The sequence below is a fragment of the Providencia sp. PROV156 genome (assembly GCF_028480905.1).
In the GTDB taxonomy this organism is placed as follows: domain Bacteria; phylum Pseudomonadota; class Gammaproteobacteria; order Enterobacterales; family Enterobacteriaceae; genus Providencia; species Providencia hangzhouensis.
Genome location: NZ_JAMPPE010000014.1, coordinates 1 through 115,343, shown reverse-complemented (window position 1 = coordinate 115,343; position 115,343 = coordinate 1). Strand labels below are relative to the sequence as shown.

100 protein-coding genes and 8 tRNA genes (1 of these 108 running past the window's edge) are annotated in these 115,343 nt (G+C 41.6%); 34 read left to right on the top strand and 74 right to left on the bottom strand.

The features are described 5' to 3' along the window. On the top strand, nt 1-26 hold the end of the coding sequence (locus tag PSF31_RS12080) for a DUF6122 family protein (protein ID WP_096864334.1). 391 nt of this gene lie to the left of the window's left edge; the window shows 26 of its 417 coding nt (coding positions 392-417); its start codon lies beyond the left edge, outside the window; it ends in the stop codon at nt 24-26. A 43-nt stretch (nt 27-69) separates the two neighbouring features. Here the strand turns inward: PSF31_RS12080 and mpl are convergent, their stop codons facing one another. Continuing rightward, nucleotides 70-1,452, bottom strand: coding sequence for a UDP-N-acetylmuramate:L-alanyl-gamma-D-glutamyl-meso-diaminopimelate ligase (gene mpl / locus PSF31_RS12075; protein WP_096864335.1), 1,383 nt, complete (start codon nt 1,450-1,452; stop codon nt 70-72). Nucleotides 1,453-1,615: 163 nt separating this feature from the next. Here mpl and fbp point away from each other — a divergent pair, with 163 nt between their 5' ends. Both fbp and ppa read left to right on the top strand, forming a co-directional pair. Then, nucleotides 1,616-2,623 carry a class 1 fructose-bisphosphatase gene (gene fbp / locus PSF31_RS12070; protein ID WP_004905947.1) on the top strand — a complete coding sequence of 336 codons (1,008 nt, stop codon included), beginning with the start codon at nt 1,616-1,618 and terminating at the stop codon, nt 2,621-2,623. A 205-nt stretch (nt 2,624-2,828) separates the two neighbouring features. After that, the gene (ppa, locus tag PSF31_RS12065; protein ID WP_004905951.1) at nt 2,829-3,359 is read left to right on the top strand and encodes an inorganic diphosphatase; all 531 of its coding nucleotides are present in this window, start codon (nt 2,829-2,831) and stop codon (nt 3,357-3,359) included. Nucleotides 3,360-3,503: 144 nt separating this feature from the next. Here ppa and PSF31_RS12060 read toward each other — a convergent pair whose 3' ends face one another. Genes PSF31_RS12060 through tamA form a run of 3 tightly spaced genes read right to left on the bottom strand, consistent with a single transcriptional unit; the run spans nt 3,504 to nt 9,370 of the window. Next, nucleotides 3,504-3,851 (bottom strand): gamma-glutamylcyclotransferase family protein, encoded by a 348-nt coding sequence (locus tag PSF31_RS12060; RefSeq protein ID WP_004905952.1) that lies wholly within the window; start codon nt 3,849-3,851, stop codon nt 3,504-3,506. A gap of 3 nt (nt 3,852-3,854) precedes the next feature. Further along, on the bottom strand, nt 3,855-7,631 hold the full coding sequence (gene tamB, locus PSF31_RS12055; protein WP_096864337.1) for an autotransporter assembly complex protein TamB: 3,777 nt from the start codon (nt 7,629-7,631) through the stop codon (nt 3,855-3,857). Beyond that, nucleotides 7,628-9,370 carry an autotransporter assembly complex protein TamA gene (gene tamA, locus PSF31_RS12050; protein ID WP_094961660.1) on the bottom strand — a complete coding sequence of 581 codons (1,743 nt, stop codon included), beginning with the start codon at nt 9,368-9,370 and terminating at the stop codon, nt 7,628-7,630. Before tamA ends, tamB begins: the two co-directional genes overlap by 4 nt. Before the next feature lie 133 nt (nt 9,371-9,503). Between tamA and msrA the strand changes: the two genes are divergently transcribed. Both msrA and PSF31_RS12040 read left to right on the top strand, forming a co-directional pair. After that, the gene (gene msrA / locus PSF31_RS12045) at nt 9,504-10,145 is read left to right on the top strand and encodes a peptide-methionine (S)-S-oxide reductase MsrA (protein WP_004905960.1); all 642 of its coding nucleotides are present in this window, start codon (nt 9,504-9,506) and stop codon (nt 10,143-10,145) included. Between the two features lie 253 nt (nt 10,146-10,398). Beyond that, nucleotides 10,399-11,766 (top strand): hemolysin family protein, encoded by a 1,368-nt coding sequence (locus PSF31_RS12040; RefSeq protein ID WP_096864338.1) that lies wholly within the window; start codon nt 10,399-10,401, stop codon nt 11,764-11,766. Between the two features lie 74 nt (nt 11,767-11,840). Here the strand turns inward: PSF31_RS12040 and PSF31_RS12035 are convergent, their stop codons facing one another. After that, on the bottom strand, nt 11,841-12,047 hold the full coding sequence (locus tag PSF31_RS12035) for a DUF1107 domain-containing protein (protein ID WP_004905964.1): 207 nt from the start codon (nt 12,045-12,047) through the stop codon (nt 11,841-11,843). Between the two features lie 290 nt (nt 12,048-12,337). On the opposite strand from PSF31_RS12035, the gene PSF31_RS12030 reads away from it, so the two are divergent. Next, nucleotides 12,338-12,898, top strand: a complete 561-nt coding sequence (locus tag PSF31_RS12030) for a YtfJ family protein (protein ID WP_096864339.1) — start codon at nt 12,338-12,340, stop codon at nt 12,896-12,898. Between the two features lie 195 nt (nt 12,899-13,093). Here the strand turns inward: PSF31_RS12030 and qseC are convergent, their stop codons facing one another. Continuing rightward, nucleotides 13,094-14,455 (bottom strand): quorum sensing histidine kinase QseC, encoded by a 1,362-nt coding sequence (gene qseC, locus PSF31_RS12025; protein WP_094961676.1) that lies wholly within the window; start codon nt 14,453-14,455, stop codon nt 13,094-13,096. Further along, nucleotides 14,455-15,117: a quorum sensing response regulator transcription factor QseB gene (gene qseB / locus PSF31_RS12020; RefSeq protein WP_004905970.1), complete on the bottom strand. Its 663-nt coding sequence runs from the start codon at nt 15,115-15,117 to the stop codon at nt 14,455-14,457. The genes qseC and qseB overlap by 1 nt, the downstream gene beginning before the upstream one ends. Before the next feature lie 179 nt (nt 15,118-15,296). Here qseB and PSF31_RS12015 point away from each other — a divergent pair, with 179 nt between their 5' ends. The 4 genes from PSF31_RS12015 (at nt 15,297) to mqo (ending at nt 18,611) form a co-directional block, all read left to right on the top strand. Then, the gene (locus tag PSF31_RS12015) at nt 15,297-15,701 is read left to right on the top strand and encodes a YgiW/YdeI family stress tolerance OB fold protein (RefSeq protein WP_036958838.1); all 405 of its coding nucleotides are present in this window, start codon (nt 15,297-15,299) and stop codon (nt 15,699-15,701) included. Nucleotides 15,702-15,815: 114 nt separating this feature from the next. After that, nucleotides 15,816-16,406 carry a GDP-mannose pyrophosphatase NudK gene (gene nudK / locus PSF31_RS12010; protein ID WP_004905973.1) on the top strand — a complete coding sequence of 197 codons (591 nt, stop codon included), beginning with the start codon at nt 15,816-15,818 and terminating at the stop codon, nt 16,404-16,406. A 313-nt stretch (nt 16,407-16,719) separates the two neighbouring features. Continuing rightward, the gene (locus PSF31_RS12005; protein WP_036958789.1) at nt 16,720-17,109 is read left to right on the top strand and encodes a cupin domain-containing protein; all 390 of its coding nucleotides are present in this window, start codon (nt 16,720-16,722) and stop codon (nt 17,107-17,109) included. An 8-nt stretch (nt 17,110-17,117) separates the two neighbouring features. Next, nucleotides 17,118-18,611, top strand: coding sequence for a malate dehydrogenase (quinone) (mqo, locus tag PSF31_RS12000; RefSeq protein WP_096864340.1), 1,494 nt, complete (start codon nt 17,118-17,120; stop codon nt 18,609-18,611). 44 nt (nt 18,612-18,655) lie between these two features. Here the strand turns inward: mqo and cysQ are convergent, their stop codons facing one another. Further along, a complete protein-coding gene (gene cysQ, locus PSF31_RS11995; RefSeq protein ID WP_096864341.1) occupies nt 18,656-19,396 on the bottom strand; it encodes a 3'(2'),5'-bisphosphate nucleotidase CysQ in 741 nt (246 codons plus the stop codon). Between the two features lie 124 nt (nt 19,397-19,520). After that, the gene (locus PSF31_RS11990) at nt 19,521-20,141 is read right to left on the bottom strand and encodes a peptidylprolyl isomerase (protein ID WP_004907421.1); all 621 of its coding nucleotides are present in this window, start codon (nt 20,139-20,141) and stop codon (nt 19,521-19,523) included. A 218-nt stretch (nt 20,142-20,359) separates the two neighbouring features. Between PSF31_RS11990 and PSF31_RS11985 the strand changes: the two genes are divergently transcribed. Next, nucleotides 20,360-20,959, top strand: coding sequence for a LysM-like peptidoglycan-binding domain-containing protein (locus tag PSF31_RS11985; protein WP_094961665.1), 600 nt, complete (start codon nt 20,360-20,362; stop codon nt 20,957-20,959). Between the two features lie 150 nt (nt 20,960-21,109). Beyond that, entirely contained in the window at nt 21,110-21,859 is a 750-nt protein-coding gene (locus PSF31_RS11980) for a CDP-diacylglycerol diphosphatase (protein ID WP_096864342.1), read from the top strand. 97 nt (nt 21,860-21,956) lie between these two features. Here PSF31_RS11980 and rplI read toward each other — a convergent pair whose 3' ends face one another. From rplI to tsaE, 16 genes are all read right to left on the bottom strand, one after another. After that, on the bottom strand, nt 21,957-22,406 hold the full coding sequence (rplI, locus tag PSF31_RS11975; protein WP_004905983.1) for a 50S ribosomal protein L9: 450 nt from the start codon (nt 22,404-22,406) through the stop codon (nt 21,957-21,959). Nucleotides 22,407-22,444: 38 nt separating this feature from the next. After that, the gene (gene rpsR / locus PSF31_RS11970) at nt 22,445-22,672 is read right to left on the bottom strand and encodes a 30S ribosomal protein S18 (RefSeq protein ID WP_000135199.1); all 228 of its coding nucleotides are present in this window, start codon (nt 22,670-22,672) and stop codon (nt 22,445-22,447) included. 4 nt (nt 22,673-22,676) lie between these two features. Then, nucleotides 22,677-22,994, bottom strand: coding sequence for a primosomal replication protein N (priB, locus tag PSF31_RS11965; RefSeq protein ID WP_036958791.1), 318 nt, complete (start codon nt 22,992-22,994; stop codon nt 22,677-22,679). Between the two features lie 8 nt (nt 22,995-23,002). After that, nucleotides 23,003-23,398, bottom strand: a complete 396-nt coding sequence (gene rpsF, locus PSF31_RS11960) for a 30S ribosomal protein S6 (protein WP_004905988.1) — start codon at nt 23,396-23,398, stop codon at nt 23,003-23,005. A gap of 155 nt (nt 23,399-23,553) precedes the next feature. After that, on the bottom strand, nt 23,554-24,303 hold the full coding sequence (gene rlmB, locus PSF31_RS11955) for a 23S rRNA (guanosine(2251)-2'-O)-methyltransferase RlmB (protein WP_004905989.1): 750 nt from the start codon (nt 24,301-24,303) through the stop codon (nt 23,554-23,556). Between the two features lie 88 nt (nt 24,304-24,391). Next, on the bottom strand, nt 24,392-26,860 hold the full coding sequence (gene rnr / locus PSF31_RS11950) for a ribonuclease R (RefSeq protein WP_036958793.1): 2,469 nt from the start codon (nt 26,858-26,860) through the stop codon (nt 24,392-24,394). A 42-nt stretch (nt 26,861-26,902) separates the two neighbouring features. After that, nucleotides 26,903-27,325: a nitric oxide-sensing transcriptional repressor NsrR gene (gene nsrR / locus PSF31_RS11945; protein WP_004907407.1), complete on the bottom strand. Its 423-nt coding sequence runs from the start codon at nt 27,323-27,325 to the stop codon at nt 26,903-26,905. Between the two features lie 331 nt (nt 27,326-27,656). Continuing rightward, the gene (locus tag PSF31_RS11940) at nt 27,657-28,958 is read right to left on the bottom strand and encodes an adenylosuccinate synthase (protein WP_004905994.1); all 1,302 of its coding nucleotides are present in this window, start codon (nt 28,956-28,958) and stop codon (nt 27,657-27,659) included. 280 nt (nt 28,959-29,238) lie between these two features. Beyond that, nucleotides 29,239-30,240: a protease modulator HflC gene (gene hflC, locus PSF31_RS11935; RefSeq protein WP_004905999.1), complete on the bottom strand. Its 1,002-nt coding sequence runs from the start codon at nt 30,238-30,240 to the stop codon at nt 29,239-29,241. Nucleotides 30,241-30,242: 2 nt separating this feature from the next. Continuing rightward, entirely contained in the window at nt 30,243-31,448 is a 1,206-nt protein-coding gene (gene hflK / locus PSF31_RS11930) for an FtsH protease activity modulator HflK (protein WP_096864344.1), read from the bottom strand. Between the two features lie 133 nt (nt 31,449-31,581). Continuing rightward, on the bottom strand, nt 31,582-32,862 hold the full coding sequence (gene hflX, locus PSF31_RS11925; RefSeq protein WP_272683196.1) for a ribosome rescue GTPase HflX: 1,281 nt from the start codon (nt 32,860-32,862) through the stop codon (nt 31,582-31,584). A 92-nt stretch (nt 32,863-32,954) separates the two neighbouring features. Further along, complete coding sequence (gene hfq, locus PSF31_RS11920) at nt 32,955-33,248, bottom strand: RNA chaperone Hfq (protein WP_004906005.1); 294 nt, start codon at nt 33,246-33,248, stop codon at nt 32,955-32,957. A 107-nt stretch (nt 33,249-33,355) separates the two neighbouring features. Further along, nucleotides 33,356-34,297, bottom strand: coding sequence for a tRNA (adenosine(37)-N6)-dimethylallyltransferase MiaA (miaA, locus tag PSF31_RS11915; RefSeq protein ID WP_096864345.1), 942 nt, complete (start codon nt 34,295-34,297; stop codon nt 33,356-33,358). After that, nucleotides 34,290-36,260 carry a DNA mismatch repair endonuclease MutL gene (gene mutL / locus PSF31_RS11910; protein ID WP_096864346.1) on the bottom strand — a complete coding sequence of 657 codons (1,971 nt, stop codon included), beginning with the start codon at nt 36,258-36,260 and terminating at the stop codon, nt 34,290-34,292. The genes miaA and mutL overlap by 8 nt, the downstream gene beginning before the upstream one ends. 9 nt (nt 36,261-36,269) lie before the next feature. Next, a complete protein-coding gene (gene amiB, locus PSF31_RS11905; protein ID WP_096864347.1) occupies nt 36,270-37,556 on the bottom strand; it encodes an N-acetylmuramoyl-L-alanine amidase AmiB in 1,287 nt (428 codons plus the stop codon). A 14-nt stretch (nt 37,557-37,570) separates the two neighbouring features. Next, nucleotides 37,571-38,035 carry a tRNA (adenosine(37)-N6)-threonylcarbamoyltransferase complex ATPase subunit type 1 TsaE gene (gene tsaE, locus PSF31_RS11900; RefSeq protein WP_096864348.1) on the bottom strand — a complete coding sequence of 155 codons (465 nt, stop codon included), beginning with the start codon at nt 38,033-38,035 and terminating at the stop codon, nt 37,571-37,573. A 288-nt stretch (nt 38,036-38,323) separates the two neighbouring features. On the opposite strand from tsaE, the gene queG reads away from it, so the two are divergent. Continuing rightward, complete coding sequence (queG, locus tag PSF31_RS11895; protein ID WP_096864349.1) at nt 38,324-39,505, top strand: tRNA epoxyqueuosine(34) reductase QueG; 1,182 nt, start codon at nt 38,324-38,326, stop codon at nt 39,503-39,505. A 686-nt stretch (nt 39,506-40,191) separates the two neighbouring features. On the opposite strand, the gene PSF31_RS11890 is transcribed toward queG, so the two are convergent. The 4 genes from PSF31_RS11890 to orn all read right to left on the bottom strand — a co-directional run bounded on the left by PSF31_RS11890 (nt 40,192) and on the right by orn (nt 41,340). Continuing rightward, nucleotides 40,192-40,267: transfer RNA gene (locus tag PSF31_RS11890), tRNA-Gly, on the bottom strand. Nucleotides 40,268-40,332: 65 nt separating this feature from the next. Next, a tRNA-Gly gene (locus PSF31_RS11885) sits at nt 40,333-40,408 on the bottom strand. A gap of 39 nt (nt 40,409-40,447) precedes the next feature. Then, nucleotides 40,448-40,523: transfer RNA gene (locus PSF31_RS11880), tRNA-Gly, on the bottom strand. A gap of 271 nt (nt 40,524-40,794) precedes the next feature. Then, on the bottom strand, nt 40,795-41,340 hold the full coding sequence (gene orn, locus PSF31_RS11875; RefSeq protein WP_096864350.1) for an oligoribonuclease: 546 nt from the start codon (nt 41,338-41,340) through the stop codon (nt 40,795-40,797). A 111-nt stretch (nt 41,341-41,451) separates the two neighbouring features. On the opposite strand from orn, the gene rsgA reads away from it, so the two are divergent. From rsgA to PSF31_RS11855, 4 genes are all read left to right on the top strand, one after another. Continuing rightward, complete coding sequence (rsgA, locus tag PSF31_RS11870) at nt 41,452-42,504, top strand: small ribosomal subunit biogenesis GTPase RsgA (protein ID WP_004906021.1); 1,053 nt, start codon at nt 41,452-41,454, stop codon at nt 42,502-42,504. Nucleotides 42,505-42,660: 156 nt separating this feature from the next. Continuing rightward, on the top strand, nt 42,661-43,557 hold the full coding sequence (gene asd / locus PSF31_RS11865) for an archaetidylserine decarboxylase (RefSeq protein WP_096864351.1): 897 nt from the start codon (nt 42,661-42,663) through the stop codon (nt 43,555-43,557). 33 nt (nt 43,558-43,590) lie between these two features. Continuing rightward, nucleotides 43,591-46,932, top strand: a complete 3,342-nt coding sequence (gene mscM / locus PSF31_RS11860; RefSeq protein ID WP_096864352.1) for a miniconductance mechanosensitive channel MscM — start codon at nt 43,591-43,593, stop codon at nt 46,930-46,932. An 8-nt stretch (nt 46,933-46,940) separates the two neighbouring features. Continuing rightward, complete coding sequence (locus PSF31_RS11855) at nt 46,941-47,279, top strand: hypothetical protein (RefSeq protein ID WP_094962477.1); 339 nt, start codon at nt 46,941-46,943, stop codon at nt 47,277-47,279. Nucleotides 47,280-47,282: 3 nt separating this feature from the next. Here PSF31_RS11855 and PSF31_RS11850 read toward each other — a convergent pair whose 3' ends face one another. The 5 genes from PSF31_RS11850 to pldA form a co-directional block, all read right to left on the bottom strand. Beyond that, complete coding sequence (locus tag PSF31_RS11850; protein ID WP_004906030.1) at nt 47,283-48,086, bottom strand: tetratricopeptide repeat protein; 804 nt, start codon at nt 48,084-48,086, stop codon at nt 47,283-47,285. Nucleotides 48,087-48,342: 256 nt separating this feature from the next. Next, entirely contained in the window at nt 48,343-49,155 is an 813-nt protein-coding gene (gene yigL, locus PSF31_RS11845) for a sugar/pyridoxal phosphate phosphatase YigL (RefSeq protein WP_094962476.1), read from the bottom strand. A 13-nt stretch (nt 49,156-49,168) separates the two neighbouring features. Beyond that, nucleotides 49,169-50,164: a lysophospholipase L2 gene (gene pldB / locus PSF31_RS11840; protein WP_004906034.1), complete on the bottom strand. Its 996-nt coding sequence runs from the start codon at nt 50,162-50,164 to the stop codon at nt 49,169-49,171. 20 nt (nt 50,165-50,184) lie between these two features. Further along, nucleotides 50,185-52,011 (bottom strand): ATP-dependent DNA helicase RecQ, encoded by a 1,827-nt coding sequence (gene recQ, locus PSF31_RS11835; protein WP_096864354.1) that lies wholly within the window; start codon nt 52,009-52,011, stop codon nt 50,185-50,187. A 110-nt stretch (nt 52,012-52,121) separates the two neighbouring features. Beyond that, nucleotides 52,122-53,015, bottom strand: a complete 894-nt coding sequence (pldA, locus tag PSF31_RS11830; protein ID WP_094962474.1) for a phospholipase A — start codon at nt 53,013-53,015, stop codon at nt 52,122-52,124. Between the two features lie 155 nt (nt 53,016-53,170). Here pldA and PSF31_RS11825 point away from each other — a divergent pair, with 155 nt between their 5' ends. The 4 genes from PSF31_RS11825 to PSF31_RS11810 all read left to right on the top strand — a co-directional run bounded on the left by PSF31_RS11825 (nt 53,171) and on the right by PSF31_RS11810 (nt 58,671). Then, nucleotides 53,171-53,641 carry a thioesterase family protein gene (locus PSF31_RS11825; RefSeq protein WP_096864355.1) on the top strand — a complete coding sequence of 157 codons (471 nt, stop codon included), beginning with the start codon at nt 53,171-53,173 and terminating at the stop codon, nt 53,639-53,641. Between the two features lie 158 nt (nt 53,642-53,799). Next, complete coding sequence (gene rarD / locus PSF31_RS11820) at nt 53,800-54,693, top strand: EamA family transporter RarD (protein WP_004906041.1); 894 nt, start codon at nt 53,800-53,802, stop codon at nt 54,691-54,693. 805 nt (nt 54,694-55,498) lie between these two features. After that, a complete protein-coding gene (locus tag PSF31_RS11815) occupies nt 55,499-56,851 on the top strand; it encodes an APC family permease (RefSeq protein ID WP_096864356.1) in 1,353 nt (450 codons plus the stop codon). 101 nt (nt 56,852-56,952) lie between these two features. Next, entirely contained in the window at nt 56,953-58,671 is a 1,719-nt protein-coding gene (locus PSF31_RS11810) for an amidohydrolase (RefSeq protein ID WP_096864357.1), read from the top strand. Between the two features lie 147 nt (nt 58,672-58,818). Here the strand turns inward: PSF31_RS11810 and PSF31_RS11805 are convergent, their stop codons facing one another. Continuing rightward, nucleotides 58,819-58,962 (bottom strand): Hok/Gef family protein, encoded by a 144-nt coding sequence (locus PSF31_RS11805; protein WP_112308132.1) that lies wholly within the window; start codon nt 58,960-58,962, stop codon nt 58,819-58,821. A gap of 527 nt (nt 58,963-59,489) precedes the next feature. Between PSF31_RS11805 and PSF31_RS11800 the strand changes: the two genes are divergently transcribed. Then, a complete protein-coding gene (locus PSF31_RS11800) occupies nt 59,490-60,623 on the top strand; it encodes an RNA ligase RtcB family protein (RefSeq protein ID WP_272683195.1) in 1,134 nt (377 codons plus the stop codon). Beyond that, the gene (gene prfH / locus PSF31_RS11795; protein WP_096864359.1) at nt 60,623-61,234 is read left to right on the top strand and encodes a peptide chain release factor H; all 612 of its coding nucleotides are present in this window, start codon (nt 60,623-60,625) and stop codon (nt 61,232-61,234) included. The genes PSF31_RS11800 and prfH overlap by 1 nt, the downstream gene beginning before the upstream one ends. Before the next feature lie 82 nt (nt 61,235-61,316). Here prfH and PSF31_RS11790 read toward each other — a convergent pair whose 3' ends face one another. The 9 genes from PSF31_RS11790 to lptM all read right to left on the bottom strand — a co-directional run bounded on the left by PSF31_RS11790 (nt 61,317) and on the right by lptM (nt 69,885). Then, nucleotides 61,317-61,592 (bottom strand): hypothetical protein, encoded by a 276-nt coding sequence (locus PSF31_RS11790; protein WP_096864360.1) that lies wholly within the window; start codon nt 61,590-61,592, stop codon nt 61,317-61,319. Between the two features lie 192 nt (nt 61,593-61,784). Then, a complete protein-coding gene (locus PSF31_RS11785; RefSeq protein ID WP_164560867.1) occupies nt 61,785-62,369 on the bottom strand; it encodes a 2OG-Fe(II) oxygenase in 585 nt (194 codons plus the stop codon). Between the two features lie 252 nt (nt 62,370-62,621). Further along, entirely contained in the window at nt 62,622-64,046 is a 1,425-nt protein-coding gene (locus PSF31_RS11780) for a hypothetical protein (protein ID WP_096864361.1), read from the bottom strand. A 201-nt stretch (nt 64,047-64,247) separates the two neighbouring features. Further along, nucleotides 64,248-66,410, bottom strand: coding sequence for a DNA helicase II (uvrD, locus tag PSF31_RS11775; RefSeq protein WP_036958803.1), 2,163 nt, complete (start codon nt 66,408-66,410; stop codon nt 64,248-64,250). Nucleotides 66,411-66,497: 87 nt separating this feature from the next. Further along, complete coding sequence (yigB, locus tag PSF31_RS11770) at nt 66,498-67,214, bottom strand: 5-amino-6-(5-phospho-D-ribitylamino)uracil phosphatase YigB (protein WP_096864362.1); 717 nt, start codon at nt 67,212-67,214, stop codon at nt 66,498-66,500. Then, the gene (xerC, locus tag PSF31_RS11765; RefSeq protein ID WP_096864363.1) at nt 67,214-68,143 is read right to left on the bottom strand and encodes a tyrosine recombinase XerC; all 930 of its coding nucleotides are present in this window, start codon (nt 68,141-68,143) and stop codon (nt 67,214-67,216) included. Before xerC ends, yigB begins: the two co-directional genes overlap by 1 nt. Beyond that, a complete protein-coding gene (locus tag PSF31_RS11760) occupies nt 68,125-68,829 on the bottom strand; it encodes a DUF484 family protein (protein WP_004906061.1) in 705 nt (234 codons plus the stop codon). Before PSF31_RS11760 ends, xerC begins: the two co-directional genes overlap by 19 nt. Nucleotides 68,830-68,853: 24 nt before the next feature. Next, nucleotides 68,854-69,678 carry a diaminopimelate epimerase gene (gene dapF / locus PSF31_RS11755; RefSeq protein WP_094962463.1) on the bottom strand — a complete coding sequence of 275 codons (825 nt, stop codon included), beginning with the start codon at nt 69,676-69,678 and terminating at the stop codon, nt 68,854-68,856. Between the two features lie 21 nt (nt 69,679-69,699). Then, entirely contained in the window at nt 69,700-69,885 is a 186-nt protein-coding gene (gene lptM / locus PSF31_RS11750) for an LPS translocon maturation chaperone LptM (RefSeq protein ID WP_004906065.1), read from the bottom strand. A gap of 235 nt (nt 69,886-70,120) precedes the next feature. Here lptM and cyaY point away from each other — a divergent pair, with 235 nt between their 5' ends. Continuing rightward, entirely contained in the window at nt 70,121-70,438 is a 318-nt protein-coding gene (gene cyaY / locus PSF31_RS11745) for an iron donor protein CyaY (RefSeq protein WP_004906066.1), read from the top strand. A gap of 43 nt (nt 70,439-70,481) precedes the next feature. Here the strand turns inward: cyaY and PSF31_RS11740 are convergent, their stop codons facing one another. Beyond that, the gene (locus PSF31_RS11740) at nt 70,482-73,055 is read right to left on the bottom strand and encodes a class I adenylate cyclase (RefSeq protein WP_164560865.1); all 2,574 of its coding nucleotides are present in this window, start codon (nt 73,053-73,055) and stop codon (nt 70,482-70,484) included. A 592-nt stretch (nt 73,056-73,647) separates the two neighbouring features. On the opposite strand from PSF31_RS11740, the gene hemC reads away from it, so the two are divergent. From hemC to PSF31_RS11715, 5 genes are all read left to right on the top strand, one after another. Continuing rightward, nucleotides 73,648-74,592, top strand: a complete 945-nt coding sequence (hemC, locus tag PSF31_RS11735) for a hydroxymethylbilane synthase (RefSeq protein WP_096864364.1) — start codon at nt 73,648-73,650, stop codon at nt 74,590-74,592. Then, on the top strand, nt 74,589-75,344 hold the full coding sequence (locus PSF31_RS11730) for a uroporphyrinogen-III synthase (protein WP_004906075.1): 756 nt from the start codon (nt 74,589-74,591) through the stop codon (nt 75,342-75,344). Before hemC ends, PSF31_RS11730 begins: the two co-directional genes overlap by 4 nt. Nucleotides 75,345-75,347: 3 nt before the next feature. Further along, on the top strand, nt 75,348-76,616 hold the full coding sequence (gene hemX, locus PSF31_RS11725; RefSeq protein WP_004906078.1) for a uroporphyrinogen-III C-methyltransferase: 1,269 nt from the start codon (nt 75,348-75,350) through the stop codon (nt 76,614-76,616). Nucleotides 76,617-76,618: 2 nt separating this feature from the next. Further along, nucleotides 76,619-77,812, top strand: a complete 1,194-nt coding sequence (gene hemY / locus PSF31_RS11720; RefSeq protein WP_004906081.1) for a protoheme IX biogenesis protein HemY — start codon at nt 76,619-76,621, stop codon at nt 77,810-77,812. 319 nt (nt 77,813-78,131) lie between these two features. Beyond that, nucleotides 78,132-78,359, top strand: a complete 228-nt coding sequence (locus PSF31_RS11715; protein ID WP_004906084.1) for a hypothetical protein — start codon at nt 78,132-78,134, stop codon at nt 78,357-78,359. Nucleotides 78,360-79,166: 807 nt separating this feature from the next. Here the strand turns inward: PSF31_RS11715 and PSF31_RS11710 are convergent. The 19 genes from PSF31_RS11710 to trxA form a co-directional block, all read right to left on the bottom strand. After that, nucleotides 79,167-79,243: transfer RNA gene (locus tag PSF31_RS11710), tRNA-Pro, on the bottom strand. A 40-nt stretch (nt 79,244-79,283) separates the two neighbouring features. Beyond that, nucleotides 79,284-79,369 (bottom strand) — tRNA-Leu (locus PSF31_RS11705). Nucleotides 79,370-79,384: 15 nt separating this feature from the next. Next, nucleotides 79,385-79,460 (bottom strand) — tRNA-His (locus tag PSF31_RS11700). Between the two features lie 79 nt (nt 79,461-79,539). Further along, nucleotides 79,540-79,616 (bottom strand) — tRNA-Arg (locus PSF31_RS11695). A 167-nt stretch (nt 79,617-79,783) separates the two neighbouring features. After that, nucleotides 79,784-81,160 (bottom strand): bifunctional threonine/serine APC transporter ThrP, encoded by a 1,377-nt coding sequence (thrP, locus tag PSF31_RS11690; RefSeq protein ID WP_096865167.1) that lies wholly within the window; start codon nt 81,158-81,160, stop codon nt 79,784-79,786. Nucleotides 81,161-81,449: 289 nt separating this feature from the next. Further along, nucleotides 81,450-82,217 (bottom strand): lipopolysaccharide N-acetylmannosaminouronosyltransferase, encoded by a 768-nt coding sequence (gene wecG / locus PSF31_RS11685; protein WP_096865166.1) that lies wholly within the window; start codon nt 82,215-82,217, stop codon nt 81,450-81,452. Between the two features lie 9 nt (nt 82,218-82,226). After that, the gene (gene wzyE, locus PSF31_RS11680) at nt 82,227-83,582 is read right to left on the bottom strand and encodes an ECA oligosaccharide polymerase (RefSeq protein ID WP_096865165.1); all 1,356 of its coding nucleotides are present in this window, start codon (nt 83,580-83,582) and stop codon (nt 82,227-82,229) included. Continuing rightward, a complete protein-coding gene (locus tag PSF31_RS11675; protein ID WP_094962455.1) occupies nt 83,579-84,661 on the bottom strand; it encodes a TDP-N-acetylfucosamine:lipid II N-acetylfucosaminyltransferase in 1,083 nt (360 codons plus the stop codon). The genes wzyE and PSF31_RS11675 overlap by 4 nt, the downstream gene beginning before the upstream one ends. After that, nucleotides 84,658-85,908 (bottom strand): lipid III flippase WzxE, encoded by a 1,251-nt coding sequence (gene wzxE / locus PSF31_RS11670; RefSeq protein ID WP_096865164.1) that lies wholly within the window; start codon nt 85,906-85,908, stop codon nt 84,658-84,660. The genes PSF31_RS11675 and wzxE overlap by 4 nt, the downstream gene beginning before the upstream one ends. Beyond that, on the bottom strand, nt 85,908-87,038 hold the full coding sequence (rffA, locus tag PSF31_RS11665; protein ID WP_004906094.1) for a dTDP-4-amino-4,6-dideoxygalactose transaminase: 1,131 nt from the start codon (nt 87,036-87,038) through the stop codon (nt 85,908-85,910). The genes wzxE and rffA overlap by 1 nt, the downstream gene beginning before the upstream one ends. Further along, entirely contained in the window at nt 87,025-87,765 is a 741-nt protein-coding gene (gene rffC, locus PSF31_RS11660) for a dTDP-4-amino-4,6-dideoxy-D-galactose acyltransferase (RefSeq protein ID WP_094962452.1), read from the bottom strand. The genes rffA and rffC overlap by 14 nt, the downstream gene beginning before the upstream one ends. After that, complete coding sequence (rfbA, locus tag PSF31_RS11655) at nt 87,743-88,624, bottom strand: glucose-1-phosphate thymidylyltransferase RfbA (protein ID WP_096865163.1); 882 nt, start codon at nt 88,622-88,624, stop codon at nt 87,743-87,745. Before rfbA ends, rffC begins: the two co-directional genes overlap by 23 nt. 8 nt (nt 88,625-88,632) lie before the next feature. Beyond that, entirely contained in the window at nt 88,633-89,706 is a 1,074-nt protein-coding gene (gene rffG / locus PSF31_RS11650; protein ID WP_197739769.1) for a dTDP-glucose 4,6-dehydratase, read from the bottom strand. Beyond that, nucleotides 89,697-90,959 (bottom strand): UDP-N-acetyl-D-mannosamine dehydrogenase, encoded by a 1,263-nt coding sequence (gene wecC, locus PSF31_RS11645; protein WP_094962451.1) that lies wholly within the window; start codon nt 90,957-90,959, stop codon nt 89,697-89,699. The genes rffG and wecC overlap by 10 nt, the downstream gene beginning before the upstream one ends. Further along, nucleotides 90,956-92,086 carry a non-hydrolyzing UDP-N-acetylglucosamine 2-epimerase gene (gene wecB, locus PSF31_RS11640; protein ID WP_004906103.1) on the bottom strand — a complete coding sequence of 377 codons (1,131 nt, stop codon included), beginning with the start codon at nt 92,084-92,086 and terminating at the stop codon, nt 90,956-90,958. The genes wecC and wecB overlap by 4 nt, the downstream gene beginning before the upstream one ends. Nucleotides 92,087-92,184: 98 nt before the next feature. Beyond that, entirely contained in the window at nt 92,185-93,243 is a 1,059-nt protein-coding gene (wzzE, locus tag PSF31_RS11635) for an ECA polysaccharide chain length modulation protein (RefSeq protein ID WP_004906105.1), read from the bottom strand. 29 nt (nt 93,244-93,272) lie between these two features. Next, on the bottom strand, nt 93,273-94,358 hold the full coding sequence (gene wecA, locus PSF31_RS11630; protein WP_096865162.1) for a UDP-N-acetylglucosamine--undecaprenyl-phosphate N-acetylglucosaminephosphotransferase: 1,086 nt from the start codon (nt 94,356-94,358) through the stop codon (nt 93,273-93,275). Nucleotides 94,359-94,586: 228 nt separating this feature from the next. Continuing rightward, nucleotides 94,587-95,846, bottom strand: coding sequence for a transcription termination factor Rho (gene rho, locus PSF31_RS11625; protein WP_004906109.1), 1,260 nt, complete (start codon nt 95,844-95,846; stop codon nt 94,587-94,589). A gap of 706 nt (nt 95,847-96,552) precedes the next feature. After that, a complete protein-coding gene (gene trxA / locus PSF31_RS11620; RefSeq protein ID WP_004906112.1) occupies nt 96,553-96,879 on the bottom strand; it encodes a thioredoxin TrxA in 327 nt (108 codons plus the stop codon). A gap of 117 nt (nt 96,880-96,996) precedes the next feature. Between trxA and rhlB the strand changes: the two genes are divergently transcribed. Both rhlB and gppA read left to right on the top strand, forming a co-directional pair. Continuing rightward, nucleotides 96,997-98,283: an ATP-dependent RNA helicase RhlB gene (rhlB, locus tag PSF31_RS11615; protein WP_096865161.1), complete on the top strand. Its 1,287-nt coding sequence runs from the start codon at nt 96,997-96,999 to the stop codon at nt 98,281-98,283. 11 nt (nt 98,284-98,294) lie between these two features. Next, on the top strand, nt 98,295-99,797 hold the full coding sequence (gene gppA, locus PSF31_RS11610) for a guanosine-5'-triphosphate,3'-diphosphate diphosphatase (RefSeq protein ID WP_096865160.1): 1,503 nt from the start codon (nt 98,295-98,297) through the stop codon (nt 99,795-99,797). 52 nt (nt 99,798-99,849) lie between these two features. Here the strand turns inward: gppA and rep are convergent, their stop codons facing one another. Both rep and ilvC read right to left on the bottom strand, forming a co-directional pair. Next, nucleotides 99,850-101,874 (bottom strand): DNA helicase Rep, encoded by a 2,025-nt coding sequence (gene rep / locus PSF31_RS11605; protein WP_094962448.1) that lies wholly within the window; start codon nt 101,872-101,874, stop codon nt 99,850-99,852. A gap of 329 nt (nt 101,875-102,203) precedes the next feature. Then, nucleotides 102,204-103,676, bottom strand: coding sequence for a ketol-acid reductoisomerase (gene ilvC, locus PSF31_RS11600; RefSeq protein WP_096865159.1), 1,473 nt, complete (start codon nt 103,674-103,676; stop codon nt 102,204-102,206). Nucleotides 103,677-103,850: 174 nt separating this feature from the next. Here ilvC and ilvY point away from each other — a divergent pair, with 174 nt between their 5' ends. Further along, entirely contained in the window at nt 103,851-104,747 is an 897-nt protein-coding gene (ilvY, locus tag PSF31_RS11595) for an HTH-type transcriptional activator IlvY (RefSeq protein WP_004906122.1), read from the top strand. Here ilvY and ilvA read toward each other — a convergent pair. The 6 genes from ilvA to ilvL form a co-directional block, all read right to left on the bottom strand. Beyond that, nucleotides 104,739-106,313 (bottom strand): threonine ammonia-lyase, biosynthetic, encoded by a 1,575-nt coding sequence (gene ilvA / locus PSF31_RS11590; protein WP_094962447.1) that lies wholly within the window; start codon nt 106,311-106,313, stop codon nt 104,739-104,741. The genes ilvY and ilvA overlap by 9 nt on opposite strands. A 2-nt stretch (nt 106,314-106,315) precedes the next feature. Beyond that, on the bottom strand, nt 106,316-108,166 hold the full coding sequence (ilvD, locus tag PSF31_RS11585; RefSeq protein ID WP_094962446.1) for a dihydroxy-acid dehydratase: 1,851 nt from the start codon (nt 108,164-108,166) through the stop codon (nt 106,316-106,318). A gap of 67 nt (nt 108,167-108,233) precedes the next feature. Continuing rightward, entirely contained in the window at nt 108,234-109,160 is a 927-nt protein-coding gene (locus tag PSF31_RS11580; protein WP_096865158.1) for a branched-chain amino acid transaminase, read from the bottom strand. A gap of 11 nt (nt 109,161-109,171) precedes the next feature. Continuing rightward, nucleotides 109,172-109,441, bottom strand: coding sequence for an acetolactate synthase 2 small subunit (ilvM, locus tag PSF31_RS11575; protein ID WP_004906129.1), 270 nt, complete (start codon nt 109,439-109,441; stop codon nt 109,172-109,174). Continuing rightward, complete coding sequence (ilvG, locus tag PSF31_RS11570) at nt 109,438-111,084, bottom strand: acetolactate synthase 2 catalytic subunit (protein ID WP_004906130.1); 1,647 nt, start codon at nt 111,082-111,084, stop codon at nt 109,438-109,440. The genes ilvM and ilvG overlap by 4 nt, the downstream gene beginning before the upstream one ends. A 132-nt stretch (nt 111,085-111,216) precedes the next feature. Next, nucleotides 111,217-111,318: an ilv operon leader peptide gene (gene ilvL, locus PSF31_RS11565; RefSeq protein WP_071524553.1), complete on the bottom strand. Its 102-nt coding sequence runs from the start codon at nt 111,316-111,318 to the stop codon at nt 111,217-111,219. Nucleotides 111,319-111,797: 479 nt separating this feature from the next. On the opposite strand from ilvL, the gene PSF31_RS11560 reads away from it, so the two are divergent. Continuing rightward, entirely contained in the window at nt 111,798-113,324 is a 1,527-nt protein-coding gene (locus tag PSF31_RS11560; RefSeq protein ID WP_096865157.1) for a YifB family Mg chelatase-like AAA ATPase, read from the top strand. 77 nt (nt 113,325-113,401) lie between these two features. On the opposite strand, the gene PSF31_RS11555 is transcribed toward PSF31_RS11560, so the two are convergent. Beyond that, nucleotides 113,402-113,740, bottom strand: a complete 339-nt coding sequence (locus PSF31_RS11555) for a DUF413 domain-containing protein (RefSeq protein ID WP_036958821.1) — start codon at nt 113,738-113,740, stop codon at nt 113,402-113,404. A gap of 112 nt (nt 113,741-113,852) precedes the next feature. On the opposite strand from PSF31_RS11555, the gene hdfR reads away from it, so the two are divergent. After that, nucleotides 113,853-114,692 (top strand): HTH-type transcriptional regulator HdfR, encoded by an 840-nt coding sequence (gene hdfR / locus PSF31_RS11550; RefSeq protein WP_004906133.1) that lies wholly within the window; start codon nt 113,853-113,855, stop codon nt 114,690-114,692. A gap of 572 nt (nt 114,693-115,264) precedes the next feature. Here the strand turns inward: hdfR and PSF31_RS11545 are convergent. Further along, nucleotides 115,265-115,340 (bottom strand) — tRNA-Trp (locus tag PSF31_RS11545). Nucleotides 115,341-115,343 lie beyond the last annotated feature (3 nt).

Genomic DNA, 115,343 nt, shown 5'->3' with positions numbered 1-115,343 from the left:
TGCCAAACATAAAAAAACCCCAGTAATCATAAGAATCACTGGGGTTATCAAATAGCTAGCTAAGAGAATTTAATCATCTCGCTCTGTTTCTGCTTTCGCTTTCAAACCTGCGAGCAATTTGCCATGAATGCCACTAAAGCCACCGTTGCTCATCACCAAAATATGATCGCCCGGTTGTGCGGTTTCAATAATCATATTGGTGAATGCCTCAATATCTGCACTCCAACGCGCGGGTTGGACGCATTTTTCAGCGATGTCTGTCACCATCCAAGGGATATTGGCGGGTTGGAAAAGAAACACTTCATCTGCACGGCCAAGCGCAGGCGCAATATCATTTTTATTGATACCCATTTTCATCGTATTCGAGCGAGGTTCGAGCACCGCAAGAATACGTGAAGTTCCCCCAACTTTGCTGCGAAGTGCTTCTAACGTCGCCAAAATAGCGGTTGGATGATGTGCGAAGTCATCGTAAACGCTGACACCATTTTCAACGCCTCGTAGCTCAAGACGACGACGTGCATTGATAAAACTATCTAAGGCGAGACAAGCTTCTTTTACTGGAACGCCCACATGGTGAGCCGCTGCAATCGCCATCAATGCATTTTGGATATTGTGGTTACCCACTTGTGACCAAGTGACTTCTCCAACTTTTTCTTGTTGGTAATACACCGCAAAATGGCTGCCATCGTGGCTGAGCTTCTCAGCTTGCCATTCGCCATGCTCCCCACCCACCAGCTCTTGTTCACTCCAACAGCCCATTCCAATCACTTGTTTTAAATGATTGTCGTTGTCCGGTGTGAAAATTTTGCCACTGGCGGGCACAATACGTACAAGATGATGGAACTGTTTTTGAATCGCTTCGAGGTTTTCAAAGATATCCGCATGGTCGAATTCAAGGTTGTTCAATACCAAGGTTTTCGGGCTGTAATGAACAAATTTAGAACGTTTATCGAAGAATGCACAGTCATATTCATCAGCTTCGATGACAAAAAACGGGCTTTCACCAATCTTAGCGGAGACATCAAAGTTACCTGGGACACCACCAATTAGAAAACCTGGCTTGTAACCGCAGTCTTCTAAGATCCACGCAAGCATCCCCGCGGTGGTCGTTTTACCATGGGTCCCCGCCACAGCCAGTACCCAACGTTCCGGTAACACATAGTCATGGAGCCACTGTGGGCCAGAAGTATACGGCAAACCTCTTTCTAATACGGCTTCAACACAAGGGTTTCCACGCGTCATTGCATTACCAATCACCACCATATCCGGTATTGGGTCAAGCTGAGCCGGATCATACCCCTGAATAAGCTCAATCCCTTGATTTTCAAGCAATGTGCTCATCGGTGGATACACATTGGCATCCGAACCCGTCACTTTATGTCCTAAAGAACGAGCCAATATTGCTAAGCTTCCCATAAAGGTACCGCATATACCTAAAATATGTATGTGCATTCTTTTTCATCCAATTAGCATGAGGTTGGTCACTATTCTACCCATCAAAAACAGGTTTATAAATGCATTAACCTATTAATCTTTTTTTTATTTAGTTAAACTCTTCCCGCGCGAGGGTAAATGCCCCGCAAAACCTCTGTCAATTTTATTCAGGACCTTCGTCATGAAAACATTAGGCGAATTCATCGTCGAAAAGCAACAAGATTTTCCTCATGCAACAGGTGAGCTGACTTCTTTATTATCAGCTATCAAACTGGGCGCTAAAATTATCCATCGTGATATTAATAAAGCTGGACTTGTCGATATTCTTGGCACTAACGGTGTTTCGAATATTCAAGGTGAAGTTCAGATGAAGCTTGACCTGTATGCAAACGAAAAACTGAAAGCGGCTTTAAAAGCACGCGGAGAAGTCGCCGGTATCGCCTCTGAAGAAGAAGATGAAATTGTCATTTTCGAAGGAGACCGCGCAGAAAACGCAAAATATGTTGTTTTAATGGACCCACTTGATGGTTCTTCAAACATCGATGTAAACGTTTCCGTTGGAACAATTTTCTCAATTTACCATCGTATCACACCAATTGGCCAACCGGTTACAGAAGCGGATTTCCTGCAACCTGGTAACCGCCAAGTGGCTGCGGGCTACGTGGTTTACGGTTCATCAACGATGTTGGTTTACACCACTGGTGTTGGTGTACATGCGTTTACTTACGACCCATCATTGGGCGTGTTCTGCTTGTCTCATGAAAAAGTGATGTTCCCATCAGAAGGAAAAATGTACTCCATCAATGAAGGTAACTATATTAAGTTCCCGATGGGTGTTAAAAAGTACATTAAATACTGCCAAGAAGAAGATAAAGCAACAAATCGCCCGTATACCACACGTTATATCGGTTCTTTGGTTGCAGACTTCCATCGTAACTTGCTCAAAGGGGGAATTTATATTTACCCAAGTACGGCAAGCCATCCAAATGGGAAACTGCGCCTTCTGTACGAATGTAACCCAATTGCATTTTTAGCAGAACAAGCCGGTGGTAAAGCCAGTGACGGAGCAAACCGCATTTTAGATATCATACCTAGCGAATTACACCAACGTGCGCCGTTCTTTGTCGGAACTGAGTCGATGGTAGAAAAAGCAGAATCATTTATGCGTGAATTCCCTGACACGGAATAATCTAATTCATTAATTATAAGGCGGGGCTTCCCGCCTTTTTTGTCCCTTTTTTTCACCAACTAGTGAGTTTTGTCCCCTTTTACGGCTATAATGTCCCTCACGCTATCTACTCTATTATTTAATTTGCCTAAAGGCGGCAATAAATGCGATGCCAGTGACAAATTAAAATGAGTAAATTCATTATTCACACAAAGGATACATTTAAATGGGCCTGAACAATGTACCGGCAGGTAAAGATCTGCCAGAAGATATCTATGTTATCATCGAAATCCCAGCGAACGCAGATCCTATCAAATATGAAGTTGATAAAGAGTCTGGTGCGCTGTTTGTAGACCGTTTCATGTCAACAGCGATGTTCTATCCATGCAACTATGGTTACATCAACAATACCCTGTCTTTAGATGGTGACCCAGTTGATGTATTAGTTCCAACTCCATACCCATTACAACCAGGCTCAGTCATCCGTTGCCGTCCTGTTGGCGTACTGAAAATGACTGACGAGTCTGGTGAAGATGCAAAATTAGTGGCTGTTCCGCACACTAAATTAAGCAAAGAATACGATCACATTAAAGATGTGAACGACCTGCCAGAATTACTGCGTGCTCAAATTACTCACTTCTTTGAACATTACAAAGATTTAGAAAAAGGTAAGTGGGTTAAAGTTGATGGTTGGGAAGACGCGGCATCTGCAAAAGCAGAGATCATCGAATCTTTCGAACGCGCTGCAAAAAAATAATCCCCCTATAGGGAGATTATGAAAGCTCTGGTTAATACCAGGGCTTTTTTTATGGGTTGTAATCAGTTAATTAATCTATAAAAAACGCCAGCTATCATAGCTGGCGTCCTATATAACTATAGCATTCAATATAATATTGGATAGCTACTTTTCTTCATCACGTTTCAACCAGTCGCCACTTTTTATTTGGCGTAGACCATCAACGGAATGTTTATATAGATAAATCCAAGCATTGCCATACGGCGTTGGGATGAGCTCCCTCACATAGTCTTGAGAATTTTTCTTTAGCTCATCTAACTCTGTCAAAATGGACGGGTTGATTCGATAAACTTCGCACTCTATCGCCCCATCTCCTTTGACAACCGCTGGATAATATCCAAGATCATACAGTTCATAGCCTTCTAGCTTATGCTCACCAAGTAGCTGGGCATAAGTCATCCAGTGATGATTTCCTTGCTTTTGTCTTAAGCTGCCATAAACAATTACACGCATAATCTAAAACTCAAATTGGTAAAGGAGATCCAATGCCTGATTAACACCAGACACAGCTTCTAAATACAGTTTTGGCATCAATCGATAACGTAAAGTTAACGTCGCCAATGAGTCAAAGATACCAACTCCATACTTCACTTGTAAATCATTAGTGATCTTACCACTTACAACGACTTGAGAACCATCCCCCACACCTTGGGTATCGACGGCTAAATCAGAGACCCCAAATGTCTCACCAATTTTGCCCACGAGTTGCCCACTTTGTGCTACACCTAAGCCTATTAACATAGATGTCATTTGTGAACCATTTGCGTCCCCACTGTCTAAGCCCTCTCCTCTTAATAAGTAAGACAGCGCTTCTTGTTGTGTTTTCGCCGGTTCAGAGAATATTTCTACTTTCGGTTTATCTGCAAGCCCAGTGACCTTCACCCCTGCAATCACGCCATCTGCCGTGTTGTCTGGGTTACGTATAGCTTCTAAGTTTAAGAATGGTTGGTCCGCAGGGCCTGAGAACTGAATTTGCCCCTTACGTACAATCAAATCTTGCCCATAAGCACGGAAACGACCAGCTGGAATATCCACCTGACCATTGATGTGCAAGCCATGGATATTTTGAACCACTTTCAATAAACCCGTCAGGCGCGCTTTTAAGCCAAACGCATCCAATCGAACATCGTTACCAATTTTAATATCCAAATTGGTCTGAATAGGAATGGATGGCGCTTTTTGTTCAATTGGCTGTAAGTTGCTATCTAACATCACCACATCTGAAGATGCGCTTACCGCCGACTCAGGGAGCTCTTGAACAGTAATTCGAGCCCATGGAATATTGACCGTACCATTTAACGTGAGTACCGAAGGTGATGCATCAAATACAATATCCGGTTGAACATCAATTTGGATCATCGGAGGTAAAGAAACACGGAGGTTATTACCTCGCGCCATGATTTTTGCACGCCATGCATCAATATTGCGCCAATCTGCGTCACCATCAATGTTCAGATAGCCCTCTGGCGTGTTTATCTGACCATTCATGACTGAGCTCGTGCCGTTGAAATTAACACCTAAATGACCACTTTTGATATCAAACGGGATCATTGCAGATCTCACTTCTAAACTCGAAAGCGCTAAATTACCATTTAATAACGGGTTATTCGCTGACCCGCCTAAGCGTAGATTTCCACTTAAACGGCCATTCGCCACTTCCTTCTGGCCCAGTAACGGCTTGATTAAATCTAATGTCACCGAATTAATTTCAACATTACCCGACAACAAGCGACGTTTCTCAATATCAGACACTTGGATGTTACCGCGCATCTGTCCGTTATTAGCCAACCCAAATAACCAACTAAGGTCAGCCTTACCATTTTTCAACCCAGCACTTAACGTTAAGGTATCAAAAGCAATAGGCAAACGGGTTCCATCCACGAACTGAACCGCTTTGACATCATTTCCTCGCAAGTCCAGCTTCACTTGTGGCATGCTGCCATCCGCTTTCCAAATGGCATTGGCTTTACCCGTAAATACGCCACTGACTCGAGTATCTTGTGGCATAAATGGTTTAAGCATTGCGAGATCAAAACGTTCTAGCACGATATCCGCGCTACCACTTTTACCCGCTTTAATCGGTTTTGGTACACACAAACGGGCATTCGGGTTAACCCAACAATGTCTGCCAATGGTCACTTCTTGTGTTTGGTTGGCATAATCGAGTGACATTGCTTGGTTTAAGCGCCATTCACCCACCACCGTATCAAATAAGGTATTGGTTAAATTCCCTTTCCACACTTCAGTCTGCCGGTCAAAACTCCCCGCTAATGCTAATTGCCCAGAAACCGGCTCACCCTTCATATTTAATTTTAAAGTGTGCTGTTTTTCACTGCCTTTCGCATCTAAAGTCAGGTTATTGACGACAAGATCGCCTTGTTTTAGCTGACGCAGAACAACGGATAAATCCCCTTTAATTTGTTCGCCTGTTGCCACATTTCCTTTGATAACAACATTTTCGATAGCAAGGTCATCCTGCCACTTCACACCGCGTGCCGTAAGGTCAACAAGGGCTTCTGGTGTTTGTAAATTACCACGTAATTTCACATCACCCGCAATCACACCACCTAAGCCCGGTAGCAAACCATTGAGTGCAGGGGCATTAATTTTGGCATCAAGATTCCATTTATCGGCAAGAGAACCTTTTACATCAACATTGTTTTTACCTAATGCCAAATTAAAGTTCGGAATATCCCATTGGCCTGCTGCGTTACCTTTGGCTTTACCCCGTGCTTTTAAAAGATTATTTTTAACATTACCGTCTAAGATAATTTCAGGAATATCCAACTGCCAGCTGCCACCGTATAAACTTCCGCGTGTGGCAATTTTGCCATCCACTTTAGCAGGCCATTCAGGGTACTGTTTTGCCGTATTAATACCCGAAAGAGTCAATACTGCATTCCAACTAATCGCCTTGCTCCAGTCCGCAACGCCAGTAATATCCGCATTACCTTGCAAAGCGGCTAAACGTAAGCGAGTTAAATTAATTTGCTCTTCATTACCTTTCGCATCTAATAGCAAGGTAGAAGGAGGGAGATCCTGCCCAGTGATCGCTGAGCGTACAGACATATCATAAGCCGATGGCCGGCCATTTAGGCGCAGACGTGTCCCATCGAGTTGATATTGCGCATCCCCCACTAACGGCCACGTTAACTTATCACTTTCTAATGTAAGCAAAATAGGCAGGTCTGCTTGTGACAAATCCGTTTCTGCATCTAGTTTTGCATTAATTGGCCCATGTAAATTCAATGCCAATTTTAGCTCATCAATCAAACCGCCTTTTAAGGAGAGATCTACCTTTTGCCCATCTAAATCGTCTAAACGGCTTTCCCCCACGACTGACAATGAGACTGGCCATTTATCTTGCAAGGTCGCCGTGCCAGATAACGCAATATTCCCCTGCGGTGCATCGACTTTTAACTGTTTAACGAGAACTTGTTGCCCTTCATTTGAAAGACTCAGGTGCAATTGGTTAATTTTGAGATCAGTCGCACCCGTTAATTGAAAATTCGAAGCATTAATACCGTCGACATTCAAATCAACAGGTAAAATAACTTCGGGTAATTCAGCAAGTAACGGTTTAGAAAATAGCGCTTTTAATTCATCTGCCAATGATTTTTGTTCATTTATCGGCGTTGGCTCTGGCTGTTTTTCTTCAGCGACGGCATCTGATTTGGTTTCAGGTAAATTAATCGCCAAATCAATGATATCAGTTGGAATAATAGTGATCGCTTTCCCTTCCCACGTGACCCCTGTGGTAAATTTAGCTAAATCAATATCCATACCATCCACATTGACGTGCGTTGAAACCAAAGCCAATTGATTCAAACGAATAGTCAAAGGCGCCTTGAGTTCAGTCAAAGGTTCAGATGGTGGCGTTTCTTCAGCAGGGGGAAATTGGGTGGTATCGACAGTAACAGTAACATTTTCCGTGCCTAAGTTGTCGACACATAGCTCACGGCTTGTTAAACAACCTAGACGTACCGCTAAATTTAATTTCCCCGCATTAACATCAACTCCCGGCATTTGATATTTAACGCCACTTAGCGTTAAGTTACTAATATCACCGTCAATTTTATCAATGGTTAATTCAGGAACAAAACGTGTCGCTGTATTTAATGCAAAGTGAAGACCTGATTGCGTTCCAATCACCCAACTGAGTGCGGCAACAACCAGAACGAGAATTAATAAAATGGAAAGACTGGTCCATTTTAGCCACTTCAACCACCTCATAACTCAGTCCCCAAGCCGATATAAAACTGTATTTTGTTGTTATCTGGATCACCGATAGGTTTTGCTAAGTCTAATTTTATTGGACCAACCGGTGAGACCCAGCGGATACCGACTCCCGCACCCGTTTTAAAATCATTATCTTTAAAGTTATCAACGGCTTCACCACTATCAATAAAGGTCGCTCCCCACCAATTTCCTGTAAAGTTATATTGGTATTCCACAGAGCCTACCGCCAATTTTGATGCCCCTGTCAGCTTACCTTTACTATCTTCTGGCGAGATCTTTTGATAACCATATCCACGCACGCTGCCGTCACCACCCGCAAAGAAACGCAAGTCCGGTGGAACTTTGTCGAAGTCATTGGTTTCAATCCAACCGATATTTCCACGAACGACAAAGCGATGACCTTCCCATGGCGTTCTGATCCATACATTTTTGGCTTGTAGTACAGCGAAGTCGATATCTGAACCCCAAATTTTATTCGAATAATCAATAGAATAGCGTTGACTATCTCCCCATGTTGGCATCACACCGCCGCGTTGGCGAATGCGGCTTACATAGGCCCCGGGATACAGCAACATCGTCGTATTCGTCACGTTAGCTTGGGTAAAGTTACTCAGCATCCAACGCATGTTTACGCCATATTGCCAACCGGATGAATAATCCCAGTTACGAGACACATTCAAGGTTGTTGTATTCGCTTGTGTATCATTCAAATCTGTCCGTTTAAAGCCCCCTTGAACCGCATAATATTGCTCAAGCGGGTTCGCTTTTAATGGAATTTTATAACTCGCATCAATTAATTGTTCTGGTTGGGATAAACTAATATTTGACGTTAAACTCTGCCCACGAGAGTTAATCCAAGGCTTATTCCATGTGGCTTTAACGCGAGGGCCGACATCGGTGGCATAGCCTCCCCCAAGCTCAATAAAGTTTTTCGCTCTAGGGGTCATTACCGCTTCCATCGGTAACTCATAAGAATTTGCTTTGCGCGCACTCACAATACGCGGTGTCACAATTGCAGAAGAGAACCAACCTGTTTCAGCTAACCGACGGTTAAACTCAGCAAGTTGCTCTGATGTGTAGTATTCCCCTTTTTTAAAAGGGGCTAGGTTATTCAGGTAATCTTCTCGGATTTGTGAACCTGAATAAGAAATTGCACCAAACCGATAACGTTCACCACTGTTAAAATCAAAATCCCAATAAGCCGCATGGTGATCAAGAGAAATACCCAGTTGGCTTTTCTCCATCATCGCATCAAAATAACCTTTGCGAACAGCTAAACTACTAAAGCGTCCTTTAAATTCTTCGTATTCGCCATCATTTTGAACTGTATCAAGCTTTGGCGTATATTGTTTGAGCATCTTTTCATAGTCGGGATCCGTTTTTGCTCCACCTTGCAATTCAACAGTCACTCCCTTCAATAAAATAGGTTCTCCAGGAGTGACCTTGGCGGTTAAAACGGAACGAGCAGGCGGGGTTTTTTCTTCATAGCTAAATTCAACCGTGGGTTGGTAGTAACCTAAAGGCTTTAAACCTTCTTTAATTGCTTTCTCAACACGGGCTCGAAAACGACCATTTGGCACAACTTCATCTTGCGATATATTAGACAGTTGTACTCGAACGTTTTGATTAAGTTGTCCTTCAAGGCCTTCAATATTAAGACGAAGATTAGCTGCGTGTACCACTGGCACTGCCGCAGTTAGGCAGAGAAAACAAATTAGAGGGTATTTCGACACGCCTACTCCTAAGGTGATTGTTCGATTGACTAAATACTTCATATCAATTTATTTTGAGTAAAATTCGCCATATACACAAGTTTTTATCCCTATTTTTAGATTATTTGTGTGGTCAATACATATAGGAATCATTATGCCTTTTAATAAATTTCACTCTGCAAGTATTGCACAACCTCTGCCCGGCAGAGCAACTGCTATGACTTACTCACCATATCATGCGCTTAACCATCATTCGATTGAGATTATTCCTAAGAATATGGAAATTGCTTATTTTGCCATGGGTTGTTTTTGGGGAGTTGAACGATTATTTTGGCAGCAAGCTGGGGTTTATTCAACTTCTGCTGGGTATTGTGGTGGAGTGACCCCTAACCCGACCTACGAGGAAGTTTGCTCTGGACGAACTGGCCACGCAGAAGCGGTTCGTGTCGTTTTTGATCCGCAAGTTATCAGTTACTCTCAACTATTGACATTATTTTGGGAAAACCATGACCCTGCACAAGGCATGCGCCAAGGAAATGACATGGGAAGCCAATATCGTTCCGCAATTTATACTGTGTCAGATGAGCAAGACCAGCAAGCGATGGAAACACTGCAAGCTTACCAAAATGCAATGAAAGCGCAGCATGACTCTCGTGCAATCACGACCGAAATAGCGCCCTTAGACACTTTCTATTTTGCCGAAGATTACCACCAGCAGTACTTATACAAAAACCCGAATGGATATTGCGGATTAGGAGGGATTGGTATCTGTTTACCACCTTCGTTAAACAAATAAATCAATAACTTAATACAGTGAGTTCATCTTCTCAACCATTCAAGTTGCTTTTCAATATGACTTAAAGCAGCTTGAATGATGATGAATATCTAGGCAGATAAATCACCTCAGTGCTATACTAATGCAACATATCAACAATTTGCGCATATTGCGCAACATATATTTGCATACTCAATATATTTAAATACACGAGACTATGCCTTCAGAGATTTTTGAATTTTATGGATTCTTCCTTTGATTGGCTGGATAACTTATGCTCAACAGTTTATTAATTGTTCTATTATTATGTGCAATTAGCGCATTCTTTTCTTTGTCAGAAATTTCTCTGGCAGCTTCCCGCCGCATTAAACTTAAACTTATGGCCGACGAAGGCAACATTAATGCGGCTCGCGTGCTTAAATTACAAGAAATGCCGGGAATGTTTTTTACCGTCGTTCAAATTGGTTTAAATGCCGTTGCTATCCTTGCCGGTATTGTGGGGGAATCTGCTTTTTCTCCAGCTTTGTACGATATCTTTATTCAATTTTTATCCCCAAGCTGGGCTCAACAAGTTTCATCAATCCTGTCATTCACCATTGTGACAAGCTTGTTTATTTTAGTGGCTGATTTAACGCCTAAGCGCATTGGTATGGTAAAACCTGAAGCCATTGCAATTCGTATTGTGAATCCGATGCGCTTCTGTTTAGTGGTACTGAGCCCATTCGTCTGGTTTTTTAATGGCCTTGCGAACCTGTTTTTTAAATTATTCAAATTACCTACATCACGTAATGAAGATATCACTTCTGATGATATTTTTGCGGTCGTTGAAGCAGGTGCTGTAGCGGGTGTGTTACGTAAACAAGAACACGAATTAATTGAGAACGTGTTTGAGCTGGAATCACGTACTGTACCATCAGCGATGACTCCGCGTGAAAGTATCATTTATTTTGACAAAGACGAGTCAGAAGAAAGCATCAAACATAAAATTTCAACCCAGCCACATTCTAAGTTTCTAGTATGTGCAGGGGGTATTGACCAAGTTATTGGTTATGTTGATTCGAAAGAATTACTTAACCGTGTACTCAATGGGCAAAGCTTAAGCTTAAAAGATGGTGTTCACATTAGAAATACGCTCATGATCCCTGACACCCTCTCATTATCAGATACCTTAGAAGCATTCAAAACAAATGCCGTCGATTTTGCTGTTATTCTCAACGAATATGCATTAGTCATGGGTATCATTACCATCAATGATGTAATGATCACTTTAATGGGGGACTTAATTGGCCCAGGGCAAGAAGAGCAAATCGTAGTACGTGATGAGAATTCGTGGTTAGTTGAAGGCGGAACGCCAATTGAAGATGTGATGCGCATTTTAGATATTGATGATTTCCCTGACTTTAGCAACTATGAAACCATCGCAGGGTTTATGATGTACCGGCTAAGAAGAATGCCGAAACGGACAGATTATGTGAAATATGCGGGCTATAAATTTGAAGTCGTCGATATTGATAATTACAAAATTGACCAATTACTCGTAACTCGCCTGACTACAGCGCCATCACCTGTCGTTGTACAACCCGGAAAAAATACTATTGAAACGGCTGGCGCAAAACAACAAACAAAAGATACAGGACATTAATGCTTGATAGCGAAGCCGTTTCTTTCAATGCGCCACCTATGTGGCGCGTTGTTAACCAAAAACTGCTGATTAACCTACCCCAGTTCTGCCTGCAATAATGAAACCTGTTTATTGACCTCACTCATCACATTGTAATGGCGCTTATCACTGATTTTAGGTGGTAGAATTTTCCCATAGTTAAACTCAAATGCCCCAAAATCCTTAATATAGAGCCTGCCACGGAATAGCGTTTTGACGTAAAGAGCAATCTTAGATGGGTTATAACGGTTAAAAATTTTCATTAGAACTTTGCCTCCCCTTTGTTCTTACGATATTCAATAACTCATACCGTACAATAATCATAGACCAGAAATTTTCATTTTGGTTCTAAAATTGCAGTTTTATTCAATTTACTGACATAACATGACACTGTAAATTAACTGTTAAAACCCCATAAACTTTGCTTTTATTCTAAATTTTAAAAAAATGTTAAATTACCTCTTGTAACTCATCCGATGAGCTATGCTATAAATAGTAGTCATCAGACAAACCACTAGGCTCACATGGCAAAATAATCAATCAAGGGGCTTTTATGATAAAAAATTATTTACTTTTAATATGCTTGCTTGGGGTATCTGCAGTAGCTTCTGCAGAAAATATTCAATTAAATCAATCTGTTCCTGCTGTTTCTGTCAGTGACAAGGGTGAGCTTGTCATGAATAATGACGGGAAATTGGATTATCAACCGTGGAAAAGCCAACAGCTCGTTGGAAAGGTGCGTACTATCCAACACATTGCTGGCCGTTCTTCAGCAAAAGAACTCAATGCCCCCTTAGTTGAGGCTATCAAGCAAGCCAAGTTCCCTCATGATAGCTATCAAACAACAACAATCATTAATACCGATGATGCAATTTTCGGTACGGGTGTATTTGTGAAAAACAGCGTTGAAGATAGCAAAAAAGAGTTTCCATATTCACAATTTATTGTTGATAGCGAAGGTACGGTGAAGAACGCATGGGGCTTGAAACCAGAAAGCTCAGCAATTATCGTATTGGATAATCAAGGGAAAGTGTTGTTTTTCAAAGATGGTGAATTAAATACCCAAGAAGTTCAAAAAGTCATTAGTTTGTTAGTCTCATCACTAAACCAATAACGTCTACCTTTTGCTGTTACTAAGTTAGTATGTAGTGTGCGCAATTTCGCACACTACAATTTCTCACACACGACAGGTAGTTAGCCCTATCTCACTTGAGTTAAAAATAGTGAGTTATGCTAAAATGCCCTTACATTAAATATGCATAATTATGATTATTATTTTAATAAACAATCATAATTAATGTGCTCATTATCACGTTTTAGTTTCATTCCAATACACTTTGGCACAAAAGCCCCCATTAACGCCATGAGTAAAAATAACTTGTAAATGATGCAATTGCGCAATCCGTTTAACAATAGAGAGCCCTAAGCCACTCCCAGTTTTTTCTTGTCCCGGCGGGCGATAGAAGCGCTCACCTAACCGCCGTAAAACTTCAGGTGTCACGCCATTACCATCATCTTGAATTTCAAGGTGATCAGCATACAAAATAATCTCCACTCGCCCCTCTATTTTTCCATAACGGATTGCATTATTGAGCAAATTTCTCAGCAACGCATTGAGTAGTAATGGCTGACCTTGAAAATCAGGGGGGCTAGCAACTAAAGTATTTATTATCGTTGTTTGCTGCTCTTTAGCTTCCGGCTCTACATCTTTTATCGCCGCTTCAATTAACTCAGGCCAAGATACAACTGTAATATCATCAAGTTGCGTGGATGACTCTAACCGAGACAACATCAGTAGTTGGTCAACAAGCCTTGTCGCCCTATCAATACCTTCCGATAAATTAGCCACTGCATGGTTACGGATATCTGCATTATTCCCTGCAATTTGCACCACTTCTGCCTGCACCCTTAATGCTGCAAGTGGGCTACGTAGTTCATGAGCCGCATCCGAGGTAAATTGTCGTTCACGAGCAAACATTTCATTAATACGGCCAAACAATACATTCATAGAGTCAATAATAGGTCTTACTTCACTGGGAATTCGCGTCACTTGTACTGGGGTTAGTTCATCAGGTTTTCGGTGATACAACTGGTTTGCTACGTCCTTCAATGGGCGTAAAGCTCGTGTCAACAGCCATAAAAATAGTAATAACATGATTGGCAAAGCAATCAACCAAGGCATAAATTGTGCAACCATAATATCGGTTGCCATTTCTTGTCGGTATTCCCACTCTTGTCCTACTGCAATGATATATCGACCATCTTGAGATTTTAGCCACACAAAACGCCAAGGGTCGTCACTTCCTTGGATCATCCCATCGCTAAACCCTTCTCGCTTAAATTGATAGACGATGTCTCTACCGTTATCACCGTCGTTTAATACCATTTCGCCGCCTGGTGTAAAAATAGCAAATGCCAGTGCATCGTCATCTTGATGGCCACGGTTCTTTCGCAATAGTTTTTTGGTTTTAGTCAGTGAAGGCTGGCTCAATTCAAAGCCTGATGGTAAAACAGATAACCGTTTAGCAAACGCCATTTGCTGGGTATCAAACAGCTCATTAATCGTTTTATAGCTTTGGTACCACGCTAACGAACTGGCGATCCCCCATGTCAGTAAAGCTAACAAGAGCAGCATTAAAGTGAGTTTCAGCCTAAGACTAAATGTCTTCATCATTTATCATCACCTAATCGATAACCAACACCATGAATGGTTCGAATAAACTTATTGCCTAATTTACGCCTTAAATGATGGATATGTACCTCAACAGAGTTACTAGAGACCTCTTCATCCCAGTTATATAATTTCTCTTCAATTAAAGGGCGAGAAAAAACTTTATTTGGGTTATGCATAAATAAAGAAAGTAAAGCAAACTCTTTCCCTTTTAGTTGTACAGGTTCACCTTGCTGTGTCACCGTCATTGCAACTGGATCCATTTCGACATCACCATGCGTAAGTTTAGAAGATAATTGCCCACTTCGACGGCGGATCAACGCTTGCAAACGCGCCATGACTTCCATTAAAGCGAATGGTTTACAAAGATAATCATCAGCCCCTTGTTGAAGTCCTTGAACACGCTGATCCAAAGCATCCCGTGCCGTCAAAATCAAGACTGGCTCATCACGCCCCTCCTTACGCCAATGCTTCAAAATATCCATTCCATCAATATTTGGTAACGAAAGATCGAGTACAACAGCGTCATAAGGTGCATCAAATAAAGCGAGTTGCCCCTGTTTACCATCCATAAACCAATCAATAGTAAATCCTAATTGGGTTAAGCCCACTTTTAAGCCATCACCAATTAACCGGTCATCTTCAATTAGTAGAATTCGCATAATCTACCCCCATATTAGAATATTATTATATTTATCCTATCAGCTATAATATGACTAGCTATTATTGGCAAAATTAAAAATATAATTCGTTAGTTAAGTTTCTTAAGATCCTGTTAAGATTTACTTGGTTTAATACCCTCCATACAAACAAGTTTACATCCAATTTGGAGATACCGATGATGAAAAAATTACCTGTAATTGCTTTAGTTGCTGCACTCGCAAGTGCACCTGTTTTCGCTGCAAATGGCGGGTTTGACGGCCCTGGCGCTGCCACAAATACAACAGCCCAAACCTCTCCAACCGGTGGTTTCATCGGCCCAAATAGTGGGGAAATGACTGTCGCAAAAGCACTTGATATGTCAGATGACAGCTGGGTTATTTTACGTGGGAATATCGTTAAACAACTCGACCATAAACATTATGAATTCACCGATGGTACTGGCACTATTAATTTAGAAATCAGCGAAAAGCGTTGGAACGGCATAAATGTAACACCAAAAGATAAAGTTGAAATTCGCGGTAAAATTGATAAAGACTGGAATTCAAGAGAAGTCGAAGTTAAACAAATCCAAATAATTAAATAACCCGCAAGTTTACAATGGGATCTGCTCTAAAGCAGGTCCCATCTAAATCCTATTTCATACAGAAATTAACAGTGCTAAATTAACAAAATCATTTTTGGTTACTAAGGCTGCTTAATGACTGTAAAACTCCCTAACATACGGAATATTCGTGAGAAACTGCTTTCAGATAATTGGTATATTTTAAAAAAATATACTTATGAGTTACAACGTCGAGATGGTAGTTGGCAACAACAAGAGCGCGAAGTCTATGATAGAGGCAATGGTGCCGTTATTTTGTTATATAACAAAATAAAAAATAGCATTATTTTAATTCGTCAATTTCGTATGCCTGTTTATGTTAATGGCTATTCTGATTTTCTGATCGAAGCCGCCGCTGGTTTACTAGAAAACGCCTCACCAGAAGCTCGTATTATTGCTGAAGCAGAAGAAGAAACGGGTTTTAAAGTCGATAAAATTCAAAAAGTTTTTGAAGCCTTTATGAGCCCTGGTTCAGTCACCGAAAAACTCCACTTTTACATTGCTGAATATAGCGATAATAATCGTCGTAACGCAGGTGGTGGGCTTGAAGAAGAAGGTGAAGATATTGAAGTTTTAGAGTGGCCCTTCTCTAAAGCCGTTGATGCGATAAGAACGGGAGAAATAGTTGATGGTAAAACCATTATGCTAATCCAATATCTCGCCCTAAACTCTATTCTAAAAAGCTGATCCTATACTTATAGCTCATAATGATAAAATAAGTCATCGTGAGCTCTCCTATTTTTTATCAGTCATTAAACGAACGATAAAAATAAAACAAATCATAAAAAGACAATCAACTTTTATTATTTTGTTGTTTAATTAAAAAATAAAATCATAAAGCCAAGATAAAACATATTTAGCTTTGACCTACTCGCTAAAAAACTTTAAATTCAAATAATATTAATTTTATATATCATCATTTTAAGAGTCTTATTTTTGCATCTAATGAATATCAAATAATTGTTATACATTACAGTCGGTGATTAAGGAGCTAAATAAAATGATACGCTGCGTTCGTATGTGGACAGGAGAAGATGGAAATTCTCTATTTGAAGAGGGCACTCTTGAGCTCAATAATATAGCAGGAGGCGATAACCAAACCCCTACCATTGCAGTCAACGAGCTTACCTTTCGTGAAACAGTTTCTGGCGGCTCTTTTGATTGGCATCAAGACCCAGTTCCTCGCTATGTCATTACACTTTCAGGCACTTTAGAATTCGAAACCAAAGATGGTTCTAAATTTATCATCAATCCAGGTGATATTTTACTTGCGCAAGATAATACAGGAACAGGCCATAAATGGCGGCTTATTGGTGATGAGCCTTGGCGTCGTGCTTATGTTGTCTATCAAGAAGGCACCGATCTTTGCTTCACTCCAACAAAAAAATAGGGGGCATCATGAGCAAACCCATTGCTGAGAATGTCGATATTGCTCTCATAGGTGCAGGGATCATGAGTGCAACGCTTGGTACATTTCTCAAAGAACTTGAACCTTCACTGACGATCGCCGTTTTTGAAAGGCTAAACGACTGTGCCCAAGAAAGTTCCCACCCGTGGAACAATGCGGGAACAGGGCATGCCGCTAACTGTGAGATGAACTATACACCACCAAATCCAGATGGTACGGTGGACATCAGTAAAGCCCTTGAAGTCAATACTGAATTCGATCTCTCTCGTCAGCTTTGGTCTTATCTGGTCACCAAAGGCAAAATTAAAGACCCACGTGACTTTATTCACCCATGCCCACACATGAGCTTTGTTTGGGGTGAAGACAATGTAAAATTCTTGAAACAACGCTACCAACAGATGTCTGCTCACCACTGTTACCACAACATGGAATACAGTGATGATCCAAAGCAGATCAACGAGTGGGCACCTCTGATCATGGAAGGTCGAGACCCTAAAGAAGCGATTGCGGTTACCCGTGTTAATACCGGTGCTGATGTCGATTACGGTGCGCTAACGCATTTATTAATCGCACAATTAAGCGAACAGTCCGGCTTTTCAATTCACTATAAACATGAAGCCATCGATGTTAAAAAAACCGCCGATGGCAGATGGAATATTGAAGTTAAAAACCTACTCACGCACGAGAAAACAATGACTTCAGCGAAGTTTGTGTTTGTTGGTGCAGGCGGTAGAGCAATCGAATTACTACAGAAATCAGGGATCCCTGAAGGAAAAGGGTATGGTGGATTCCCTGTCAGTGGTATCTGGCTGCGTTGTGATAACGAAGAAATTGCCTCTCGCCACCATGCAAAAGTCTATGGTAAAGCAGACAAGGGCTCACCACCAATGTCTGTTCCACACTTGGACACTCGTATTATTGGTGGTAAACGTTCTCTATTATTCGGGCCTTATGCCGGTTTTTCGAGTAAATTCCTTAAGCACGGCTCTTATTTAGACCTGTTTGAATCGGTTAAATTGAATAACATTGAACCAATGCTTGCGGTTGCGAAAGATAACTGGTCACTCGCAGAATACTTAGTGGGCCAAGTCCTGCAAACTTCTGCTCACCAATTTGCTATGCTGCAACAATTCTACCCAGAAGCACAGCATGAGGATTGGAAAGAGGTGGTTGCAGGGCAACGAGTACAAATTATTAAGCCTGACCATGATAAAAAAGGGGTTTTAGAGTTTGGTACAGAACTGATTACTAGTGCGGATAAATCATTTACTGTATTGATGGGAGCATCTCCGGGGGCCTCCACAGCGGCATTTATTGCGCTAAACGTATTAAAAACGTGTTTTGATGAACAACTCAAAGCTGATGGATGGGAAACACGTTTAAAAGACATCATTCCAACCTATGGGATTGACTTAAAAACGGATGCAAAAGCCTGTTTAGATATTCGTACAGCCACTGCCAAAGTGCTGCAACTAGATAATTAGTTATTAATTAGGTTGGGAAATCACTTCCCAACCTTTATTGATGTTTAGAATAAAATCACCCGAAAACCTGGATTTAAGAAAGACTCTCGAGGTGTATAATCGAGCGTTTTTCCATGCCAATCAACGACTTTTGCCCCTGCACCAATGGCAACCGCATGTCCAGCTGCAGTGTCCCAAATATTTGTAGGCCCAAAACGTGGATAAAGCTGTGCTTTTCCTTCCGCAACCAAACAAAATTTGAGTGAAGAACCAATTTCTACTGTCGTGTGTTCACCCATTTGTTTTAAATAATCCATTAATTCATTGTCTTGGTGGGAACGGCTGATAACAATGACTGGCGGCTTAGCATCATTCACATGAATAAGTTGCTTATGACCACCTTCTTCCTTCCATGCCTGATTACCTTCAGCGTAATACAGCAGCCCTTTCGCTGGGGCGTATACCACCCCCATCGTTGGTACGCCGTTCTCGATAAGGGCAATGTTAACCGTAAAATCCCCATTACGATTAATAAATTCTTTCGTTCCATCCAATGGGTCAATCAACCAATAACGTTGCCAATTCTGCCTGACTGGCCATTTAGGAGGGTCTTCTTCCGACAGTTGGGGGATATCAGGAGCAATACGAGCAAGGCCCGCGGTAATCACATTGTGGGCGGCAATATCAGCCTCGGTAACAGGCGAATTATCACTTTTGTGTTCAACCTGTAAAGGTTCTTGCGCGTTATAAGTTTCCATAATCGCATAACCCGCTTCTTGAGCTAATTCGCAAATTTGCTGTAGCATATTATTCACCTCTCTGATGACCCTTTACTGCAAGAGTAGCAATTGTGTGAAATTAACGCCATAAAAAAAGCCCCAAAGTCCAAAGACGATGAGGCTTTTTAGCTGTGAACTGAACTAACAGAAATTATAAAATTTCAAGTAATTCAACTTCAAATACTAATGTACTGAATGGCGGGATTGATGCACCTGCACCACGCTCACCATAAGCTAATTGGTGAGGGATATATAATTCCCATTTAGAGCCGACTGGCATCAGGGTCAATGCTTCAATCCAACCTGGAATAACGCCGCTTACAGGAAACTCTGCTGGCTGCCCACGCTGTACTGAGCTATCAAACACAGAGCCATCAATTAAACGCCCTGTATAGTGAACACGTACGCGGTCTGAGCGAGATGGGATAGCACCATCACCTTGGTTAATCACTGAAAATTGTAAGCCAGACTCAGTCGTTGAAACACCATCACGTTTTTGGTTTTCATCTAGGAATTTTTGGCCTTCTTCCGCTAATGCTGCCTGGCGGGATACACGAACAGCGTCGGCACGCTCATGCACTTCACGCAATGCTTTGTGCAGAGTTTCAACAGGTACCGATGGCATATTGCCTTCTAAAGCGTCAACGAGGCCTGCTAGAATTGCATTTGGCACTAAACCTTCTAGCCCTGACTCTAATAATTGCTGCCCAACTTGTAAACCTATGCCATAACTCGCTTGAGCTTCTACCGAATCGAAATTTTGGTTTGCCATTAAAATACCCATATGATTTTGAGAAAATCCAAGAATAGCAGCCCCATCCCTATGGGTAAACCCAAACAATGAATCTAAAGAATAAAACTGATTGATTCCCGACAAATTTATTCAGTGTTCTCTGAAAAATTCAGCCCAACGCTAAAAAAGCCTAAAAAGGGTGCTAGTATGCGTATTAATACGGTCTAATTTACTCATTGCCTCATCAAGGAGGAGTGATGTTTAAACTTTCAAAATTTCATCGCTATGGTATTGCACTGCTCGCTTTAATTGTCGTGGTCGCTTTTTTTTGGCCTGCAAGCGAAAAATCCCCCAGCGATATTGTTCAAAACCAGCCTATTGTTATCCCACCACCTACTACCCCTGAGGTTGTGCCTGAACCGACTATTACACCGCCGATACCAGAGCCCGTGCCGGCACCTGAAGATAATTCACCTCTTTTACCTACTGAGCCCGAAATTATCCCAGAACCTAATGAGCCTGAACCTAATGAGCCTACGACGGTAACATCACCAGAAAAAACGCCTGAGCCCAAAACAACTCGCCCTTCTGCTAATGAATGGCAAAACTACCGAGTACAAAAAGGGAAGACGCTCGCACAACTCTTTCGTGATAATAACTTACAAGCCAATGACGCTTTTATTATGGCACGCGTTGAAGGGGCGGAGAAACCACTGAGTAATTTACGCCAAGGGCAAAAAATTCGTCTGAAAGCGAATACAAAAGGTGAAGTTCAATTATTAGAAACTACCGGCTCTGATGGGAAAACTTATAGTTTCGCGCGGTTAAGTGACGGAAGCTATTACCGTACACCTTAGTTTAAACACCGACTTTGGGGTAGCATCCCGCTACCCTAATACTTAGTCTGAATTTGCACTATTTACCCCACCTTGGCTTAACAATATATAAATTTAGCGATATATAATAAATAGTCTCTCTCACTAACATGTTAAGCGATAAAAACTATCATGCTAAAGCGCAAATGGATTAACGTATTTTTAGGTGTGGCTCTTTTATTACTTATCGTGATTGTTAGCTCTATTTCATGGTTCAAGATCAATTCAAATGCGCTGTGGAACATCGTTAATACTCAATGTATTCCATTACTTCCAACAACGCTGCCCTGCTTGAAAGTGGAACAGGAAAAACACTATGTATTATTCAAAGATAAAAAAGGGCCTTTACACAACTTAATTATCCCGACGGAAAAGATCACAGGGATAGAATCTAGCCAATTATTGGAACAAAACTCACCCGACTATTTTGCTATCGCTTGGCAAGAAAGGGGCAGTTTGTCACAACAAACAACCCATCCAATTCCTGAACATTTATTGGCCATTGCGGTAAACTCCCAATATGGTCGCTCCCAAGACCAACTCCATATTCATATTGCCTGCTTAAAACCTGAGATAAATGAAACGCTTAATCAACTTTCATCGACAATAACGACACATTGGGGTTCTTTATCTTCTGAACTAGCGGGTCATCATTACTTAGCCAAAAAATTTCCGGAAGGCTCACCCCATGTAGAAAATTCGTTTCATCAACTAAACGAATATGTCATCAAGCATCACGATAAAATGGGTAATTTTGGGCTAGCAATGGTACAGCTTAAAGATGGTTCTAAGGTATTACTTGCCAACCGATTGAATTTTTGGGATTTGAACTTAGGTTCTGCGGGTGAATTACTCGACTACCAATGCTTAGCTAATCAATAAATACAAAAATATTGTCTAGAAAATAAAAAACACCGGACTTAGCCGGTGTTTTTATTCGCATCATGGATAACCCAGTGATGCATATCATCATTATTGATTACTCAGCAACGATGATAACGTTCAGCTCTGCGAAAACATCGCTGTGTAACTGGAAGTGAACTTCGTGGTCACCAGTAGTACGCAGAACGCCGTTTGGCAGGCGAACTTCGCTTTTCGCGATTTGAACGCCAGCCGCAGTAATTGCGTCAGCGATATCACGAGTACCGATTGAACCGAACAGTTTACCTTCGTCACCAGCTTTAGAAGCTAAAGTTACAGAACCCAGAGCAGTAACAGCTGCTGCACGAGCCTGTGCTGCTGCCAGAACGTCAGCTAATTTAGCTTCCAGTTCAGCGCGGCGAGCTTCGAAGAATTCGATGTTTTTCTTAGTCGCAGGAACAGCTTTTCCCTGTGGAACTAAGAAGTTACGAGCATAGCCCGATTTAACGTTAACCTGATCACCCAGGCTACCTAGGTTAGCTACTTTATCAAGCAGAATAACTTGCATTACCTTATCCTCTATTAGTCGTTAATGGACTGTACCAATTACTGATGACGATCAGTGTATGGTAACAGAGACAGGTAGCGAGCGCGCTTGATAGCACGAGCGAGCTGGCGTTGATATTTTGCACGAGTACCGGTGATACGGCTTGGTACAATTTTACCACTTTCAGTGATATAGTTTTTCAGCGTTGCGATATCTTTATAGTCGATCTCTTGAACGCCTTCCGCTGTGAAACGGCAGAACTTGCGACGACGGAAATAACGTGCCATATGGCTAGTCTCCAGAATCTATCAAATCAATCTGCTCGGCATGGAGGACTATCTTGCTAATTCCATTGCGCCCTTGATGGGTACTAATGAAACCGCTTACTGTAATCCAACTGCCGACCGTTATACTGTGAGTATGGGCTTGTAAGGTTTGTCCGCTGGCGATAATGGGCATTCTGCACCATGCTTGCCTTGACAGTCCTGCTTCCAGCTGCTGTGAACGATGTTCTAAAACAAACTGGCAGTGAGGAATGCCTGACGGACTCACTTTTCGAATCAATGCTTTACAGACTGTGCCTGTTAACACCAAACGATTAGTGGTCACCTGCGCAATTACTCTTCAGAATCCCCAGTTTCTTCTACTTCTTCATCCTGATATTCATCAGACATGTCACGGCCACGACGTTCGTCTTTAGCTTTGACCATTGGAGAAGCTTCTGTTACTGCGTGTTTTAAGCGCATAACCATGCTGCGGATAACGGCATCGTTGAAGCGGAAGTTAGTTTCCAGCTCATCAATCGCTTCCTGCGGCGCTTCTACGTTCAGAAGAACATAGTGTGCTTTGTGCAGTTTATTGATTGGGTAAGCCAGTTGACGGCGGCCCCAGTCTTCCAGACGGTGAATCTGACCTTGTGCGTTAGTGATAACAGCACTGTAACGCTCGATCATGCCCGGAACCTGTTCGCTTTGGTCAGGATGGACCATAAAAACGATTTCGTAATGACGCATTAGTAGTTGCTCCTTACGGATTATTAGCCTCCTGTCTGGGTTAACCGCGGCCCGCGGAGGCAAGGAACTTATTGAGTGCGGCTAAAAAATTGACGCGTAACTATACCCATCCCTGAGATAAAACTCAAGAGATGGATACCGTTTTACATTAAATATTATTTTTCTACAGAAACAGGTAAGCGCTGACGCACCGCTTCAAATAAACAAACCCCTGTCGCCACTGACACATTTAATGATGACACAGAGCCCGCCATTGGAATACTAATTAACTCATCACAGTGCTCACGAGTTAAACGGCGCATGCCTTCGCCTTCAGCTCCCATAACCAAGGCTATCGAGCCGGTTAATTTGCTTTGGTATAAATTATGGTCAGCTTCACCCGCCGTTCCCACAATCCATACATTGTATTCTTGTAGCAAACGCAATGTCCTTGCCAGATTCGTCACACGAATAAGTGGAACATTTTCTGCCGCGCCACAGGCCACTTTTTTCGCGGTTGCATTAAGCTGAGCAGATTTATCTTTAGGAACAATCACAGCATGAACGCCAGCGGCATCAGCGCTACGTAAACACGCGCCTAAGTTATGTGGGTCTGTTACGCCATCCAATACTAATAAAAATGGCGATGATGTGTTCTCCAATAAATCAGGCAGGTCACCTTCTTGATACTGTTTACCCGGTAATACTTTCGCAATGATACCTTGGTGAACGGCGCCTTCGGTTTGGCTATCCATCCATTGACGGTTCGCTACTTGAACAACAACACCTAATGCTTCGATTTCATGCACCAGCGGCATTAATCGGCGGTCTTCACGACCTTTCAAAATATAGACTTCTTTAATGCGTTGCGGTGAACGCTCAAGTAAGGCTTTCACTGCGTGAATGCCATAAATCATTTCGCTCATAAATTTCTTATTTATATTAATAAATAGTAAAGTGGCGTGTTAGCGCCACTTTGGTTAATAACGATGGTTAATAACTACAGCAATACCATTATCCCTCTTGTTTTTGGGATTTTTTTGCAACGCGTTTAGCTTTTAATTTTGCTGTAATTTTTCTGGTTTTATCGGAAGGCTTTTTACCTTTTCCTTTCCCTTTCGCCTCTGGCTTAGCCTCAGCTTTTTTTCCTTTTTTATCGGAACGACGAAATGCAGAATCAGGCTCGAAGTTTTTATCTTTACTCGCATCCGCTTTTCGACGAGCTGGGCGCGTAGCATTTTTAACTTCTTGCTTCATTTTGTCCCGCGCCGTTTTGCCCGGGTTTTTCGCTTTCCGAGTGGTTGAAATTAATGCGAAATCGATGGTGCGTTCATCCATATGCACCGCTTCAACACGAATTTCCACTTCATCGCCAAGACGGTAAGTGGTACCTGATGATTCACCAATTAATCGCTGACCGACCGCATCATAACGATAGTAGTCATTATCCAACGTTGAAATATGCACTAAACCATCAATAAATAAATCATTAAGGCGAACAAAGAAGCCAAAACCGGTCACACTAGTAATTAAACCTGTAAAAGTTTGGCCAACTTGGTCCTGCATGAAATCACATTTCAGCCAGTCAGCCACATCACGTGTTGCTTCATCAGCACGGCGCTCAGTCATTGAGCAGTGCTCGCCAAGCTGTAACATGCTATCCATGTCTGAATGCCAGCCACCCGTTTCCGTCCAGCGTTTATCTGAATGACCATGTTCTTTAGCCAGCAGATATTTTATCCCGCGGTGTAACGTCAGATCTGGGTAACGACGAATTGGTGATGTAAAGTGAGCATACGATTTCAAACCTAGACCAAAGTGACCGCGATTTTCAGGATCATAAATCGCTTGTTTCATCGATCGTAAAATCATGGTTTGTAGTAATTCATGATCAGGGCGTTCAGCCACTTCATTCATTACCTGCGCATAATCTTTCGGCTCCGGCTTCATTCCGCCTGGCAAAGTCAACCCTAATTCACTGAAAACAGAGCGTAAATTCATCACGCTTTCTTCTTTAGGGCGATCATGCACACGGTACAATGCAGGCTCTTCATTTTTCTCAACGAACCGAGCCGCCGCAATGTTAGCCAAAATCATGCACTCTTCAATCAATTTATGTGCATCATTGCGCTCTACTGGCTCAATACTTTCAATACGTCGCTCCGCATTAAAAATAAATTTCGCTTCTTCAGATTCAAAAGAAATCGCACCACGCTCAATACGTGCAGCATCAAGTGCTTTATATAATTGATGCAAATGCTCAATATGTGGCACTAGCGCTTTATAGTGCTCGCGCAGTTCTTCGTCTCCTTCCAAGATTTTCCATACTTTTGTATAAGTTAACCTTGCATGAGAACTCATAACCGCTTCATAGAACTTGTATGAAGAAAGCTTACCAGATGCCGACACCGTCATTTCACACACCATACACAGGCGGTCAACACCAGGGTTAAGTGAGCACAGACCGTTCGATAAGACTTCCGGTAGCATAGGAACGACTTGAGATGGGAAATATACCGAATTACCGCGGCTACGCGCTTCTGTATCCAGAGCCGTTTGTGGGCGGACATAATAGCTTACATCCGCAATCGCCACCCATAAGCGCCAGCCACCGCCTTTCTTCGGTGCACAGTACACTGCATCATCAAAGTCACGAGCATCTTCACCATCAATCGTGACTAACGGTAAGTCGCGTAAATCCACGCGCCCTTTTTTCGCAGACTCAGGGACATGTTCACTTAGGTCAGCGACTTGTTTTTCAACTTGTGGTGGCCATGAATGTGGGATTTCATGAGTACGTAAAGCGATTTCCACCGCCATACCTGTGCCCATTGTTTCGCCTAATACTTCAATGATATTCCCCACCGCTTGCGAGCGACGTTGTGGACGAGTGACTAATTCAACCACCACCACATTACCCATTCGAGCGCCAAGAACACGATCTTTCGGTATCAAAATATCAAAGCTTAAACGGCTATCATCCGGTACGACAAACCCCATCCCCGATTCGATAAAATAGCGACCAACAATTTGGTTATTACGCGGCTCTAACACACGAACAACCCGAACTTCTGTACGCCCTTTACGATCTTGCCCATAAGGTTGCGCCAAGATAACGTCCCCATGCATGGCGCGTTTCATTTCATCTTGAGATAAATAGTAATCTTCTTTTTTACCATCAACACGTAGGAAGCCGTAACCATCACGGTGGCCAATGACTTTCCCTTTTAATAAGTCTAAACGCTCCGGTAATGCATAACACTGACGGCGAGTGAAGACCAGTTGACCATCACGTTCCATGGCTCTTAACCGACGACGTAATGCCTCTAATTCATCTTCTGTCGATAAATTCAATAATTGTGCGATTTCTTCGCGGTTAGCTGGTGCAGTACGCTTCGAGATAAGGTCAAGAATATATTCTCGACTTGGAATTGGGGACTCGTATTTTTCTGCTTCTCTTTCCTGAAAAGGATCTTGTGACATCGTTACCTCCGTTGTCATCAGAATTCATAACTACCGCAAATGCTAATCAAGCAGTAGTTGATAGAGCGGGCTGTTATCTTTCACCATGTCCGCCAGCGTGTATTGATCAAGTTCTTGTAAAAACTGCTGTATTGCTTGGTGTAGCACACCTTTTAAACGACACGCAGGTGTAATGTGGCAAAACTCGCCACTACAATTAACAAGAGTCAGGGGTTCTAATGCTCTAACAACGTCCCCTATACGAATTGATTCTGCTGGTTGTCCTAGTGTAATCCCGCCATTTTTGCCACGAGTGGCTTTAATATAACCTAAGTGACTGAGTTGATTAATAATTTTTACCATATGGTTACGAGATACACCGTAGACCTCGGTGACCTCAGTAATACTGGTCATTTTCCCTTCACCCAGAGAAGCCAGATAAATAAGAGCTCGTAACCCATAATCTGTAAAACTAGTCAGTTGCACAATCACCTCAAAATTTTAGCTATAACGCTGTTGGCCGCAAATCAGTGGCCTAAAAACATGTGACTTCTTTTAAAATTCACATTTACTATTTCTAACCCAACACATTCAGTTTTCTGAATAAAATATAGCATGCTAATAAATTATATGTTGCTAAATACAGTTTAACGTATAACACAGGTCAAATATGCATTTAATTGCACAGAATTTGCACACAAAAGTGACTTAATTCAATCATTATGGGGAATTTTGACTGTTTTATCAAAGAAGCGACATATTGGAAGGAGGTAAAGCAGTAAAAAAACTGCGCCCGTTTAAGGCGCAGTCAGTGTTATTACTCAACATCAAATGGATCACGCAGGATCATGGTCTCTGAACGATCTGGGCCCGTTGAAATAATATCAACTGGAATACCCGTGAGTTCTTCAACACGTTCGATGTAATTCAGAGCTGCTTGTGGCAGTAATTCTCTTTGTTTCACACCAAAAGTTGTTTCTTTCCAACCTGGCATTGATTCATAAACTGGCTCTAAACCATCCCACTCATCAGCAGCTAAAGGTGTTGTTTCTAACACTTTACCATCTGGACGACGGTAGCCTACACAAATTTTGACTTCTTCTAAACCGTCTAAAACATCCAGTTTAGTCATACAGAAGCCTGACAGTGAGTTGATTTGTACCGCACGATTAATCGCAACGATATCTAACCAACCAGTACGGCGTTTACGGCCTGTAGTTGCACCAAATTCTTGGCCTTTTTCACGCAGGAACTCACCCACTTCGTCAAACAGCTCAGTAGGGAATGGGCCCGCACCAACACGTGTTGAGTAAGCTTTGATGATACCTAATACGTAGTTTACATAGCGAGGACCTAAACCAGAACCAGTCGCCACACCGCCAGCAGTCGTATTTGAAGAAGTTACATAAGGATAAGTACCGTGGTCGATATCTAATAATGTCCCTTGTGCGCCTTCAAACATCACTAATTCATTCTTCTGATTTGCTTTATAGAGCAGATCAGAAACATCAATTACCATGCCAGTTAGGATATCAGCCACAGCCATAATATCATCTAACGTTTTTTGGTAATCGACAGCAGGTTCTTTATAGTAATGAACAAGTTGGAAGTTGTGGTATTCAACGATTTCTTTTAATTTTTCTGCAAACGTTGCTTTATCGAATAAATCACCAACGCGCAAACCACGACGTGCAACTTTATCTTCATAAGCAGGACCAATACCACGACCTGTTGTCCCAATCGCTTTGGAACCACGAGCTTTTTCACGCGCATTATCTAATGCGATATGATAAGGCAGGATCAGTGGGCATGCTTCAGAAAGACGTAAACGTTCCCGAACAGGAACACCGCGGTCTTCCAATTCTTTCATCTCTTTCATTAATGCGTCTGGCGCTAAAACAACACCATTAGCAATAATGCTGATGACATTTTCACGAAGAATACCGGATGGAATTAAGTGGAGAACGGTTTTTTCACCGTTTACAACAAGAGTATGGCCAGCATTATGGCCGCCCTGATAGCGAACTACATATTTAGCACGCTCTGTCAGCAAGTCAACGATCTTGCCCTTCCCTTCGTCACCCCATTGGGTGCCCAGTACGACAACGTTCTTACCCATTTTGAAATACACTCGGTTGCTTAAAAATGAATTCTACCATCAAAAATGAACTGTTCCAGTGATATTTTGGCAATACAAAAATTTTTTTCTGGAAAGCAAGTAAAATGGTATTTTTTATTTCTGCCGTAAACTCAAAATGAATGCCATCAGTTGAGCAGCTCAAATTTTCCCTGAAAAATCCTATACTTAAAACGACAGGCGAAAAAAAGCCCACCGAAGCGGGCTTTTCTTTAATAGATTAACAGTTATTTTGCTAGGTTGCACGCAACTTAGCTTGTTATTAATCTGTCGCGCGAAGCTTAGTTGGCGCCTTCATAAAGCGGAAGAAGTCAGTGTCTGGGCTTAATACCATCACGTCTTCACCACTCTTGAAGCTTTGCTCATAGGCACGCAAGCTACGAATAAACGCATAGAACTCTGGATCTTGGTTGAATGCATCAGCAAACAGTTTCGTTGCCATCGCATCACCCTCACCTCGGTAAGTTAGGGCGGTACGTTCTGCTTCAGCCAACGTTTCTGTTACTGTTTTATCTGCAACAGCGCGGATCTTAGTCGCTTCTTCTTGACCTTGTGAACGATGTTGACGTGCAACTGCTTCACGTTCTGCACGCATACGCGCATAGATAGCTTCAGAAACTTCGTTTGGCAGCTCAATACGTTTAATACGTACATCGACAACCTCGATACCTAACGCCGCCATACTGTTTGCATTCACAACCAATGGCTTCAGGTTCGTTTCCTCTTCAACACGTTTTGCTGCATCCGCAATCGCTGCATCCGCTTCTTTTGTTGAGTCGTCAATTGCAGTACCTTTGTTCAAAGCATCACGCACATCAACAGTTAAACGGCCACGTGAATCAGTGATAATGTCTTTAACACTTAAACGACCAAACTCAGAACGTAAACGGTCACTAAATTTACGTTTTAACAGGGTTTCCGCTTGGAATGGGTTGCCGCCGCCAGTCGCTACATAGTAACGACTGAAATCAGTCACGCGCCATTTCAGGTAGGAGTCCACCATTAAGTCTTTGTTTTCACTTGTCAGATAGCGGTCAGCTTGAATTTCAAGAGTCTGAATACGTGCATCCAACATTTTCACAGTTTCAATAAATGGAACTTTGAAATGCAGACCCGGCTCATAAATGATCGGTTTGTTTTCAGAGTCACGTAGAACTTTACCAAAACGCAATACGATACCGCGGTCAGTTTGAGGAACAATAAAGATAGATGCGTATGCAACTGCCAAGATGGCAATAACGATAACAATTAGCGATTTACGCATGATTATTGTCTCCCTACTCTAACAGCATCACCACGAACAGCGTTGTTTGGCTGTGCTGGTGTTGCAGCAGATGATGACGAACTATTGCTTGGCGTCGCCATTCTTGCTGACGGATTAGCTTTTGACGTTGAAGCCGCATCTGAATTTGTACCGCGCATGATTTGATCCAGCGGCAACACTAACATGCTGTTGCTCTTATCATTCGCAATCACTTTACGTGTATTACTTAACACACGCTCCATTGTGTCGATATACAAACGCTCACGGGTGATTTCTGGCGCAGCACGATATTCAGGTAACATTTTCGCAAAACTTGCCACCTCACCCTCTGCTTTGAAGACCACACTCGCTTTATACGCTTCAGCTTCTTCAATTAGGCGTTGTGCGTTACCTTTTGCCAGTGGAAGAACTTCATTTCGATAAGCGTGCGCTTCACGAATGGTTTTTTGTTCTTCTTCCCTTGCTGAGATTACGTCATCAAATGCCGCTTTAACATCTTCAGGTGGACGTGCTGCTTGGAAGTTGACGTCAAGCAATGTGATACCCATCTTGTATGGTGCAATTGTTGCTTCGAGCTCTTTTTGTGTAACATCACGGATAAAAGCACGATTCGTAGTCAGTACTTGCTCCATCGCAGACTGACCGATTACACCACGCACAGCACTATCTAGCGCCTGACGCAGACTATTGTCTGGGTTTGTGACACTAAATAAATATTGCGCAGGGTCGGTAACACGATATTGAACGTTCATTTCAACGCGGATCACGTTTTCATCTGACGTTAACATCATGCCATTTGTCGCTTGTTCACGTACTGTTTCTACGTTGACAGGAATGACCCTATCAATGAAAGTTGGTTTCCAGTTCAAACCAGGCCCAACAACACCACTATATTCACCAAAACGCAATACTACGCCACGGTCACTTTCTTTAATGGTGTAGAAGCCTGAACCTGCCCATACAACAACGATAGCAGCAAGAGCTAACATACCTAAACGACCGCTGATTTGTGATGGTTGTTTATTATCACCATCACCACCGCCGCCTTTATTTCCACCAAGCTTGCTGCCTAGTTTACGAAAGAGATCGTCGAGATCATAAGCCCCACGTTTTCGACCACCTTTGTTCCCGCCAGAGTTGCCGCCTTTATTGCCGCTTCCCCACGGATCGCGGTCTTGTCCGTCATTACCGGGCTGATTCCACGCCATGTTTTAGCTCCATTCTTTATGATTGATTTTCAGGGCTAAGAGCGATAGGGCTCTTAATATCAATTCCATTGCCTAACTATATTATTAACGGCCAAATTATTAACGGCCAAAGCATTATTAATAACCAAAGCGATTAAATAACGTAGTCAGGTAATTGCTGCTCTTGTTTGCACAGACGCCGCCAATCCACCATTGGCATACGCACCTCAAGGCCAATTGAGCCGTCTTCTTCCTGCCATTCACGTTCGATTGACTGAAGTTGATAGAAACGGCTACGTAAACGGCCTTCATTCGGTGGTAAACGCAATTCAACATGTGCGATTTCACCTGAAAGACGTTCCGTCAATGCCTGTAGCAACAATGGGATACCATCACCCGTTTGCGCTGAAACCCAGACACGAACCGGCTTGTTATCCTCATCTCTGTCAATACGCGGGACAAAATCCTCCAGCATATCAACTTTGTTCATCACTAAAAGTGTTGGTATTTCATCCGCTTCGATTTCTTCTAACACACTTTCAACTGCATGAATATTTTCATCCAAGCGATTGTCAGCTGCATCGATAACGTGCAGCAATAACGTTGCTTCACGTGTTTCTTGCAGGGTTGCTTTAAAAGCTGCAACCAAATCATGGGGTAAATGGCGGATAAAACCCACAGTATCTGCAAGAACGACAACACCAACATCTTCTACATCAATACGACGAAGTGTTGGGTCAAGTGTTGCAAATAACTGGTCAGCAGCATAAACATCAGCGGCCGTCATGCGGTTAAACAAGCTAGACTTACCAGCATTGGTATAACCGACAAGCGAAATAGTCGGGATATCGGCCTTACTTCTCGCTTGACGCCCTTGTTCACGCTGTTTTTTCACCCGACTAAGACGAGATAAGATTTGTTTAATTTTATCTCTTAATAGCCGGCGGTCGGTTTCAAGTTGAGTTTCACCGGGACCTCGTAAACCAATCCCGCCTTTTTGCCGCTCTAAGTGCGTCCATCCCCTCACTAAGCGAGTCGATAAATGCCTTAATTGAGCCAATTCAACTTGAAGCTTACCTTCGTGTGTACGTGCGCGTTGAGCAAAAATATCTAAAATTACCCCTGTACGGTCAACCACCTTACATTGGCAAATCCTTTCGAGATTACGTTCTTGAGCAGGGCTTAGAGTATGATTAAACAACACCACATCTGCACCACTTTCCTCAACAGCTTGGGCAATTTCTTCTGCTTTACCTTCCCCAACAAAAAACTTTGGATGAGGAGCTTTACGACTGCCCGTGACTATTTGTACTGGTTTTACCCCAGCAGATGTCACAAGTGACTCAAATTCTGCCAGATTATCAACGTCTTTTTCTTGAGAAAAAAAGACATGGACTAATACAGCTAGTTCACCGCCTTCATACCTATCAAACAAGGTGTAACCTCTTAGGCTAAACAATAATTGCAAAGGAAAAACACAGGTACAGTCTCCCTACCCATGCTTTCCTTGTCTTTTAGCGTACAAACTTACTCAGTTACTTCGCCATCTTGCGCTGCAGGGTTACCTGAATGGTAATTACCATTACCAGTGCTACCCGCAGTACCGCTATGATGAGAAACAGGGCGAGCAGGGACAACAGTCGAGATAGCGTGTTTATAAACCATCTGGCTAACTGTGTTTTTTAATAAAATGACAAATTGGTCAAAAGACTCAATTTGCCCCTGCAATTTGATGCCATTAACGAGATAAATAGAGACCGGAACCCTTTCACGACGTAATGCGTTCAGGAACGGATCTTGCAAAGATTGCCCCTTAGCCATTCTATGTTTTCCTTATTTTGTTGTTTTTAAAAGAGAATCTTTTAGATTCCAAAAAGTAACTACTCAAAAATTGCGCTTAACGTTCTAATTGTACACAAACATCAGTCCTATGCACGCATAACCTGCATAACGGTGCTAAGCGCTTGCTGAGGTTGTTCACTATCTAGCCAATGAACATTCTCCCAGCTTCTTAACCAGGTAATTTGACGTTTTGCCAATTGGCGAGTTGCACAAATCCCCCGATAAATCATTTCATCATGGCTAATTTCACCATCTAAATATGACCACATTTGCCGATACCCCACACAACGAATTGAAGGGAGGTCAACATGTAAATCATTTCGTTGATGTAATTTGCGAACTTCTTCTTCAAAGCCCGCAGCTATCATCAGATGAAAACGTTGTTCTATGCGCTCATGTAAAATTTTACGATCTTGTGGCGCAATAGCAAACTGAAACACATTATAAGGCAATTCTTCCCCTGCTGTTTGTATCATTTCAGTCAAAGTTTGTCCCGAAATGAGATATACCTCTAAAGCACGGGATAATCTTTGTGGGTCGTTAGGATGAATCCTTGCCGCGGCAACTGGGTCAACCTCAGTAAGACGACGGTGAATTTCTCCCCACCCTTGTTCTTTCGCAATGCGTTCAATTTCAGTTCGAACTGCTGGGTCAGCTGAAGGAAGAGGTGAAAGTCCTTCTAATAAGGCTTTAAAATACAACATTGTGCCGCCAACTAATAACGGAATTTTACCTTGTGAGGTAATTTCAGCCATGGCATTTAATGCGTCACGGCGAAAATCGGCAGCACTGTATGGTAGAGACGGATCGAGGATATCAATCAGACGATGGGGAGCTTGGCTGAGTTCTTCTGTTGTTGGTTTTGCTGTGCCAATATCCATCCCTCGGTAAATTAATGCCGAATCGACACTAATAATTTCCACAGGCAAATGCTTGCGAAGTTCTATCGCCAAAGCGGTTTTACCTGAGGCCGTTGGACCCATTAGGAATATTGCGTCAGGTTTTTTCTGAGTTGCTAAATCACTCATTTGTTAGTGTAGCTACCACGGATTGTAAATTAATTAATTGTAATAATGTTGGTGGGGGATTTTTTACCCACTGCGGGCATACCCGCTCAACATCAGCCAGCAACTGAACAGCCTGTGCTAAACTCCAACTTTCTTCTGTTTTAACCTGTGAAACTGCTTTAGCGAGCCATTGTGCTATCTCTTCGTCAGTGACACTTTCTTTTCTCGATAAAAAATCGAGTAGCTCAGAAAAAAGCTGTGATAAATTTTGTGTTCTTAATGGTAACGATACCGTATGAATTGTTACTTTTCCATGTAATATCGTGGCTTCGATACCAAATATTGTCAATTGTTCCTTGTACCGCTGTAAAACCTCTATTTCATCATTTTTAAGTGACACTTTTAGAGGTATTAACAATGGCTGGGGCTTTAAGGCTCCACCACTCGGTGACAATTGTGACAACTTCAATAAATAATTAGCTTCCGTTAAGGATAACAGGATTAGCCCCAACGAAGACTCAATTAATGCAAAGTTTTTTGCGTAAATTGTCAATACTTTGCCAAAAAGGTAGTTATCCGCATTTTTTGCTACAGGCTGTGAGGATATTTGCGGCGAACTGATCGGGTTACGTTCTGGAAAAAGCGGTTTTTTATCTTCAGGAGCAACGGGAATGGACATTAAGCTCTGATACAGTTCGCCTGCTTTTTTGTCATAAGTTGAGCCAAACGTTTTTGCTGGTACATTTTCTGAAAAACCTGACGTTGATTTCGGCGAAGAAAAGGCGTGATTTTCAGCATTACCCTTTAAGTGGCTAGCCTGCTTATAAGGTGTTTTAGGCTCTAGAAGGGTATTTTCAACTATCGTCTTGTTTTCTGCCTTATGTTGCTTAGGAGCCACACTAGGAGAAGAAAAATAATTTTCTCCCGCAGAAGGCCGATTTTCCAGCTCTGTATTCACTGGCTCGATACCCGGAAGCTCATCAATAGATGCGGCTTCTAATAATACTGTTCGTACCGCTTGATAAATAAAATCATGTACCAGACGAGCTTGGTGAAAACGAACCTCATGTTTTGCTGGGTGTACGTTAACATCAACTTGTTTAGGGTCAATGGTCAAATACAGGACATAAGCTGGCTGCTGATTTTCGTCTAAATGCCCTTCATAAGCTTGACGAATAGCATGATTAATCAGGCGATCACGCATCATACGACCATTGACATAGCAATATTGTGTTTCGCTGCCCGACGTCATTGATGGAGAAACGACCCACCCTTTGATAGCAAGATCGCTATGTTCCCAAGACAACGCCAAAGCGCCTTGCATAAAGCCCGTTCCACAAATTGCCCCAAGCCGCCTCTCTTGCTGAGCCTCATCATGAGCCGCTCGGTATTGCTTTACTAATTTCCCATTGTGAGTCAGGTTGATAGCCACATCAGGGCGAGAAAGCGCAATTCGGCGAACAATTTCATCAATATGACCGAACTCGGTTTTTTCTGTGCGCATAAATTTACGGCGAGCTGGCGTATTATAGAATAAATCTAATACTTCAACCGTTGTGCCATTGGGATGCGCTGCGGGTTTAACCATCACTTCCATATCCCGACCTTCGGCATAGGATTGCCATGCTTCTGTCTGGTCTGCAGGCTTTGATGTCAAGGTTAAACGTGAAACGGAGCTGATACTCGCTAGCGCCTCACCACGAAACCCCATACTCATAATAGCTTCAAGGTCATCTAATGTGGCAATTTTACTGGTCGCATGGCGAGCTAAAGCCAAAGTTAGTTCATCTTTACTGATACCACAGCCATTATCACGAATACGGATCAGTTTTTCTCCGCCGCGCTCAATGTCGATATCAATACGCGTTGCCCCTGCATCAAGACTATTCTCAACGAGCTCTTTAACCACTGACGCTGGCCTTTCAACCACTTCGCCTGCTGCGATTTGGTTGGCAAGTTGTGGGGATAGAATGTGTATTGCCATGCCTTCCCCTTATTGTGGCGCTGCTTGTATTGGATTTGCCAAGAAATATTGACGTAACCCTAAATGGATAGCCTCTGCGACTTTGTCTTGGAATTCATTCGATTTTAGCAACTGCTCTTCTGCTGTATTACTAATAAACCCAGTTTCGACTAAAATCGATGGGATATCAGGAGAACGCAATACCCCTAAGCTTGCATGTTCAGGGGTTCTTTTGTGAATATTACCTACTTTTCGCAGCTGTTCGATCACTTTAACCGCAACATCGTACCCCACACGCTGAGAATGACCGAATTGTAAATCTAAAACGGCTTGGCTTAAGTAAGGGTCCGCGCCACTCAGTGCATCACCCGCCCCACCTAATAATTCTGATTGTTTTTCACGTTGTTCCAGCCAACTACCCAGTTCACTGTTTGCACGCCGATTAGACAATACCCATACTGATGCGCCCCGTGCACTGCTATTCGGAGCCGAGTCCGCGTGAATTGACACCAACATATTAGCCCCTTTCTTACGTGCCACATCAGAACGACCACTAACAGAAATAAAATAGTCACCGTCACGTGTCATCGCGGGCTTAAACATTGGGTCGGCTTCAAGGCGTTGGTATAATTTACGTGCGACACTGAGAGTCACATCTTTTTCTTTATAACCATTTTTGCCTATCGCACCAGGGTCTTTTCCACCGTGCCCTGCATCAATAGCAATGACGACCTGCTTGCTACCCTTTGGCATATTTTTATATTTGGTTGGTGTTGGTGTAGCCACAGGTGCAGGGTTACTCATCTTCAATGGTTTATCTTGAGTATTATTTGCCGCTGGTTTAACCGTATTATTGGTTTGATTAAAAGAGGTAGAACCGGATGCATTTCCAGTCGATATCGTTAACACCAACTGATATTCACCTGAAACCTGTTTAAGTACCGCTTTTGTTTTCGCTGCGCGAGATAGCTCTAAAACTAAGCGTTTGTGTTGGTTATCGGAAGGTTGGCTCGCCCGTACCAGTTTTACAAGGTCTCCCGCGGGAACTTTAAGCGGTAAACCAATAATCTCACCTCGTTGTTTGATATCAACAACAAGGCGCTCAGGTGAATGCAATGGAAAATAGGAGTAATCGGGCTTACCATCAATAAAACTTAGCACCACTTCTGCTTGTGATGGGCTGTTATTAACTTGAATATTTGATAATGTTGCCGCTTGTGCTTTTGCTCCAAACAGCCACATGGCTGATGCCATAAACAAGACGAAAACAGTAAAAAAACCCTTTTTTGTTATTCTGTGGATTGATGCATTCAACATGAGCAATAGCTTCCTTAGAGTAGGGGTAATGCTTCTAACAACGACTCCCCATTGGCAGAAAAAGCAACAAAGTGAGCCTGACGCCCTTCGCCTTGATAGGTCAGATGGAGCTCAAGATCCGCTTCAGGTAAAAAACCTTTACCTTGTTGCGGCCATTCGACCAAACAGATCGAATTTCCAGAAAAATAGTCACGAATCCCCATAAATTCAAGTTCTTCAGGATCTGCTAACCGATAGAGATCAAAATGAAAAACTTGACGATCTGCTAATTCATAAGGTTCAACCAAAGTGTAGGTTGGGCTTTTTACGTGACCCCGATGGCCCAGCGCTTGTAAGAAACCTCGGCTAAAGGTGGTTTTCCCTGCACCGAGATCACCATATAAGTGAATAATTGTGCCTTGATGGCAAGCCTTAGCGATAGCATTACCTAAAACCACAGTTTGCGCTTCATTGGCAAGTTGTATTGTACGTTCTTTCATATTGTTCTTTTATTATGTCATTAATAGGCAGTGTCGCCTGTTTATCCTTTAAATGCATAGTTTATATTGCTGATCAAAATGCATAAAGAGATATCAACAAACATCAATATTACCGCTTATCTTAACCTAAGATGGGGCTTTTTTCTTAATTAACATTGCTTGAATGATGAGTTCAGAAATATCCTATAATTGTTCTCAATATTGAAGGCATTTTTTCATGCATTTTGATGAATAACGCAGGTCATGTTAGAGTGCCAGCCGTTTTAATCTTTCTCAATATAGGATCTGATGGCAAGATACCTCTATCTCGATCTTCTCGCTCAGAATATTAAACAATGGGGCATTGAAGCAGGTTTCCAACAAGTCGGGATCTGCGATACTGACCTTTCAGCGGAAGAGCCCAAATTACAAGCATGGCTAGATAAACAATTTCATGGCGAGATGGAATGGATGAATCGCCATGGGATGATGCGAGCCAGACCACACGAACTGCACCCTGGCACGTTACGTGTCATTAGCGTGCGTATGAATTACTTGCCTGCCAAAGCTGCATTTGCTAGCACATTAAATAACCCTGAATTAGGTTATATCAGCCGTTATGCCCTAGGCCGAGATTACCACAAACTATTAAAAAAACGCCTAAAACAACTTTCAGATCGTATTTTAGACTATTGTCGTGAATTTAACGGAGTGATACTGGCCGATGGCACCACCATTGACGATCTTAATTTTCGACCCTTTGTTGACTCTGCGCCAATCTTAGAGCGTCCTCTCGCCGTCAAAGCGGGTTTAGGATGGACGGGAAAACATTCATTAGTCTTAAATCGTGAAGCAGGATCTTGGTTTTTTCTCGGTGAATTATTGATTAATTTACCCGTACCTGTTGATAAACCCATAGAAGAAGATTGTGGCCGCTGTGTTGCTTGCATGACAACTTGCCCAACAGGTGCAATTGTCGAACCTTACACTGTAGATGCTAGGCGCTGTATTTCTTATCTTACCATTGAGCTAGATAGTGCTATCCCTGAAGAATTTCGCCCTCTAATGGGAAATCGGGTCTACGGTTGTGATGACTGCCAGCTTATTTGCCCATGGAACCGTTTTTCCCAACTTACTGATGAAGATGATTTCAGTCCAAGAAAGGACTTACATACACCAGAGTTGCTCGACTTGTTCTCATGGGATGAAAAAACCTTTTTAAAAGTGACCGAAGGCTCTGCAATCCGCCGCATTGGTTATATTAAGTGGTTGCGAAATATCAGTGTGGCGCTAGGTAACGCACCTTATCAAGACAGTATTGTACTGGCTTTACAAAATAGGTTGGGAATTAACGAAATGCTAGATGAGCACTTCCAATGGTCTATACAACAACAGCTTAACCGACGTAATGCAAACCAGATCACAATTCAAACTTCACAGCAAAAACGCCTTATACGTGCGATTAACAAAGGTTTACCGAGAGATGCATAGAAAAAAGTCAGCTATATACCTGAAATGAAGAATTGTCAAATTGATGTGAATAAAATAAAAAATGCTTAGCAGACAATAGGTAAAGAATTTGCAAGATGTGCTAGCCGCATTTTGACAAAATAAATCACTTAACAAATAAATCAATAAGTTACAACAATGCAATTTAAATACTAGAATTAAATAGCACAACAGAAATTTGTTAATTAGCCTGTGGATAACTCTGTGTAATAAGTTATTTCAAATCGCGATAAAAACCCAGGTTGATTGAGTGGGCTGTGGATAACTTTCTAATGGCACATTGAAAAGAAAAATACTGATTTTACGTTTACTAGCAATACAAAAATTACCAAAAAACAAGACTAAAATGAAAAGTGACTCGAAGTAAATAAAAAAGCATATTTTTGTTTATTATTTAAACTTCTAATCATCATCTTAGAGATGGAAGCAAAACACCCTATTGCTAAGGGGTGGCTATTCTATGGCGACCTGAAAACGAATGCAAGAGGAAATCTGGATCTGATCCAAAAAAGATCGCAAAACCCATGTAGATCCTAGTGTTCAAGGTATAAAAGGATAAAAACAGTGAACAAGCGCAATTCATATGCACACTAGGTGATTATACTTAAGTTAAATAGGTATTGTGTAAGAATTAATTAAGAAGAAAAGTTAAGAGACTAAGAAAATATTGGAGCGGGAAACGAGACTCGAACTCGCGACCCCGACCTTGGCAAGGTCGTGCTCTACCAACTGAGCTATTCCCGCATTTGGTGGGTACTACTATCGAACTAAGAAATACTAAAATATCTAACTAAAACACTAAGAAAGTTTGGAGCGGGAAACGAGACTCGAACTCGCGACCCCGACCTTGGCAAGGTCGTGCTCTACCAACTGAGCTATTCCCGCATCACGAAAATAGTGCTTTAGCTAAAACATCAAAAAATTTGGAGCGGGAAACGAGACTCGAACTCGCGACCCCGACCTTGGCAAGGTCGTGCTCTACCAACTGAGCTATTCCCGCATCACATTTTTGTGATGTTTCACGTGCCGACTCAATAACAAAAACTTCATCGGTACGGGGAGCGCATTATACGAAAAATTCAGATACTAGCAAGCCCTTACACTCAAAATTTTTATTTTTTTATTCGTTTGCTGACAATTCAATCACAATGGTGATTTTATCAACACCCGTTGTAATAAATTGATTTCAATACGTTAACATTGTTAACTTATTGGAAGAGAACAGCTTATGAAAGCCGCTCAAGATTGCGGCTTATTCGTTAATTTAACATTTATTCTTTAATAAATGTCTCTCGGTAATAAGCTAATTCAGCCACAGATTCACGAATATCATCAAGAGCTTGGTGAGTATTTTTCTTCGAAAAACCCGCTAGAATTTCAGGTTTCCATCGGCGAGCAAGCTCTTTTAATGTACTGACATCAAGATAGCGATAATGAAAATAGCTTTCTAATTCAGGCATGTAGTTGAACAGAAAACGTCTATCTTGCCCAACACTATTACCACAGATTGGGGATGCCCCTTGAGGAACCCATTTTTCTAAAAACGCAATCGTGGCTAACTCAGCTTCACGCTCACTCACGGTACTTTTACGTACACGTTCAACTAAGCCGCTATTAGTGTGGGTATTTACATTCCACTCATCCATCAAAGCGAGTTGTTCATCCGTTTGATGTACTGCAATTACAGGGCCTTCTGCTAAAATATTAAGATGACTATCTGTTACAATGGTCGCTATTTCAATAATACGATCACGAACAGGATCGAGCCCCGTCATTTCTAAATCGATCCAAATTAAATTATTCTCATTCTTTTGCATGATATACCCTAACTGCATTCTATGAAGTTAAGGTATGATAGCACTCTTCATGCCATCAGTGACAGGCGTGAGTAACCCCCTAAAATACAGCCCATAGTAAAGAGAGGACAGGTGGCTAAACAGAAACTTTCGAAAGGCCAACAGCGCCGAGTTCAAGAAAATCATCAAAAAAGACTTAAAAAGCAAAAAACAGTTGAAATTGATGATAGCCAATTAGGTGAAGCGCAAGAAGGCTTAGTCATTAGCCGTTTTGGGCAGCATGCTGATATTCAGGCAAGTGACGGGACTATCCAACGCTGTAACTTGCGCAGAACGATTTCGTCCCTCGTTACAGGGGATAATGTGGTGTGGCGACCAGCCTTGAACACACAAAGTGATATCAAAGTAAATGGCATCGTCGAAGCGGTTCACGAGCGCCGTTCTGTTCTAACTCGTCCCGATTATTATGATGGCTTAAAACCGATTGCCGCTAACATTGACCAAATTGTTGTGGTTTCAGCTATTTTACCTGAGCTTTCGCTGAATATTATTGACCGCTATTTAGTTGCCTGCGAAACCACCGGGATTAAGCCTGTTATCGTTCTCAATAAAGTCGACCTACTCGACGACGAAAACCGTGAGTGGGTAAGCGATTTAATGACAATTTATCGTGATATTGGCTATCAAGTTCTCGAAGTTTCAAGCCATACCAATGAAGGCATGGAAGCGCTTACTAACGCGCTAGCAGGTAAAGTATCTGTATTTGTTGGTCAGTCTGGTGTGGGCAAATCAAGTTTATTAAATGCATTACTCCCACATAACGAAGAAGCGATTTTAGTTAATGAGGTTTCAGACAACTCAGGGCTAGGACAACATACAACAACAACAGCTCGTTTATATCACTTCCCATTGGGCGGTGATGTGATTGACTCCCCTGGTGTCCGTGAGTTTGGTTTATGGCATCTAACAACGGAACAAGTGACCAAAGGATTTGTCGAATTTAAAGATTACCTTGGCGGCTGTAAATTCCGTGACTGTAAACATTTAGATGACCCTGGTTGCCTGTTACGTGAAGCCGTAGAAGCAAATAAAATTGCTGAATCACGCTTTGAAAACTACCATCGCATTTTAGAAAGCATGGAACAAATCAAACCTCGTGGTAATTTTACGGCGAAAGATAAATAATGTTAGTGAGTGCTTACAAATAACTCACTAACGCTAAACCCGCTCTAAATAATTTAATGATGGTTAGCCAATGATGCGGCCGTTTGAAATATGACGAGTAAACTGTGTACAATAGCCGCCCTTTTGCTAACATACCTTTAAAAATCAGAGGTTAACGTGCTAGATAAAATTAAAATTCGCTTGCAATATATGCTTCCAAAACAATGTCTTACTGAATTTGCAGGCTGGTTCGCAAGTCGCAATGCGGGTTTCATGACGCAATGGGCAATTAAACTGTTCGCAAAAGTCTATAAAGTGAACATGAATGAAGCGCAAAAAAGTGAGCTTACTGCTTATGCCACTTTTAATGATTTCTTTATCCGTCTGCTAAAAGAAGGCGCTCGCCCAATTGTGGAGAAAGAACACCAACTTGCTCAACCTGCTGACGGTGCAGTTAGTCAATTAGGCCCAATAAATGATGACATTATCTTCCAAGCTAAAGGCCATAATTACACAGTTGAAGCGTTACTTGCTGGCCAATACCAATTAGCAGAGCATTTTCGTGGTGGTGACTTTATTACCACTTACCTCTCCCCAAGTGACTATCACCGTGTACACATGCCATGTGATGGTTTACTCAAAGAGATGATTTATGTGCCAGGCGATTTATTCTCTGTAAATCCATTAACGGCACAAAATGTTCCCAACCTGTTTGCACGAAATGAACGCTTGATTTGTGTTTTTGACACCCCTGTTGGCTTAATGGTACAAATCCTTGTAGGTGCAACCATCGTTGGTAGTATTGAGACGGTTTGGAGCGGTTGCGTCAATTCCAGTCGTGAAGGCGTCATTAAGCGCTGGGTTTACCCTGAGTTGGACTCTGAAGGTACCGTTTTCTTGAAGAAAGGTGAGGAAATGGGGCTGTTTAAACTGGGCTCAACGGTGATTAATTTATTTGAACCTAACAAAGTGATATTTAATTCATCACTGATCCCCGGTTATGCAACTCGTATGGGCGAATTACTCGCTGAAACTGTTGCAAATACAGTAACAGAAGAACCTGCTGACGCTTAATTAAATTATTATCCCTTGAAGGAGCTCCTCACTGTGCGTGTGATTATCAGTTTTTTTCTTAGCCTGTTAATCGTTTTTTCTTCCGTTGCAGCACCGACTGCAGCGCAGGATGAAGCACAGATTAAGCAGGAGCTCAAACAACTTGAGTCAAGTACCAACCCCAAAGATGCAGAGATAGCACAAGCATTACAGGGTGCTTTGAATTGGATGAGTGAAACACGTGATTCCGATGCAAAGGCCAAGTCTTATCAAGAAGCTATTGATAACTTCCCTAGAATTATCAAAGAAATAAGACAAAAAATCCTCAATGAAAGTGATGAACCAGCTCCAATACCTGTGGGTATCAGCTTAGGTGAACTTGAACAACGTATTATTCAGCTTAGCAGCCAATTACTCGATCAAAGCCGCTTAACTCAGCAAGAGCAAGATAAAGGCCGCGAAATCAGTGAATCACTAAGTATTCTGCCACAACAACTTTCTGAAGCTAGACGCTTACTCACTGAAGCCTCTTCGCGCTTTCAGTCTCTGAGTACACCCTCAACGCCATTAGCCGATGCCCAGTACACGTTAGCTCAAGCCGAAGTAAGTGCTCGCAAATCAACAGTTAATGAACTGGAAATGGCGCAGCTTTCTGCCAATAACCGCCAAGAAATCTCACGCCTTACGTTGGAGTTATACAAAAAACGCTATCAACGTATGGAACTTGAGTTACAAAACCTGCGTGATTTCCAAAATACCCAACGCCAACAAAAAGCAATTTTAGCGTTAGAACATACCGAGATGTTGGCTGCGCAAGGTGAACTGACCCCATTTTTAACTGAGCAGCTTGATATTAACCGTAAAATGTCTCAGGAATTAACCGCTCAGGCACAGCGCATGAGCGCAATCACCAATAGCCAAGCTGAAATTTCAACGAGTATCCGCGATGCTCGACAAGCACTCACAACTATTCGCGAGCAAGCTCAGTGGATCAGCAGCTCAAGTACATTAGGGGAAGCGCTCAGAACACAACTCTCCCGTTTGCCTGATATTCCAAAGAGCCAGCAGCTTGATCGGGAAATGGCAGATTTACGCGTTCAACGCTTAAATTATGAAGATAGCCTCGATAGGCTAAGTAAAATAGATACAACCGAGCAAGAAACCGAGCATGAGCTCAATACAGCTCAAGTACAAGTTTATCAGTCATTGATTAAAACCCGCCGTGAGCTACTAACCTCTTTAATTTCAGGTCTCGATGCTGAAATGTTAGAGCTAACAAAGCTCAATGTCGCCACTGGGCAATTGACCGATGCATTAAAAGAAGTCAAAGATGCTTCAAACCGTTATCTTTTCTGGGTCGCAGATGTTCCGCCAATAAGCATCAGCTATCCTGTCATGTTAGTAACGGATATTACTCAATTACTTTCTCTGGATACCTTGTCCCAACTGGCCGGTGCTCTGCGTGTTATGCTGACAACACAAGATACATTTTTGTATCTTTTAGGTTCGATAGCATTAGTCATTTTCAGTATTAGCACTCGCAAGCACTACCAAGCATTTCTTGACCGCTCCAGTTTACGGATTGGTAAGGTGACACAAGACCGGTTTTACTTAACCATTCGAACTATTTTTTGGTCAATAATTGTTGCTCTTCCTCTCCCTATGATGTGGTCAGCCATCGGTTATGGCTTACAAAGTGCATGGCAATATCCCATGGCCGCGGCGATAGGTTATGGTGTCAGTGCGACGACACCTTTACTATGGCTGTTTATGATCAGCGAAACCTTTTCTCGCCCTACTGGGTTATTTATTTCTCACTTCGGTTGGGACAAAGATTCTGTTAAACGTGCGATGCGTTATTACCGAATGGCAATTTTTGTCATCGTTCCACTCGTGATGGCAATTATTACCTTTGAACATTATAGCGATAGGGAATTTGCAGCTAGTATTGGCCGCTTATGCTTTATCTTTTTATGTGTCGCACTTAGCTTAATTACCAACAACTTACGCCGCTCACAAATCCCTCTCTACTTAGATAGACATGGCTCCGGTGAGAATATTGTTAATAAAGCATTATGGTGGATGATATTACTCGCACCTATCGTTGCTGGGTTCTTCTCCATTTTAGGTTATTTTTCAACTTCACAGGCCTTGCTTGCTCGTTTAGAAACCTCTGTCGCCATTTGGTTTGTTATCCTTATCGTTTATCATACGATCCGCCGTTGGATGTCAATGCAGCGCCGTAAATTAGCCTTCGAGCGTGCGAAACAACGCCGTGCTGAGATATTAGCTCAACGTGCTAAAGGTGAGGACGATAACCAGCAAGCAAACGCCAGTAGCGAAGGAAATATTGATATCGAAGAACAGGTTATCGACTTAGATACCATCAGTACCCAATCCGTTGGGTTAGTTCGTTCGATTTTAACCATGATTGCCTTGGTCTCATTGATTTGGCTGTGGTCCGAGCTACATACCGCATTCTCTTTTCTTGAAAATATTCGCTTATGGGATGTGACATCAACGGTTAATGGCGTTGATACCGTACAACCTATCACCATGGGCTCTATTTTCATTGCCATTTTGACTATTATCGTTACCGCACAATTGGTTCGTAACTTACCGGCTTTGCTTGAGCTGGCCGTACTCCAACATTTGGATTTAACACCAGGTACTGGTTACGCCATTAGCACATTAACAAAGTATACGATAACTATTATAGGGACCATTGTTGGCTTCTCTATGTTAGGAATTGAGTGGTCAAAACTGCAATGGCTTGTTGCGGCAATGGGGGTCGGGCTTGGTTTTGGTTTACAAGAAATTTTCGCCAATATTATCTCAGGGTTAATGATCTTATTTGAGAAACCGATCCGGATTGGAGACACAGTAACTATCCGTAACTTGACGGGGAGTATTACCAAGATCAACACCCGTGCTACTACGCTGACAGACTGGGATAGAAAAGAAATTATTGTGCCAAATAAGGCATTTATTACTGAACAATTTATTAACTGGTCACTGTCTGACACGATCACACGTATTGTTATGACTATTCCTGCACCTTCTGATGCCAATAGTGAATTAGTGACAGATACCATTTTACGTGCAGCCAAACGCTCTACAATGATTTTAGATAATCCTGCACCTGAAGTATATCTTGTTGATTTACAACAAGGTATTCAGATTTTTGAATTACGTGTCTATGCCGCTGAAATGGGCCACCGGTTACCTGCGCGCCATGAAATTCACCAAAACATCTTAGTTTCCTTTGCTGAACAAGGAATTACCTTGCCATTCCCACCATTCCAAGCAAGGGTGGATGTCCGTGATAATTCTCTGCAAAGTGCGACAAACAATCTTTCAGGGCGTAATCCTAGTCGTAAGTCAGGGGAATTGTAAACCGTATTATGCCATTACAATTAAATGAAAAAGACGAATTAGTGATGTTGAGGATCGCCCAACTTGAACGTGTTGGGTCGATTTTATTCTTTTTAATTCCATTAATTATCTTACTAATTGTTGGGAAAGCTTTTGCATTTAATACACTGTACCTTTGGCAAGTGTATTGTGCGGTTTATATCGTTGGGTTTCGTGTACTTTGTAGCAAGCTATCATCACAACAGCAACAACTAGCTATTCGTCGAGGCTGGGGAAACAATCGTTTTTATCGGCTTTCTTGGTGCTATCTTGTATTATCTGTCGTCATACTGGTGGGATACAAAATCGTATCCCACACATCTGCTTAATCATTAGCTGGCTTTAAAACCATACGATTTAATATAACCTTCCGCTAATTTTTGTGCTTGCTGTAATTCTTCAGGGCTTAACTGAGCCGCAATCTTATTTTGTAGACGATGACTTTCTGCGTTGCCGCTGTACACCGCAGTTGCAAGCCATGCGTAGGCTTGCTGCAAGTTTTTCTTCACACCACGTCCTTCAGAATACATGACACCTAAGCGGTCTTGAGACTTGGCATCTTTTTGTTTCGCGGCTTTTCTAAACCAAAACACTGCTTTCTCGTCATCTAAATCAACGCCACTCCCAATCGAGTACATTTGGCCTATTTGGAATTGAGCAAGTATATTTCCGCCTTGCGCTGCTTTTCTAAACCAAAATGCCGCTTTTTCTAGGTTTTGACTGACACCTAAGCCTTGTGCGTACATCATAGCCATGTTGGTTTCAGCTCGGGTATCACCTTGAGCCGCTGCTTGTTCATACCATAGCATCGCTTTGTCATAATCACGACGCACACCAAAACCATTTACAAACATCGTACCTAAGCGAAACTGTGCATCTGAATTCCCTTGGTTCCCCGCCTTAATAAACCACTCAGCCGCTGCTTTAGAATCTTGAGAAACACCTAAACCTTTAAAATAACGCTCTCCTAGCTGAAATTGAGCTTTAGGATCACCTTTTTGTGCTAACTGCGTAATTTGTTCAATCGAGGGTTCTTGTGCTGCTGTCGCTGGTGCCGGCGCAGTGGTAGGTTTAGCGGTTAAAACAGAACTATAACAAATCGAGCCTAACAACAGTGCTAACGCAATTTTTTTCATCCTAAGGAACCCTCAACAGTGCAATATGCAACCTGTGAAAACAGTGCTATCCATTAATATCGACCGAAACACTCATCCCCCTAGTTTAAATTTACTTTTTGTCAGAAAAAATAGGAAAAGTGGCCTAAATTTCACAAAAAGCACGTTTCGCTGTATTTTCGCTATGGGAACTTACGTTTTTCATCTAATTGAGATAATAAAAAACCAGATAAACATATTGCCTATCTGGTTCCTCTATTTCAAATAACAAAATACATTATGCGTTATTAAGGTATTTATTTCTCAGATAACGAGCAACAGCATCATCACTATTCGAACCAATGACTTCCATGTGTGGTAACGCATCTTTTAGCAATTGATGAGCATTTTGCATGATGCAGCCTTTTCCAGCCATAGTCAGCATTTCTTTGTCATTCATGCCATCGCCAAAAGCAATACTATCACTCGGTGTATAGCCATGTAGTGCCGCAACTTGCTTCAGAGCCTCACCTTTAGAAACATCACCAGCCATAACTTCTAAACAGCTACGCAATGAAAACGTGACATTCACTTTATCTTGCCAGCGTGCTTGAATGCGCTGCTGTAAATCCACCAGCAGGTCATGATCTTCACTGGTGTAGTAAACTTTACAGACTTCAGAAGTGACAAAATTATGGCGGTCAAACAGCTGGTAGTTAAATACCGATTCTTTAAAAAATTCTTTTTGTTCAGGGCTTTCCCGGTTGATAAACCAATCATCACCATGGTAGTAATTAGTGATAAGTTCAGGGTTATCAAATTCCATCAAACACAATTCATGAGCTATTTGAGGATCAACATTGTGCTCAAAAATTAAGTCACCGCGGGTATTATGGATCCGTGCACCGTTAGATGTGATCATATACGCGTCGATGCCTAAACCATCACGGATTTGAGCAACATCCACATGGTGACGGCCTGTTGCAAACACAAAATGCACATCTTGGGAAGTCACTAGCTGTTTCAAGGTGTCTTTTGTATAAGACGTTAAATCATGATTGGGAGATAACAGTGTCCCATCCAAATCGGAAGCAACTACAGGATATTTCATATTCAAACCCTAACTAATACTGCTCAAAAAAATCACAGATAGCATTAAGCGCCATCGCTCTTAATGCATCCACTTCAAATAGGATTTCATGGTGTGCCCCTTCAATGATGAGAGGTAATTTTTCTTCTCGTCCTATTTGCGCTTTTTGTCGGCTTTGACAAAAAGCTTGTAGCTCTTTATTGCTGACCACTTTTTCTTCGCTGGCTTCCAACACCATCAGTGGTACATCAATTTCTCCCGCTTTCGCAATTAGCTCATCGCCAATCACAAAACTTTCACGTAACCAATGGTAAGTCGGCCCACCTAAGCGCAATTCAGGATAATCGGCATAATAACGTAAGTAGCGCCGATAACGCTCTGGGCTGTGTGTTAATACATTGATTAAATAAGGTAATGGCTGCCATTTCCCAGTAGAAGCCGCATAATCATTGCGGACACTTTCGCGAGATTCGGCTCTATCAACAATAAAGCTCGCCATCCAACGAGGCATCGGTAAATTAATACCAATCATCGGCGCACATAAGGTTGCAGCATCAAAAGTGACGTTATCTCGCAACAAATACCCGGCTAAGATAGCACTCCCCATTGAGTGAGCTAATGCATAACATTTTGGATAATGCCGATATTTAACCTCAAGCTCAATGAACTTTTCAAAATCGTCAATGTAATCAGTGAATTTTTCAACATGGCCTTTTTGAGGATCCGCTAACATGCGCCCTGATCGCCCTTGCCCACGATGATCAATAATAAACACATCATAGCCTAAATGATAAAAATCATAAGCCACTTCAGGGTACTTCACATAACTTTCACTGCGCCCCGGTGAAATGACAATCGCTTTATGATGTTTTGGATGAATAAAACGGACATAGTGAATGGGAATATCATCAACCCCCACGAATTGAGATTCTTCACGATGTTGCCAGAAATCTAAAAGCGGGCCATTTGTAAAAGCAGAAAATTGAGTTTCTCGATTCAGCCAACTCTCTTTTAGGTTTTCAGGCGTCATCCTGCAGTTTCCTTATCTATTCATTCATAACCTTCAAGATGGTCTTGGATAAGCGCCATAAATGCTACTCCAAAACGTTCGAGCTTGCGTTCGCCAACACCATTGATTAACAGTAATTCGGCAGGTGAAGTCGGAGTGTGCTCAGCCATTTCAATTAATGTTGCATCATTAAACACCACAAATGGCGGAATATTTTCTTCATCTGCAATGGATTTACGCAATTTACGCAGTTTAGCAAAGAGCTTTTTATCATAATTGCCATGATAAATTTTGTTTTGTTGATTACGGCTTTTTACCACTAAAACACGAGGAACTGCGAGTTTTAGTGCAGCTTCACCACGTAATACTGGCCGTGCTGCCTCCGTTAATTGAAGCGCTGAAAAATGCGTAATATTCTGTGTGATCATACCTAAATGGATCAGTTGGCGAATCACACTGACCCAATGTTCATTACTTTGTTCTTTACCAATGCCATAGACGGGCAGTTTATCATGGCCTAAGTCACGAATACGCTGATTATTAGCGCCACGCAGAACCTCAACAATATAGCCGATACCAAAGCGCTGACCAACACGATAAATACAGGACAGCGCTTTTTGCGCATCCACTAACCCATCGTACTGTTTTGGTGGGTCTAAGCAAATATCACAATTGCCACAAGGCTGCTGGCGATTTTCACCAAAATAATTGAGTAGCACCAAACGGCGGCAAGTTTGTGCTTCAGCAAAAGCCGCGATGGCATTCAGCTTATGCCGTTCTATATCTTGCTGCATACCCGCAGGCTTTTCTTCAAGACAACGACGTAACCATGCCATATCTGCAGGGTCATAAAATAAAATGGCTTCGGCTTCAACACCGTCACGACCTGCCCGCCCTGTTTCTTGATAATACGCTTCGATATTACGCGGAATATCAAAATGAGCGACAAACCGAACGTTTGATTTGTTAATTCCCATCCCAAAAGCCACTGTCGCCACGACAACTTGTAGGTTATCTTTTAGAAATGCATCTTGTACCCACTCCCGTTGGGCAGCGTCTAACCCTGCATGGTATGCCGCAACACTTAAGCCTCGCTTTTGCAAGCGCTCTGTCGTTTCTTCAACCTTACTGCGACTATTACAATAAACAATACCCGCTTTTCCTTTTTGCCCTTTAATAAAAAACCAAAGTTGATCTAAAGGCTTATATTTTTCGACTAAGGTATAACGAATATTTGGCCTATCAAAGCTACTCACATGGACTAATGGCTCATGTAGCTCTAATAAACGAATAATGTCTGCACGTGTGGTTTCATCCGCAGTTGCGGTTAACGCCATCACGGGTACATTAGGTAATGATTGCCGTAATTGGCCTAGTGCGCGGTATTCAGGGCGAAAATCATGTCCCCATTGGGAAATACAGTGGGCTTCATCCACTGCTAGCAAGGTGATGTTCCATCCTGCTAATTGGCTTAAGAAATAATCAGTTAACAACCGTTCAGGAGCAACATACAGTAATTTTATTTCCCCCTGACTGCACAGTTCCATGATTTGACGTTGTTCTTGTGACGTTTGCGATGAATTTAAACACGCAGCATTAACCCCATGTAACCTTAATTGGTCCACTTGGTCTTTCATTAATGATATTAATGGTGAAACGACCAGTGTGACACCTTCTTTAACTAAAGCAGGAACTTGGTAGCAAAGGGATTTCCCCCCCCCTGTTGGCATTAACACTAAGCAATCACGGTTATCCAAAATAGCCCCAATGACGGCATCTTGCCCAGGGCGAAATGACTGATAGCCGAATGTACTATTGAGCACATGTTCAGCCAATGAAAGTTGGTTAATGATGCAAGCAGTGGACACAAACTTCCTCAATCGATAAAACAAGCCGCTGCCCAATTGAGCAGCGAAGTTGTTGATTCATGACTTGGTATTCAACTCAGAACAAAATAGAGAGCTGAGTTTTTCTTCCATTACAGCATATCGTTTAGCATAACACCGATACCAAAACGTGTTTGTCGATAATTGTAGTCTATCATCGACTCACCATATCCGCTAAACAACTGGGTATAAAAACGCACATGTTTACTAATTGGATAGCTCCACCCCAATTCTGCACCACCATACCCTGTATTCCAGTTATAGCGCCCAGTCGTAGTAAACACGCTGTCTCCCAACGCATACCCTACTTTTAAGCGATAGTAACCCATATATTTGGTAATATCAGAATTATCATCACGCCCTTCACTTTCATGAATCCGGTACCAAGGTTTGAGATCAACTTGCCAGTTACCATTTTGCGCCATTGCCCTTGCATATACTCGGTTCCAGCTGCGAGACGTAGGCTCTGAACGACCATTTGACTCGTGGTTAAAACCTGTTTCAATCTCACGCAACGTCCAACCCGCAAATTGGTAGTCGGTTAACCAGCCAACAAACACTTGAGGCTCATAGTTAGTTTCTCTAAATGGTGAAGACTCTTTTTTATTACTTAGCTGCCACCAAGAACGCTGAGTATAAGAAACAGCTAAAATTGAGTCATCACCCGCAATACCCGCCCATAATGGAAACGCTAAACTTAATTGAAATTTAACTTCGTCCTTTAACGCATCATCACCCCAATTGTAGCTAGAAATGGCTTCTTTATTCATCGAGGATGTATAGGTATAAAGGATGTAATTCGATTCATACGGATACAGCACAAATGGGTTATCATGGTGTTGCAGTAATCCTGAAATGATGCTTCCACGTATTGGCAAGGTATTTTTGACATCTTCTACAGGCTGAACACCTGTATTTTCAGTCGCAAACAATGAAGCAGACCAAAAGCAGAGCACTGCACTTAACAAAATCGGTAAAGCGCGCATTAGTCATTCCTATTTTCAACATCGTCCAAAAAAAGTTTGTCCTATTTTACACACAAAACTGAATAACTGTTGAAAGATTATTCATTCGTTTGTTAGAGACATAATTTACACACAATGTTAACTTATCATTCACATATTTTTAAAGGATGAAAACGATGAATGACCGTACTTATACTTTAGAAGAAGCCAGTGACTTAATGAGCCATGCATTTATTTATAAAATGCCATTTAACCAGCTACTTGGTATTAAATTAATGAGTTTAAATGATGATTTTGTTCAGCTTACTGTTGAAAATCGTCAACAATTAATTGGTAATTTTACTCAGAACATTTTACATGGCGGTGTGATCGCTTCGGTTTTAGATGTTGCAGGGGGGATGGTATGCATCAATCGTATTTTGCAGCGTATTAATCCATTAACCCACACCGAGATTGTCGATAAAATGTCCCGAATGGGGACAATCGACTTACGAGTTGATTATTTACGCCCCGGTCGAGGGCAAATTTTTACTGCTAGTGCTAGCTTATTAAGAGACGGTAATAAAATAGCCGTTACCCGCTGCGAGCTTCATAATGAAAACAACCAGCATATTGCAACAGCAACGGCAACTTATCTGGTTGGATAGAAATAAAATATAAATAATTAGTCACCTACTAAACTAATAACTTGTAAAAAAACCTGAGCAATGTCACATTAGTGGTATCAAAAATCGAGCCGCTTAAATCGGCTCGGTCTCTCTGTATAAGTATCTTTTTAGTCTTTAATTCAATTTCAGAGCCAACAATGAGCCAGCAAAATACTACCAAAGGCGTGTTATGTGCCTTAGGCGCCTATTTTATTTGGGGTGTCGCACCTATTTATTTTAAAAGCATCCAAGAAGTGCCCGCAGAAGAAATCCTGACTCATCGTATTATTTGGTCATTTTTCTTTATGATTTTATTATTAACCGTTTCACGGCATTGGAGTTATGTTCGCCAAGTACTAAAGCAACCAAAGAAAATATTAGTTCTTGGTGTAACGGCAACGACAATTGCTTGTAACTGGTTAATTTATATTTGGGCAGTTAATAATGGTTATATGCTACAAGCTAGCTTAGGTTACTTTATTAACCCACTAGTTAACGTACTGTTTGGAATGCTATTCTTACAAGAACGTTTTCGCCGCATGCAGTGGATTGCTGTTGGTCTTGCACTAACAGGTGTATTGATCCAGCTTTGGCAATTTGGCTCAGTGCCTGTGATTGGGCTAAGTTTAGCTGTTACATTTGCCACCTATGGATTATTACGTAAAAAATTAGGGGTCGACGCACAAACAGGAATGACATTCGAAACACTTTGGCTGCTTCCTGTCGGGATTATCTTCTTATTATTTTTTGCAGATAGTCCAACGAGTGATATGGCAATGAATGATTGGCATTTGAATGCACTTCTGATTGCTGCCGGGGTAATTACTACAGTGCCATTGTTACTATTTACAGAAGCAGCTAACCATTTAAGGCTTTCAACGCTAGGCTTTTTCCAATATATGGGGCCAAGTATTATGTTCTTACTCGCCGTCTTTGTGTACGGTGAAGTTATGACACCTGAATTGTTAGTCACTTTTGGGTTTATCTGGGTTGCATTAATTTTATTTACATTAGATGCATTATATACCCAGCAGAAACTGAGAAAAAAATAATGGCTAACTGTTTACAGAAACTCAGATAGCCGGTAAATAGCGTTAATATTAAATACCGACTCTCGTTTTATATTCTAAACGAAGTCGGTGTTTCATTATATGGAACTCAAATAGTTAATTTAATTAATGCAAATAGGCTATTTAATTAAGTGGTAAATTCTTTATCTACCACATGATAAATCAAAATTAATTTAAATCTTTTTGTTCTTATCTATATATACGCAATTGTAACAAAATAAATTTAACCACATAAAATCAATAAGTTAAACAGAAAAAATTCATCTTGATTTTCTATACATAATGGCTATCATTTAACTTATCTTAAATCCACTTCAATTAATAAACACATCCATCAAACAACTCTTTGAAATAAAAGTAGTTGTTTATTTTTTTCAATTAATGATTGCTTAATAGGAACTTGGTAATTATATTGTACGCCGCTTGTATTCACCCCAGCGGATGGTGATGGTCCGATTCATCACTGACGTTTCATTAAAGTGCGCACGATGACATTTCATTTTAAAAATGTCCTGGTGCGAGGTTTTCTGAAATTGAATGCAGACGGTTCTAAGATTTAATTTAATACAACCATGTAGCGTTAAGACTCTAAATAATTCGAAAACACAACTAGGCGGCAAGCAAAAGAGTCGCTAGGAGCATACAAAAGTATGTGACTAGTGCGAACGAGTGAAGCCAACAACGTTGTGATTCGAAGTATGACGAGTACGGCTGCATTTTAGGTTCACTCGGCCTGTGCATTCAGACAGAGTTAACGTTGTTAAGGGCTTTTGGGAAGGGCTTAAAAATGCAACAGAATACCGTTCAAATGAAACGCGTACTGACCACTCCTGCGTTAGTTTTTTTCGGGCTGGCTTATATGGTGCCACTCGGAATTTTCACCACCTATGGACAAGTAACTGTATTGAGTGAGGGCCATCTGCCTATCGCTTATTTAATTACATTAGCTGCCGTCTTTTTTACCGCCATGAGCTATTGCCGCATGACAAGCGCACTTCCTCTTTCAGGATCTGCTTATTCATACGTGCAAAAAACCTTTGGCGGCACACTCGGGTTTTTAGTGGGTTGGGCACAATTGCTCGACTATCTCTTTCTGCCAATTATTAACTACATTGCAATTGGGATCTTTGTTCATGAAGCGTTCCCCGATATCCCAATGTATGTGATTATTTGCAGTACCATCACAATTGTTAGCATTATGAATATTTTGGGAATTAAATTAGTTTCCTCAATGAATATGCTAATCATTTTAATGCAATTTGTATTTATCGCAGTGTTCCTATACTTGAGTTTTAAAACTTCATTTGTATTGGATACTGATGCTTTATTGGCACCTATTACGGTAATGTCAGAACAAGTATCAGGATTATTTGCTGGTGCAGCGGTACTCTGCTTAGCCTTCCTTGGCTTTGATGCGATCTCCACCATGGCAGAAGAAACCAAAGATGCACGTAGTGCGTTACCAAAAGCGATTCTATACACCGTGTTTATCGCAGGTACGCTATTTGTCATCATTTCCTATGGTGCGCACTTGGTTTACCCGATGTGGCAAGATTTCATTCCTAACACAGATATTGCTAGCCTTGCGGTAATGAAACAAGTTGGTGGTGCGATGATGGCTTCTAGCTTTATCACCGCTTATGTTATCGGTGTATTTGCCTCGGCAATGACCTCACAAGCCAGTATTGTGCGTATTTTCTATGCGATGGGCCGTGAAGGTGTGTTACCACGTTCGCTGTTTGCTTATCTGCATCCAAGACTCAATACACCGGTTTACTCAATTATCTTTGTTGCGTTAGCATCACTGCTTTCATTAGTGCTTTCACTCAGCATGGTCGCCTCAATGATTAGTTTTGGTGCCTTAATTGCATTCACTTTTGTGAATTTATCGGTCATTAAACATTTTTACATTGACCGTAAAGCACCGCTGGATAATACAAAAATTATCACTTGCCTGATTATGCCTTCTATTGGTGTTATCCTAACATTATGGTTATGGACAAGCCTTGATAGCGAAGCCTTTAAAGTGGGTTTATGGTGGCTAGCCGCAGGAGCAATTTACTTAGCACTGCTGACCCATGGTTTTACTCGTCGTCCACCTGCAATCTCTGACGATGAAACTGAAATGATTATTAACTAAGCATTTCAAGTCTTATAAATGATTACGGGGGAGCACTTGCCTTCCCCGTTGTTTTTTTAGCTCTGGTGCCACCAAAGCACCACTGATACAGACGGTTTACAATGAATAATCAATTAGCTGACGTTATTTATTTTAACGGTTATATATATACTGCGGATGATAAAAATCGCGTTGTCGATGCGGTTGCTGTTCGTGATGGTTACATTCTTGCCACAGGCACTTCTGATGAACTTCATCAGTATGTTGGCCCTGAAACAGAGAGTATCGATCTCGAAGGCAAAATGATGATGCCTGGTATCATTGATGGTCATATGCACCCTTTTTGGGGCGGTATTCAACTCTTCGGTTGTCATTTAAATTATGAATCGTTAACTATCGAGCAAATTTTAGAGCGTGTACAAGATCACCTCGATAAAGACCCTCGTACCGGGGAAAATGATTGGCTCAAAGTCACTGCATGGCTACGTCAAGGAATGATCCCGGCGGGTGTTGATATGTATCGTGAAGATATGGACAAGCTCAATACAAAACGCCCTGTCGTATTATTTTCAAATGACTGCCATACATTGCTAGCCAATAGCCGTGCTCTCGAACTATTTGGTATCACTAAAGACACGCCTGAGCCACCTGATGGTAAAATTGGCAAATACGAGAACGGTGAGTTGAATGGCATCCTTGAAGATGCACCCGCTATGCGTGCTGCCGATAGCATTCCTTCAATTCGTGACGACCAAGCAATTGAAGTTGCTGAATTAGTACAGAAAGTACTTAACCAGCAAGGTGTGACTATGGTGATGGATGCCCGCGTTTCAGAACAACAGCTTGAAGCCTTTTCTCAATTACAGCAACGTGGCGACCTTACGATCCGTTTCCAAGCTGCTCGTGAAATCACCCCCGATGAAACACCAGATGTTGCTTCAGTAGCGGCAGCCGTGGATAAAGCCGTTGCATTTGCCAAAAAATGGCACCAAGCTGATTGGACACCAACCCCAGGTATTGGCTTGAATAATATTAAAATGTTTGTTGATGGTGTCATGCAATTTCCAACAATGACAGCATCGTTATTGCAGCCATACCGCATTAATCAAGGCACAGATGACATGCCTAATTGGGTAGAAACGGATAACTATGGTGACCTGTATTTCACAGCTGAAATTCTTGATGAATTAATGGAAAAAATTGCCGCAGCAGGCTATGACCCTCACTTGCATACTGTTGGCGAAGGTGCCGTTTCCATCGTATTAGATGCGATTGAAAAAATGCGAGCAGCGCACCCAGAAAAAGATATTCGCCCAGGACTCGCTCACAATGAACTAGTCCATGCGGATGATTACGCCCGTTTTGCGCGCTTAAAAACCATCGCTTGTTTATCTTTCCAGTGGGCAGCCCCAACTCCAGAGCTAGCGGCTTTTGAGAAAAAAATGCTCGGTGATGAACGTTTTGAGCAACTTGAACCCATCGCTAAGTTTGTCGATGCTGGCGCGGTTGTTGCATTTGGTAGTGACTGGCCAATCGATGATTTCGATGAGTGGTATGATTTAAAAGTCGCAGCGACACGCCGTGGCCGCGATATTAATGGTCAAAAAGCACCGAGACTCGATAATGACCGAGACTTGACGGTAATTGAAGTTTTGCGCTCTGCAACCATTGACTCTGCTTATGCACAGCACCGTGAAGATGTACTCGGCTCATTAGAGGCTGGAAAATTTGCTGATATGATTGTATTGGATCGCAATGTATTTGAGATCCCTGCTGATGATATTGAAAATGTAAAAGTATTACGTACAATTATTGGTGGAAAAACTGTACATATTGCTTAATTATTTATTTAGATAACTAATTAAATAAACACCCCAAAGATTAAATAATATCTTGGGGTGTTTTTAATTGGGCACTTAATTCCAAACCTGAATACACACAATTAAATCGGGAAATTACGAGGGAATACGCTCCCTCGTAAAGCAACATTACTCTTCGTAAGAAAACGTTGTTTGAACAACTGTATTTCCATGACTAATGACAATTAGACAAAGTCTGTCTCGCATTAGTACTGAAATACTAAACACGGTAATACACGCTGAAACAAACGCAATCACTGCGAACTTGCTCATTTCCCTTGACCTCTTAATGGTTAAGAGGCACAATCCTAACTGTCGGGTTAGGTTTGGGCCTCGTTGGTTAATAATAACTAACGGGGCTTTTCCATTTCTAATCCAAACATTTTATCCAACATAATAAGCTTGAACCAGAAAGGCTCAAGCACCCGCCCAAATGATAGCAAATTTTTATATTTCACTCACGCTCAATTCCATTGGAATAAATAAAAATATAAATTTAATTATCTAATTATTAGTTTGTATAATATTAATTAATTTATATATTGATTTTATATATTGGTTTCAGAAAAAGGCTAAAAATCGGCTATCTTTAAAATAGCCCTTGCAAAAGAAAAAAGTTACCGTTAGTATCCGCAGCGTTTTATATTCATCTACTAACTGCAAGGAGGTTTACCATGACAACAATTAATCAAACTCTTTGCGGGCACACTCAGAAATAGCCACTCTCGTTAGTTAATCTATTTTCTTAATTTTGCCTGCTAATTCACCTTATTTTTCAATTAAAAATGAGTTAATAGCTTATGGGCAATACCTTACATACTGTGGATCAGCAAGTCAGCTATATCGCCACAGAATCAACATGGATTGAAAGTAAAGCAATCCAACAGTTACAAACAACCGCAAACTTACCTAATATGGTCTCTGTTGTTGGCATGCCTGACCTACATCCAGGCCGTGGATACCCAATTGGTGCGGCATTTTTCTCAACCAAGCACTTTTATCCTGCGCTAGTTGGTAATGACATCGGTTGTGGAATGGCGCTGTTCCAAACTGATATTAAAAAATCGAAAGTTAACCTCGATAAACTCGAAAAACAACTTTCTGAAATGTCAGATCATGCGCCCTTGTCATGGCTTGAAGAGCATGTTCCAAATAACATGCAATCACATGACTTTATGTCATCATTAAGTTCTATTGGTGGCGGAAATCATTTTGCAGAATTTCAAGCTATCGATGAAATATTAAACCCTGAATGGTTCAAGGAAAGTGGTTTAAACAAACAACAATTGCTGTTGTTAGTTCACAGTGGTTCTCGAGGTTTAGGCCAATCAATCCTTCGCCAACATGTAGAAAAATATAGTCATGATGGGCTTATAGACAATACTCAAGATGCAAAAGATTATCTGGAAGCTCATCAGAATGCATTGGATTTTGCCCAACTAAATCGACAAATGATCGGTTTACGTATGCTGCAACAAGTAAAATCAAAGGGTAAACTCGTACTCGACCTTAATCATAACCTAGTTGAATACTGTAAAATCAATGATATTGAAGGGTGGATACATAGAAAAGGAGCGACACCATCAGATCGCGGGCTAGTCGTTATCCCTGGTTCTCGAGGTGATTACAGTTATCTCGTTTCTCCACAACCAAGTGAAGTTTGTCTGAATTCTCTTGCTCATGGAGCTGGACGGAAATGGATGCGAACTGAGTGTAAAGGACGTTTATCACATAAATATACACCGACTCAATTATCAAGGACGGTATTAGGTAGTCGTGTTATCTGCGCAAACAAACAATTGATTTACGAAGAGGCCCCTCAATCTTATAAATCTATTGATACTGTAATTGAAAGCATGGTGAATATTGGCATCATCCAAGTTGTTGCGCGTCTTAAACCTGTTATAACCTATAAAACCAGTGGAGATTGCTAATGATATTATTACAGTTTTCCTCTGCGCAGGGGCCTGAAGAATGTTGCATAGCGGTGGAAAAAGCACTTATTTGTTTTTTCCAAGAGGCTAAAAAACTTTCAGTCATTGCCGATACACTTGAGTTTTTCCCATCACGCTATGGACTAAAATCTGCCTTAATTTCATTGGAAGGCGAGAATGCAGAAATACTATCCCAAAAATGGACTGGCACTATTCAATGGCAGTGCCAAAGCCAAATTAGGCCACGACATAAACGTAAAAATTGGTTTTTGAGTGTCACCCGTTTCTCTCCCATTAAACCAATTGAAGAGAGTGAAATTGAGTTTGAATTTACTAAAGCACAGGGGGCTGGAGGGCAGCATGTGAACAAAACCTCGTCTGCGGTTAGAGCAAAACATGTCGCTACGGGTATCACTGTCAAAGTGCAATCTGAACGCAGCCAGCACGCTAACAAAAAGCTTGCGAAACAGTTAATTCAATGGAAATTGAATGAACATCAATCGCAGCAACTTAATGAACTGGATAAACAACGTCATCATTCCCATTATCAAATTGAAAGAGGAAATGCGGTAATGACTTTTTCAGGAAATGAATTTAAACGTTTAAAATAAAACAATACCACCTCAGATAAGAGGTGGTATATAATTTAAGATATCTACCTTACTGTTTTGTGCTTTACTACCCAGACAATGCTTAATTCACTAAATAACACATTGAATTATTAAATTGACATTCAGCAATATAATAATTTGGCTCAATGATAAAACTATATTCTTTTTGTGAAGAAAAACAATTTGTTGTTTGTATTAGTGACGAATGATCAACATCATAATTAATAGGTACAATATCGCCTTTATTTTTATTCATTAAGCTATTAAATGCTGTCTCTAATTGTTTTTCATATTCCATGATACTCATTCCTTGTTGAATCTGCTTATCACCATAACCAAATTTATCAACGCTGTTCATCTACAAGCTCCTTTTATATGTACATTGAAAAATCACAAGTTAAAATGGCTGATATAACCGATTAAAACAAGTTAAATTGAATAGAGTTAATCTTAAATTTTAAAGGAAATAATATAATATTAATTAGATATTATAAATATGAAAGAATCTCTATCAGCCACCTCAATAAGAGGTGGTAATAGCCTGAACGGATTAGAGTAATTTTTCTGTTAAAAACCAGCCTGCGATACTTTCTCGTTTTTGTTGAGTCGGTAACACTTCATGTGGAAATTCTTCAGACATAAAAAAAATCATTCGACCTGCAAGCGGTTCCAATTCAAACAATTGATTGTTTTCTTTATCATAGACAACAAGTTCACCTCCATCTCCAGCTTGCCATGTTTCATTCATATACAAAACAGTGGTTACCTTGCGACGCCCTTGTCCTCTTGGGTTATCAACATGCTTTTTATAAAATCCACCATTAGGATAACGGCAGAAATGCGTTTCAAAATCACGCAGACCAAGATAAAGCTGGCAGTTAAGCTCTTGCCTAACCTGCTCCATTTTATCGAGATAATTAACGATAGGCTCCCCCATTTTAGGTTCTAGCCAAACAGTTTGATCAGCACGAATACTTTTATTTCCTTGTAAGGTATCACCGCGCCCAATACGTGCATCCTGTAGGGTATCTGGAATACTATTTTTGATGGCTTGTATATATTGCAGGCTCATGAAATCGTCCCACACATACCAACCTTGTGAGGAAAGTGAATCAATAAGTTTATCCATTGACATGATGAGTCTTAGAAAAGTTAATTAGGTAATATTTTATACTTCATTGAGATGAAACTTTAAAATTAAAAACTCAAATCCTGAGGATTAATACGGCATATCAAAGTCAATCACTAAAAAGATAGTGATAGTTATCATAGAGTAAACTAGAAAAGAGATTCAAAATTACATAAATAACATACTCATTCCATAGTAAAAAAGCACTCCATCCATATTGAGTGCTTACTATAAAATCAAATTAAACGATTGATTGACTTAGCAGAATGCAGTTCTTCCAATACCACCACAAGAACAACGTGCCACTGGGTTAAGAAGACTTACCTGCCCTAGGTTTTTATTTACTTCACTATTCCCCTCCTCCGCCGATTGGAAAGCCGTAATTCGTTCTGAAATTAATTCGCTTTGAATTACGGGTTGAACTAATGTATTACCATCTTGATTTTCAATCATTTTTTGAGAATGAATTGACCAGTGAAGTTCAACATCTTTGATAGTTTCTTTAATGCTATGCATTTCTTCATTATATCTTTTAATATTTAAAGATAGATGATTTTTAAAAGGCCCTGAATTCACTTCTAATTCGCCTTGTTTTTCCATTTCAATATTTAGCTTATCAATATATTGATTTAATTCGTCTAATACTTTTAGTAAATTGGACTCCTGTAGTTTACTTATCCTACTTAACTCATCTAATACATGCTTATCTTTTGCTATGCTAGGGCTTTCTACTCTATACAATGAAATATTTCTACGTAATGACCTTATTTCTTCTATTTCTGAATTAGTTTTATGTTCGTTCAACTCACTTAGGCCTTTAAACATATTTAATTGCTCATCAAATACTTTTACATTTTTATGAACTTTTTCCTCTAACATTCTCATCGAATCATCTATCTGTTTTTGGCTATATTTATCAGTAACAACCGAACTGGAGCCCCAAGCTCTTCCTTTATTTAATAGCTGTACTGAACGAGATTTCAAATCATTTATAGACGAAACAAATTTTTCAATTTCATCATCTATCTCTTTTTTATTTTTTATTGTCTCAATTTCTATGTTATCTAACTGTAAATCAATTTTTCGTTCATCTTCTAGTAACTTAGATGCTCTATTTTTCAATGATTTTAGCTTAGCGTTATGATAATTTATTGAGATAGATACAATACCTGTTTTAACTTTATTAAACGAAGTATTTAGATGGGTTATTTCATTATTTATCTTTACTAAAGTAGATTTTTCACTATTTAACATACCCTCTTTTGTCTCATGAGGGATTTTTTTGATTACAAAAATACTTTCTAGTAGTTTATGGTCACCACCAATATTTTTATTTTGCTTATTTATTTCCAACTCTATTTTATACTTAGAAAACTCACTAGCCTCAAAATATAAAATCTCATTACCGATATTTTCCTTGTTATATTTACTAGCAAGATTTTTCATTGCTAGTAAATTACCTTCAAAAAATTTAATAGCTTTATTTACCTCATCTATTTTAGCGGTCACTTCACTATTTACATTTGTTTTTTCAGATAAATATTCATAACCATATTCATCTTGAATTTTCATTACTAATGAAGACTTCAGCTTCTTAATTTTATTTAAACGATTTTCAGCAGAAAAAATTAACGAGTCTATTTTTTTAAAATCATAACTATTTAAATTAAAATCAATTTCCATATTAATCCCTTTGATTTTCATATAATTAAAAAACATAATTTGATATCTATATTGCGTTTTCATCTTATATTAAAGACAAAGGAGTGACCAATTTATTATTTGTATAATAAAAACAAATTATAATTATATTAAACCTATATTTCATTTAAATAAATAAAGTAGAAATATTATTCAGATTTCTACTTTATTTATACTTGTCTATTACAGTTTCTCAAGCTTCGCATATGAAGCCACTAGCCACTTAATTCCTTGGCCTTGGAAAGCGATTTGTAAACGACAGTGTTCACCACTACCTTCAAGGTTAATAATCGTGCCTTCTCCAAATTTAGGATGAACTACACGCTGCCCTAATGCATAACCCGAATCATTTTGGCTAATTGGGGTACCAAGGCGTTGATGGCTAACTGGTCTTGAAACCTGCGCTCGCAAACGAACTTCTTCAACACACTCGGTTGGTAGCTCACCGATAAAACGAGAAGGCCTGTGATAAACTTCTTTGCCATATAAACGACGACTTTCAGCGTAGGTGATAGTCAGTTTTTCCATTGCTCGGGTAATACCGACATAAGCAAGGCGACGTTCTTCTTCAAGACGACCACTTTCATCCATCGACATTTGGCTTGGAAACATACCTTCTTCCATTCCCACAATGAATACAACAGGAAACTCTAGACCTTTAGCTGAATGCAAAGTCATCAATTGAACGGCATCTTGACTAACATCCGCTTGTCCATCTCCTGCTTCCAATGCTGCATGAGAAAGAAAAGCCTGCAATGGCATTAAGTCTTGGTCTTCGTCTTGATAGCTGAAATCACGGGTTGCATTGACTAACTCTTCCAAGTTTTCAATTCGAGCCTGTGCTTTTTCGCCTTTTTCTTGCTCATACATCGCTCGTAGGCCTGAGTCGTTAATGACTCGATCAGCTTGAACGTGTAATGGCATGTCTTGGGTTTCTTTAGCTAATGCATCGACTAATTCTAAGAAACGCTCGATTGCAGCGGCTGCCCGACCTCCCAACACCTGCTCGCGAAGTAAGTACTCACAACTTTCCCATAATGTTAGTTGTTGATCCCGTGCAGTTTGGCGAACAGTATCTAATGTTCTATCTCCGATGCCACGTGTTGGTGTATTGACCACCCGCTCGAAGGAAGCATCATCATTACGATTTGCTATTAATCTTAAATAAGAAAGTGCATCTTTAATCTCTTGGCGTTCAAAGAAACGTTGCCCACCATAAATACGATATGGCATAGCACCTTGGATGAGCGCCTCTTCTAATACACGAGACTGTGCATTACTCCGGTACAGCATGGCACAATCTTGTAGGGCTCCACCATTTTCATGCCATTGTTTAATGCGCCCAACCACATAACGTGCTTCATCTAACTCATTAAAAGCGCAGTAGAGGGAAATGGGTTCACCATCTCCGCCTTCTGTCCATAAATTTTTCCCTAAGCGGTCACTGTTATTCGCGATCAATGCGTTCGCCGCTTTTAATATATTATTCGTCGAGCGATAATTTTGCTCAAGGCGGATAGTTTCTGCACCAGGAAAATCATTGAGAAAACGCTGGATATTTTCTACTTGAGCCCCACGCCAGCCATAGATTGACTGGTCATCATCACCAACAATCATGACTTTGCCAGTTTCCCCAGCGAGTACACGGATCCATGCATATTGGATATTATTGGTATCTTGGAATTCATCGACGAGAATATTCGTAAAACGCTCACGATAATGCTGTAGTACATGGGGCTTGTTTAACCACAGTTCATGGGCACGTAATAATAGCTCAGCAAAATCCACCAGTCCGGCTCTATCACAGGCCTCTTGGTAAGCTTGGTATACTTTTAGCCATGTGGCTTCGACTGGGTTTCCGTAAGCTTCAATGTGCTGAGGACGCAAACCCTCATCTTTTTTACCGTTGATGTACCACATACCCTGACGTGGTGGCCATTGTTTTTCATCTAAATTCATCGCCTTAAGTAAGCGACGAATTAAACGGTATTGGTCATCACTATCGAGAATTTGAAAATCCTGCGGTAAATTGGCATCCATATAATGTTGGCGTAATAAACGATGCGCTAAGCCATGGAATGTTCCTATCCACATACCGCCTTCACTAGTACCAATCAATTGATTGATTCTATGGCGCATTTCTGCTGCCGCTTTGTTCGTGAACGTCACTGCCATAATTGAAAATGGGGAAGCATTTTCCACAGACATCAGCCATGCAATTCGATGCACTAGCACCCGAGTTTTACCACTACCTGCCCCCGCAAGGACAAGTAAATTGGTACGCGGGGCAGCAACCGCTTCGCGCTGTTTGTCATTAAGGCCTTCAAGCAGATAAGAGACGTCCATAGTTACCATCAAAGCAAAACAGTGGTTAATACCACTGTGAGGTTATTAACAATGGCTATTGCCACTGTATTTTTATACAGGAAATAATTATACCAATGATAAGAGAGAATCCAACCGCGAAATTTCTACATGCGGTAATAAACGCACCTCTTTCTCTTCCATCAGTGTTTTTTGTTCTGTGTTTATCCAGCAAGCTTGCATACCGCTGTTAATTGCACCTTCAACATCCGTTAACAGGTTGTCCCCGACATGAAGAATAAATTGTGGCTCAATTTCAAGTCGCTTTGCTGCTAAACGATACATATCACAAAATGGCTTTGAGCGCCCATCAGGCCCCGCTTTCAATACAAATTGAAAATATTGGCCTAACCCACATGCTTCCGGCTCTGCGTTACCATTAGTAATCGCCACCAACGGAACTTTTTCTGCAAGTTGGCACAATGTTTCATGGGTGGATTTCGGGACATCGATTCTATTTCGCCAATATGTGAAATGCGCCATGATGTCATCCGCCCCTTTTTGTGCAGCTTCTTTCGAATAACCATAATGGCAAAGCATCATTTTGGAAGAGAGCCAACGCCAACGTGATATATCATGATAAATATCAGGCTCTTGTTCTTCAACAAGACGGCGAAAAGCATAAAGATCTTCATTACTAAAATGATTAAAGCGCGGATCATATTCACGAACAAAACGTAAAACTTCTTCTTCCGTTTTATCAATAACTGGGTGGTTATCGTAAAGCGTGTCATCCAAATCAAACGTGATCGCCAGAATGGGTGATAACGGACGGTAAAAATGCATTAAGGTTTCTCCCTCTTTGCTCTCGGATGAGCCACATCATAAACGTTTGCTAAGTGCTGAAAATCAAGGTGCGTATAGATTTGTGTTGTCGATAAATTTGCATGCCCAAGAAGTTCTTGCACTCCACGTAAATTCCCACTTGATTCAAGGATATGTGTCGCAAAAGAGTGGCGTAATTTATGGGGATTAATGTGGCTATTAACCCCTTGTTTTATTCCCCATTGCTCAAAACGTTTCTGTACGTTCCGATTCGAAATACGTTTACCGCTTTGGGTTGAAATAAAAACGGCGTCATCTTCAGGGTCATAGAGCTCTCGCATCTCAAGCCAACGTTGTAGCCAACTCACCGCAGTTTTACCCATTGGCACTCTGCGCTCTTTACTCCCTTTCCCCATTACCCACACTTCGCCCGTATTTAAATCAAGATGGCGAACATCTAGCCCGACTAGTTCAGATAAGCGTAACCCCGCGCCATACATCACTTCAAGCATCGTTCGGTCACGTACAACAAGAGGGTCGCCACTATCCATGTTCAAAAGTTGGGAGACTTCATCCACATCCATATTCTTAGGAAGGCGCTTTTTGGATTTAGGGGCATGGATTGCTTTTGCGGGGTTTGCGGGTAATTCCCCCTGGTGTACCATCCAATCAAAAAAACTACGCAGCGATGATAACCGCAACGCCATACTTGCTGCTTGTAAACCCGATTTGCGACTTTTAGCCGCAATGTTGCGCACAATCGTCGCATCTACTTTTTGCCATTCGTGGATATTTAATAAGGCTAACATCTCCACAATAACGCTCAGTTGGCGACGATAGTTAGTAATAGTAACCGGACTTAGCCGGCGTTCAACACGCAGATAATACAGAAAGGCCTCAATTTGGCTCATCAGCCCTTCCGGCTGGTTTTTTACAGGCGTTCTATCCATTGGCATAATAACCTCGGTAGAATTTGAGCGACTTTCTCCAACATGACCGTTCCCATACCATGTTGATAATGTTCACGATCACGGCTAGTAAAAATGACCATACCTGATTCACCATGATGACCAAACAATGAAATGGCGACTGAGCCAACATTTAACGCATCAGGTAAAAGTAGTTGGATTTCAGGGCCATTTAACCGGCCGAGGTAGTTTCGCTTATCACCAAAGCGTTGAATCCTCACGGGTTCAAAAACACGACGCGAGATAACTAATTGATGTGCATCCAAAGGTGCAGACAAATGCCAACTGTCACTAAACAAGCGTACCTGAGCACCGGATAAACCCAGTTTTTTTGCCCAACGGTTTAGCGCTAACAGCATTTGCTGTAAACTTTCTGCTGATGACATTTCAATCACCAACACTAACAACTCATCAAAAAGCTCTACATTTTCATGAGCTTGCTCAACCATAAACCGAATATCTTGTTCGAGCTCTTTGATTTTCAACCGTTGACGGCTCATGACTAACTCAGGCAATGAAATCGCTTCTCGCACAACATGTGGGACTTTTAGTTGCTCCAACAGCTGTGCATTACGAAGAAAAAAATAAGGGTTTTCCGTTAAATAGCGCACGACATCAAGCTCATCAATTTGATGAACCATTTCCTGTGCTTTTTTGGTTTTATCCATTTTTTCCTCTTCGGCTATTCAAAATTAGAGTTGAATGACTCCATCATAAACATGCGTTGCAGGACCTGTCATATAAAGAGGCGACCCAGGACCTTCCCAAGAAATATCTAATGAGCCCCCCGGCAAATCGACTTTAACCCGCTTCGCCAGTAGCCCTTGAGTAATCCCAACCGCGACAGCTGCGCATGCTCCGCTACCACACGCCTGAGTTTCCCCAGCTCCACGTTCATAAACGCGCAAGCGAATATGGTCAGCACTGATAATTTCCATAAAGCCAATATTGGCACGTTCTGGAAAACGCTCATGATTTTCTAAAGCGGGGCCTAAAACTTCGACTTCTGCCGTATGAATACTTTCAACTTGAATGACACAATGCGGGTTACCCATTGAGACAACCCCACACAGCACTGTACGTTCTTGTGCTCGAATAATATAGGTCTTTTCTTCTTTAACTGCGCGAAATGGCACTCTCTGTGGTTCAAAATCAGGTTCGCCCATATTAACGCAGACATCATCATTCTCATTTATGGTTAATGTCATACGCCCCGACTGAGTGCTGACTTTAATTTTTTGCTTATTCGTTAAGCCTTTGAGCCTAACAAAACGAGCAAAACAGCGGGCTCCATTACCACATTGAGCGACTTCACTGCCATCCGCATTAAAAATACGATAATGAAAATCAAGGTCAGGGTCATAAGGGGCTTCAACTAATAGTAGTTGATCGAACCCAACCCCTGTGTGTCTATCCGCTAATCGACAAATCAATTCAGGCGAAAAATATACATTTTGTGTAACGCCATCGACAACCATGAAGTCATTGCCTAAGCCATGCATTTTAGAAAATTGCATTTCACGCTCCATAGAGGTGGCTTACTGATTATTTGTTGTTTGAGCAGGCTCTTTGGCAGTACTGTCTTGTGCGGTAGGTTGCACATCAGATGCCTTAGCCGGAGCTGCAGTTTCTTCCGGCGGAAAATACAACGGGCCTTTTAAGCCACAGCCAGAAAGGGTAAATAAAACAACTAGTGCACTAAGCCCAATTAAACTTTTTTTCATTCTTTTTCGCCCGTAATACTCACTTTTGACATCTGATATTTTACACAATAACAGGAGTGGCCTCGCAAATCACGCCTGTTTATCCAGCATGTTGATATTATATACTTTAGGCTAAATTTAGTCTGAAATTTTTAGCGGGTATGCTGAGATTGACCCCAATGCAGGTTCCCTCCTATAATTTCAATTAACAATAATAATTTCAATTAAACCATTGTGAGCAAACAGGAAATTAATCGTGAATGACAGCGAATTTCATCAGCTAGCAGAAACGCTACTGAGCACCATCGAGGAGCATTTAGATAATTATGAGGGTGATGCCGATATTGATTGTGAAATCAATGGTGGTGTGATGACTCTTAGCTTTGAAGATGGCAGTAAAATTATTATTAACAAACAAGAGGCATTCCACCAAATATGGTTAGCAACTAAACAGGGTGGGTACCATTATGATTATAAACAAGGTAATTGGGTTTGTGACCGTTCAGGGCATGAATTCAAAACTAAACTAGCCGAGGCAATTGCTTTTCAAAGCCAAGAGCCCTTTTCGTTCTAAGCTTTACGAATTTATACGGTGGGCAGCGCAAAACTGCCTACCATCAATAATAATGTGCTTGTGGGTGCTGTGGTTGGCTAGATTGCCTTTCATACCCAACGTCATCATCTTCTGCCGTAAATGGCCATGTCGCACCAGAAAATGCAACAACTTGGTTTTTACCATCTTGATTAATGATTTGGTAAAACTGCGGTAAATTGAAATTGATAAAGTTTGCACCATAGGTAAACCGGTCGTGGGAAGAAGAATAGAATTTACTCACGTCACGGACGAGGTCTTCTTTTGACCCTTCACAGTGGGAATAAATTTCAACCCGATTTGCTTCATCTAAAACGTAAATATTAAAACCCGTGTTATCTGCGGTATTTTCAAAGAAAAACTGTACAATCCCTTCACTTGCATAACCATCGACAACGGCAGGTAAATGGTTATCACCCTTCGCCTGAAGTTTAACTGGCCAGCCATGTAGTTTGTTATGGGAGATAGCCCCATAGAACTCAACGGCATTTTCAAGTTTTTGCACAGATACATTTAGGCGCTCAAAGAATAAACCCCACGTCTGCCCGGCAATACGTAATGCTTTAAAACGCCCAGGGTCATTTCGGTTGCTTGATAAACGCAGTTCTACACATTCAGATACCAGCTGTTGTACACGGGTACGAATCAGCCCGCGTAAGTGCTCACTATAACAAAACACTTCAACCGCTTCAGGAGGTGATGCATCTTGATGCATTTTCCCTAAAATGGTCTTAAGTGCTTCTAACATGCATTGTTCTCCGCTGAAATGTAACGTTCTTACCTCATTCCACGAATTACGATACAACAAATCAATACTACCAATCAGACACCGTTGTGATTCTCCAAAACTGAAAATATCCAGTTTTCTAAAATCAACATGAACGACTTGCTCAGAATATACCTGTGTTGGGTCTTTTTCTAAGTTAACAATGATTGCAAGATGGCGGATTTCACAAGGGCTATAAAGCGCTTTTGGCGTTGGAGCGGGTAACCTGATAGGGAAATGACTTGATACATCATGCATCAACTCAAGCAGCTTTCGTTCATCACACTGAGACTTCCCGTTATACATATAAACCTGAGTATTCTCAGTCAACAGGCCGTTAAAATATGCCCATGCAACTAATTTATTTAAATAGCGATTATATTCAAGAGGTTGATGACCAATAATGGCCTCAATATTTGGCGCTTGGTTATACAAATACCAACCACTACGGTTAGCTCTCCCCTCGGGTACATAAATAAAGGTGAGATGTGCTTCGCTCAAATCAGGTGAAATTTGTGGATTAACTAATGTCACCTTACCAGGGAGCGCCTCGAAAGCCGCATATAATTTACGGGTTAGTACCCCAATATCTTGTGGGCTTGCACTAACACTTAAATTATTTCTACGCGCAAAGCGAATGAGATTACGATAACTTTGCATCATCGTATCAAGTAACTCGTTGTGTGCCTCACGGACACGCTCAATTTTCCATTGATTACGTGTGTCGAGAATAGACAAACGTTCTGCTCCCCACCCCCATGACTCAACCAATTGAGACAACACATCACGGCGCCAGCCTGAGCATGCGTTATCCTCTTTTTCAGATAGTTTTTCACACACTTTTAGGTAGAAACAACGGCGGATAAGGTCAAGACGAGTTAGATCATTAATTTCAGTCAGGTAACGTGTCACACGCTCTAACATCAAACAGTATGAGTCCAAGCCATAACACACAATTTCGCCTGCATGTAAATGACGTTTGAACTCCATCGCTAATAACTTACCGTTAGGGTAATCCCATGAATAGGATTCCAGTAAAATACTCTTCAATACGGCTTTATAGGGGGAATCAACACTTTTGTATAGCTGCCATAGACTTGCACCGAAGTATTCCGCCGCAGAAAGCTCACTTAAACCACCTAAATCAAGCCATTCATTTGGTGTTAGCACGCCTTGTGCATATAGCCCCATAACATATTCATCGTAATGCTGCTCTTCTTCAACCGGCACCATAGTCCACAGCAAACGTTTACCCGCCATACGTACAGCTGTTCGATAAAATTCATCTAACAATAAGATATGTTGCGTTGAACCACAGTTTTCCCCACCAATATGCCCACTAGCATGATGGCGAAAACGATTTTCATCGATTAAAAAAACAGTGACATCAATCCCCAAAGACGCAGCCCACTGCTCAATTAAGGTACACTTCTTTTGCAAAAAACGTTTTTCTTCGTGGTCCAACCAAGAAGGATGGCAAACCCAAACGTCAATATCTGAACACTGACTTTGCCCAACAGATGAAGTGCTTCCCATCGAATAAATACCCGTAATAGGTAATTCGCCATTCGCTTCGGTTTCAATCGTGGGTAAAAAACGTTCGAAAGGTGCCAACCATTTTTTTTGCTCTGTATCAGGAGAGAAAAAACAGACACCATGGGGGACATTACCTTCAATAAAACCAGGCATCATTGGATGATGATAATGAAACAAGACAGGCAGCAAGCTATAAACCTTCGAGAAGGTTTCACTCATAGAAGCTGTTGCACGTTCTAACCGTAATTGGTTTATCGCATCCAGTCTTTGTTTTAAGGTTTCAATATAGAGATACAAAGGTTACGCCTGATTGAATGAAAGTATTACAAACCTGAGAATTTCCCAGCACCCAACAGATAGAGATAGATTTAAAATAATTTTCAAATGGATTGTCGGAAACGTGATCAATTTAACACCTTGCATCAAAAGGGTAAAGTAGATCACATAATTTTATACGCTTATTTTTGATACAAAATGCTTTTCAACATATTGTATAAAAAGGCTTTTTATTTTTTAATCTATAAAATATCCCTTGTTTTTCAATGGAATAATTTCTTTTTACCCAATTGTTTAGTAAAACAGCAAAATCAAACGATATTAAGTACAATACGCACAGTGTCTGCGCTTACTCGCTTCAACACGAATTAATACAAACCGCAGAGTGTTTTACACGAAAGATAGCACGATAAGCTAAAGAAATTGCTTAATAGCTATTCTAGGTCATCTCATTTTGAATCGCGTTCTTGCATCATGGAAGAAAAAGTAAATCAGTTATCAACAATTCAGAGAGTGGTTTTGCGCCTAACTGGAAAAAATATCCTTAACATGTTAAAACTAAGGCCAATTGTATGGTTAATCTGCGGCATTTTTCGCCAGAGAAAACAGTAAAATGACATCAACAAATATCGTGCGTATTGCAACGCGCAAAAGCCCTTTAGCCCTATGGCAAGCGCACTTTGTCAAAGACAAATTAGAGCAACTTCACCCAGGTTTGCTGGTTGAACTCGTGCCTATGGTGACAAAAGGCGACATCATCCTTGATACACCTCTCGCGAAAGTTGGCGGGAAAGGGTTATTCGTCAAAGAATTAGAACTTGCCTTATTAGAAGGGCGCGCAGACATTGCCGTTCATTCGATGAAAGATGTCCCTGTTGAATTTCCTGAAGGCTTAGGATTAGTCACGATTTGTGAACGTGAAGACCCTCGAGATGCCTTTGTCTCAAACCACTATGATAATCTTGAGGCACTACCGGAAGGCAGTATTGTCGGAACATCGAGTTTGCGTCGTCAATGCCAATTAAGGGAGCTCCGCCCTGATTTAGTCATTCGTGACTTACGCGGCAATGTCGGAACACGCTTATCAAAACTAGATAACGGTGAATATGACGCCATTATTTTGGCCGTTGCAGGGTTAAAACGTTTGGGGTTAGAAACTCGAATTAAAACCGCCCTTGCCCCTGAACAATGCTTGCCTGCCGTTGGCCAAGGTGCTGTCGGCATCGAATGCCGTTTAAATGATAGTAAAACCCGTGAGTTACTCGCGAAACTAAATAATGACGCAACATCGACCTGTGTTCTGGCTGAACGAGCAATGAATATGCGCCTTGAAGGTGGTTGCCAAGTTCCCATTGGCAGTTATGCTATTTGGCAAGATGACAAAATATGGCTACGCGCCTTGGTTGGAGCGCCAGACGGTAGTGTGATTATTCGTGGAGAACGACAAGTTTCACCAAGTGAAGCTAACCAAGCAGGGGTATCATTGGCTGAAGAATTACTTGAACGCGGTGCAAGGGAAATTTTGGCGGATGTCTATCAAGGAAACCCGCCTGCATGAAAGTGCTTGTCACTCGCCCTGAGCTCGCATGTTCAGAGCTGATCACGGCAATCACCACCAAAGGGGGGGAAGCCTTCGCCTCTCCTTTAATTCGCATAGGGCCCGGTGCTGAATTAAATACCCTTATTCCTCAACTTGATAGCCTTACTGCGAATGATTTAGTCTTTCTTTTATCTAAAAATGCAGTCGAATATGCAAATTTAACACTTGAACAAATGGGGCGTAGCTGGTCAGATAAGTTATCTTACTACGGAATTGGCCGCTCTACAGGGCAATATTTTCAGCAAGTAACCGGAAAAGACATACGTTGGGCTGAACAAGGCGAAACCAGTGAAATACTACTGACACACCCTGAGCTTCAATTTCTCGAAGGGAAAAACGCCCTGTTATTACGTGGAAATGGCGGGCGAGAGCTTCTCGCGTCAACATTACGGGCTCGAGGTGCGCAAGTCAGTTATTGTGAATGTTATACAAGGTACCCGGTTGATTATGATAAAGCTCTGTTCAATCAGCAGTGGTTTCAAACCGGTATTACAGATGTTGTGATCACGAGTGGTCAAATGTTAGCCTTGTTAGAAGAATTAATCACTGAAGAATACCAAACTTGGTGGTTTTCCCGCCGCCTACTTGTCGTCAGTGAACGGATTGCAGACCAAGCCCGCAGAGGCGGATGGCAAAAGGTCTGTGTAGCTAATAGCGCAGATAATAATGCTTTATTAGAAGCATTAATTTCAATCGATATGGGATGCTAATTTATGACGGAACACGATAAAACAACCGAGACGGTTACCCCAGAAGCTGGTGCAGAACAACAGCGCCCAAAAACTAAACCTTCTTCGGAACAAAAACGTTCTGGTCTGATAGGCGGTGTAATTGCTATCGCTATTATCATCGCTATTGGCGGTGGGCTGTACTATTTCACTCAACAAAGTAATGCCACCTTAGTCAATGAAAACAATGAATTAAAACAAAAATTAAGTGATTTAATCGAACAACAAAACTCAGACAGGCAGCGGTTAGATGCATTAATTGCGGCTAATGCTGAAATAAAAAGCCATTCTCGTGAATATGAAGAGAATCTCAACCGCCGCATGCAAGAGCTGCAAGCGCACGTTACTGCGTTATCTAGCGCTGATGTTAAAAGTTGGCTACTTGCACAAGCTGACTTTATGGTCAAAATGGCGGGAAGAAAGCTGTGGAATGATCGCGACCCAGTAACCGCGGCCGTTCTGCTAAAAAGCGCTGACTCAAGCTTGGCAGAAATGAATGACCCAAGCCTACTCGACATTCGTAAATCAATTAACAGTGATATGGCTAAATTAGCCGCAATCAACCAAGTTGACTATGACGGCATTATTTTACGTTTAAACCAGCTAAGCAATGAAGTCGATAACTTACGTTTAGCGGATTTAAACAGTGGAGATGCGAAAGCTGAAGATAACGCTGACGTTAGCGATGATATTTCGGATTGGAAACAAAATTTGGCGCGTAGCTGGAAAAGTTTTGCAAATGACTTTGTCACAGTACGAGCTCGTGATGGCTCAGAAGCCCCTCTCCTTGCACCAAATCAAGACATTTACCTACGTGAAAACATTCGCTCTCAGCTATTAATTGCAGCGCAAGCCGTACCACGTTATCAAGAAGCCACCTACAAACAGTCATTAGAGCAGGCATCGACTTGGGTAAGAGCCTATTTTGATACTGAGGCGCCTGAAACCAAAGCATTCCTATCAACCATTGACGACCTAATCAATCAGCCGATTGATATTGACATGCCTGATACCTTGGAAAGCCAAGAAAAGCTAGAAAAAATCATGCAAACACGGGTTCGTAGCTTACTTTCTCAGTCATCCGACAATACAAAAGTTAGCGATGGTGCCGTTGATGCCGCAGCGGATGCGACTGAAGCGCCAACAGAAGCCGCAGCAGATGCCGCTGTTCCTGCCACGGATACGCAAAAAGCAGAGTCAGCTGACAATTCACACCCTTCTGAATCAGCAGAGCCTGCTGGCAATAGGGGGTAATTATGATAAAAGTCCTGATCCTATTTATAGTACTTATTGCAGGGATAATCTTAGGCCCATTATTAGCGGGTCACCAAGGTTATGTTTTTATCCGTACAGATAATTATGACATTACGACCAGTGTAACCAGCCTCGTTTTGGGCTTTATCTTGCTCCAGTTTGTGCTGTTATTCCTTGGTTGGTGCTACCGCCGTTTTATCAGCACGACATCACGTACCCGAGGTTGGGTAAGTGGTCGTAAATACCACAAAGCGCATACTCAAACACAAAAAGCGCTACTGAAATTAGCAGAAGGTGATTTCGAGCAAGTTGAAAAATTAATGAGCAAACATGCTGATTTTTCTCAACAACCGGTCATTAACTACCTCATGGCAGCCGAAGCTGCTCAACAGCGTGGTGATGAATATCGCACTCACCAATACTTGGATAGAGCCGCCGAAGCCGCAGGGAGTGACCAGCTTCCTGTTGATATCAGCCGTGTCCGTATCCAATTAGCGGAAGGAGAAGTCCATGCTGCTCGCAATGGTATTGATAAACTTCTCGACAAAGCCCCAAGACACCCTGAAGTATTGCGTCTTGCGGAACAAGCTTATTTACGTTCGGGCGCCTATCAGTCACTGATTGAATTACTTCCTGTTATGGCTAAAGTACAGTTACACAATGAAGATGAGCTCGATGCATTGAAATTAAAGGCTTACAAAGGGTTGATGAACCAATATATGGCTGAAGGGGGTAGTGATGGGCTAAAAGCTTGGTGGAAAGCACAACCTCGCCGAGTTCGTCATGAAACCGCATTGCAAGCTTTCTTAGCAGAACATTTGATTGAATGTGGCGATACTGCAAGTGCAGAAAAAATGATTATTGATGGCTTAAAACAGCAATATGATGAACGCTTACTCCTGCTAGTGCCAAAACTGAATAGTGAACGCCCTGAAATTATCGAAAAAACCCTTTTACATCTGCAAAAGCAAAACGGTGCCACCCCGTTACTCAACAGTACATTAGGTGTTTTATCGCTACAGCATGCCCAATGGGACAAAGCAGAGACCTACTTTAAGGCCGCTTTAGCACAACGTTTTGATGTTCAGGATGCATCATGGTTAGCCGATGCGTTTGACAGGCAACATAAATCTAGTGATGCGGCAAAAATTCGCCAAGATGCATTAAACCATTCATTGAAACAAGAACGAAACTAATATTCTTGCTTATCCTTTTCTAAAAACTCCACACCTTTTAGTGGAGTTTTTTTATTCATAAACTTAACTACCACTAAGCCTAGCTTCCCCAATCAAAACGCCAAAAAAAATTTAAATACATTGCGTTAGTCGTATTAAATCATCGTAAAAAGAAAATATGAGGTTTATGATTGGTAACATTACAGATCAATAATTCAATGTTTAATCAATAATCGTTATTTAAGGATCAGCAAAACACACTTGGCTATGTTATAAAATAAACACATAGTGTATAAAGCTTTATATACATCTTTGCTTTGAATGAATTAGGGATATCGATATGAATGTAATTAAAACTATTTGGCGCTGGATTATTGCAACCCCAAACCGTTTACAAATATTCTTTGATCTTCTGCTGTTAGTATTATCACCTTTTGTTTTTATTATGATTATTGGTTTTAATACCGAAGATCTTAGTAAAGACATTTTCATTATTACATTCATTATCCTCTGCTATACCTATATTACTCGCTGGTTCAGTAAGTGGTTTAGTAAAGGTAGAAGCTAATACCTATCTTATTTTCAGCCTCTTAGTCATTTTCTAAGAGGCTTGGCTTTTTACATAAACAAAAAAAACACCTGCACAAGGCAGGTGTAAAATACAATCAGGTCTACAGACGGATGGTGCCTCACTCAACGTTTCGCCCGTTCGTTGATGGTAAGAGGATGAGCTCTTGATCATCTAAGTTGGACAATAGGCACCGATAATCGGCTTTGCGTCATCTCTGGGTTTATGAAGCTTCGCTGTCATAAGAAGTGAGATGAGCATCTACATATAAAATAATGCACAATGCATGCCAACTTTTTTAAACCGAGTTTTTTTTAAGTTTACTCTTTTGGCTTAGCTCTCATCTCTCGGTTTTACACATAATTTTCCTTCTTGGAAAGAAATCCCCCTAACATTAAAGAATTCACTAATGTGGTGCCTGTATCTTATCTTGCTATTTTGTCGCAGTTTAGAGACAGCATAAAACAGTTATTTATATTTCTTTATAAATCAACAAGTAAAATGTCTCCTTTTGGCGACATCAATATAATGAATTGTATCTATTTTACGACACAGGCTAGTTAACCTGCTAAATTACAAATAAAAACAAGCAATTAACCATAGCTAGTCATTATTGAAGAAGCAGCTCTAAGTAGACTTTAAATAATTCAGGTTATAGCTAGGCGACAAGTGAAGATATACTGATGAGTATGCACAAATATGTGATTCTAGGAGACTAACGCAGACAACAATGCGATGGGTTGAAGTGTGATTATTATAAAGCATAAAAAGCAAAAAACCCGTCGGTTAAGACGGGTTTCTTTAAATTGGTCGGCGAGAGAGGATTCGAACCTCCGACCCACTGGTCCCAAACCAGTTGCGCTACCAAGCTGCGCTACTCGCCGAAATTTTGTAGTACTGATTAATACCTATTACATTTCTTCGTGGTGCGAAAGGGGGGACTTGAACCCCCACGTCCATAGGACACTAACACCTGAAGCTAGCGCGTCTACCAATTCCGCCACCCTCGCAATGTCACAAAAAAATGGGGTGGCTAATGGGACTCGAACCCACGACAACTGGAATCACAATCCAGGGCTCTACCAACTGAGCTATAGCCACCATAACTTCACTTTTTTCAAAGCGTTGCTATATTACTACATACAACGTCATTTTGCCAACCGTAGCGAAGCGCTAAATTTGGTGCGCCCGACAGGATTCGAACCTGAGACCTCTGCCTCCGGAGGGCAGCGCTCTATCCAGCTGAGCTACGGGCGCTTAACGCCGTTGCGGGAGAGGATAGTACGGATTTATCCTCCCGCTGTCTAGTCCTTTTTGAAATAAAAATATCGATTGCTTGCCTTTTATCCATTTCGCTGAGAAAGAGAGCATATTTACCCTCTTTTTCACTGTACGACTAATAAAAATACGTCGAAGCACCACCACTAAATTTTTGTATTGCGGCTATTGAACAGGCGAATAATGAAATAAAGCAGTGAAACGCCCCCTAAAAAGATGGCACCAACGATTAAAGATAAACGGGTATCTGGATTAATCGCCATCCCAACTAATACGCAGGCTAAAAATAACAAGGTCGCATAGTTAACCCATGGAAAAAGGATCGATTTGAAAGGATGCCCAATAAGCTTTTCTTTGTTTTGTTGGCGAAAACGGATTTGGCTGGTCAATAGCACTAACCAAGGCACCATACCTGGTAACACACTCGCACTATAGACATACACAAAGACTTTTTCTGGATTCGGTATGATGTAATTCAAGCTAGAACCCGCCACTAAACAGAGAATAGTAAAGCCAACGCAACGTGCTGGTACGCCATTTTTCGTTAATTTCAATAATGACTTAGGTAATTGCTTATTTTGCGCTAAGGCATATAGCATTCGCCCACCACTATACATGCCACTATTGCAACCAGATAACGCCGCAGTTAACACCACAAAGTTAATTACAGCGGCTGCGGACACAATCCCCACTTTCGCAAACGTAAGAACAAATGGGCTACCTTGTGAACCCACTTCCGTCCACGGAAAGAGTGTCACAACAATAAAAATAGCACCCACATAAAAAATTAATATGCGCCATAAAATATTATTGATCGCTTTTTTTAATGTAACTTGAGGATTTTTCGCTTCACCTGCCGTGATCCCAACTAATTCAACCCCTTGATAAGAGGCCACAACGATACACAACGCAAATAAGAAACCTTTCCAACCCCCTGCAAAGAAACCACCATGCTCAGTGAGATTTGCTAGCCCAATCGGTTCAAAATTATTACCAAGGCCAAAAAAAATCAGCCCTAAGCCAATTAAAATCATCACTACAATCGTGGTCACTTTGATCATGGCAAACCAGAACTCAAGCTCTCCATACAGCCGAACAGCAGCTAGGTTAGCTAATGCGACTAATACCACGGCAATAATGGCAAAAATCCATTGAGGCACGTCAGGGAACCAATATTCAGCATATACGCCAATGGCAGTGATCTCTGAGATACCAACGGCCACCCACATAAACCAGTAGCCCCACGCAGTGAGACATCCCCAAAACGGACTTAAGTATTTATAACCAAACGAAGCAAAAGAACCGGTTACAGGCTCAAGAAATAGCATTTCCCCCATTGAACGCATAATGAAGAAAACAAAAATTCCTGCGATGATATAAGCCAGTAAGACAGAAGGCCCAGCCCATTTTAGTGTACTGGCCGACCCCATAAATAACCCAACGCCAATAGTCCCACCGAGCGCAATCAGCTCGATATGCCGTGCTTCTAACCCACGTTGAAGCCCTTGCTGTGGATTTCCCATACATACCCCTGTCAAAATTAGATATTTAAAATGCAGTTTTAATTGAAACTCAGTTAGTAATAATCACTGCAATTATTTGAAAAGCATCAATTAGGCGATTAAAAAAATGCCATAGCCGCAAGATTAAGCACAAACTGGTGCGAATATGATTATTTTTGAGGGATTATAGAAATATTTGAAGAAAGAGACCAGTCATTCGGAGAATTCAGACCGCAAGCAAGGGATTAGGCCTACTTGCGGCCAGTAAAATACATCGATAATAACGATAAAAATCAAATCACTATAAAAATTAAAGCTTACCGCCGTAATAGTAACCTAAAAATTTCAATAATTTAAACTGGCGAGTAATACGGGAAGGCTGAGATAGTAAGCGATACAACCATTCCAACCCTAAGTTTTGCCAAACTTTCGGTGCACGTTTTACATGCCCTGTAAACACATCATAAGTCCCCCCAACGCCCATATATAAGGCATCTGGGTACACACTTCGGCAATCTCGCATAAAAATTTCTTGTTTCGGGGACCCCATCGCAACAGTGACAATTTTTGCACCACTTGCACGAATGCGTTCGAACAATGCACTTCGCTCTTCAGCAGTAAAATAGCCGTTTTGCGAACCTACAATGTTCACATTCCACTGCGAGCGTAGCTTGCTTTCAGTTTGCTCTAGAATTTCTGGTTTGCCACCCACTAGGAAAACTGGCGTACCTTCTTTACCGGCCCGTTCCATTAACCCTTCCCACAAGTCAGCACCAGCCACGCGGGAAACTTCAGCTTGGGGGTATTTACGACGAATAGCACGGACAATACTAATTCCGTCAGCATATAAATATTCGGCTTGGCCTAGTAACGTATTTAAAGCCGTATCTTGTTCAGCGATCATCACTTTTTCTGCATTAATCGCAACGAGTGTTCCCGTTTTCGTTTCCCCACCAGCAAATAAGTAGTCTAAAAAATGGGCCATATTTTTAAAGCCCCAAATATTATGACCACGAATACTATATTGTGGAATAGATGGCTGTGTAACGGATGAAGACTGAGTTGATGACGGTTCCATGATACTCCTTTAGCGGCTTTCACGCTGTTGGCTTCTTAAAAAAGAAACTGTTTTTGTGCGAATAAGCCCTGCACTTTCAAATAACCAATACAGTAATTTAGCTAACACCAGACACAGTCCGAATATTAAGCAGAAGAAAACCACCCGTGAGACGAAAGAATCCACGCCTTCACGCGCTAAAACAATGATGTTAAAAATGGCACCAAAACAAAATGCCTGCATAATGGCGGCCTTATAGCGATTCGATTCTTTCAGGCTCATGCCATAGATCCAATCAAACCATTTGATGATAAGCCCCACAACTATGGCTCCAAGTGGTATAAAAATCACCCCACCCATCACCACCAATGAACCAATCAGTGTTGGGGAAATTGCCAGTCCAGAATGGTTGTTTAGTACTTCCCACGTAAAATAGTTGGCAGAATTCAATACCGTATCTGGGCGTTCTGGCCAAACCCAAGAAGGAATAAAAACATAAAAGTCACGGATAATCGGCGCTAGGCCTTGAAAGTCCATCTCATCATAGTGGCTTAACAGTAATGCTAAGTTTTCCCACGGGGAGAATGTGTCCCGTGTTAAATACAAGAAAGTGTAATACGCTTCGGCACCACTGACATCTAGCCCATAGCGCTTTAAGGCTAACCAGAACATACCTACAATACTTGCGACCCCGGCTGCAGCTAGCATCCACAGCGTAATCCAACCCCTGACAATCCCAATAAATAAGAATAGTGCGAAAGCAATAATAATGTTCGCTCTGGTTCCTCCAACGATAACATAGGTCAAGAAACCAAATGCAACGGTACTAACGAGGAAGAAAATCCAACGTTTCTGTGTCGGTCGCAAGAAATAAACAATCAACATTGCCGGTATGAAGAAATAGAAAAAGCGTTTTAATGCCACGCCAGAAACTTGGCTGGAGAAAATTTGACTATAGGATTTTAGCTTAAACAGCAAAAAACCGTTCTGCATGAAAAAGATACCTACTGTCACGACTGCAATCAGTATCAATAACAGACAGGTTAGATTCGTTTCCACTTTGTTCATGCTAAACAACGCACGCCTTGGTGCGTCTGGTTGCCTAGAAAGCCGTGTTTTATAAGCAACATAATAAATCGCATAAAAACTGGTAGCCGCTAGTTGGGCGTAAAGTAAGTAATCCGCTTTCACAACCGCAACATCAAATTGGAACACTAACGCACAAGTTAATGGAAAACCAAAGTAAAACGTCAATAAATACAGCATTGAAAAGAAAATATTAAAGTTAAACCGAGCACGTAAAAACTCTTTGTACAACAAAGTACCAATAAAAATAATTGATATCAGGTAGACCAGTGCTAAGCCACCTAACTCCGTCAGTGTCATGCTCGCTCCTCCACGGCACTGAGAACGGCTTTCCAGCCTTCAGTAAAGTTAGGAGCAAAAAATTCGATATGCTGTTTATCTAATAAGCTCATTTGGCGCTGAGCTTCATCCACTAGTGGTATCGTCAGGTTGTCACCATAGAAAAATACAGGGACATTTTGAGCAGTTAAATCCTGCCAAAATGTATTTTGACGACTGATCACAAATGGAATACCAAATTGGATTAACAAACAAACCGTACCAACACCTTGCTGGCGATTAAAAATAAAATAGCCAAGATCACAGGATTTGAGCAAATTAAGGTACTCGCTAAACTCCATGCGCTCTTTCAGAATTTCTACTTGCCCTGAAGTAAACTCACTATTTGCAGCCTGTTCGACTTGTTCAATATAGCCTTGGTTATTTGCAGGATAACCCATTGGGACAATAACCTTAACCTCATCACCAAATTGCTGTTTAATCGCACTCAGCGCCTCTACATGACGATTAGAACGGTCACCTGAGTTACCCAACAAAATAGTCAGTTGAGAGCCTTCACGTGCCTTAGGCTCGCTAATTGTCAATGCGGGGTCCATTCGTGTTGGAAAATACAACACAGTGGCAGGCACTTTAGGGTTCGACTGGTGGAAATAGCACAAATCCCCACGTGTTGCACACACATGCCCTACTTTTTTCTGCGCTAAACGACGCAAAATATAGAATAACTTAAATTTTAGAGAGCTAGATTCTTCATAGAGGTCAGCTCCCCATATATGCCACCAAAACTGATGGGATTTGATTTGACCAAATAATAGCGCTAACCAAATAGGGGCGTTGAATTGCCCATGAAAGAAAAAGCGAGTACGGCGGTCTGCCTTGGCACGCTGTATAACACTATTAGCAATGGCCTGTTTATTCGCAAAAACATCTATTTTTAGCTGAGGATAAACGTCAGCAAGCTGCGCATCATCGCTTACCACCATAAAATGCGGCGTTGATGACGAAGCCATTTCTTGGCAAATGACGTCATTAAAAAACGTCAGTACCGTCTGGTTGTGGTGTGGGAGATTCGATCCCAGTACATGTATTAAGGTTGTCATGCTCGCCTACGGTAAATCAAAAATACGCAACAACATAAGGTAAAATAGACAATATAAGTGGCCATATAAGCCTGAGTTGCACCTACTGCACCATGTTCAGGGATAAGCCAATGGGCAAAGCCCGTTAATAATAAAAATTGACTCACTTCAGTGAGGACATAAAAACGCAATGCGGCTTTGGCAATGACCAAATAGCCAAATACGTACGCCCCCACTTTCAATACATCACCGACTAGCTGCCATGCAAACAGGTCTCTCATCCCTGTAAATTCTTTTGAGAACAGCAACCAAATCGCGAAATCACGTAGTAACCAAACTGTAAAACTCACAACGGCAACAGCAGGTAAAACAAACTTCAATGCTTTAACAATTTCTGCTGTGATTTCATTTTTATGCTGCAAACGCGATAACGTCGGCAATAAATACACTGAAAATGTCGCGGTAATAAACTGCAAATAGGCATCTGAAATGGTGGTCACACCGGTCCATAACCCCACTTCATCCCAGCTATAGGTTTGGGCAAGTAAGTTTCGCATCATGATATAAGCGACTGGCAGTGTGACTGCCGTTAGCATCGCCATGACCGTAAATTTGCCTAAATTAGTCGCAATCGCTTTGTCCCATGCTGGCTTCAATGACGATAACGCAAACTGCTTGCGTTTAATTATCATCCCAGCCGCAGGCAATACCACAAGTGCAGGGACTAATGCTAACCCCGCTAGTGCACCTTCATACCCGCCCACTAGATAGCATAAATAATAAGCAATTACACCAATTACGCTACCCAAAATAATGGCTAATGCGTTTGCTGATGCGTCTCGGTAGCCCTTCAAAATAGCCAGAAAATAGTTCGCATACGCGATACCCATTTGAATTAAGGCGACTATTTGAATAACTGAGCTGTATTTTTCACTATCAAATAACGCCACGCTAATTGGCGCACTGCAAAGTAAAAAGATAAGCGCAAGTAGCGCTGAAAATCCTAGAATAATCGTCGATGAAGTTCCCAGAACCGCACGTAATTTTTGTGGGTCTTGGTGGTGCTCTGCAACATATTTTGTGACACCATTGAAAACCCCTGCACCAGATAACACCCCTAGTACAGTAATCAATTGGCGGAAGTTACCCGCCAGCCCCACACCGCTGGGCCCAAATGAGACTGCAAACAACTTAACGATTAACAGGCCTACCCCGATTTTAATCAGGGTAGAGCCAGCAGTCCAAACCGATGCTTTAGCAAGAGACATTAGGCAAAGAACGCTTTGATTCGCTCAATGACCGTCTGCTGTTCGTCATCAGTCATGTTGTAGAACATCGGTAAACGCACTAAGCGATCACTTTCTGATGTTGTATATTTATCTTCACCATGGAAACGGCCAAACTCAATACCTGCCGGGCTAGTGTGTAATGCAACGTAGTGGAATACCGTCAAAATGCCATGAGATTTCATGTAATCATTGAATTCGGTACGCTCTTCGATATCTTTAAGTTTGATGTAGAACATATGGGCATTATGTTTTAAGCCTTCTGGCACAGTTGCTAGGACTAAACGTCCCGCATCAACCAATGGCTGCAACGCTTCATCATACCGTTTCCATAGTAGTAAACGGCGCTCATTAATTTTGTCGGCTTCTTCTAACTGTGCCCATAAGTAAGCCGCTTGCAAATCAGACAACAAGTAGCTTGAGCCGATATCACGCCATGTGTATTTATCGACTTGACCACGGAAAAATTGGCTACGGTTCGTTCCTTTTTCACGGATCACTTCAGCACGGCTAATCAAGTCTTTATCATTGATAAGCGTTGCCCCACCTTCACCGCCTGAAGAATAGTTTTTAGTTTCATGGAAGCTATAACAGCCAATGTGGCCGATAGTCCCCAGTGCTTTGCCTTTATACGTCGACATCACACCTTGTGCCGCATCTTCAATCACGAATAAATTGTGTTTTTTCGCAATAGCCATAATGGTGTCCATCTCGCAAGCAACACCTGCATAGTGGACTGGAACGATAGCACGCGTACGTTCAGTGATTGCGGCTTCAATTTTAGTTTCATCGATATTCATGGTATCCGGACGGATATCAACAAACACGATTTTAGCGCCACGTAATACAAATGCGTTAGAGGTTGATACAAAAGTAAAGCTTGGCATGATGATTTCATCACCCGGCTTAGTATCAATCAGGATCGCCGCCATTTCTAATGAGGCCGTACAAGATGGCGTTAACTGCACTTTCGGGCAATTAAACCGTTTTTCCATCCATTCTTCACAACGTTTCGTGAAGCCACCGTCACCACACAGTTTGCCACTTTCCATGGCTTGTCTCATATACTCTAATTCAGTACCTACAACTGGTGGTTTATTAAATGGAATCATGTTGTCCCCTGTATAACCAATAAGCGGTACTGGCAATTGCTGCACCGCTACGTGAATAAAGATTTAATGCCGCAACATTACTGATTTGCGTGGCCACATTTAACTGTGTTTTTTGGTGTTCCACACACCAATTAAATGCTGCAGACATCAACTTACGCCCTACACCTTGCCCCTTCGCTTCTGGCATTTTCGCTAGTAGGCCAACCCGTGCTGTTTCTGCATCAAGATGCCGTAAACTCACAAAGCCCAATATCGCACCAGACGCGTCTTTAACTAGTAAACAAGTGTGATCAAACGTACCAAGTACTGATTTTTCTATCCACAACGCATAAAACTGACCGCTATCACCATCACGATACCAAGGTGCTCTAAAGCGGCTTTTGCTAAAGACAGACTCAGCGGCTTGCCGTAAAGTAGGAATATCATCCACTTGTGCGACAACAATGTGATCTTCCGCTGTTAAACCTGCCTTTAAATAAGCATTTTCTGTGCCAATAGTAAGAGCGAAATCGATTTCACCTTCAACAAATGAAAAACCCATACCAGCCAAATCATCAATCAGCTGCGTTTCAGACGCGGCGACTTTTGCTTGCACGATATCGTATTCATTTATTTGATAAGCAAGGAGGGGTTCGAGATTATCCCCCGTAAAATTCAACTTTGCCGTTGAGCGATGAAAAAATTCGCTCTCCCATGGCAGGCTCTCAATACTGGCGCGGACGGACACGTAATAAATCCTCTAAGTATTGCCCATAACCTGTTTTTTTCAGCTGTTGTGCTGAAAAAGCGACTTGCTCGTCTGTCAGCCAGCCGTTACGCCATGCTATTTCTTCTAAACAAGCAACTTTGAAGCCTTGGCGCTTTTCAACGGTTTGTACAAAAGTACCTGCCTCAATGAGGCTATCGTGGGTACCTGTATCTAACCAAGCAAAACCACGACCGAGCAATTCAACGTTTAATTCGCCACGTTCTAAGTACATTTGGTTAATTGACGTGATTTCTAACTCACCTCGTTCAGAAGGCTTAACTTGTTTTGCAAATTCAACTACTTGTGAGTCATAGAAATACAGCCCTGTCACCGCCCAATTCGATTTAGGTTTAACCGGCTTTTCTTCAATCGACAGTGCTTTAAAATTATCGTCAAATTCCACGACACCAAAACGCTCAGGATCCATCACTTGGTAACCAAAAACCGTTGCGCCATTTACTCGTTTAGCAACAGATTTTAATTTTGGGCTAAATGAATGGCCGAAAAAGATATTGTCGCCCAATACTAAACAGCACGAATCACCGTTAATGAACTCTTCACCAATGATAAACGCTTGCGCAAGGCCGTCTGGTGATGGCTGTTCTGCATAGCTCAGCTCAATCCCAAACTCATTACCATCCCCTAATAAACGCTTAAACATCGGCAAGTCGTCAGGGGTAGAGATAATTAAAATCTCACGGACTCCCGCCAACATCAGGACTGAAAGCGGATAGTAAATCATCGGCTTATCGTAGATAGGCAATAACTGTTTAGAAATACCGCGAGTGATAGGATGCAAACGCGTCCCCGACCCTCCAGCTAATATAATACCTTTCATACTGTCACCTAATTTCCTAGACCTAGACGTTCGCCCGCATAGGAACCGTCTTGTACGCGGCGCCACCACGTTTCATTGTTCAAATACCACTGCACCGTTTTGCGGATACCTGATTCGAAGGTTTCTTGTGGCGTCCACCCCAATTCGCGCTCAATTTTCGCGGCATCAATGGCATAACGCATATCGTGACCCGGTCTGTCTTTCACAAACGTGATTAAGTCACGGTAGTGCGCCACACCTTGTGGCTTCTGCGGATGCAGCTCTTCAAGCAGCTCACAAATCGTTTCTACAACGTCAATATTACGACGCTCATTATGACCACCAATATTATAGGTGGTGCCAGGTTGCGCTGTTGTCGCAACTAAATGCAGTGCTCGTGCATGGTCTTCAACAAACAGCCAGTCACGAATTTGCTCACCTTTCCCATAAACAGGCAGAGGCTTACCCGCTAAAGCATTCAAAATAATTAAGGGGATCAATTTCTCTGGGAAATGATACGGCCCGTAGTTATTTGAACAATTGGTGATCATCGTCGGCAGACCATAGGTCCTTTGCCATGCACGAACCAAGTGATCGCTCGATGCTTTCGATGCGGAATAAGGGCTACTTGGCGCATAAGGCGTGGTTTCTGTGAAGAAACCATCAGGCCCCTCGAGGTCGCCATAAACTTCATCTGTCGAAATATGATGAAAACGGAAAGCCGCTTTTTTCTCATCATTCAGCGCAGACCAGTAATGGCGCGCCGCCTCTAACAATGTGTAAGTTCCCACAATGTTGGTTTCGATAAATGCCGCAGGGCCATCAATTGAACGGTCAACATGGCTTTCTGCCGCTAAATGCATCACAGCATCGGGTTGATATTTTTCAAAAACGGCATCTAATGCAGCTCTATCACAAATATTCACCTGCTCAAAAGCATAGCGCGGGTCATTCGCAACCGTTGCAAGGGACTCTAAGTTACCTGCATAGGTTAAGCAATCCAGAACCACTGCGCTGTCGTCAGTGTTTTCAATAATATGACGAACAACAGCAGAGCCGATAAACCCGGCGCCTCCAGTGATTAAAATGCGTTTCAACGCCATACTCCTTTTGTATCCACAACCCATTTTTGTGGGATCGCAGAGCCTTGGATGCCTTTGAACATATTGTGGTCAACTAACATTAAGATCACATCCGCTTCATTAACGGCTTTTTCAATCGAAACTAGCTCAGAAATGCCTTTTAAAGAGGTCGGTAATTCATCAATGTGTGGCTCAACCGCATACGTTTTACCTGGGTTCCAGTTCGCTACCATTTTGGTGATGTGCATTGCTGGGCTTTCACGTAAATCATCAATATTTGGTTTAAATGACAGGCCGAAACAGGCAATGGTCACTTCACTGGCTTTTTTACCGGTTTCCACTAAGCAATCAGCCACTGCCGCTTTCACTTGGTCAACAACCCAAATTGGTTTGCCATCATTGACTAAACGAGCGGTATGAATAAGACGTGATTGTTTTGGATTTTGCGCAACGATAAACCATGGATCAACCGCGATGCAGTGCCCACCAACACCTGGGCCTGGTTGCAAAATATTAACGCGTGGATGACGATTCGCGAGGCTGATTAACTCCCACACATTGATGTCTTGTTCCGCACAAATTAATGATAATTCATTCGCAAAAGCAATATTCACATCACGGAAGCTATTTTCCGTTAACTTACACATTTCCGCAGTTCTTGAGTTAGTAATTACACACTCACCTTCAAGGAAAATATTGTATAGCTCACTTGCACGCAGAGAGGATTTTGGCGTCATACCACCAACAACGCGGTCATTTTTAATTAATTCGACCATCACTTGACCTGGTAACACACGCTCAGGGCAGTACGCTACATCGATATCGGCTTCTTCCCCTGCTTGATGAGGGAAGGTTAAATCAGGGCGAGCAGCTGCCATCCACTCTGCCATTTGCTCTGTTGTTCCTACTGGCGATGTAGACTCAAGGATGACTAAATCCCCTTTCTTCAGCACCGGAGCAACAGACTCAGCTGCAGCACGTACATACGCGAGGTCAGGTTCGTGCTCGCCTTTAAATGGCGTAGGCACAGCAATCAGATAAGCATCTGCAGGTTGCGGCTTAGTAAAAGCTTTCAGATGGCCTTCTTCAACCGCCTTTTTGACCACGATATCCAGTTCTGGCTCCACGATGTGGATTTTACCCTGGTTAATAGTATCAACGGCATGTTGGTTAACATCGACACCAACCACTTGTTTTTTACGTGATGCAAAGGCTGCTGCTGTTGGTAAACCAATATAACCAAGGCCAATAACAGAAATAGTTTCAAAACTCATAATTTCACCTGATTACTTTTCAATGCTGCAAGAATACGCTGACATGCATGACCATCCCCATAAGGGTTATGTGCGCGGCTCATTTCGTGATACTCCGCGTCATCTGTCAGTAACCGATTAACTTCTTTCACAATTTTTTGTGTATCTGTTCCCACAAGACGAACAGTACCTGCATCAACAGCTTCTGGTCGTTCTGTGGTATCTCTCATCACCAAAACAGGCTTACCAAGAGAAGGCGCTTCCTCTTGAATACCACCTGAGTCTGTTAGAATTAAATAAGCATGGTTCATCAAATAAACAAACGGTAGGTAGTCTTGAGGGCTAATTAAAATAATATTATCAATATCATGCAGTATACGTTTAACAGGCTCACTCACATTTGGATTTAAGTGAACTGGATATACGACTTGCACATCGGGATGCGCTTGTGCAATTTCTGCTAAAGCGTGACAAATACGTTCAAAGCCACCACCAAAACTTTCTCGACGATGGCCCGTGACTAAAATCATTTTTTTATTTGGGTCGATAAATGGGTAATTTGCAGCCAATTTCTCCATCATATGCTGGTCGCTCATGACTTTATCACGTACCCACAATAACGCATCAATTACGCTATTACCGGTGACAAAAATATGGCTGTCAGGAATAGATTCTTTTAACAAATTTTGGCGTGAATTTTCAGTTGGCGCGAAGTGATACATCGCTAAATGGCCAGCAATCTTACGGTTTGCCTCTTCAGGCCATGGAGAATACAGGTTTCCTGTACGTAATCCCGCTTCAACATGCCCTACTGGTATACGATGGTAAAATGCCGCAAGGCTAGTTGCCATCGTTGTAGCTGTGTCGCCATGAACAAGAACAACATCCGGTTGAAAATCAGCAAAAACGCTTTTCAACCCTTCAAGAATACGACAAGTGATATCAGTTAAATCTTGCCCTGGCTTCATAATATTGAGATCGTAATCTGGAATGATCTCAAACAGTTTCAGTACTTGATCTAGCATTTCACGATGCTGTGCCGTAACACAAACTTTAGCTTCAAAGTCTGTATCTTCAGCCAATGCATGAACCAGTGGTGCCATTTTAATAGCTTCAGGTCGTGTGCCGAATACAGTCAATACTTTCACAGTGACTCTCTTATATTTATCTTTCGCAGTGAGCTGCTTTGTATAATCTTAATAACTTTATATGCCACTGGAAAATTCGCCAGTGGCTTATCCCAAAATCAAGATGGGCGGCGGCGAGCAAGTACCACTCCGGCACCTACTAACATCCCTATGGCTCCCCATAGAACCATCATAAAGGCTCGACGAGGACTATCGCGTTTAACGGGCTCTTCAGGAGTACGTAAATAGCGATATGCTTGAAAATTATCTTGGAGGGTAGGCCCGACGCTCAATGTTGATAACATGGCAATATTTTGGTCGTAATCACTGTCGTGATCGGGGCCGGTTGCTTTCAATGTTTCAATTTGTGCTTGTAATAAAGGGGCACCTAGCATAAACATTTTTGAATCTGGGATTTCATCCACAGGTGTTGCGCTTTGGTTACGTACAATACCTTGTTTTTCTGCAACTTTTAATGCTTGTTCCAGTGCATTCAAACGTCGCTCATAAGCGGCCTTGGCCACCATATCTTCACGTTTAACTAATGCCTTCATGGATTGCATTTTCGTTGCCCAAGTGCCTTTAATTTCATCATTTAGATTCGTTGTGGCACGTTGGTTAGCAAACTGAGTGTATTGACGCAGCAACTGGTTCGCATCTGCGGAAGTTTCCGCCACTAACTTAATGCTATCGGTTAAATTTTTGACTTCATCTGCTGGCGTAAACTCAATATCATTAATGAGCTCATCCAATAATGCGGCATCTGCTTTAGGATCATTCTCTAAGCGCTGCTTATAGTAATCCGTATTTAGCCAAAATTGACGACGTGTATCATAAGAGCCAAGCTGCTTTGTGAATTCTTGATAAGCTTCTTTTGCAATTGTCGGTAATTGCCCTTCTTGCCCCGTAGTATTAATACGGGAATCGAGGTTGCGCAGAAATTGCTGCTGAGAATAGTAACTTCCCAGATTATTGACGGTTGGTAAATCCGTAATTGCTGTCGCACTCCACTTCGGCTGCATAAAATAGGACGCTCCCAAGGCAATTGCTGCAAAAATAACGGCAAATGCAACGATCCAAATTTTACCTTGCCACAGTGAGCGACATAAACCACGGATATCCAATTCCGGCTCTATTGGCGATTGATGCTGACTCGGTTGTGTTTCTGAGTTATTCACTGCACAGAACCTCTATTTTCGTTTTGTCGTTACCGTACTGCTCCTCTACGTGCTCTACGTCTCACTCGCTTAATAAAACGGGCGACTTTCCAAGCTCGTTTGATGCAGTAACCATACATCATAAATACAAGCAAAAATAATGCCAACATTACCCATTCAGGTACAAATGTTAAGTGTTCACCAATAATACCGACACATGCTAAAGCGGCCGCTGATAGTGTAATCAGTACAAATGCCCCTTTTGGTGTAAAACCAGAACGCATAATTAAATGATGAATGTGCTGGCGATCGGGTGAAAATGGGCTCATCCCTTTACGAATTCGACGATACATAATGGCAACCATGTCCATTAGCGGGATCGCAATAATCCATAAAGCGGTAACTGGGTTAATCGGATGTACTTCTTCTTGGGTCGAAGCCACAAGGATCCAAATAATAGTGAACCCAATCAGCGTACTTCCCGCATCTCCCATGAAGACTTTAAAACGACGGCCTAGCAGTTCAAGATTTAAAATTAAGTAAGGAATAATCACTACAATAAAAGCAAAACACCAATATGATAACGCCATATTGCCATTTAAGTATAATAAAAATCCTAATGCACCAAACCCAACACAAGCAACTCCACCAAGCAAGCCATCTATGCCATCAATCATATTGAAAGAGTTGATCGCCGTCCATACTGCAAATAGCGTCACTATATAAGAAAAAGGCCCTAATACTAATTCCCATGGCCCAAACGCATGCCCTAGAGAATCTAACTTAAGCCCAGCCACGGTCATCATTAACATCGCAACAAAAGCTTGCACAAATGCCCTTAGCTTTACACTTATATCAAATCGGTCATCAAGAGCACCGACTAATACAAGAATACCTGCACATAGCAAATATAACCATTTATGTGGGATGTATTCACTCGTAATAGAAAAAGCAAAACATATTCCAATATAAATTGATATTCCACCGACAAGTGGTACTAGGCCTTCATGTTTTTTTCTAAAATTAGGTTTATCTACTAAGCCAATTTTGGCAGTTATTAGTCGAGCAATAAAAATCATACAAAACGCAAATAAAAACACGTAAAGAAGATTAGTAAAAAAATGTGCTCTATCCACTGGTTCACTCTCTCATTATTCTATTTAAATTACACATCAATACTTCTGAGTGTCACTTAAAAATAAGCAATATTCATGCCAATATAACATTCTCATCATCTGTAACCTGTATCACAAGGCTTTCTAAAGAGAAAATTTAAGTATCCTTTTTAAGTATAGGTTATAAAAAAAGACCACTTCAATTAGGAAGTGGTCTTAAAAACATTGACAAGTAAATAAACTTATTGACTAAGCTCTTTTCATAAAATCAAAGAACTCTTCGTTGGTTTTTGTCATCGCTAACTTACTGATGAGGAACTCCATCGCATCGATTTCGCCCATTGGGTGAATAATCTTACGTAGGATCCACATTTTTTGTAACTCATCTTGCGATGTAAGTAACTCTTCTTTACGCGTACCTGAACGGTTGTAGTCTATTGCAGGGAAAACACGTTTTTCTGCAATCTTACGAGATAGGTGCAGTTCCATGTTACCTGTACCTTTAAACTCTTCGTAAATAACTTCATCCATCTTAGAACCAGTATCAACCAGTGCAGTTGCAATGATTGTCAGGCTTCCACCTTCTTCAACATTACGAGCAGCACCGAAGAAACGTTTTGGACGGTGTAATGCGTTAGCATCCACACCACCGGTTAATACTTTCCCAGAGGAAGGTACAACGGTGTTATATGCACGAGCTAGTCGCGTAATAGAGTCGAGTAAAATGATAACGTCTTTTTTATGTTCAACTAGACGTTTCGCTTTTTCAATCACCATTTCAGCGACTTGGACGTGACGTGCTGCAGGCTCATCGAAAGTTGAAGCAATAACTTCACCTTTAACCAAACGCTGCATTTCTGTCACTTCCTCAGGACGTTCATCGATCAACAGAACCATCAGAACGCAATCAGGGTAATTGTGTGCAATATTCGCTGCAATATTTTGCAGTAACATTGTTTTACCGGCTTTCGGTGGAGCCACAATCAGACCACGTTGACCACGACCGATTGGAGCCGCTAAGTCTAGTACACGAGCAGTTAAATCTTCAGTTGAACCATTACCACGTTCCATGCGCAGACGACGGTTTGCATGTAATGGAGTGAGGTTTTCGAAAAGAATTTTACTGCGGGCATTTTCAGGTTTGTCGTAATTAACTTCGTTGACTTTCAGGAGGGCAAAATAACGTTCACCTTCTTTAGGAGGACGAATTTTTCCTGAAATTGTGTCACCTGTACGTAGGTTAAAACGGCGGATTTGGCTAGGAGAAACGTAGATATCATCAGGACCTGCGAGGTAAGAACTGTCTGCTGAACGGAGGAAACCAAATCCATCCTGCAATATTTCCAGTACGCCATCGCCGAAAATATCTTCGCCACTTTTCGCATGCTGCTTCAAAATAGAGAAAATAATATCCTGCTTTCTCATACGGGCTAAGTTCTCTAGCCCCATGTTTTCGCCTAACGTAATCAATTCTGATACTGGCGTATTTTTTAATTCGGTAAGATTCATAATGGTGGGTTCTTTAACTCGGGGTAATTCTCGAACTATGAACGTAAATTGACGGCAGCTTACTATTAAGTGCCAGTTTAACTTTATACTGCCCTGTTGCTCACTAATTTTTACCAAAAGCAAACAACAATGCAAAAAAATCTTGTGCTAGCCATTACTAAGATTGCTCTAACATTTGACTGCAACTCATCTTGATGATGTGTGACATATTATTAGAAACACACACAATATTAGCAATAGTTTTTTGTACATTTAGGACAACATCCATCCCAATATCGCAAATTTAATGTCAGATTAGCATTAAAAAACACATAATTGCTAAAGACTAACCTTGTCCCACTTCGTTTTTATATCCCTATGATATAAAAATATTGAATTTCATTGCGTTCGCTTATGCGCTATCTTTAATTCATATGAGAGATGCATTGAAACCGAAGATATTGAATACTGCTATAACTCAATGTCTAAACTTTCAATTTTCATATTTAAAATCATTACGCCATCAGTTTTTTGATCAATAACAATCATCACAATACTGAACTAACAAGCTAGATATGTAAGATAAGAGCAATGGAATACAAGGTAATTCATATGGGTGCTATACGAGGAATGACGATAACTTATCATGCTTAAGTGAAGACGTCTAGCGGCTCTCTAGATAAAATAGATATACCGCCAAACGTTTTAGCTTACATATAACGATAACTTACAGATTTTCGTCTAAAAATTCTTTCAGTTGCGTTTTTGATAATGCCCCAACTTTCGTTGCTGCGACTTCACCATTTTTGAATAAAAGCAAGGTCGGGATACCACGAATTCCATATTTTGGAGCGGTAGCAGGGTTTTCATCAATATTCAGTTTTGCGATGGTCAGTTTGCCTGTATATTCTTCAGCAACTTCATCAAGAATAGGCGCGATCATTTTACAAGGACCACACCATGCTGCCCAAAAATCGACGAGAACAGGTGAACTTGCATTCAGAACTTCAGTTGCAAAACTTGCATCAGTTATATGTATAATTTTATCGCTCATGTTGTACTCCAAAGGATCATCTTTTGCAGACTTAGTGTAACATTATTGGCAGCAGTATGCTTTATTTCAAAAGATACACTTTCGTAAACCAACCGTTAACTGATATTCTAACATACTATGAGTAAAGCACACTTGACAGAAAAGAAGTTTTCCGACTTCGCATTGCACCCTAAAGTCATTGAAGCTCTGAATAAAAAAGGCTTCAATTTTTGCACGCCTATACAGGCGTCCACCTTGCCTTTTACTGTCGAAGGCAAAGACGTGGCGGGTCAAGCGCAAACTGGTACAGGTAAAACGTTAGCTTTTTTAACGTCTACATTCCATTATTTATTAACTCACCCCGCTATTGAGGGTAAAAAAGCGAATCAGCCTCGTGCGCTGATTATGGCACCGACACGCGAACTTGCGGTACAAATTTATTCGGATGCTAAAGAGCTAGCTGAGTATACTGGCCTGAAAATGGGGCTAGCCTACGGTGGTGACGGCTATGATGAGCAGCTTAAGGTTTTACAAAACGGTGTTGATATCCTTATTGGTACAACAGGCCGTTTAATCGACTACGCGAAACAAGGCCATGTCGACTTAAGTGCAGTTCAAGTTGTGGTACTTGATGAAGCCGACCGCATGTATGACCTTGGTTTTATTAAAGATATTCGCTGGATTTTCCGTCGTATGCCAGGTGCTGCAGAAAGGCTTAATTTACTGTTTTCTGCAACTTTATCTTACCGAGTAAGAGAATTAGCTTTCGAGCAAATGAATAACCCTGAATATGTTGAGGTCGAACCTTTACAAAAAACAGGTCACCGTATCAAAGAAGAGTTATTTTACCCTTCTAATGAAGAAAAAATGCGCTTACTCCAAACGCTTCTTGAAGAAGAGTGGCCAGAGCGTTGTATTATTTTCGCCAATACAAAACACCGTTGTGATGATATTTGGGCGCATTTAGCTGCTGATGGTCATCGTGTAGGTTTGTTGACCGGCGATGTCGCACAAAAAAAACGACTGCGTATATTAGAGCAATTCACACAAGGCCATTTAGATATTTTAGTGGCAACTGATGTTGCAGCTCGTGGTTTACATATTCCATCAGTCACTCATGTATTTAATTACGACTTACCTGATGACTGTGAAGATTACGTACACCGTATTGGTCGTACTGGTCGTGCTGGTGAAAGTGGAAACTCAATTAGCTTAGCCTGTGAAGAATATTCACTTAACCTGCCTGCTATTGAAGAATATATTCAACACTCAATCCCTGTTAGTAAGTATAACAGTGATGCATTATTGAGCGATTTACCGGCACCAAAACGCCGTCATCGCCCACGTCCTGGAGGCCAGCACCGTAATTCAAATTCGCAGCGTCGCCACAATGGCCCACGTAACAACCATAAACGTCCAGGCTGAGTAAAAACGATATGCTGAAATCTTCTTCTCTTTATGCCGCCATCGATTTAGGCTCAAACAGTTTTCATATGCTAGTCGTACGTGAAACCGCTGGTAGCATTCAGGTGATCTCTAGGGTTAAACGCAAAGTTCGTCTTGCTGCAGGATTAGATAACAACAACCTGCTTTCTGAGCAAGCAATGGAGCGAGGCTGGCAATGTTTACGCCTGTTTTCGGAACACTTACAAGATATTCCGAATACACAAATTCGTGTTGTCGCGACTGCGACTTTGCGTTTAGCTAAAAATGCCGATGTTTTCATCGAAAAAGCCAGTCAAATTTTAGGAAACCCTGTAAAAGTTATTCAAGGGGAAGAAGAAGCTCGCTTAATTTATCAAGGTGTTGCACATACAACTGGTGGGCCAGATCAACGCTTAGTGGTTGATATTGGTGGGGGAAGTACTGAACTTGTTACAGGTACTGGCGCAAAAGCGGAGCAACTCTATAGTCTTGAAATGGGTTGTGTGACTTGGCTTGAACGCTACTTTGGCGATAGAAGTTTAACCGAAGAAAACTTCTCAGCGGCTCAAGCCGCTGCACATAATGTCATCGCCCCTATTGCAGAGTCACTCAAGACACATGGGTGGAAAATATGTGTTGGAGCATCCGGTACTGTACAAGCCATTCAGGAAATCATGATTGCCCAAGGCATGGATGAACTGATCACCCTTTCTAAGTTACAACAGCTTAAGCGCAAAGCCATTCAGTGCCAAAAACTTGAAGAGCTTGAAATTGACGGCTTAACCTTCGAACGTGCTCTTGTTTTTCCAAGCGGCTTGTCTATTTTGATTGCTATCTTTGAAGCATTAGACATTGATAACATGACACTTGCTGGCGGAGCACTTCGTGAAGGGCTTGTCTATGGTATGTTACAGCTTCCTATTGAGCAGGATATTCGCGCTCGTACCGTTCGCAATATTCAACGGCGCTTCCAAGTCGATATCGAACAAGCTGGCCGAGTCCGTCAACTTGCAGAATATTTTTATTTACAAGTCGCGAAAGATTGGGGCTTAGATACACGCTGTCGTGATTTACTATCAAGTGCATGCGCCTTACATGAAATCGGCTTAAGTGTTGATTTCCGTAAAGGCCCCGAGCACGCGAGCTATCTCATAACACACCTTGATTTACCAGGCTTCACTCCAGCTCAAAAACGGTTACTTGCTGCATTATTGAAAAATCAGCAAGGCCCTGTCGATTTAACACCATTAAGCCAACAAAATGCGCTACCCATACAGCATGCATATGATTTATGTCGTTTACTCCGCCTCGCCATTATTTTTGCGAGCCGCAGACGGGATGACACCTTGCCTGCACTAAGACTTAATGTGAATGCACAGAGGTTAACCATTACACTGCCTTATCGTTGGTTATCTGATCACCCTCTACGAGCGGAAAATTTACAGCAAGAAGTTCAATGGCAGGGCTATGTGAATTGGGTTTTAGAGTTGGAAGAACGTAATAGTTCAAATTGATAATATATTCCACACTAGGCCTACTCTAGTGTGGAAATTCAATTAGTTGTGGTTACTCACTTTTTTTATTTAACCCTAAACGTGCTTTAATATCGGCTAAAGCTGATTGCCCTTTCTGCATACGCTCCTGCGCACTAACCACTTTACGCTGTTGCTCCCATTGTAAATCATCTTGTGGCAATTCAAGGAGAAAACGGCTTAATTCGGGACGGATCAATTCACCATATTGACGACGCTCACGACAATGAGAAAAGAATAACTCTCTTTGCGCTCTTGTGATCCCTACATAAGCTAAACGGCGTTCTTCATCAATATTATTTTCATCAATACTGCTTTGATGTGGCAGCAGCCCTTCTTCCATACCGACCAAAAAAACATAAGGAAATTCAAGGCCCTTAGACGCATGCAACGTCATGAGTTGAACTTGGTCTGATTCTTCATCATCCTCACCACGCTCCATCATATCGCGCAGCGTAAAGCGTGTAACCACTTGGCTCAATGTCATTGGGTCATTGAGATCATCACCTTCCACCATTTCACTCATCCATGTGAACAATTGGTTGACGTTTTTCATTCGCATTTCAGCAGCTTTAGTACTGGTCGACGTTTCATATAACCAGCTTTCATAATCCATTTCGCGCAGTAAATCACGCACCGCAATTAAAGGTTCGCGTTCCGACGTTCTAACAATACTGTCCATCCAATGAGTGAAACGCTGTAATGCTTCTAATCCTTTACCTTTTAAAATTTGTTCAAGCCCTAGATCAAAGCTGGCTTGATATAAGCTTTTCCCTCGTTGGTTTGCCCATTCCCCAAGTTTTTGGATAGTTTTGGGACCAATCTCTCGACGTGGAGTATTTACTATGCGTAAAAAAGCACTGTCATCTTCAGGGTTAGTTAATACTCGCAAATAGGCTAATAAGTCTTTAATTTCAGGGCGGGAGAAAAACGAAGTCCCCCCCGAAATGCGATACGGAATACGATTTTGCATCAACATTTTTTCAAAAATACGCGATTGATGGTTACCGCGATACAAAATGGCGTAATCTTTATATTCCGTCTTATTAATAAAATGGTGTGCAATAAGCTCCCCAATCACTCTTTCGGCTTCATGGTCTTCATTGTTTGCCGTAAGAACCCGAAGTGGCGCTCCATATCCCAATTCAGAAAATAATTTTTTTTCAAATACATGAGGGTTATTGGCAATTAAAATATTTGCAGCCTTTAAAATTCGTTCAGATGAACGGTAATTTTGCTCAAGCTTAATGACATTTAACTTAGGAAAGTCCTGATTCAATAAAACCAAGTTTTGTGGCCTTGCGCCACGCCATGAATAGATTGACTGGTCGTCATCACCCACAACCGTAAACCTTGCTCGCTGCCCCACAAGCAATTTAACCAACTGATATTGGCTCGTATTGGTATCTTGATATTCATCCACCAGCAAGTAGCGAATTTTTTGCTGCCAGCGTTCACGAACTTCTTCATTTTGATATAACAACATGGTAGGTTTGCTGATTAAGTCATCAAAATCCAACACATTGCAACTTTTCAGATGAAGTTCATAGCGGCGATAACACTCGGCAAAGTGATGCTCTTTCTCACTCCGTGCTTGGCCTATAACTTGTTGTGGCGAGATAAGATCATTTTTCCAATTAGAGATCGCTGAGATCAATTGTTTGAGTAAGTCTTTATCTTCTTCTAGTAAGTCAAAAGTGAGTTCTTTCAACAATGCCATCTGGTCTTGGTCGTCAAATAGCGAAAAGTTGGCTTTAATACCCAGCGCTTTATATTCACGCTTAATAATTTCCAAGCCTAATGTATGGAAGGTGGATATGATCAAACCACGCGCTTCTTTTTTACCCAAGGTTTGTGCCACGCGCTCTTTCATTTCCCGCGCCGCTTTATTGGTGAAAGTCACCGCTGCAATTTGCCGAGGCTGATAACCGCATTGGCGAATTAAATGCGCAATTTTATTAGTAATAACACGTGTTTTGCCTGACCCCGCCCCCGCCAATACAAGGCACGGGCCATCGACAAATTCAACTGCCTGCTGTTGGCTAGGATTCAATCGCATGGCTTCTCTACATCACTCAGTTATTCAAAAAGGAATTCGCTACAGATTGTAGCAGAAACCGACCCAACTCTTGAGCAACGATCTTCTCTATTTATAAAAAACAAAAAACCACATCATCCATCCGAATAATGTGGTTTTGTTCTTTTTCTTTTATAACATCAATGCTTTTTTCTACACTATTGCAAGAGAAAACATGGTGATTATCCAAAGCATTTCGCGTTCTAGGTAGGAAGCAAATAAGATTATCCCAAGGAGCATACTAAAGTATGTGACTTGGGTAATCTTAAGAAGCTGACACCCCTAGAGCGTGAAAGGGGAAGGATAATGAGTTAGCCGACCGCAATCTTCTTCATATCCGTCATATAACCCCGTAAAATCTTACCGATCTTCTCAATCGGATGGTTACGGATAGCTTCGTTGATATCACGTAACTGTGCGTTATCAGTGCCATTATCGGCAACTGGTTTCGCTAAATCCCCTGCTTGTAACTTCGTCATGAAATCCTTCAGCATTGGCACAACTGCGAATGAGAACAGATAGTTACCATATTCTGCGGTATCAGAGATAACCACGTTCATTTCATATAAACGTTTACGAGCAATGGTGTTCGCAATCAGTGGTAATTCATGCAGTGATTCATAGTAAGCCGATTCTTCTAAGATACCCGCTTCTAACATCGTATCGAACGCTAATTCAACACCCGCTTTAACCATAGCAACTAACAAAACACCGTGGTCGAAGTACTCTTGTTCTGCGATTTTCCCTTCATATTCAGGGTAATTTTCAAATGCTGTTTTGCCTGTCTCTTCACGCCATGTCAGCAAGTTTTTATCATCATTTGCCCAGTCTGCCATCATGGTTGCAGAAAATTCACCTGAAATGATGTCATCCATATGTTTTTGGAACAATGGCGCCATAATGGTTTTCAGTTGTTCAGATAATGCATAAGCACGAATTTTTGCAGGGTTAGACAAACGGTCCATCATCAGCGTGATACCGCCCTGTTTCAGCGCTTCAGTGATAGTTTCCCAACCAAACTGAATTAATTTTCCTGCGTAGCCTGGCTCAACACCGTCTGCAACCATTTTGTCGTAACTTAACAGTGCGCCTGCTTGTAACATACCACACAGAATAGTTTGCTCGCCCATCAGGTCAGACTTAACTTCTGCAACAAACGAAGATTCCAGAACACCTGCACGGTGGCCACCAGTCGCTGCTGCCCACGCTTTGGCAATCGCCATACCCTCACCTTTCGGGTCATTTTCTGGGTGTACTGCAATCAGCGTTGGAACACCAAAACCACGCTTGTATTCTTCACGAACTTCAGTACCTGGGCATTTTGGCGCTACCATCACAACAGTAATATCTTTACGAATTTCTTCGCCAACTTCAACAATGTTGAAGCCATGTGAATAACCCAGTGCTGCACCTTGTTTCATCATAGGCTGAACAGCGCGAACAACGGTTGAGTGCTGCTTGTCTGGCGTTAAGTTAATAACCAAATCAGCGGTAGGGATCAGTTCTTCATAAGTACCAACTTTGAAACCATTTTCTGTCGCTTTGCGCCATGAAGCACGTTTCTCTGCAATTGCTTCATCACGTAATGCATAAGCAATATCTAAACCTGAATCACGCATATTCAGGCCTTGGTTTAAACCTTGCGCTCCACAACCGACGATGACGATTTTTTTACCTTTCAGAAAACCTGCTTCATCTGCAAACTCTTCGCGCTGCATAAAACGGCACTTGCCTAATTGAGCTAACTGCTCACGCAAATTCAATGTGTTAAAATAATTCGCCATTGTCATACTCCATTGTTCTGTTGTGTTCGTTATGTCAGGCAGTCTGCCTGTCGCTCATTTTTGAGCGTTTATGGATTTACTATATGCGATGTTTCGCATTGCTTAAATTGATATATTAACAATACAATGTTGCAATATCTGCAACGCCATTAATTATGTTAATTAGAGGGCAAAATGGACATTCGCGATCTCAAGCTTTTTTTGCATTTAGCACAAAGTTGCCACTTCGGGCGCACATCTAAAGCGATGCATGTCAGCCCTTCCACGTTGTCTCGACAAATACAACGTCTCGAAGAACAGCTTGGTCACCCACTATTTGTGCGAGATAACCGCTCAGTTAAATTGACCCAAGCAGGGGAACACCTTAAGCAATTTGCCCAACAAACATTATTGCAATATCAACAGCTGCAACATGCTCTCAACCAGCAAAGTCCATCGCTCAGTGGGGAACTACATCTTTTTTGCTCAGTTACAGCAGCTTATAGTCATTTACCCGAAGTTTTAGATAAATTCCGTGCGCTACACCCATTAGTGGAAATTAAACTCACGACAGGGGACGCAGCGGATGCTGTCGAAAAAGTGGAAACTCATGAAGCTGATCTTGGCATCGCTGGGAAACCCGAGCGCTTACCTGATAACGTCCGTTTTGCAAAAATCGGCGAAATCCCTCTCGTTTTGATTGCTCCATCACTACCCTGTGCTGTACGAAGCATGGTAACAGAAGCGGAACCTGATTGGTCTACCGTCCCCTTTATCCTGCCTGAACACGGCCCATCTCGTAAACGTATCGAACTCTGGTTCCGTCGCCATAATATCAATAACCCTGTCATTTATGCGACGGTATCAGGCCATGAGGCAATTGTGTCAATGGTGGCTTTGGGATGCGGTATTGCCTTGATTCCTAGTGTGGTCGTTGATAACAGCCCAGAACCCGTACGCAGCCGTATTTCACAGCTCGATAATATTTCAATGGTAGAACCTTTTGAACTCGGCGTTTGCCTATTAAGCAAACGCCTGAGTGAACCATTAATTAAAGCGTTTTGGGAATTACTCCCAGACAACTCAATCTAAGGTTCTTTGGCTATCTTGCGGCGCTAAGAAAAAACGGAAAGACGGGTTTCCTGTTTCATCATGATATTCATAACCTAACGCATCAAGATGCCTATCAAAACGTACTTCTGGCCCAGCCAGTTCAAACGCCGCCAGCACTCGCCCATAATCTGTACCATGGCTGCGATAATGAAATAACGTAATATTCCAATGAGTCCCAAGTGTCTCTAAGAATCTCAGTAATGCACCTGGAGACTCTGGAAATTCAAAGCTATACAATCTTTCATCTAATGGCTTTGATGGGCGACCACCAATCATATAACGCACATGAAGTTTTGCCATTTCATCATCTGATAAATCATTGACTTCATAGCCGTTACTTCTAAGTTCTTGGATAATCTCCGAGCGCTCGCCATCACGGCCACTTAAACGCACCCCAACAAAAATACAAGCACGGTCAGGATCGGCATCCGTATATCGATAGTTAAACTCCGTAATGGCTCGATGGCCTAGTAACTGGCAAAAACGTAAGAAACTCCCTTTTTGCTCAGGAATGGTCACTGCCAGCAAAGCTTCTCGTTGTTCACCAATTTCACAGCGCTCAGAAACATAACGCAGCCCGTGGAAATTCATATTCGCACCGGACAAAATATGTGCTAAACGTTCGCCTTTGATGTTGTGCTGCTGTACATATTTTTTCAATCCAGCCAATGCCAAAGCGCCTGAAGGCTCTGCTATCGCGCGAACATCTTCAAAAATATCTTTCAATGCTGCACAAATGGAATCACTATCAACAGTGATAACATCATCAACATATTGCTGACACAATCTGAAGGTTTCATCGCCAATACGTTTGACTGCCACACCTTCTGCGAACAAGCCAACACGCGGTAAATCAACAGGGTGCCCAGCCTCCAATGCCGCTTTTAGACAGGCGGCATCTTCAGACTCCACACCAATAATTTTAATCTCTGGCATTAACTGCTTAATAATCACAGCGACGCCCGCAATTAACCCACCGCCACCTACTGGGATAAAAATTCGGTCTAAATGAACATCTTGTTGCAGTAGTTCCAGTGCTATCGTAGCTTGGCCTGCAATGACTGAAGGGTGATCAAAAGGTGGAACGAAGGTGTAGCCATCCTCTTCTGCCATTGTAATGGCTTTCGCTTTCGCTTCATCAAAATTAGCGCCATGTAAAATAGCTTCGCCACCGAAGCTTCGTACTGCATCCACTTTGATATCTGCTGTTGCGACTGGCATGACGATTTTTGCTTTCACACCCACACGGTTTGCCGATAATGCAACGCCTTGAGCGTGGTTCCCTGCAGAAGCGGTCACCACACCTTTGCTTTTTTGCTCTTCGGTTAAACTCGCAATCATGGCGTAAGCACCACGGAGCTTAAAGCTATGTACAGGCTGCCTATCTTCGCGCTTTACTAAAATGGTATTGCCCAAGCGTGAAGATATTTTATCCATCTGTTGAAGAGGCGTTACTTGTGCAGCTTCATAAACCGGCGCACTTAGCGCCGCTTTTAAGTAATCTGCTCCGGTTGGGGCAGCCGGTAATGGTTTTGCTGCAGCCACAATTAGCCCCCTAATTTCGACTTGTCACGAACAGCACCTTTGTCTGCGCTCGTCGCCAAAGAAGCGTAAGCACGCAGAGCAAAAGAAACCTCACGCTGGCGATTACGCGGGGTGTAAGCTTTATCGCCTCGAGCTAATTCAGCTTCACGGCGTTGATTCAATTCGCTTTCACTCACATCCAGCACCATCGTTCTTTTTGGAATATCAATATCAATAATATCGCCATCTTGAACTAATGCTAATAAGCCACCACTCGCTGCTTCTGGCGAAATATGACCGATAGAAAGGCCAGAACTACCGCCCGAAAAACGGCCATCCGTTATTAATGCGCAGCTTTTCCCTAATCCCATTGATTTGAGGTATGAAGTTGGATAAAGCATTTCTTGCATGCCTGGACCACCTTTTGGCCCTTCATAGCGAATAACAACCACATCTCCTTCAACGACTTTGCCACCCAGAATGGCTTCTACTGCGTCATCTTGGCTTTCAAACACTTTGGCTGGGCCACGGAATGTTAAGCTGCCTTCATCAACTCCAGCGGTTTTAACAATACAGCCATCTTCTGCAATATTTCCAGACAGGACAGCCAGCCCTCCATCCAAACTATACGCATGCTCAATACTACGGATACACCCATTCTCACGGTCAGTATCCAATGATGGCCAGCGGCAATTCTGTGAAAAGGCTTTTGTCGTACGGATCCCAGCAGGACCCGCGGAAAACATCGATTTAACAGACTCGTCCTTCGTTAACATCACATCATATTGCGCTAATGTTTCTTGGAAGCTTAGCCCTAAAATATTAGTTACGTTTTCTTGCAACAAACCTGCACGGCTCAGTTCACCTAAAATACCAATAACACCACCAGCACGGTGAACATCTTCCATATGGTATTTTTGTGTACTCGGTGCAACCTTACACAAATGCGGAACTTTACGTGATAAACGGTCGATATCATCCATGGTGAAATCAATTTCGGCTTCCTGAGCCGCCGCAAGCAAATGCAGAACTGTGTTAGTTGAACCACCCATCGCAATATCCAACGTCATCGCATTTTCAAATGCAGATTTATTGGCGATATTGCGTGGTAACGCACTTTCATCATCTTGTTCGTAATAGCGTTTAGTTAATTCAACAATGCGCTTACCTGCATTGATAAATAAAGTTTCGCGGTCTGCATGAGTCGCTAATAATGAGCCATTTCCTGGTTGAGATAACCCCAGTGCCTCAGTTAAGCAGTTCATTGAGTTTGCAGTAAACATTCCTGAGCAAGAGCCACACGTTGGGCATGCTGAACGTTCTATTTGCTCGCTATCTGCATCGCTCACATTTGGGTTCGCCCCTTGGATCATGGCATCAACCAAATCGAGCTTGATAATTTGGTCTGAAAGCTTAGTTTTACCCGCTTCCATTGGGCCACCCGAAACAAAAATAACCGGAATGTTGAGGCGCAATGACGCCATTAACATGCCTGGCGTGATTTTATCGCAGTTTGAAATACACACCATGGCATCCGCACAGTGTGCGTTTACCATATATTCAACCGAGTCTGCAATTAATTCACGGGAAGGTAAGGAATACAACATTCCGCCATGTCCCATGGCAATCCCATCGTCAACTGCGATTGTATTAAACTCTTTCGCAACACCACCTGCATTTTCAATTTGCTCTGCAACTAATTTGCCTAAATCACGTAAATGTACGTGGCCTGGAACAAACTGTGTGAATGAGTTAACAACAGCAATAATGGGCTTTCCAAAATCAGCATCGGTCATGCCTGTTGCACGCCATAATGCACGAGCCCCAGCCATATTACGACCATGAGTTGTTGTTGCTGAACGGTACTTAGGCATATCTTTAACTCCCGTGTTTAAAACAGGCGGGGAACGTCCGCCTGTAACATCTATTTCAATTTAATTATTAAGGGTTTACTGGATCTAACCAGCCCCATTTATCTTCTGTTGTGCCATCAAATAAGCCAAAGAATGCTTGCTGAATTTGCTTGGTTATTGGGCCACAACGACCAATGCCGACTTGGATACCATCAACGCTACGTACTGGCGTAATTTCGGCAGCTGTGCCTGTCATAAAGACTTCATCAGCAAGATAAAGAGATTCGCGTGATAGTGTTTGCTCACGAACTTCAATACCCAAATCTTTTGCTAACGTTAAAATTGCATCACGTGTAATACCTGGTAATGCAGAGGATGTGAACGGAGGTGTATACAGGATGCCGTCTTTCACCTCAAAAATATTTTCCCCCGCACCTTCTGATAAATACCCATGAACATCTAATGCAATACCTTCTTGGTAACCATGACGACGAGCTTCGCTACCAACTAGTAGAGAAGATAAATAGTTACCACCTGCTTTTGCCCCTGTAGGAATGGTGTTTGGTGCAACACGGTTCCAAGAAGACACCATCGCATCAATACCTTGGTCTAACGCTTCTTCACCTAAATACGCCCCCCATGGGAACGCCGCTAAAATAACATCGGTTTTGTAACCGTCTGGTGGGTTAACGCCCATACCAACATCACCAATAAACACTAGTGGACGAATATACGCACTGACTAAGTTATTTTTACGCAAAGTTGCACGGCAAGCTTCCATTAACTCTTCAACGCTATAGCTGACAGGCATACGGTAAATTTTCGCTGAATCATGCAAACGTTGCATATGCTCACGGTGGCGGAAGACCACAGGACCTTTATGTGAGTCATAACAACGGACGCCTTCAAACACCGATGTACCATAGTGCAGAGCATGAGACATAACATGAACCTTTGCATCAGCCCATGGCGTCATTTCACCGTTAAACCAAATAAAGTCAGCTTTCTTAGTCATTTGTATATTCCTTACATTGCACTTTGTGTGCGTAATAGTCGTGATTCTTGTTGTAGTACTTCAACTTCTGTAATGTCTGAAAGCTTAGTTAACTGTGCACAAAGCTGAGTTAATGGCCTTTGACTACTTACAGTGAGTTCAATATTAACATTGTCGCCGTCTGTTGATTGCCCCATATTCATGGAATTAATACGAAATCCACGATGGCGAGTGACCCTTAATATACGCTCTAAAACCTCAGGACGGAAACGGGCCAATATCGAGATTTGATGTTGCATCATAATGGTTTCTCCATCATTTTTTCATTACTAGCCCCAGGTGGAACCAACGGCCAGACATTTTCTAGTTCATTAATTGATACCTGTAATAAATAGGCACCTTCGCTATTCAGCAATTCATCTAATGCAGCATTAACTTCTGACTTATCAGTAATTCGTTGGCCTTTAATACCAAACGCACTGGCTAATGCCACAAAATCAGGGTTATCCGTCAAAATCGTTTCACTATAACGCTGCTCAAAAAACAATTCCTGCCATTGGCGAACCATGCCTAAGCGTTGATTATCGATCAAAAGGATTTTTACAGGAAGTTGCTTACGTTTGATGGTTCCCAACTCTTGGACATTCATCATAAATGACCCATCCCCAGATACACAGACTACAGTATCCTCAGGCCTAGCAACCTGTGCACCAATTGCCGCAGGGATACCAAACCCCATGGTGCCAAGCCCACTAGAGGTTAAGAAATTTTCAGGGCCATCAACGGTGATATGCTGTGCTGACCACATTTGGTGTTGCCCTACATCGGTGGTCACAACCGTATTTGGTTTCATTTTATCCGACAGCTGTTTCAATAACAGTGGCGCATAAATAGGTTCACCAGGATGGTCATAACGCCAACCAAATTCTTTTTTAAGTTGCTGAACTTCCTGCTGCCAAGGTGCAATTGATTTTTTAAGCATTAATTCAGGGAGTAATACTTTTGCATCACCATGTAACGCAACATGTGTTTGACGTAATTTGTCTAATTCTACGTGGTCTATATCGATATGAATCACTTTGGCGTTCGGTGCAAAAGTATTCAACTTACCTGTTACCCTATCATCAAAACGAGCACCAACAGCGATGAGTAAGTCACAGCGTTGCACTGAAATATTGGCTGCTTTAGTACCATGCATACCTAACATGCCTAAATAGTTCTCATCTAAAGGGCTCACGGCACCAAGCCCTTTTAACGTTGCAACTGAAGGAACACCTGTAAACTCAATAAATTCACGTAATTCTTTAACGGCACCAGACATTCCAACACCGCCACCAACGTACAACATAGGCTTTTCTGATTGTTCTAATAGCATTCTTGCCTGTTGTATTTCAGATAAAGGTGAAGTGACTTCTTGCTCTACCGGCATTAAAAATGGAGACAACTCAGCTTGTTGTAGCTGAATATCTTTCGGAATATCAATCAGTACAGGACCAGGACGCCCACTATTTGCGATTGCGAAAGCCTCAGCAAGAATGCGAGGTAAGTCCTCGATATCTTCAACCAAAAAACTGTGCTTAGTACAAGCTAAGGACAACCCTAAAACATCGATTTCTTGAAAGGCATCGGTTCCAATAAACTCAGAAGCAACCTGCCCAGTAATGGCGACAACAGGAACGGAGTCTAACAATGCATCAGCTAATCCCGTGATAACATTTGTTGCGCCAGGACCCGATGTTGCGATACATACCCCTGTTTTCCCTGTTGAACGTGCATATCCAATCGCAGCAATTACAGCCCCTTGCTCATGTCGACACAACAAATGCTCAACTCCGCCATCATACAATGCGTCATAAACTGGCATAATTGCGCCACCAGGATACCCAAATACGGTATCAACTCCCTGTGTTCGCAATGCTTGAACTAACCATTGTGCTCCGTTCATGCTTTATCTCCTGTCCGTCTACTTTATCTATTTGTATTTGTTATGTTTTATTTAGTGTGTTTGCATTCATCAACATTTATGTCAAAAAAAACCCCGCGCCTTTCGGTGCGGGGTTCTCGTGAGATCTGGCTGTTATTTTAGCCTTCGTCGTCCAAGTGCAGCCCCGCACGGTGGGATAATAATCACCACCACGCTAATAATAATTAGGCTAACTGCTTGGATAAATGCGTTCATGAGTTTTACTTTTTCAATATTCTTAATTATCTATTATTTAGAGTTATCATTTTAAAATCGTTTTGACAACTTTTATTTAATTTATTTATTTTCAAAACATTAAATTATTTAAAAATCATATCGTTATCAACAAATCAGCATTATAAACTGCTTAAACTACCGTTTCTCAGTAAAATTCAATAGAATACATAGCATAATCAGCTACATCATCCGCACCAGCCATTCAATACCATTAAGATTCACGCCAAAAAATCAATTACTTTTTCTTATGAATATCCAAGTTCAGTATAGCTTCCACTCTTTATAAAATTAACGCAATCACTGTTATAACAAGTCCTCGAAGCTACTCGACGCAAATTGAAACAGCCTAGTAACTAAGCAATTAAATTATCGAGCAGCTTCGCAAATATGTTATCAACTCAAGATAAACAAACCTAATTTCAGCAGAATATTACTCTGTAAAAAATATTGGAGGGCTTATGACATTAGCAATTGTTTACACTAGAGCATCAATTGGGTTAGAAGCACCTCTTGTTACTGTTGAGGCACATATTAGTAATGGGCTTCCAGGTTTAACACTTGTTGGGCTACCAGAAACAGCAGTAAAAGAAGCAAGAGATAGAGTTCGAAGCGCTCTACTAAATAGCGGGTTTGAATATCCAGCTAAAAAAATGACGGTTAATTTAGCCCCAGCAGATTTACCAAAAGAAAGTGGTCGGTATGACCTTGCCATCGCTATTGCCATACTCGCATCATCAGGGCAAATCCCCCACGATCCATTAAAACAATATGAATTTTTAGGCGAACTTGCTTTGTCTGGCGATGTTCGCTATGTCAACAGTGCTATCCCAGCGGCCCAATCGGCATTAAAACAACAGCGCTCTTTAATACTATCAACGGAGAACCAACACCAACTAGGCCTACTTCCAGATAATAGCGTTTATTTCACGACATCCTTATTAGAGCTCTGCCATTTTTTACATAACAAACACACATTAGTTTGTAATCAACAAGTTCATCAAGCATCTATCCCAACCAAGCAAGAAGGTGATATCAACGATATTATTGGCCAAGAACAAGGGAAACGGGCATTAGAAATCTGTGCTGCAGGTGGACATAATTTACTCTTGTTGGGTCCTCCTGGGACAGGAAAAACTATGCTAGCAAGCCGTCTAATGACTTTACTTCCCCCATTAACCTCTCAAGAAGCCTTAGAAGTTGCTTCACTACATAGTTTAAGTGAAAACACAAAAGAAGACATGAATTGGCCAATAAGGCCTTTTAGAGCACCCCACCATAGTGCATCAATTGCCGCTTTAATTGGTGGTGGCTCTCTTCCCAAACCTGGTGAGATCTCACTTGCACACCATGGTGTTTTATTTTTAGATGAATTACCCGAATTTAGCCGCTCGATATTAGATTCTTTACGAGAACCCCTAGAATCTAGAAAAATTAGCATTTCTCGAGCAAAAGCAAAAGTTTGCTATCCTGCCAGTTTCCAGCTAATTGCGGCCCTAAATCCTAGCCCAACAGGCCATTACCAAGGAGAAATGAGCCGCTCAGCTCCTACTCGCATACTACGTTATCTTTCACGCATATCAGGGCCTTTTATTGACCGATTTGATCTTTCAATAGAGATTCCATTGTTACCTCTCGGTTCATTAAGTAATCAAACTAACCAAGGTGAAACAAGTGAACAGGTTAGACAAAGAGTCATCGAAGCCAGAAATAGGCAACTTAGGCGAGCTGGAAAAATTAATAGTTTATTAACACCAAGAGAAACCACACAATTTTGCCTGCTAACAACAAAAGATGCGTTATTCTTAGAACATGCATTAAATAAGTTAGGTCTTTCCATTCGAGCTTGGCACAGAATTTTAAGGGTTGCTAGAACAATCGCCGACCTTAATGCCGCAGAAACTATTGAACGTTCAGATTTATTAGAAGCTTTGGGGTATCGAGCAATGGATAAGTTATTGCTTCATTTGCAAAAACAAGTAAGCTGAGAAGAGTGGGCAGATAAGTACTTATTATCCCGTAGAAATAAAGGGACCGAAGTCCCTCTTATCATACGATGATAATATTAATCATCTGTATCAGTGTAGTCTTCCGATGGGTCAATCTGCGGTTTACCGCCAGATAAAGTATGGAAGCGTTTTGGACGGTTAATACGGCTAGAATATTTTGTCCAAACTTTTTCTTCTGGGGTAGCCGGTTCACGTTCACCACGGCATACAGCGACGAAAAGTTTTTCTTCTTCTGTCTGAGGTGCACGTTTACCTGTATCAAGCTCATTAAAAGCTTGGCCGAGACGTTCTAGCAACTGAGCTTCTTTAATGGTGAAATCACCATGACGAGAAAAGCCACGTGGGTAATGTTTGTTATCAAAAAAACGATTAGTCGTGATGAAGCTATCTGCCATCTGACACACTCCTAACTTATTACAGTCAAACTCTATATGGCGCGGAGTATTAGACAGCATTGACAATCTGTAAAACAAAACATTTAAATCATCACGACAAAAATAATTGGAGATGCATGTGGACAGCGAGTTATTGAGAACTTTTTTAGAGGTCAGTAAAACTAGGCACTTTGGTCGAGCCGCAGAATCACTCTATTTAACGCAATCAGCGGTTAGCTTCCGTATTAGGCAATTAGAAACACAATTAGGTACAAGCCTATTTACGCGGCATAGAAACAATATCCGGTTAACAGCTGCAGGAGAAAGGCTTGTTCCATATGCTGAATCGTTAATGAATACCTGGCTGCAAGCTAAAAAAGAAATATCTCATGCCTCACAACACACAGAGCTTTCTATTGGTGCAACAGCTTCACTTTGGGAAGGTTATCTAACTGACTGGGTAGAAGAACTTTATAATCAACATGATGAACTACGGCTCGAAGCTAGGGTTTCAACGCGCCAGTCTCTTGTTAAGCAACTACATTCTAGAGAATTAGACTTATTAATCGCAACTGAACCGCCTAAAATGGATGAGTTTGAAAGTACAATCATCGGTACGATTGACTTACAACTCATGGCTTCCCAAAAGAATATTGCACTCACAAAATATAATTTTATAAGGCTTGAATGGGGTGCTGACTTCCATCCAAAAAATGAACCTTCATTAACTCAAGATGACACACCTGTTATGATCACTACCTCAGCCCATATTACCCGCCAATTACTTCCTGTATCGCTTTCAGCGGCATTTTTACCTGCTCATTGGGTATATCAATATCCGGGCTTAAAAACGCTCTCAGAAACCTCAATAAACAAACCTTTGTATGCAGTTTGGCTCCAGAAAAACGATCAGCAAGCTCTTATCAATCAACTGATTAAAACTCCAATAAAAAATGCACAGTTAAGTGAATAAAAAATAAGAAGGTGAGTAACAAATCCACTCACCTTCCTATGATCCCATAAACAAACTATAGATCTCTGCAAAATAATCTTAATTGATACTTCATTTTGTTTTTTAATAAGATATATCAATAACAGATAACTGACCAATATTCATACAGCAATACAATGATATTTTGCTTTTTCAGCAAGATAATTTTTGAGCTTAATAAAAATTAAACTACCAACTTTATATATACTCTCATTTTTCTAACTTAAATATTGAGCACAACAAAATATCATTCAACCTGTGAATACTATTGAGAAGTATAAAGTCGTAAGTAACAACTCACTGATGATGCGAAAAATAAATATAAAATGATGAAAATAAAAAGTAGCTGGGAGAACGTAACGTCACAGTGTATTTAAATAGTGAATACGATTAAGAGATACAAAACAGTGGGATAGTTAATGGGATAAAATAAATTGAAAATTAGCAGAAGGGGAAAATAACTTTATATTTATAGTCACACGAATAAAGAAAAACCCGATTAAGCTAATCGGGTTATCAATAGATACTTCTTTTATTATTACTTAATTGGTAACTGGCAGGGGCGGAGAGACTCGAACTCCCAACACCCGGTTTTGGAGACCGGTGCTCTACCAATTGAACTACGCCCCTAAA

Excerpts from the sequence above, each read along its gene's own strand:
- mpl (WP_096864335.1), bottom strand. The coding sequence starts at position 1,452 with ATGCACATACATATTTTAGGTATATGCGGTACCTTTATGGGAAGCTTA.
- fbp (WP_004905947.1), top strand. The coding sequence starts at position 1,616 with ATGAAAACATTAGGCGAATTCATCGTCGAAAAGCAACAAGATTTTCCT.
- ppa (WP_004905951.1), top strand. The coding sequence starts at position 2,829 with ATGGGCCTGAACAATGTACCGGCAGGTAAAGATCTGCCAGAAGATATC.
- PSF31_RS12060 (WP_004905952.1), bottom strand. The coding sequence starts at position 3,851 with ATGCGTGTAATTGTTTATGGCAGCTTAAGACAAAAGCAAGGAAATCAT.
- tamB (WP_096864337.1), bottom strand. The coding sequence starts at position 7,631 with ATGAGGTGGTTGAAGTGGCTAAAATGGACCAGTCTTTCCATTTTATTA.
- msrA (WP_004905960.1), top strand. The coding sequence starts at position 9,504 with ATGCCTTTTAATAAATTTCACTCTGCAAGTATTGCACAACCTCTGCCC.
- PSF31_RS12040 (WP_096864338.1), top strand. The coding sequence starts at position 10,399 with ATGCTCAACAGTTTATTAATTGTTCTATTATTATGTGCAATTAGCGCA.
- PSF31_RS12035 (WP_004905964.1), bottom strand. The coding sequence starts at position 12,047 with ATGAAAATTTTTAACCGTTATAACCCATCTAAGATTGCTCTTTACGTC.
- PSF31_RS12030 (WP_096864339.1), top strand. The coding sequence starts at position 12,338 with ATGATAAAAAATTATTTACTTTTAATATGCTTGCTTGGGGTATCTGCA.
- qseC (WP_094961676.1), bottom strand. The coding sequence starts at position 14,455 with ATGAAGACATTTAGTCTTAGGCTGAAACTCACTTTAATGCTGCTCTTG.
- qseB (WP_004905970.1), bottom strand. The coding sequence starts at position 15,117 with ATGCGAATTCTACTAATTGAAGATGACCGGTTAATTGGTGATGGCTTA.
- PSF31_RS12015 (WP_036958838.1), top strand. The coding sequence starts at position 15,297 with ATGAAAAAATTACCTGTAATTGCTTTAGTTGCTGCACTCGCAAGTGCA.
- nudK (WP_004905973.1), top strand. The coding sequence starts at position 15,816 with ATGACTGTAAAACTCCCTAACATACGGAATATTCGTGAGAAACTGCTT.
- PSF31_RS12005 (WP_036958789.1), top strand. The coding sequence starts at position 16,720 with ATGATACGCTGCGTTCGTATGTGGACAGGAGAAGATGGAAATTCTCTA.
- mqo (WP_096864340.1), top strand. The coding sequence starts at position 17,118 with ATGAGCAAACCCATTGCTGAGAATGTCGATATTGCTCTCATAGGTGCA.
- cysQ (WP_096864341.1), bottom strand. The coding sequence starts at position 19,396 with ATGCTACAGCAAATTTGCGAATTAGCTCAAGAAGCGGGTTATGCGATT.
- PSF31_RS11990 (WP_004907421.1), bottom strand. The coding sequence starts at position 20,141 with ATGGCAAACCAAAATTTCGATTCGGTAGAAGCTCAAGCGAGTTATGGC.
- PSF31_RS11985 (WP_094961665.1), top strand. The coding sequence starts at position 20,360 with ATGTTTAAACTTTCAAAATTTCATCGCTATGGTATTGCACTGCTCGCT.
- PSF31_RS11980 (WP_096864342.1), top strand. The coding sequence starts at position 21,110 with ATGCTAAAGCGCAAATGGATTAACGTATTTTTAGGTGTGGCTCTTTTA.
- rplI (WP_004905983.1), bottom strand. The coding sequence starts at position 22,406 with ATGCAAGTTATTCTGCTTGATAAAGTAGCTAACCTAGGTAGCCTGGGT.
- rpsR (WP_000135199.1), bottom strand. The coding sequence starts at position 22,672 with ATGGCACGTTATTTCCGTCGTCGCAAGTTCTGCCGTTTCACAGCGGAA.
- rpsF (WP_004905988.1), bottom strand. The coding sequence starts at position 23,398 with ATGCGTCATTACGAAATCGTTTTTATGGTCCATCCTGACCAAAGCGAA.
- rlmB (WP_004905989.1), bottom strand. The coding sequence starts at position 24,303 with ATGAGCGAAATGATTTATGGCATTCACGCAGTGAAAGCCTTACTTGAG.
- rnr (WP_036958793.1), bottom strand. The coding sequence starts at position 26,860 with ATGTCACAAGATCCTTTTCAGGAAAGAGAAGCAGAAAAATACGAGTCC.
- PSF31_RS11940 (WP_004905994.1), bottom strand. The coding sequence starts at position 28,958 with ATGGGTAAGAACGTTGTCGTACTGGGCACCCAATGGGGTGACGAAGGG.
- hflC (WP_004905999.1), bottom strand. The coding sequence starts at position 30,240 with ATGCGTAAATCGCTAATTGTTATCGTTATTGCCATCTTGGCAGTTGCA.
- hflK (WP_096864344.1), bottom strand. The coding sequence starts at position 31,448 with ATGGCGTGGAATCAGCCCGGTAATGACGGACAAGACCGCGATCCGTGG.
- hfq (WP_004906005.1), bottom strand. The coding sequence starts at position 33,248 with ATGGCTAAGGGGCAATCTTTGCAAGATCCGTTCCTGAACGCATTACGT.
- miaA (WP_096864345.1), bottom strand. The coding sequence starts at position 34,297 with ATGAGTGATTTAGCAACTCAGAAAAAACCTGACGCAATATTCCTAATG.
- mutL (WP_096864346.1), bottom strand. The coding sequence starts at position 36,260 with ATGGCAATACACATTCTATCCCCACAACTTGCCAACCAAATCGCAGCA.
- amiB (WP_096864347.1), bottom strand. The coding sequence starts at position 37,556 with ATGTTGAATGCATCAATCCACAGAATAACAAAAAAGGGTTTTTTTACT.
- tsaE (WP_096864348.1), bottom strand. The coding sequence starts at position 38,035 with ATGAAAGAACGTACAATACAACTTGCCAATGAAGCGCAAACTGTGGTT.
- queG (WP_096864349.1), top strand. The coding sequence starts at position 38,324 with ATGGCAAGATACCTCTATCTCGATCTTCTCGCTCAGAATATTAAACAA.
- orn (WP_096864350.1), bottom strand. The coding sequence starts at position 41,340 with ATGCAAAAGAATGAGAATAATTTAATTTGGATCGATTTAGAAATGACG.
- PSF31_RS11855 (WP_094962477.1), top strand. The coding sequence starts at position 46,941 with ATGCCATTACAATTAAATGAAAAAGACGAATTAGTGATGTTGAGGATC.
- PSF31_RS11850 (WP_004906030.1), bottom strand. The coding sequence starts at position 48,086 with ATGAAAAAAATTGCGTTAGCACTGTTGTTAGGCTCGATTTGTTATAGT.
- yigL (WP_094962476.1), bottom strand. The coding sequence starts at position 49,155 with ATGAAATATCCTGTAGTTGCTTCCGATTTGGATGGGACACTGTTATCT.
- pldB (WP_004906034.1), bottom strand. The coding sequence starts at position 50,164 with ATGACGCCTGAAAACCTAAAAGAGAGTTGGCTGAATCGAGAAACTCAA.
- pldA (WP_094962474.1), bottom strand. The coding sequence starts at position 53,015 with ATGCGCGCTTTACCGATTTTGTTAAGTGCAGTGCTCTGCTTTTGGTCT.
- PSF31_RS11825 (WP_096864355.1), top strand. The coding sequence starts at position 53,171 with ATGAATGACCGTACTTATACTTTAGAAGAAGCCAGTGACTTAATGAGC.
- rarD (WP_004906041.1), top strand. The coding sequence starts at position 53,800 with ATGAGCCAGCAAAATACTACCAAAGGCGTGTTATGTGCCTTAGGCGCC.
- PSF31_RS11815 (WP_096864356.1), top strand. The coding sequence starts at position 55,499 with ATGCAACAGAATACCGTTCAAATGAAACGCGTACTGACCACTCCTGCG.
- PSF31_RS11810 (WP_096864357.1), top strand. The coding sequence starts at position 56,953 with ATGAATAATCAATTAGCTGACGTTATTTATTTTAACGGTTATATATAT.
- PSF31_RS11805 (WP_112308132.1), bottom strand. The coding sequence starts at position 58,962 with ATGAGCAAGTTCGCAGTGATTGCGTTTGTTTCAGCGTGTATTACCGTG.
- PSF31_RS11800 (WP_272683195.1), top strand. The coding sequence starts at position 59,490 with ATGGGCAATACCTTACATACTGTGGATCAGCAAGTCAGCTATATCGCC.
- prfH (WP_096864359.1), top strand. The coding sequence starts at position 60,623 with ATGATATTATTACAGTTTTCCTCTGCGCAGGGGCCTGAAGAATGTTGC.
- PSF31_RS11790 (WP_096864360.1), bottom strand. The coding sequence starts at position 61,592 with ATGAACAGCGTTGATAAATTTGGTTATGGTGATAAGCAGATTCAACAA.
- PSF31_RS11785 (WP_164560867.1), bottom strand. The coding sequence starts at position 62,369 with ATGTCAATGGATAAACTTATTGATTCACTTTCCTCACAAGGTTGGTAT.
- PSF31_RS11780 (WP_096864361.1), bottom strand. The coding sequence starts at position 64,046 with ATGGAAATTGATTTTAATTTAAATAGTTATGATTTTAAAAAAATAGAC.
- uvrD (WP_036958803.1), bottom strand. The coding sequence starts at position 66,410 with ATGGACGTCTCTTATCTGCTTGAAGGCCTTAATGACAAACAGCGCGAA.
- yigB (WP_096864362.1), bottom strand. The coding sequence starts at position 67,214 with ATGCATTTTTACCGTCCGTTATCACCCATTCTGGCGATCACGTTTGAT.
- xerC (WP_096864363.1), bottom strand. The coding sequence starts at position 68,143 with ATGGATAGAACGCCTGTAAAAAACCAGCCGGAAGGGCTGATGAGCCAA.
- PSF31_RS11760 (WP_004906061.1), bottom strand. The coding sequence starts at position 68,829 with ATGGATAAAACCAAAAAAGCACAGGAAATGGTTCATCAAATTGATGAG.
- dapF (WP_094962463.1), bottom strand. The coding sequence starts at position 69,678 with ATGCAATTTTCTAAAATGCATGGCTTAGGCAATGACTTCATGGTTGTC.
- lptM (WP_004906065.1), bottom strand. The coding sequence starts at position 69,885 with ATGAAAAAAAGTTTAATTGGGCTTAGTGCACTAGTTGTTTTATTTACC.
- hemC (WP_096864364.1), top strand. The coding sequence starts at position 73,648 with ATGACATCAACAAATATCGTGCGTATTGCAACGCGCAAAAGCCCTTTA.
- PSF31_RS11730 (WP_004906075.1), top strand. The coding sequence starts at position 74,589 with ATGAAAGTGCTTGTCACTCGCCCTGAGCTCGCATGTTCAGAGCTGATC.
- hemX (WP_004906078.1), top strand. The coding sequence starts at position 75,348 with ATGACGGAACACGATAAAACAACCGAGACGGTTACCCCAGAAGCTGGT.
- hemY (WP_004906081.1), top strand. The coding sequence starts at position 76,619 with ATGATAAAAGTCCTGATCCTATTTATAGTACTTATTGCAGGGATAATC.
- PSF31_RS11715 (WP_004906084.1), top strand. The coding sequence starts at position 78,132 with ATGAATGTAATTAAAACTATTTGGCGCTGGATTATTGCAACCCCAAAC.
- thrP (WP_096865167.1), bottom strand. The coding sequence starts at position 81,160 with ATGGGAAATCCACAGCAAGGGCTTCAACGTGGGTTAGAAGCACGGCAT.
- wecG (WP_096865166.1), bottom strand. The coding sequence starts at position 82,217 with ATGGAACCGTCATCAACTCAGTCTTCATCCGTTACACAGCCATCTATT.
- wzyE (WP_096865165.1), bottom strand. The coding sequence starts at position 83,582 with ATGACACTGACGGAGTTAGGTGGCTTAGCACTGGTCTACCTGATATCA.
- PSF31_RS11675 (WP_094962455.1), bottom strand. The coding sequence starts at position 84,661 with ATGACAACCTTAATACATGTACTGGGATCGAATCTCCCACACCACAAC.
- wzxE (WP_096865164.1), bottom strand. The coding sequence starts at position 85,908 with ATGTCTCTTGCTAAAGCATCGGTTTGGACTGCTGGCTCTACCCTGATT.
- rffA (WP_004906094.1), bottom strand. The coding sequence starts at position 87,038 with ATGATTCCATTTAATAAACCACCAGTTGTAGGTACTGAATTAGAGTAT.
- rfbA (WP_096865163.1), bottom strand. The coding sequence starts at position 88,624 with ATGAAAGGTATTATATTAGCTGGAGGGTCGGGGACGCGTTTGCATCCT.
- rffG (WP_197739769.1), bottom strand. The coding sequence starts at position 89,706 with ATGGCGTTGAAACGCATTTTAATCACTGGAGGCGCCGGGTTTATCGGC.
- wecC (WP_094962451.1), bottom strand. The coding sequence starts at position 90,959 with ATGAGTTTTGAAACTATTTCTGTTATTGGCCTTGGTTATATTGGTTTA.
- rho (WP_004906109.1), bottom strand. The coding sequence starts at position 95,846 with ATGAATCTTACCGAATTAAAAAATACGCCAGTATCAGAATTGATTACG.
- trxA (WP_004906112.1), bottom strand. The coding sequence starts at position 96,879 with ATGAGCGATAAAATTATACATATAACTGATGCAAGTTTTGCAACTGAA.
- rhlB (WP_096865161.1), top strand. The coding sequence starts at position 96,997 with ATGAGTAAAGCACACTTGACAGAAAAGAAGTTTTCCGACTTCGCATTG.
- gppA (WP_096865160.1), top strand. The coding sequence starts at position 98,295 with ATGCTGAAATCTTCTTCTCTTTATGCCGCCATCGATTTAGGCTCAAAC.
- rep (WP_094962448.1), bottom strand. The coding sequence starts at position 101,874 with ATGCGATTGAATCCTAGCCAACAGCAGGCAGTTGAATTTGTCGATGGC.
- ilvC (WP_096865159.1), bottom strand. The coding sequence starts at position 103,676 with ATGGCGAATTATTTTAACACATTGAATTTGCGTGAGCAGTTAGCTCAA.
- ilvY (WP_004906122.1), top strand. The coding sequence starts at position 103,851 with ATGGACATTCGCGATCTCAAGCTTTTTTTGCATTTAGCACAAAGTTGC.
- ilvD (WP_094962446.1), bottom strand. The coding sequence starts at position 108,166 with ATGCCTAAGTACCGTTCAGCAACAACAACTCATGGTCGTAATATGGCT.
- PSF31_RS11580 (WP_096865158.1), bottom strand. The coding sequence starts at position 109,160 with ATGACTAAGAAAGCTGACTTTATTTGGTTTAACGGTGAAATGACGCCA.
- ilvM (WP_004906129.1), bottom strand. The coding sequence starts at position 109,441 with ATGATGCAACATCAAATCTCGATATTGGCCCGTTTCCGTCCTGAGGTT.
- ilvG (WP_004906130.1), bottom strand. The coding sequence starts at position 111,084 with ATGAACGGAGCACAATGGTTAGTTCAAGCATTGCGAACACAGGGAGTT.
- ilvL (WP_071524553.1), bottom strand. The coding sequence starts at position 111,318 with ATGAACGCATTTATCCAAGCAGTTAGCCTAATTATTATTAGCGTGGTG.
- PSF31_RS11560 (WP_096865157.1), top strand. The coding sequence starts at position 111,798 with ATGACATTAGCAATTGTTTACACTAGAGCATCAATTGGGTTAGAAGCA.
- PSF31_RS11555 (WP_036958821.1), bottom strand. The coding sequence starts at position 113,740 with ATGGCAGATAGCTTCATCACGACTAATCGTTTTTTTGATAACAAACAT.
- hdfR (WP_004906133.1), top strand. The coding sequence starts at position 113,853 with ATGCATGTGGACAGCGAGTTATTGAGAACTTTTTTAGAGGTCAGTAAA.